This is a genomic window from Bradyrhizobium sp. P5_C12 (assembly GCF_054049735.1).
Genome location: NZ_JBFULU010000026.1, coordinates 1 through 106,095, shown reverse-complemented (window position 1 = coordinate 106,095; position 106,095 = coordinate 1). Strand labels below are relative to the sequence as shown.

Annotated in this window: 92 protein-coding genes, 1 tRNA gene and 1 pseudogene; 42 read left to right on the top strand and 52 right to left on the bottom strand. The window is 63.7% G+C overall.

Annotated elements, in window-relative coordinates:
• From ACXJMY_RS22970 to ACXJMY_RS22960, 3 genes are all read left to right on the top strand, one after another.
• Positions 1–482: glycosyltransferase (locus ACXJMY_RS22970; RefSeq protein WP_456621622.1), on the top strand; the 482-nt coding region annotated here is incomplete at its 5' end.
• Between the two features lie 348 nt (positions 483–830).
• Complete coding sequence (locus tag ACXJMY_RS22965; RefSeq protein ID WP_456621621.1) at positions 831–5,186, top strand: RHS repeat protein; 4,356 nt, start codon at positions 831–833, stop codon at positions 5,184–5,186.
• A 91-nt stretch (positions 5,187–5,277) separates the two neighbouring features.
• Positions 5,278–6,789 (top strand): hypothetical protein, encoded by a 1,512-nt coding sequence (locus ACXJMY_RS22960; RefSeq protein WP_456621620.1) that lies wholly within the window; start codon positions 5,278–5,280, stop codon positions 6,787–6,789.
• Positions 6,790–6,897: 108 nt separating this feature from the next.
• Here ACXJMY_RS22960 and ACXJMY_RS22955 read toward each other — a convergent pair whose 3' ends face one another.
• The 8 genes from ACXJMY_RS22955 to ACXJMY_RS22920 form a co-directional block, all read right to left on the bottom strand.
• Positions 6,898–8,346, bottom strand: a complete 1,449-nt coding sequence (locus ACXJMY_RS22955) for a lipopolysaccharide biosynthesis protein (RefSeq protein ID WP_456621619.1) — start codon at positions 8,344–8,346, stop codon at positions 6,898–6,900.
• Positions 8,347–8,366: 20 nt separating this feature from the next.
• Positions 8,367–9,383, bottom strand: coding sequence for a glycosyltransferase family 2 protein (locus ACXJMY_RS22950; protein ID WP_456621618.1), 1,017 nt, complete (start codon positions 9,381–9,383; stop codon positions 8,367–8,369).
• On the bottom strand, positions 9,380–10,567 hold the full coding sequence (locus ACXJMY_RS22945) for a glycosyltransferase family 4 protein (protein WP_456621617.1): 1,188 nt from the start codon (positions 10,565–10,567) through the stop codon (positions 9,380–9,382). Before ACXJMY_RS22945 ends, ACXJMY_RS22950 begins: the two co-directional genes overlap by 4 nt.
• 63 nt (positions 10,568–10,630) lie before the next feature.
• Positions 10,631–11,707, bottom strand: coding sequence for an acyltransferase family protein (locus ACXJMY_RS22940; protein WP_456621616.1), 1,077 nt, complete (start codon positions 11,705–11,707; stop codon positions 10,631–10,633).
• Positions 11,704–12,804: an acyltransferase family protein gene (locus tag ACXJMY_RS22935; RefSeq protein WP_456621615.1), complete on the bottom strand. Its 1,101-nt coding sequence runs from the start codon at positions 12,802–12,804 to the stop codon at positions 11,704–11,706. Before ACXJMY_RS22935 ends, ACXJMY_RS22940 begins: the two co-directional genes overlap by 4 nt.
• Before the next feature lie 94 nt (positions 12,805–12,898).
• Positions 12,899–14,098: a hypothetical protein gene (locus ACXJMY_RS22930; protein WP_456621614.1), complete on the bottom strand. Its 1,200-nt coding sequence runs from the start codon at positions 14,096–14,098 to the stop codon at positions 12,899–12,901.
• Between the two features lie 300 nt (positions 14,099–14,398).
• Positions 14,399–15,514 carry an acyltransferase family protein gene (locus ACXJMY_RS22925; protein WP_456621626.1) on the bottom strand — a complete coding sequence of 372 codons (1,116 nt, stop codon included), beginning with the start codon at positions 15,512–15,514 and terminating at the stop codon, positions 14,399–14,401.
• Between the two features lie 88 nt (positions 15,515–15,602).
• On the bottom strand, positions 15,603–16,805 hold the full coding sequence (locus tag ACXJMY_RS22920) for an acyltransferase family protein (protein WP_456621613.1): 1,203 nt from the start codon (positions 16,803–16,805) through the stop codon (positions 15,603–15,605).
• Between the two features lie 396 nt (positions 16,806–17,201).
• On the opposite strand from ACXJMY_RS22920, the gene ACXJMY_RS22915 reads away from it, so the two are divergent.
• The 6 genes from ACXJMY_RS22915 (at position 17,202) to ACXJMY_RS22890 (ending at position 24,002) form a co-directional block, all read left to right on the top strand.
• The gene (locus tag ACXJMY_RS22915; RefSeq protein WP_456621612.1) at positions 17,202–18,566 is read left to right on the top strand and encodes an O-antigen ligase family protein; all 1,365 of its coding nucleotides are present in this window, start codon (positions 17,202–17,204) and stop codon (positions 18,564–18,566) included.
• A complete protein-coding gene (locus tag ACXJMY_RS22910; RefSeq protein WP_456621611.1) occupies positions 18,538–19,248 on the top strand; it encodes a hypothetical protein in 711 nt (236 codons plus the stop codon). Before ACXJMY_RS22915 ends, ACXJMY_RS22910 begins: the two co-directional genes overlap by 29 nt.
• A gap of 159 nt (positions 19,249–19,407) precedes the next feature.
• A complete protein-coding gene (locus ACXJMY_RS22905) occupies positions 19,408–20,049 on the top strand; it encodes a transglutaminase-like cysteine peptidase (RefSeq protein ID WP_456621610.1) in 642 nt (213 codons plus the stop codon).
• A 347-nt stretch (positions 20,050–20,396) separates the two neighbouring features.
• On the top strand, positions 20,397–20,975 hold the full coding sequence (locus tag ACXJMY_RS22900; protein WP_456621609.1) for a hypothetical protein: 579 nt from the start codon (positions 20,397–20,399) through the stop codon (positions 20,973–20,975).
• A 20-nt stretch (positions 20,976–20,995) separates the two neighbouring features.
• Positions 20,996–23,221, top strand: a complete 2,226-nt coding sequence (locus ACXJMY_RS22895) for a Wzz/FepE/Etk N-terminal domain-containing protein (protein WP_456621608.1) — start codon at positions 20,996–20,998, stop codon at positions 23,219–23,221.
• Positions 23,222–23,474: 253 nt separating this feature from the next.
• Positions 23,475–24,002: a hypothetical protein gene (locus ACXJMY_RS22890; protein ID WP_456621607.1), complete on the top strand. Its 528-nt coding sequence runs from the start codon at positions 23,475–23,477 to the stop codon at positions 24,000–24,002.
• Positions 24,003–24,083: 81 nt separating this feature from the next.
• Here ACXJMY_RS22890 and ACXJMY_RS22885 read toward each other — a convergent pair whose 3' ends face one another.
• Positions 24,084–25,508, bottom strand: a complete 1,425-nt coding sequence (locus ACXJMY_RS22885; protein WP_456621606.1) for an undecaprenyl-phosphate glucose phosphotransferase — start codon at positions 25,506–25,508, stop codon at positions 24,084–24,086.
• Positions 25,509–25,851: 343 nt separating this feature from the next.
• On the opposite strand from ACXJMY_RS22885, the gene ACXJMY_RS22880 reads away from it, so the two are divergent.
• Positions 25,852–26,133, top strand: a complete 282-nt coding sequence (locus ACXJMY_RS22880; RefSeq protein WP_456621605.1) for a hypothetical protein — start codon at positions 25,852–25,854, stop codon at positions 26,131–26,133.
• Positions 26,134–26,283: 150 nt separating this feature from the next.
• Positions 26,284–27,018 carry a metallophosphoesterase family protein gene (locus ACXJMY_RS22875; RefSeq protein ID WP_456621604.1) on the top strand — a complete coding sequence of 245 codons (735 nt, stop codon included), beginning with the start codon at positions 26,284–26,286 and terminating at the stop codon, positions 27,016–27,018.
• 38 nt (positions 27,019–27,056) lie between these two features.
• Here the strand turns inward: ACXJMY_RS22875 and ACXJMY_RS22870 are convergent, their stop codons facing one another.
• The 3 genes from ACXJMY_RS22870 to ACXJMY_RS22860 all read right to left on the bottom strand — a co-directional run bounded on the left by ACXJMY_RS22870 (position 27,057) and on the right by ACXJMY_RS22860 (position 28,258).
• Positions 27,057–27,479, bottom strand: coding sequence for a hypothetical protein (locus ACXJMY_RS22870; RefSeq protein ID WP_456621603.1), 423 nt, complete (start codon positions 27,477–27,479; stop codon positions 27,057–27,059).
• A 49-nt stretch (positions 27,480–27,528) separates the two neighbouring features.
• A complete protein-coding gene (locus ACXJMY_RS22865; protein ID WP_456621602.1) occupies positions 27,529–27,813 on the bottom strand; it encodes a hypothetical protein in 285 nt (94 codons plus the stop codon).
• 289 nt (positions 27,814–28,102) lie between these two features.
• Positions 28,103–28,258: a hypothetical protein gene (locus ACXJMY_RS22860; RefSeq protein WP_167533024.1), complete on the bottom strand. Its 156-nt coding sequence runs from the start codon at positions 28,256–28,258 to the stop codon at positions 28,103–28,105.
• A gap of 609 nt (positions 28,259–28,867) precedes the next feature.
• Here ACXJMY_RS22860 and ACXJMY_RS22855 point away from each other — a divergent pair.
• The 3 genes from ACXJMY_RS22855 (at position 28,868) to ACXJMY_RS22845 (ending at position 31,861) form a co-directional block, all read left to right on the top strand.
• The gene (locus ACXJMY_RS22855) at positions 28,868–29,041 is read left to right on the top strand and encodes a hypothetical protein (protein ID WP_456621601.1); all 174 of its coding nucleotides are present in this window, start codon (positions 28,868–28,870) and stop codon (positions 29,039–29,041) included.
• A gap of 700 nt (positions 29,042–29,741) precedes the next feature.
• A complete protein-coding gene (locus ACXJMY_RS22850; protein ID WP_456621600.1) occupies positions 29,742–31,334 on the top strand; it encodes an EAL domain-containing protein in 1,593 nt (530 codons plus the stop codon).
• Between the two features lie 161 nt (positions 31,335–31,495).
• Positions 31,496–31,861 (top strand): VanZ family protein, encoded by a 366-nt coding sequence (locus ACXJMY_RS22845; RefSeq protein ID WP_456621599.1) that lies wholly within the window; start codon positions 31,496–31,498, stop codon positions 31,859–31,861.
• A 56-nt stretch (positions 31,862–31,917) separates the two neighbouring features.
• On the opposite strand, the gene ACXJMY_RS22840 is transcribed toward ACXJMY_RS22845, so the two are convergent.
• The 13 genes from ACXJMY_RS22840 to ACXJMY_RS22780 all read right to left on the bottom strand — a co-directional run bounded on the left by ACXJMY_RS22840 (position 31,918) and on the right by ACXJMY_RS22780 (position 44,704).
• Positions 31,918–32,346 carry a CHRD domain-containing protein gene (locus ACXJMY_RS22840; protein WP_456621598.1) on the bottom strand — a complete coding sequence of 143 codons (429 nt, stop codon included), beginning with the start codon at positions 32,344–32,346 and terminating at the stop codon, positions 31,918–31,920.
• Between the two features lie 128 nt (positions 32,347–32,474).
• Positions 32,475–32,759, bottom strand: a complete 285-nt coding sequence (locus ACXJMY_RS22835; protein ID WP_456621597.1) for a hypothetical protein — start codon at positions 32,757–32,759, stop codon at positions 32,475–32,477.
• 126 nt (positions 32,760–32,885) lie between these two features.
• On the bottom strand, positions 32,886–33,332 hold the full coding sequence (locus ACXJMY_RS22830) for a hypothetical protein (protein WP_456621596.1): 447 nt from the start codon (positions 33,330–33,332) through the stop codon (positions 32,886–32,888).
• A gap of 151 nt (positions 33,333–33,483) precedes the next feature.
• Positions 33,484–35,211: a chemotaxis protein gene (locus ACXJMY_RS22825; RefSeq protein WP_456621595.1), complete on the bottom strand. Its 1,728-nt coding sequence runs from the start codon at positions 35,209–35,211 to the stop codon at positions 33,484–33,486.
• A gap of 5 nt (positions 35,212–35,216) precedes the next feature.
• On the bottom strand, positions 35,217–36,308 hold the full coding sequence (locus tag ACXJMY_RS22820; RefSeq protein ID WP_456621594.1) for a protein-glutamate methylesterase/protein-glutamine glutaminase: 1,092 nt from the start codon (positions 36,306–36,308) through the stop codon (positions 35,217–35,219).
• Between the two features lie 17 nt (positions 36,309–36,325).
• On the bottom strand, positions 36,326–37,183 hold the full coding sequence (locus ACXJMY_RS22815; protein ID WP_456621593.1) for a CheR family methyltransferase: 858 nt from the start codon (positions 37,181–37,183) through the stop codon (positions 36,326–36,328).
• 140 nt (positions 37,184–37,323) lie between these two features.
• Entirely contained in the window at positions 37,324–39,129 is a 1,806-nt protein-coding gene (locus ACXJMY_RS22810) for a methyl-accepting chemotaxis protein (RefSeq protein WP_456621592.1), read from the bottom strand.
• A 59-nt stretch (positions 39,130–39,188) separates the two neighbouring features.
• Positions 39,189–39,677, bottom strand: coding sequence for a chemotaxis protein CheW (locus tag ACXJMY_RS22805; protein WP_456621591.1), 489 nt, complete (start codon positions 39,675–39,677; stop codon positions 39,189–39,191).
• Between the two features lie 65 nt (positions 39,678–39,742).
• Positions 39,743–41,440, bottom strand: a complete 1,698-nt coding sequence (locus tag ACXJMY_RS22800; protein WP_456621590.1) for a methyl-accepting chemotaxis protein — start codon at positions 41,438–41,440, stop codon at positions 39,743–39,745.
• 45 nt (positions 41,441–41,485) lie between these two features.
• Positions 41,486–41,947 (bottom strand): chemotaxis protein CheW, encoded by a 462-nt coding sequence (locus ACXJMY_RS22795; protein ID WP_456621589.1) that lies wholly within the window; start codon positions 41,945–41,947, stop codon positions 41,486–41,488.
• Positions 41,947–44,019: a chemotaxis protein CheA gene (locus ACXJMY_RS22790; RefSeq protein ID WP_456621588.1), complete on the bottom strand. Its 2,073-nt coding sequence runs from the start codon at positions 44,017–44,019 to the stop codon at positions 41,947–41,949. The genes ACXJMY_RS22795 and ACXJMY_RS22790 overlap by 1 nt, the downstream gene beginning before the upstream one ends.
• Complete coding sequence (locus tag ACXJMY_RS22785) at positions 44,016–44,381, bottom strand: response regulator (RefSeq protein WP_456621587.1); 366 nt, start codon at positions 44,379–44,381, stop codon at positions 44,016–44,018. The genes ACXJMY_RS22790 and ACXJMY_RS22785 overlap by 4 nt, the downstream gene beginning before the upstream one ends.
• The gene (locus ACXJMY_RS22780) at positions 44,381–44,704 is read right to left on the bottom strand and encodes an STAS domain-containing protein (protein WP_456621586.1); all 324 of its coding nucleotides are present in this window, start codon (positions 44,702–44,704) and stop codon (positions 44,381–44,383) included. The genes ACXJMY_RS22785 and ACXJMY_RS22780 overlap by 1 nt, the downstream gene beginning before the upstream one ends.
• 263 nt (positions 44,705–44,967) lie before the next feature.
• On the opposite strand from ACXJMY_RS22780, the pseudogene ACXJMY_RS22775 reads away from it, so the two are divergent.
• The 3 genes and pseudogenes from ACXJMY_RS22775 (at position 44,968) to ACXJMY_RS22765 (ending at position 49,126) form a co-directional block, all read left to right on the top strand.
• Positions 44,968–46,106: pseudogene (locus ACXJMY_RS22775) on the top strand (response regulator).
• 179 nt (positions 46,107–46,285) lie between these two features.
• Entirely contained in the window at positions 46,286–46,957 is a 672-nt protein-coding gene (locus tag ACXJMY_RS22770; RefSeq protein ID WP_456621585.1) for a hypothetical protein, read from the top strand.
• Positions 46,958–46,975: 18 nt separating this feature from the next.
• Positions 46,976–49,126, top strand: a complete 2,151-nt coding sequence (locus ACXJMY_RS22765; RefSeq protein ID WP_456621584.1) for a CHASE2 domain-containing protein — start codon at positions 46,976–46,978, stop codon at positions 49,124–49,126.
• Positions 49,127–49,161: 35 nt separating this feature from the next.
• Here ACXJMY_RS22765 and pobA read toward each other — a convergent pair whose 3' ends face one another.
• The gene (gene pobA / locus ACXJMY_RS22760) at positions 49,162–50,334 is read right to left on the bottom strand and encodes a 4-hydroxybenzoate 3-monooxygenase (RefSeq protein ID WP_456621583.1); all 1,173 of its coding nucleotides are present in this window, start codon (positions 50,332–50,334) and stop codon (positions 49,162–49,164) included.
• Positions 50,335–50,385: 51 nt separating this feature from the next.
• Between pobA and ACXJMY_RS22755 the strand changes: the two genes are divergently transcribed.
• Together ACXJMY_RS22755 and tuf are read left to right on the top strand one after the other, a co-directional pair.
• Complete coding sequence (locus tag ACXJMY_RS22755; protein WP_456621582.1) at positions 50,386–51,288, top strand: helix-turn-helix domain-containing protein; 903 nt, start codon at positions 50,386–50,388, stop codon at positions 51,286–51,288.
• A 291-nt stretch (positions 51,289–51,579) separates the two neighbouring features.
• Positions 51,580–52,785 carry an elongation factor Tu gene (tuf, locus tag ACXJMY_RS22750; RefSeq protein WP_456621581.1) on the top strand — a complete coding sequence of 402 codons (1,206 nt, stop codon included), beginning with the start codon at positions 51,580–51,582 and terminating at the stop codon, positions 52,783–52,785.
• 64 nt (positions 52,786–52,849) lie between these two features.
• Here the strand turns inward: tuf and ACXJMY_RS22745 are convergent, their stop codons facing one another.
• Entirely contained in the window at positions 52,850–53,797 is a 948-nt protein-coding gene (locus ACXJMY_RS22745) for a GlxA family transcriptional regulator (protein ID WP_456621625.1), read from the bottom strand.
• A gap of 167 nt (positions 53,798–53,964) precedes the next feature.
• Between ACXJMY_RS22745 and ACXJMY_RS22740 the strand changes: the two genes are divergently transcribed.
• The 3 genes from ACXJMY_RS22740 (at position 53,965) to ACXJMY_RS22730 (ending at position 56,223) form a co-directional block, all read left to right on the top strand.
• Positions 53,965–54,678: a DJ-1/PfpI family protein gene (locus tag ACXJMY_RS22740; protein WP_456621580.1), complete on the top strand. Its 714-nt coding sequence runs from the start codon at positions 53,965–53,967 to the stop codon at positions 54,676–54,678.
• Between the two features lie 39 nt (positions 54,679–54,717).
• On the top strand, positions 54,718–55,107 hold the full coding sequence (locus ACXJMY_RS22735; protein ID WP_456621579.1) for a nuclear transport factor 2 family protein: 390 nt from the start codon (positions 54,718–54,720) through the stop codon (positions 55,105–55,107).
• A 498-nt stretch (positions 55,108–55,605) separates the two neighbouring features.
• The gene (locus ACXJMY_RS22730) at positions 55,606–56,223 is read left to right on the top strand and encodes a LabA-like NYN domain-containing protein (RefSeq protein WP_456621578.1); all 618 of its coding nucleotides are present in this window, start codon (positions 55,606–55,608) and stop codon (positions 56,221–56,223) included.
• A gap of 15 nt (positions 56,224–56,238) precedes the next feature.
• On the opposite strand, the gene pcaG is transcribed toward ACXJMY_RS22730, so the two are convergent.
• Positions 56,239–56,865 carry a protocatechuate 3,4-dioxygenase subunit alpha gene (gene pcaG / locus ACXJMY_RS22725; RefSeq protein WP_456621577.1) on the bottom strand — a complete coding sequence of 209 codons (627 nt, stop codon included), beginning with the start codon at positions 56,863–56,865 and terminating at the stop codon, positions 56,239–56,241.
• Between the two features lie 4 nt (positions 56,866–56,869).
• Entirely contained in the window at positions 56,870–57,658 is a 789-nt protein-coding gene (pcaH, locus tag ACXJMY_RS22720) for a protocatechuate 3,4-dioxygenase subunit beta (RefSeq protein WP_456621576.1), read from the bottom strand.
• Between the two features lie 95 nt (positions 57,659–57,753).
• Between pcaH and ACXJMY_RS22715 the strand changes: the two genes are divergently transcribed.
• The 3 genes from ACXJMY_RS22715 (at position 57,754) to ACXJMY_RS22705 (ending at position 61,718) form a co-directional block, all read left to right on the top strand.
• Positions 57,754–58,680, top strand: coding sequence for a LysR family transcriptional regulator (locus ACXJMY_RS22715; RefSeq protein ID WP_456621575.1), 927 nt, complete (start codon positions 57,754–57,756; stop codon positions 58,678–58,680).
• A gap of 81 nt (positions 58,681–58,761) precedes the next feature.
• Entirely contained in the window at positions 58,762–60,066 is a 1,305-nt protein-coding gene (gene pncB / locus ACXJMY_RS22710; RefSeq protein ID WP_456621574.1) for a nicotinate phosphoribosyltransferase, read from the top strand.
• A gap of 338 nt (positions 60,067–60,404) precedes the next feature.
• Positions 60,405–61,718, top strand: a complete 1,314-nt coding sequence (locus tag ACXJMY_RS22705; RefSeq protein WP_456621573.1) for a GGDEF domain-containing protein — start codon at positions 60,405–60,407, stop codon at positions 61,716–61,718.
• Between the two features lie 31 nt (positions 61,719–61,749).
• On the opposite strand, the gene tcuB is transcribed toward ACXJMY_RS22705, so the two are convergent.
• The 3 genes from tcuB to tcuA are packed head-to-tail and all read right to left on the bottom strand — an operon-like array spanning position 61,750 to position 65,331.
• Positions 61,750–62,853 carry a tricarballylate utilization 4Fe-4S protein TcuB gene (gene tcuB, locus ACXJMY_RS22700; RefSeq protein ID WP_456621572.1) on the bottom strand — a complete coding sequence of 368 codons (1,104 nt, stop codon included), beginning with the start codon at positions 62,851–62,853 and terminating at the stop codon, positions 61,750–61,752.
• 30 nt (positions 62,854–62,883) lie between these two features.
• On the bottom strand, positions 62,884–63,912 hold the full coding sequence (locus ACXJMY_RS22695) for an esterase (RefSeq protein WP_456621571.1): 1,029 nt from the start codon (positions 63,910–63,912) through the stop codon (positions 62,884–62,886).
• Between the two features lie 27 nt (positions 63,913–63,939).
• Entirely contained in the window at positions 63,940–65,331 is a 1,392-nt protein-coding gene (gene tcuA, locus ACXJMY_RS22690; RefSeq protein ID WP_456621570.1) for an FAD-dependent tricarballylate dehydrogenase TcuA, read from the bottom strand.
• A 156-nt stretch (positions 65,332–65,487) separates the two neighbouring features.
• Here tcuA and ACXJMY_RS22685 point away from each other — a divergent pair, with 156 nt between their 5' ends.
• Positions 65,488–66,171, top strand: coding sequence for a GntR family transcriptional regulator (locus tag ACXJMY_RS22685; RefSeq protein WP_456621569.1), 684 nt, complete (start codon positions 65,488–65,490; stop codon positions 66,169–66,171).
• 17 nt (positions 66,172–66,188) lie between these two features.
• Here the strand turns inward: ACXJMY_RS22685 and ACXJMY_RS22680 are convergent, their stop codons facing one another.
• The 9 genes from ACXJMY_RS22680 to mobB all read right to left on the bottom strand — a co-directional run bounded on the left by ACXJMY_RS22680 (position 66,189) and on the right by mobB (position 77,075).
• Positions 66,189–67,268, bottom strand: a complete 1,080-nt coding sequence (locus tag ACXJMY_RS22680; RefSeq protein WP_456621568.1) for a HupE/UreJ family protein — start codon at positions 67,266–67,268, stop codon at positions 66,189–66,191.
• An 18-nt stretch (positions 67,269–67,286) separates the two neighbouring features.
• The gene (gene ybaK / locus ACXJMY_RS22675) at positions 67,287–67,760 is read right to left on the bottom strand and encodes a Cys-tRNA(Pro) deacylase (protein ID WP_456621567.1); all 474 of its coding nucleotides are present in this window, start codon (positions 67,758–67,760) and stop codon (positions 67,287–67,289) included.
• Positions 67,761–68,018: 258 nt separating this feature from the next.
• Entirely contained in the window at positions 68,019–70,784 is a 2,766-nt protein-coding gene (gene fdhF, locus ACXJMY_RS22670; RefSeq protein ID WP_456621566.1) for a formate dehydrogenase subunit alpha, read from the bottom strand.
• Positions 70,781–72,484, bottom strand: coding sequence for an NADH-ubiquinone oxidoreductase-F iron-sulfur binding region domain-containing protein (locus ACXJMY_RS22665; protein ID WP_456621565.1), 1,704 nt, complete (start codon positions 72,482–72,484; stop codon positions 70,781–70,783). Before ACXJMY_RS22665 ends, fdhF begins: the two co-directional genes overlap by 4 nt.
• A gap of 152 nt (positions 72,485–72,636) precedes the next feature.
• Complete coding sequence (locus ACXJMY_RS22660) at positions 72,637–72,912, bottom strand: hypothetical protein (protein ID WP_456621564.1); 276 nt, start codon at positions 72,910–72,912, stop codon at positions 72,637–72,639.
• Between the two features lie 91 nt (positions 72,913–73,003).
• Positions 73,004–74,659 carry an L-lactate MFS transporter gene (locus ACXJMY_RS22655; RefSeq protein WP_456621563.1) on the bottom strand — a complete coding sequence of 552 codons (1,656 nt, stop codon included), beginning with the start codon at positions 74,657–74,659 and terminating at the stop codon, positions 73,004–73,006.
• 314 nt (positions 74,660–74,973) lie between these two features.
• Entirely contained in the window at positions 74,974–75,237 is a 264-nt protein-coding gene (locus ACXJMY_RS22650) for a sulfurtransferase TusA family protein (RefSeq protein WP_456621562.1), read from the bottom strand.
• Between the two features lie 44 nt (positions 75,238–75,281).
• Positions 75,282–76,538: a molybdopterin molybdotransferase MoeA gene (locus ACXJMY_RS22645; protein WP_456621561.1), complete on the bottom strand. Its 1,257-nt coding sequence runs from the start codon at positions 76,536–76,538 to the stop codon at positions 75,282–75,284.
• Positions 76,539–76,547: 9 nt separating this feature from the next.
• Positions 76,548–77,075 (bottom strand): molybdopterin-guanine dinucleotide biosynthesis protein B, encoded by a 528-nt coding sequence (gene mobB / locus ACXJMY_RS22640; RefSeq protein WP_456621560.1) that lies wholly within the window; start codon positions 77,073–77,075, stop codon positions 76,548–76,550.
• A gap of 107 nt (positions 77,076–77,182) precedes the next feature.
• On the opposite strand from mobB, the gene fdhD reads away from it, so the two are divergent.
• A complete protein-coding gene (fdhD, locus tag ACXJMY_RS22635; protein WP_456621559.1) occupies positions 77,183–78,073 on the top strand; it encodes a formate dehydrogenase accessory sulfurtransferase FdhD in 891 nt (296 codons plus the stop codon).
• Positions 78,060–78,710, top strand: coding sequence for a molybdenum cofactor guanylyltransferase MobA (gene mobA / locus ACXJMY_RS22630; protein ID WP_456621624.1), 651 nt, complete (start codon positions 78,060–78,062; stop codon positions 78,708–78,710). The genes fdhD and mobA overlap by 14 nt, the downstream gene beginning before the upstream one ends.
• A gap of 33 nt (positions 78,711–78,743) precedes the next feature.
• Here mobA and ACXJMY_RS22625 read toward each other — a convergent pair whose 3' ends face one another.
• The 4 genes from ACXJMY_RS22625 to ACXJMY_RS22610 all read right to left on the bottom strand — a co-directional run bounded on the left by ACXJMY_RS22625 (position 78,744) and on the right by ACXJMY_RS22610 (position 83,946).
• A complete protein-coding gene (locus tag ACXJMY_RS22625; RefSeq protein WP_456621558.1) occupies positions 78,744–79,874 on the bottom strand; it encodes an FAD-dependent monooxygenase in 1,131 nt (376 codons plus the stop codon).
• Positions 79,875–80,001: 127 nt separating this feature from the next.
• Positions 80,002–81,939, bottom strand: a complete 1,938-nt coding sequence (locus tag ACXJMY_RS22620) for a molybdopterin biosynthesis protein (protein WP_456621557.1) — start codon at positions 81,937–81,939, stop codon at positions 80,002–80,004.
• A 12-nt stretch (positions 81,940–81,951) separates the two neighbouring features.
• A complete protein-coding gene (locus ACXJMY_RS22615) occupies positions 81,952–83,058 on the bottom strand; it encodes a molybdopterin-binding protein (protein ID WP_456621556.1) in 1,107 nt (368 codons plus the stop codon).
• A 54-nt stretch (positions 83,059–83,112) separates the two neighbouring features.
• Positions 83,113–83,946, bottom strand: a complete 834-nt coding sequence (locus ACXJMY_RS22610; RefSeq protein ID WP_456621555.1) for a substrate-binding domain-containing protein — start codon at positions 83,944–83,946, stop codon at positions 83,113–83,115.
• 33 nt (positions 83,947–83,979) lie between these two features.
• On the opposite strand from ACXJMY_RS22610, the gene ACXJMY_RS22605 reads away from it, so the two are divergent.
• The 3 genes from ACXJMY_RS22605 (at position 83,980) to ACXJMY_RS22595 (ending at position 86,569) form a co-directional block, all read left to right on the top strand.
• Positions 83,980–84,282 carry a hypothetical protein gene (locus tag ACXJMY_RS22605; RefSeq protein WP_456621554.1) on the top strand — a complete coding sequence of 101 codons (303 nt, stop codon included), beginning with the start codon at positions 83,980–83,982 and terminating at the stop codon, positions 84,280–84,282.
• A gap of 63 nt (positions 84,283–84,345) precedes the next feature.
• On the top strand, positions 84,346–85,239 hold the full coding sequence (locus tag ACXJMY_RS22600) for a substrate-binding domain-containing protein (protein WP_456621553.1): 894 nt from the start codon (positions 84,346–84,348) through the stop codon (positions 85,237–85,239).
• Between the two features lie 100 nt (positions 85,240–85,339).
• Positions 85,340–86,569 (top strand): ABC transporter substrate-binding protein, encoded by a 1,230-nt coding sequence (locus ACXJMY_RS22595; RefSeq protein WP_456621552.1) that lies wholly within the window; start codon positions 85,340–85,342, stop codon positions 86,567–86,569.
• A 116-nt stretch (positions 86,570–86,685) separates the two neighbouring features.
• On the opposite strand, the gene ACXJMY_RS22590 is transcribed toward ACXJMY_RS22595, so the two are convergent.
• Positions 86,686–87,651 (bottom strand): TAXI family TRAP transporter solute-binding subunit, encoded by a 966-nt coding sequence (locus ACXJMY_RS22590; RefSeq protein WP_456621551.1) that lies wholly within the window; start codon positions 87,649–87,651, stop codon positions 86,686–86,688.
• Positions 87,652–87,758: 107 nt separating this feature from the next.
• Here ACXJMY_RS22590 and ACXJMY_RS22585 point away from each other — a divergent pair, with 107 nt between their 5' ends.
• Complete coding sequence (locus ACXJMY_RS22585; protein WP_456621550.1) at positions 87,759–88,736, top strand: Bug family tripartite tricarboxylate transporter substrate binding protein; 978 nt, start codon at positions 87,759–87,761, stop codon at positions 88,734–88,736.
• 345 nt (positions 88,737–89,081) lie between these two features.
• Positions 89,082–89,157, top strand: a tRNA-Ile gene (locus ACXJMY_RS22580).
• 417 nt (positions 89,158–89,574) lie between these two features.
• Here the strand turns inward: ACXJMY_RS22580 and ACXJMY_RS22575 are convergent.
• On the bottom strand, positions 89,575–90,258 hold the full coding sequence (locus tag ACXJMY_RS22575; protein ID WP_456621549.1) for a TetR/AcrR family transcriptional regulator: 684 nt from the start codon (positions 90,256–90,258) through the stop codon (positions 89,575–89,577).
• Positions 90,259–90,372: 114 nt separating this feature from the next.
• Between ACXJMY_RS22575 and ACXJMY_RS22570 the strand changes: the two genes are divergently transcribed.
• The 8 genes from ACXJMY_RS22570 to ACXJMY_RS22535 all read left to right on the top strand — a co-directional run bounded on the left by ACXJMY_RS22570 (position 90,373) and on the right by ACXJMY_RS22535 (position 99,326).
• The gene (locus tag ACXJMY_RS22570) at positions 90,373–91,269 is read left to right on the top strand and encodes an NAD(P)/FAD-dependent oxidoreductase (RefSeq protein ID WP_456621548.1); all 897 of its coding nucleotides are present in this window, start codon (positions 90,373–90,375) and stop codon (positions 91,267–91,269) included.
• A gap of 21 nt (positions 91,270–91,290) precedes the next feature.
• Positions 91,291–91,764: a methyltransferase family protein gene (locus ACXJMY_RS22565; RefSeq protein ID WP_456621623.1), complete on the top strand. Its 474-nt coding sequence runs from the start codon at positions 91,291–91,293 to the stop codon at positions 91,762–91,764.
• Between the two features lie 144 nt (positions 91,765–91,908).
• A complete protein-coding gene (locus tag ACXJMY_RS22560; protein WP_135170401.1) occupies positions 91,909–92,367 on the top strand; it encodes a nuclear transport factor 2 family protein in 459 nt (152 codons plus the stop codon).
• Positions 92,368–92,384: 17 nt separating this feature from the next.
• Complete coding sequence (locus ACXJMY_RS22555) at positions 92,385–93,245, top strand: class I SAM-dependent methyltransferase (RefSeq protein ID WP_456621547.1); 861 nt, start codon at positions 92,385–92,387, stop codon at positions 93,243–93,245.
• A gap of 557 nt (positions 93,246–93,802) precedes the next feature.
• Positions 93,803–95,254 carry a hypothetical protein gene (locus ACXJMY_RS22550; protein WP_456621546.1) on the top strand — a complete coding sequence of 484 codons (1,452 nt, stop codon included), beginning with the start codon at positions 93,803–93,805 and terminating at the stop codon, positions 95,252–95,254.
• A 266-nt stretch (positions 95,255–95,520) separates the two neighbouring features.
• Entirely contained in the window at positions 95,521–95,979 is a 459-nt protein-coding gene (locus ACXJMY_RS22545; RefSeq protein WP_456621545.1) for a hypothetical protein, read from the top strand.
• 141 nt (positions 95,980–96,120) lie between these two features.
• Positions 96,121–97,857, top strand: coding sequence for a type I secretion system permease/ATPase (locus tag ACXJMY_RS22540; protein ID WP_456621544.1), 1,737 nt, complete (start codon positions 96,121–96,123; stop codon positions 97,855–97,857).
• Complete coding sequence (locus ACXJMY_RS22535) at positions 97,854–99,326, top strand: HlyD family type I secretion periplasmic adaptor subunit (RefSeq protein WP_456621543.1); 1,473 nt, start codon at positions 97,854–97,856, stop codon at positions 99,324–99,326. The genes ACXJMY_RS22540 and ACXJMY_RS22535 overlap by 4 nt, the downstream gene beginning before the upstream one ends.
• A gap of 35 nt (positions 99,327–99,361) precedes the next feature.
• On the opposite strand, the gene ACXJMY_RS22530 is transcribed toward ACXJMY_RS22535, so the two are convergent.
• Entirely contained in the window at positions 99,362–100,144 is a 783-nt protein-coding gene (locus ACXJMY_RS22530; RefSeq protein WP_456621542.1) for a LuxR C-terminal-related transcriptional regulator, read from the bottom strand.
• A 215-nt stretch (positions 100,145–100,359) separates the two neighbouring features.
• Complete coding sequence (locus tag ACXJMY_RS22525) at positions 100,360–100,944, bottom strand: hypothetical protein (RefSeq protein WP_456621541.1); 585 nt, start codon at positions 100,942–100,944, stop codon at positions 100,360–100,362.
• Between the two features lie 768 nt (positions 100,945–101,712).
• On the opposite strand from ACXJMY_RS22525, the gene ACXJMY_RS22520 reads away from it, so the two are divergent.
• Positions 101,713–103,362: an amidohydrolase gene (locus ACXJMY_RS22520; protein WP_456621540.1), complete on the top strand. Its 1,650-nt coding sequence runs from the start codon at positions 101,713–101,715 to the stop codon at positions 103,360–103,362.
• Positions 103,363–104,180: 818 nt separating this feature from the next.
• On the opposite strand, the gene ACXJMY_RS22515 is transcribed toward ACXJMY_RS22520, so the two are convergent.
• The 3 genes from ACXJMY_RS22515 to ACXJMY_RS22505 form a co-directional block, all read right to left on the bottom strand.
• On the bottom strand, positions 104,181–105,023 hold the full coding sequence (locus ACXJMY_RS22515; protein WP_456621539.1) for an enoyl-CoA hydratase-related protein: 843 nt from the start codon (positions 105,021–105,023) through the stop codon (positions 104,181–104,183).
• A gap of 78 nt (positions 105,024–105,101) precedes the next feature.
• Positions 105,102–105,227, bottom strand: a complete 126-nt coding sequence (locus ACXJMY_RS22510; RefSeq protein ID WP_456621538.1) for a hypothetical protein — start codon at positions 105,225–105,227, stop codon at positions 105,102–105,104.
• 628 nt (positions 105,228–105,855) lie between these two features.
• A partial coding sequence (locus ACXJMY_RS22505) for a glycosyltransferase (RefSeq protein WP_456621537.1) occupies positions 105,856–106,095 on the bottom strand: 240 nt, incomplete at its 5' end.

Below are 106,095 nucleotides of genomic sequence, written 5' to 3'. Positions count from 1 at the left end.
ATCTCGCAAAGGCCGTGGGACTATTGCCGCCCGGCGCGGTGCGACTAATCATCGCCGGCTATGCGAGCGACGAGATGAGGCGCGAACTTCAGGAACTGGCGCCGCGTGCGATGATCGAGTTCCTCGGCTTCGTCGCCCCTGAGACATTCTACGAGCAGATCGACGTCGTCGTCATTCCACCAATCTGGGAGGAGCCGGGCCCCATCGTGGTTGCCGACGCGCGGGCCGCCGGCAAGCCGTTCCTCGGAACGAGATTCGGCGGCATCCCCGAGGCCGTCACACACGGCGCGATGGGATGGCTCACGGAACCGGATCCGCAGTCCCTTGCGGACAGCATCCGTCAACTTCTCTCAAAGCCCGACGAGATCGCGGCGATGGTTAAGCAACTGTCACTGCAAACGAACCCTTATACCTTTGCGAGCGTCGTCGACGAATATCGCGACCTGTTCGAAAGCGTCGTCGAGAGCCGACAATCGGCATGACGGGAGATTGACGGTCGTATGTCGACCGCCAATTTCGTCCGCGATGGACGCGACTCCGGTTTGCAACCTGCTAACAATTTCGCGCAATCTCCGTGGAACTGCGGGGACTGCCTATGCTGCGTGCAGACTGCACAACAAACGTTGCAGGAAATTGYATCGCGCCGCGATGGTGACATCGTTCACGCACACGGCTGACATTGATAGCGGTTAATCACTCATTCAAACGAATCGATACAATGCGTTGCGAAGTACGCGCGCGATGTTTCGATTTTTACCTGAATAAAAAACCTGAAACACAAACGTCGAGGGTACTGCTCGACGCAATTGAACTCTTATGCAGAGTAGCAGATGACAGCGTCTTCCATTGATCAGACCCTCCTGTCGGCGAGTTCCTTCACTGGATCCATCGGCGTCAACACACATGTGGCGTACTCCTGGGGAGGTTACAACAACCTCGCGCTTGTCGAGGACGACCTCAAATATCTCGGCGTCACCAAGCTGCGCGACGGGCTCGCGACATCGCCCGGAAGCCAGCCCGTCATGGCGGGACTCGCCGAAGACGGTTACAAGTTCGACCTGATCGTATCCTCGAACTTGCCGGCGACCGGTTCCACAGGCCTCGCGCAGTATCTCGAGCAGCTCGACAGCTTCGTGAAGGCTAATCCCGGAAGCCTGATCGCGATTGAGGGCCTCAACGAAGCCAACACGCAGCCGTTCTCGTACAACGGAAGCACCGACGTCTCGGCGGCCGCGCAGTTCCAGATGGCGCTCTACACGGCGATCAAGGGCGACGCGACGCTGTCGGGCGTGTCCGTGTACAACCTCTCGCTCGGCTATACCGACACCAACGACTACGCCAAGCTTGGCAACCTGTACTCCTACACCGACTACGCGAACTCTCACGCCTATGCCGGCACGTACACCACTGCGGCCGCCGCCCTGGCGACCTATATCAGCGAGGCCGGCTCGGTCGCCTCGGGAAAGCCGATCGTCATCACGGAGACCGGCTACAGCACGATAAAGAGCGCTCCCTACCTCGGCGTCGACCAGACGGTTCAGGCCAAGTCGATCCTCAACACCCTGGTCGATGCCTTCAAGGACGGCGTCAGCACCACCTATATCTACGAGCTGCTCGATCACGACACGAGCGCCGCCAAGAACGATCCCGGCCAGAACATGGGGCTGTTCAATGCCGACGGCACGCCAAAACTGGCTGCAACCGCGATCCACAACCTGACCTCCATCCTCGCCGACGACGGCACCGGCGGTCATACGCCGACCGCGCAGCTCGGCTACTCGCTGTCGGGACTGCCTGCCTCCGGCAACAGCATGGTGCTGACCAAGAGCAATGGCGCCTATGACCTCGTGGTCTGGGCCGAGCCGAAGATCTGGGACGATGCGACCGACAGCGAAATTTCGGTCGCCACCCAGCCGGTTACCGTAAACCTCGGCGGCATCCATCATTCCGTGATCGTCTATGATCCGATGAGCGGCACCTCGCCGATCGCCACCTATACCGACGTCAGCCAGATCGTGCTCCCGCTCAGCGATCATCCTCTGATCATCGAGATCGACGCGCCGGCAAAGGCCGCAACTCCTCCCGACAGCCTGGTGAACGTCAGCGACACGGCAGCCGACATCGTCGACCAATTGTCGGACCTGAATGCGTCGACCACGCTGCAGACCATCACCTTGACGGACACGCATGTCCTCCCCGTCGCGTCCGAAGCGACGATGAGCTACATCATCTCGCACTACGGAAAGGCGCTGGCGGCGATCCAGGGCGGTTATTCGTTCTCCGTCACGACGTCGAGCAGCACCTGGAGCGTCACCAAGGTCTTCGATTCCTCCGGCACCCTGGCCTCGACCACAACGACCAATTTCAGCGACGGGGTCGCCACCAGCAAGGTCACCGTCAATGCGGACGGGTCGACCGACAGCGTCAGCTACCAGGCGGGCGTCGCTGTTCAGGAAGTCATCGTCAAGGCTGACGGCTCCAAGGAGACGAAGACCTTCGGGACCGGCGGTCTCACCAACGACACGATCCAGAACAAGGATGGATCTTCGTCGACCACGCTCTATACCGCCGGGGTCAAGACCGCCTCCTACGTCAACAACGCCGACGGGAGCCACGACAACACCTTCTACAACATCACCGGAAAGACCTACGTCACGGAAACGCTGCATGTCGACGCAACCGGCAAGGTGACGTCCGACATCCGCAAGCATGCCGACGGCACGCTCGACTACAGCCAGGTGATCAACAGCGACGGCAGCAAGGTGACCACGCTGTATGATTCGGCGGGTCGCAAAACCACCATGACCACGTCGACCTCGACGACCACGACGACCGACAGCTTCAACACATCGGGCACGCTCGTGAAGGAGGTCGTACAAAAAACCGATGGCTCGGTGACGACCACCAACTACAGCGGAACCTTGCCGACGTCGGTCTACATCGTCAATGCCGACGGCTCGAAGGAGACCAAGCTCTACGATTCAAGCGGCCGACTGAGCAACGATACCGTGTTCCTGACGAACGGATCGACCTCGGCCACGACCTACGTCGCCGGCGTCAAGACGGCGCTCTATGTCACCAACAGCGACGGAAGCCACGACAACACGTTCTACAACATCAGCGGAAAGACCTACGTCACCGAGTCGCTTCACATCGACGCATCCGGCAAGGTGACCTCGGATACCCGCAAGCACGCCGACGGCTCCCTGGACTACACTCAGGTGATCAACAGCGACGGCAGCAAAGTCACGACCTTGTATGATTCCGTCGGACGCAAGACCACCTCGATCGCCGTCACCTCGGCGGCGACGACGACCGACAGCTTCAACACGTCGGGCACGCTCGTGAAGGAAGTCGTTCAGACGTCCGACGGCTCCGTGACGACCACGAACTACAATGGCGCACTCCTGACGTCGGCGTACATTGTCAATGCCAACGGATCGAAGGAAACCAAGCTGTACGACTCTGCCGGGAAGCTTGCCAACGACACCGTCTACAACACCGACGGCTCGACCTCGACCACCGTGTATTCGGCCGGCGTCAAGACCGTCCTCTACGTCAACAACGCCGACGGCACCCACGACAACACCTACTACAACATCACCGGCAAGACCTACGTCACCGAGACGTTCCACGTCGACGCCTCCGGCAAGGTGACGTCCGATACCCGCAAGCACGCCGACGGCACGCTCGACTACACCCAGGTGATCAACAGCGACGGCAGCAAGGTGACTTCGCTGTACGACTCGGCGGGCCGGAAGACCACAGTCACCACGTCGACTTCGACGACCACCACGACCGACAGCTTCAACACGTCGGGCACGCTCGTGAAGGAGGTCGTTCAGAAGACCGACGGCTCGATCACGACCACCAACTACAACGGATCGCTGCTGGCATCGGTGTACATCGTCAATGCCAACGGCTCCAAGGAGAGCAAGCTCTACGACAGCAGCGGCAAGCTCGCGACCGACGCCCTGGTCAACACGGACGGCTCCTTGTCGACCACGACCTACACGGCCGGCGTCAAGACAGCCCTCTATGTCACCAATACCGACGGCAGTCACGACAGCACCTTCTACAACATCACCGGAAAATCCTACGTCACGGAATCGCAGCACAGCGACGCTTCCGGGAAAGTGACGGAGATCGACCGCATGCATGCCGACGGCTCGCTCGACTACAAGCAGGTCATCAACAGCGACGGAAGCAAGATCACCGACGTGTACGACAGCACCGGCCACAAGCTGAACGAGGTGCAGTCGCACGCCGACGGATCGAGCGTGACCGACATCTACAACACGTCCGGTGCCCTCACCCAGGAGATCGCCAAAGCGGCAAACGGCGACACGACGACGACGAACTATTCCGGCGGAAACCCGTCGTCGATCTATGTCGTTCACACCGACGGCTGGAAGGAAAGCAAGCTGTTCGACTCCAGCGGCAATCTCACCAACGACAGCGTCTACAACACCGACGGCTCGACCTCGACCACCGTGTATTCGGCCGGCGTCAAGACCGCCAGCTACGTCACCAACGCCGACGGCACCCACGACAACTCGTTCTTCAACATCACCGGCAAGACCTACGTCACCGAATACCAACACGCCGACGCGTCCGGGACGGTGCTCACGGATACCAGGCTGCATGCCGACGGCACCTTCGACTATACGCAGGTGATCAGCAGCGACGGCACCAAGACCACCGACGTCTACGACAGCACCGGCGTGAAGACGTCGGAGGTCATCAAGCATGCGGACGGCAGCGCCGACCTGTTCAACTTTGCCGTCGCCGGCAAGCCGGGCGCGATCGAGCACGACAGCCGCGATGCCAGCGGCGCACTGCTCAAGATCGACATGCAGAACGCCGACGGAACACACAGCGTGACGGCCGTTGCTGCCGGCCAGACCGTTCAGGGTTCGGCCAACAACGACCTGTTCATGATCTCTCCGGGATCGACCAGCATCGTCTATGATCACGGCAACGACACGGTGGCTGGCTTCCACGCCGGCACGGCGTCCAACCATGACGTCATCGAGATCTCGAAAGCGCTGGTCGCGGACTACGACCATCTGCAGATGACGCAGAGCGGCTCCAGTACCGTGATCCAGATCTCGGCGACCGATACGATCGTCCTACAGAGCGTCAACGTGACGAATCTCGACCACGGCAACTTCCTGTTCGTCTGACGCGCGGGTCTCCCGCACGTAAGAGGTCAGAGCCAGGGCGGCAGTTTTGCCGCCCTGGTCCTTATGCGCGCCGGCCTGGATCGCGCCGCGATTGATTGCTGCGGCGCCTCATGTTCTAAGGGAGTGGAACTGCCCGTACGGGCGACAACCGTGCGCCGAGCGCGCCGCTGGCGGACCGGTGGCCGGGCCGTCTGGAGAAAGGCCGGAAGCCGTCAGATTCATGGTTCGACTTCTCGCCCTCTCCAGCTATTTCTATCAAAGCTTCGCTGCGATTCTGCTGATCTTCGCGCTCGGCTATCTGCTCGATCCGGCGCAATACACGACATACTCCCTGATGATTGCCGTCAGCCAATTTGCGGCGGTGGTCGCGTTCGAATGGATTCAGCTTGCCGGCCAGCGCTTCCTGTCCTCGAGCAATGGCGACGAGACGATCCGGCTGCGGTCGTCCATGTTCAGCGCGCTTGCGCTGAGCGCCCTCGCGCTGGCCGTCGTCGCCGGCGGTGGCGCGATAGCCCGGGCGGAATCGGCGAGCTTGATCGGGCTCGGCGTTGCCATCACCGTCGTCCAGGGGACAACGGACCTCCACTACATGACGATCCGTGTCTCCGGCCGGCTGGGGCCTGCTTCGGTCCTGATGATCTGCCGGGCCACATTTCTGGTGCTGGGCGCGGTCGTCGGCGCGAAGTTGCACGGGACCGCGGAATCGGCACTGCTCGGCCTCCTCGCAGGCCACGTCTTCGGACTGGCCGCGGGTTCGATTGTCGACCGCAAGCTGCTGAATTGGTCTCCCCGGCGGACCCGGCGTTCGGACCTGTCGGGATTCGCCCGTTACGGAATGCTCGCCTCGGGTGCGTCCGTAGTCCATCTCTCGGCCCCGATTCTGATCCGCTTCCTGATCATCGGCCGTTTCGGCGTCGCCTCCAGCTCCAGCGCCGGATTCTCGATGGCACTCGATCTCCTGCAGCGGCCGTTCTCGGTGCTGCTTTCCGCCATCCACACCATCAGCTATCCCGATGTCGTCGCGCGGTTCGACAACGATACAAGAGCGGTCGCACAGGAGGCGGCGACGGACCTGTTCGACCTCGCGATCTGTACGACGGCACTCATGCTCGGCGGGTTGATCGCGTTCATACCTGACGCTGCCAGGCTCTTCGTTCCAGCCGCGCTGGCGCCGAGCTTTATCGCGGTGACGCCGAGTGTCGCGATTTTCTATTTCCTGCATACGCATTTGCAGTCGACACTGGCGCTTATCCCTCACCTGGAAAAGGCGGCAATGCGGCTCATTGTCGTTGCGGCCTGCCAGCTCGCGCTCATCGCGACGTTCATCCTCATCGGCGCAGCGGCCGGCCTCGGCACGACGACGACCCTTTTGAGCGCAGGACTTGCCACAGGGCTGGTGATTGGCTTCGCCAGCGGCCCCACCGTCCGTTTCGGCGCCTATCCAAGTCCCGGACTCGCGCTGTCGGCAATCGTCGGCGCGGCATTCATCGCGGCCCTCGTCCTATTGCCGTCGGAGCCGCTACCGTGGTTGCTGGCAAAGGCGGCAGCAGCCGCGTTCATCACGGCCGTGATTGCATGGGCCGGCAATCTGCTGAAACTCTAGAGTCCCGTTCCGATAGAATCGGAACGGGACTCTAGATTCTTGTTTTGACGCGTTTTCTTTACGCGAACCGGTCTCCACCTCGCTGGAAAACGCTCTCAGCCGGCCCGGTCAGGAGGCCGGCTCAGGCCGACGCGTGCGCGTCGACACGGCGGCCCGCACGGTGCGCCACAAGGTCTGATCCAGCGCAAGAATGGCCGGCGCGTAGATCGCGAATCCGACCACACTCATGATCGCCAGGATCGCGATCGGATGCAGCGACACCAGATGGGGCCGCAGCAGCGCGAGCGCTCCCGCCATGATGATCGTTGCGGCCGCCGGATACATCACCGCGGTCAGCGTTCGCCCGAATGGAACCCCCACCCACGCCTTGACCGCGAACAGGATCACCGGCGTAGCAAGCAGCATCCTGACAACGTTGCCGATTGCGGCTCCTTCGACGCCGTATTGCGCGGCGATCACGCCCACGAGCACGCTGGCCGCGAATTCAAACAGATTGATGAGCAGGACTTCCCACATCCGGCCAATGGCCATCAGGATGTTCGTCTTGTACCAGATCAGCGGGACGAACAGCGCAATCTGCGTCAGGATCTGCATGGGCAGGATGCTGGCCTGCCACTTTGCACCGAACATCAGGGTCAGCAGTTCCGGCGCCACCAGCGCGGCACCGACAAACAGCGGATAGAGGAAAGCGGCCGTCATGTGAACGAGCTGGAGATAGGCGTCGATCAGGGCCGGGCGATCATTCTGCAGGCGTGCGAGCGATGTCAGCGTGACGGTGGTCACGGGCCGGATCGAGAGCTCGAGCAGAAGATCGATGCCGCGCCACGCAATCCGCAAATAGCCGAGGCCCTCGGGGCCGACGAAATAGCCGACGATCAGATCCAGAACCCGCTGGTTTCCCGACCCAAGCAGCGAGGACAACGCAACTGCGATCCCCCCCTTCAGTTGAGCAATGGCAATCCGGGGACGGAACCTCAGCGACGGCCACCAGCGCGTTGCCACGATCATCGCCGCGGTGAACCAGACGTAGTAGATGAGGCGCTGTGCCACGAGGCTGAACACGCCGAAGCCCGTGAATGCCATCACCATCGCAACGACGCCGCTGACGATGGTGGCCGACACGTTGCGTGCCGCCAGCGCGCGGAAACCGAATTCGCGGCGAAGTTTCGCCTCATAGACCGTGCCGGCGGCGAACAGGAGCGACATCGGAGCCAGCCACTGCATCACCGGCTTCAGCTCGGCCACGCCAAAGAGATCGGCGAGATTTTGCGCCGTCAGGAACATGACCACCGTCAGCAGCAGACCGAACCCGAAGCTGCTCCAGAATGCCGTGTCGAGTTCTTCCTCAGACGTCTCCGCGCGCTGGACCAGGACCTCGGTCAGACCGGCCCGGCCAATCAGGTTCGAAATGTCGATGAAGGCCGTGGCGATGCCGACGACACCGAACGCTTCCGGTCCCAGCAAGCGCGCCAGGATCATGAACAGGACGAACTGGAATAGCGTCTGCCCTCCGGATCCGATGACCATCCAGAGCACGCCGACGCCGGTTCGTTTCATCAGACCGGATTTTTCCGTCATCAGGCCTTGCCGCCGAGCTTTGCAAACCAGTCTTTTCGTCGCCGCAGCAGCATGTGCACGGAAAACGCCCAGGCCGGCCGCGTCTTCGCCAGCTCCAGCAGCGCAATCACGACCTGCTTCTGACGGACCAGGTCTCGCGCGCGCTCATGCGCGTTCAGTCCGATCGCCTGGGCGCGCCGCTCGCGCAACAACCGCCTGTGGACAGGCGACAGGCGCTGCGCGTGTCGCGAGAGCAGCAGATCGACCCCGGTCACGACTTGCATGCGGTCGACCCTGGTCCGCGTCAGCGCCGATTGCCGCTTCGAAATCTTGCCCATGCGCTGCGTATACACATAGCCAGGCTCGGACGAGAGCCCCGCCCGGCCGCCCGCGAGCAGACACTCCGAATAGAAGAAGAAATCCTCGCTGTCGCGAAGGGTTTCCGGATAGGCGAGATTGTGCTCGGCGATGAACAATCGTCTGAACACGAATTTGAGCAGCGCATACTGGAACACGTCCCGCCCGCTGAAATCATGCAGGGGCGGGCGGAACATCGATGCGCGAAGAAAGCCGGCGAGGTCGATGCGGTTGAACCCGGGACTGAGCCGCTGATCGCCGAATTCGACATCGGCCTCGCTATCGTAATACGTGATGTCGTCAGCGATCATGTCGAGAGATTCGCTCTCGGCCAGCTTGGTCAACCTCTCGAGGCGATCCGGCTTGTAGGCATCGTCCGCGTCCAGGATCGCCAGCCAGGTTCCTCGCGCCTCGGTGAATCCCCGGTTGCGGGCTCTTGATGGCCCACCGTTTTTCTCCTGGCTGACCAGCCGGATGCGACCATCCTTCGCGGCAAGACCGGAGACAACGGCAACCGTGTCGTCCGTCGAGCAATCGTTGACGACGATGATCTCGAAATCCTGTTCGGTCTGCGCCTGAACCGAGGCGATCGCACGCCCGATGCAGCCGGAGGCGTTGTAGGCCGGAATGACGACCGATACGCGGGGGCCTTGCGGGGCCGGTGTGGATGGCGACGTCATGATTCTCCTGCAACGATCTCGGCGCGCGAAGGGGCGCGATGCGCGGCCTGTTCGGGCTGATATGTCAGTTCAGCGCAGCGCTGCCAGGAGAACGTCTGCGCCCAGGTCCTGGCGGCCGAACCGAATCTCGTCACATCGTCCTGCCGGCTCAGAAGGTCCACGATCAAATTGGCCAGCTTCTCTGGCGAGCGGTCCGTCAAGAGAACGCCCGTCTCTCCATCGAGCACCACCTCGGGCACGCCGCCATTCGGCGCGGCGACACTCGGAAGCGACTGCGCCGCCGCTTCAAGGTAGGCCAGCCCAAAACCTTCCACCTTCTCCGGATTTGGTTCGGCGAGCATGCAGAACAGCCAGGCCGAGGCATAGAAGTTTCGAACGTCGTCATTCGAGACCGCGCCCGCGAACACGACGGGCACGCCGCTTGCTTCCGCGAGCCGCTTCAATTCGTCCTGATAGGCCAGATCCAGCGCCTTGCCGACGATGACGTAACCGAGTTGATCCTTGGCATGCTGAGGCAACAGGGCGAGTGCCTCGAGCAAATAACGGTGGCCCTTGCGGATATCGAGCCGCGCCACGGTCAGCAGCAATTTCCGGCCCTTCGGCACGCCATGCCGTTCCAGCGTTTCAGACGCGCCGACAGGCGGGTTGAACCAGAACGGATCGACGCCGAGCAGCGTGACAGCCGTCCGGCGCGGCGACGCCAGATAGGGGTGATATTTCAGAACGAGGTCTTCGGTGAACCGGCTGTTGGCCACGACATAGTCGGCTCCTCGCAAATAGGACCGGCCGAACAGCAATCCGGCGGCGCGCGACTTCGCCAGAAGGAAGACGTCGGTGCCGTGCATCATGGCGACGATGCGCCGGCGTATGAACGGCCGCATCCAGGGGATCAGCATCACGAACGGCCAGTCCGCGGCATGGATGATATCGAACGTCCATGGCTTGGCACGGAGCAGAGCGAGCAGCAGGCGAGGCAAGGCCCGGGTCGCGTAGACGCCGCCGGCGAAGCGACGCACGGTGAAGGGATAGAGCCGGTCCTCCTCCGCATTGTCCTTGCCGAAGTCCGGCGCGAGGATCTCCACGGTGTGTCCCTGTGCGACGGCAGCCTTTGCCGTCTCCACACAATACGTACCGACACCGCCTCGGAACGGCGGAAATTCGTGGGTCAGGACAAGAATACGCAAATCATGCATCCTTCGACCGGATACCAAACCACTGTTGCAGGCATCTGACTGGCGTGGTTTCGATCAGGCACGCTGTTGAACTTTCGTCTGCTCGACGTCCCATCGCTTGCTCAGGAACCGGTCGAGGGCACCGCGAAGGCGGACCTCGATGATCTCGTAACTCAGCGTGGACGCGATCACGGTCAGGGTGAGACCCAAGACAACGAACCCGCCCCACAACAGCCAGAAATTCACGCCGCTTTCGGCGAGCTTTCGGCCGACGATCTGCAAGGGGAAGAGCACGAAGGGATGCACGAGATACATGCTGTAGCTGATCTTGCCAATGAACTGCAGGACATGTGCGCTCAGCAAATGCGCAAATCCCGACTCCGGCGTCAGGACCACCGCGAACAGCAGAAATCCCGGGATGAGCGCGACCCACACGCTGACATATTCCATCAGCCCGAACATGAGCGCAAAGCAGGAAATCGCCACGATCAATCCCAGCCAGCCCTTTACCGGCAGGCGGAACGACATCAGACCGAACAAGATGCCGATGCCGAAGAAGGCGGTGTTCGGGCGGTAAGCCACGGCAACCAGCGCGACCAGGCCGAGCACGACGGCCACCCAACGGTTCTCCGCGCGGTAGGCGACAAAGATCGCGGCAAACCAGATGTAGAAGGCCCATTCGTAGGACAGCGTCCAGGCATTCTGCTGGGCAATCGGAAGGCCCAGCGCATCGGGAAGGAAGAACAGATTGACAAGGAACAGCTCGACATAGGTTCCGAGGTCGATTCCCTTGAAGAACTTGTAACCGGCGATCGGACCGAGCGTGAACACGACCATGTGGAGCACGACAAAGACTGGAACGATGCGGAGGCAGCGGTCGTACATGAAAGTCGAGACCCTGCCGTGTCGAACCAGGCTCGCCGGAATCAGAAAGCCGCTGATCATGAAGAACAGTTCGACGCCGTGACCGCCGGTGTCGAACACCTTGTAAAGCCAGCCCGGCAGCGTCGGCAGAAATCCGGCAAGCATCGGCATCGCATAGAGATGCGCGACGACCACCGTCAGCGCCGCCAGACCGCGCAGACCCTGAATCGACGGAAAAAAGCTCGCCCGCGGCGCGCCTGAAGCATTGGACCTCGCCGCCTCGGTCATGCCACGCCCCGCTCCGGCACCGGCATGGCCTCAGCACCTGCGCTCCGTCGCGAGCGATACGTTCGACCAAAAGCCACGGCGGGTTTCTCGACGGCGTAATAGCTGGCCCAGGACATCAAAACCGTCACCGAAAACACGCCGGCCGCGAAGAGCATCCATTGCGGCAGATTGCTGCCAGCACCGAAGTAGTGCACCGCCACCGCCAGCACGTAAACCTGCATCAGGTACACCGAGTAGCTGATCGTGCCGATGAAGGTCAGACCACGCCACGCAAGCCTGTCGCCATAGCGGGCGAAGGTGACGAACGTGACTCCGGCCGCGATATAGGCCGATGCGATCGAATAGCTGTAGAAAAAATTTCCCTGATAGTCGGCGCCATACAGGCGCTTGAAAATCACCATGGCGAACGCGCTGTAGAGGCCAAGACACATCGCCACGTGCCACCATCGCAGCTTGCGCCCCATGACCGTGTCGCGGGTGATTTTCCCGATCAACATCGCATCGAGATTGAGCACGACCTCCAGCAGACGCGAGACGACCCGCTGCTCGAACAGCATCGGCAGAATGATGCCGGCACACGAAATCGCGATGACGATCGCGAACACGGCCGTGCTGCGGCGGAGCAGACCCGTGACGAACAGGACGACGCAACCGATGTAGAAGATCAATTCGATCGCAAGCGTCCAATGCGCGACCACCATATTGGGCAGCCCGACCACGTTCTGGAACATCGTCAGATTGACCAGCACCTGCCAGATCGGGAAGACCTTGGCCTCCGCGGTCGGCAGGATCGCGAGCGCCAGAATGATGGACAGCCAGTACATGGGATAGAGCCGAAAGAAGCGGCTCACGGCGAAGTCGCGGGCCGGCGCTGCACTTTCGGGAAAGCTGTAAGGAACCACAAAGCCGCTGACGAAGAAGAACAACACGACGCCAAACCGGCCGAAATTGAAGTAGTACCCGATCAAGCCATGCAGCACACCCTCGGCTGCGCCGGTCTGGCCCGTGAGCACGATCTGCTCCAGCACGTGCTGAAGCAGCACGCAGAGAACGGCAATGCCACGCAACGTGTCTATGAACGCAAGGCGCTTGTGCATGCTTTGTCACTCTCGTCGCCATCGAGCCACCGCCCGACCCGCTCGAATCCTCGCGCCATTGCCGCGCGTCGCGGCGCGCCCCTGCTTCTTCCACTCACCCGGTCGACAAGCGCGGTTCGGGTGGAAGCACGACTTCGCGCTTGCCGCCGCCCTGGAACACCCTGGTCGCGGTTTTCGAGAAGACCTCGCTGAAGCCCAACGCAATCACCAGCAAGCCGGTCGCCGGGCCGTAGCTGAGCACGGTGATCGTGAAGATGTTCGTCACGAACACCAGGGACAATTTGTAGACATCCGTGACGACAAGGGTCGACCTGAACACCATCCACATGAAGATGACGAAGGGGAAACCGAACATCACGTAGGTGCCGATGTAGAAATTGTCGACCGGGACCCAATAGTCAGTCAGATTCGAAAACAGCTGCTGAGGATAGTTGAAGCAACCGACCCCGCATCCCGTGACGATTCCGATCGGCATCAGCTGGCTGAGATAGACGAACGGCAATTGCCAGCTGTTGTTGATGCGGTCCTGGAGGCTGAAGAAGAAGCCCTTCGTTCCCGGCGAAAGATCGACGCCGGTGAACAGGATAATGAGCACGATCGGAACCAGGATCGCCCCATAGGACCACAGGGTGAACGAACGCAGCGTATTCAGCCTCTTCTCGTACGGAAGAGACCGGACGAAGAGCATCGCGACCAGATAGACGAACAGAACTCCCATCGCCGTCTTACTGGTGGTCAGCCGGATCGCATAGATCGAAATTCCCCCCATGACGATGCACCACGGGATGCTCCTGCGGATCGACGTCATAACATAGGCGACCAGAATGAAATAGGCGGCCATCGTGCTGTCGGCGGCGAAGCCTGCCAGTCGCTGTTCCTGGAACGACCACCACAACCGTCCTGCTTCGCGCGTCGCTCCGAAGGACTCGTATTTGAAGCCGACCCACGGCATCGACCAGTATTTCGAAAGGAAGATGCCAAACAGGCTCAGATAGAGCGTGGCCGTGACGATCTTGAGTGAATTACGATACTCGCCCAAATTCCGGTCGGCGAAACAAAAGCCCACGAACAGAGGAAAGATCATCTTGATCGAAGACAACAGCGCCGTCGCGCTGCCGAGAAACCAAAAGCCGATGAAGAGCGAGACGCAGATCTGCCCGAACACGAGGAACGCCATCATGCTCCCGTTGTCGATGATGCATCGCTTGATGAACAGCGCAATGCAGACAATCGCGACGAAGTCGGGCGAGAACCAYAGAATCTCGAGGTGAAGCTTCGCAAAGTAGAATTTCATCGCGCCGGCAAACGCGTCCCGCACGACGTACAGGCAAAACGCGACCGCCTCGAGTGAGAACCCGATCGATATAGGAGTATCTCGTTCGCTCGATGCCACGCTGCCTGCCATTCATCCAGAAATCTGCGAAGAAACGGCCGCCCTTGAAAGCGGCCAATCTTGAACGGGACGCCTCGGCGTCCAATACGCGGTCGATGCTCTAGCGCCTCGTCTATTGCAACGCAACATACCCGTAAAACTCAGCAATTTCAACGTTAAAGGCTCGCGGAAGCTCCTGGACGGCATGAGCAAAAATCCCGTTCATCGATCCGTGGAATAGGCCTCGCGAGCCAGATCCTGCGGGCTGGGGTCCCTCCCCCGGATCTCGTCCGCGAACGGCCCGGCAGATTGGTGCAGGGGCGCACGACGGCGTCCGAGGAGCTTCAGCAGCGGCTTCTCGACAGCGAGATGAACGGCCATCCCGACGGCGACGGTTACCACCGCCATCCCAACAAAGAGCACCTGCAGCGGCACCGCCTTGGACACGCTGGTCGCAACAATGAGTTTGGCCAGCACCGAGAGCACGGTGAAATGGACGAGATAGAGGCTGTACGACGCGTCTCCAATTCTCGTCAGCCATTGCGGAAATTCGAGCGACCCACGGCGCTCGGCCTCAACCGCAGCCAGTATGATCAAACCCGCACCCACGCCGTACGACCACTGCACGAGCCCGGCCGGAATTCCGAGCGCATTGACCCGCGTGATGGCCGCCGCCGCGAAGATGACAATACCGAGCCCAAACGTCGGAGCCAGCGGCACGTTGAACTTCCCGGAACTCCACACTTGTCGGACGATCATCCCGGTCAGGAACAGAACCGGATATGGAGAACAAAGAATGGTCCACTTCGCGGGAACAGTCTCGCCGACGGAGTAGACCGCAGCCAGCAGCCAGAGCGTGCCGAGCAGGATGCCCAAGGCCCTGTTGAAGATCGCGGCCGCGAATATCGCGTAGAACGCGACCTCAAAACAAAGCGTCCACGACACGACGACGATCTTCTGATCTGGAACCAAGCCCGATGCCGGCAGCAGGAAGAACTCGAGCGCAATGCGGCGCAGATCAACATCCGCCTTCGTCAGCAACAGCGGAACCAGAACGGCGCAGAAGACCACCCAATAGAGCGGATAGATGCGGACCGCTCGCCGCCAGACGTAGTTCGCAACGCGCGCGGGCGAACCGATGTCGCGCAAATGCGCGTCCAGAATGATGAAGCCACTCAGGACAAAGAAAAAATCGACGCCCGAATCCAGAAACTTCGGCACGTCCCCAAAGGGCGTGGCCCCCCAATAGGTCGGCACGCGAAAGATCACCGACGTGTGATAGATGACGACCATGAGGGCAGCCAGGCCGCGTCCGCACTGGAGCGAGCGCAATGTCACCCGAGATTGAGACAATTTTCTTTCCCTCTTCGAGTCCAGGTTCGCCGGCACCAGCTATGATCTGCCCGAGGTCGCCCCGACTTCGGCCTCACGTGGAACGCGTCGCGGGCGCGGCGGCAAAGAACCGGTTGCCCTCGAACCAGCGCCGGACGAGCTTGCCGCCCGAAAGTTCGACCCGACGATAGGTGAAGTCCGACGCCACCAGCACCACCGCGATCAAAACGAACAGGTTCAGCGTCGCCGGCAGACCGGGATAAATCGATTCGAGCCAGGCGATCGGCCGATGTCCAAATGCCCTGAGGCCGTACTCGGCGAGCAGGATGACGAACGCATGCACCATGTAGATCGAATAGGAGCGCTTGCCGACCCAGACCAGGGGCTTCATCACCAGCACGCGAGGCACGACTGCCGCATCCGGAAACGCGAGCAAGGATCCCAGGAAGACCGCAAATGTCAGGGGCGTGAGGTAGCTGATCCAGGGCCAGGCCTCGATGAAGCAGACGTTCACCAGGGCAACGAGCAACGCGGCGAACTGGATAGCGCCTTTGACCGCCGGGCTGATCGTGCGCGGCACGTAGGATACCGCCTTCACCGTGAGCACGCCGAGAAAGAAGCTCGTGAAGCAGCGCAGAATGCCGAAATCGTACTGCGCGCCGATTTCCTCCCTGCCGATCCACACCGCGAGCGCCAGCCAGCTCGCAACGGAAARCACAGCCGCCGAAACATAGAGCCATCGAAGCGAGCCAAGCCGTTGCGCGCCGAGTACGACCAATCCGAACACCAGGTAGGTATAGAACTCGACGCTGATGCTCCAGCTCGGCGCATTCCAGTTCAAATAGTCGAGGAATCCGAGCGAATGCAGCAGGAACACGTTCAGAACGAACGAATACGCGTTGTTGACCTCGAACGCGGCCGGCACGGCAACGATGACGCCGAGAGTCACGAGACCGATCCGTATCAGGCGGAAGAGAAGCAGGGCGATCAGCATGACAAAGTGAAGCGGATAGATGCGGGCAAAGCGGCGCACCATGAAGTCGCGCAAAGAGAACCGCCCGAAATCCGATTGCACGTAGCTCATCGACATGACCATGCCGCTGAGAACGAAGAAGAGATCGACGAGAAAACCACCGGCACGAAAATACGAGCACTCGATCCACGGCGGCGTGCTGAAAGCTGCGAGAAAGGTCGGCATCCGGATCACGTGATGCACGACCACGGTGACCGCGGCTATTCCGCGAATGCTATCCAGCGACAGGACGTGTTCTTTTTCTTGGTGAACTTGCGTCGCCACGTCGACTCCGAGAATTTCTTGCGCTGCAGCATCGGTTTCTAAAGGTCATTGCGCGCGTTGACAACGCCGAAAAACGGGCGCGCCTGCGCGGATTTCGCGCACCTGCCCATCGTGTCGCAGCTGTCGGATTAACCTTGGCGCGACGCCGATATTTGGACCGACAATCGCTTGTGTCCCGGCGCGTCGACGGCGCATTTTCGACGCATTCGCGCCGAACACGTGATGCAATCGACACACGGCGTCATTTTTTTCTTGTGAAGATTGCAGCAGACGAATGATCACTTCCGAAAGGGCCGGATTGATGCTTTATCGGCGCTGTCGCGGAGCTCGTCTCCCGTTTCGGTGCGAACAGCCAGTCATACTCGTGGGGAGCGCCAGCTGAACATCGTGTCCAGGATGGTGGCGCTTGCGGTTTTCGTTCTGGCGCCGCTGCCGCTCGGATCCACCGACCAGATTTGGATCTGCATCTGGTGCGCGTTGATGGCGGCGAGCCTCGTGACGGCCGATCTCGACGGCATCGGCCGCGAGGATGTGCGGCTCCTGACGCCGCTGCTCGTCACGCTCGCCATGGTTGCAGCGATCGCGATCGTCCAGGAATGGCGCGAGCCGCCATTTGCGCCTGGCAATCCGGTCTGGCAGCTTCCCTCGACGGGGCTTGGCATCCCGGCTCCCAGCCGCATGTCGACAACGGTCAGCGGTCCGTGGCTCGCGCTCGGCTATCCACTGCTGCTTGCGATGGTGTTCATTCGCGCTTTCGCAATCTCGACCGATGCGAGCAGCGCACGCCGGCTCCTGCTGATTCTCGCCTGGGCCGGATGTGCCTACGCAGTGTACGGCATTCTTGCCGAAGTCAGCGACCCCAACGGCCTGTTGTCGAGACGCAAGGAAGCCTATCTCGGCTACGCCACCGGCACTTTCGTCAATCGAAACACCGCCGCGGTCTTTTGGGGCAGCAGCGCGATATTGTTTCTGGTCCCGCTACTTCGCTTCGCGCATCGCCGCGACCATCCTGATGCGCCGGCATCTCCCCGGCTCTCGGACCGTGTCACGTTCTATTCATCTTCACCGGTCGCGCTCGGCATCGGTTTTGCGATCTGCGTGACGGCGACTGCGATGACGGGCTCTCGCGCGGGACTACTGCTGTCAATTTGTGCACTTCTGCTCGCCTGCGGGCTTTATCTCGCGCCGTTGCCGATCGGCAAGCTGCGGAGATGGGGATTCGCTGCGGGAATCCCCGTGGTGGCGCTGCTGCTCCTCCAGCTCGTTGGCGGCGCCGTCGCCGGGCGAATCGGCACTTAYGGCCTCATTGATGAGCAGCGGTCCAATGCCTATCAGCGCGCCATTGCCATCATCCACGACTATCCGATGTTTGGCATCGGCTGGGGCAATTTCGAGGCAACTTTCCCGGCATACCGGACCGCGGAGCTCGGAAGTCTCGGAATATGGGACCGCGCCCATTCGACACCGCTGGAGCTTGCGGCGGAGCTCGGCCTGCCCGCCGCCGCCTTCATCGTGGTGTGTTGCCTCTGGTATGTTTACCTTTTGTTAAGAAGCAGCTTGCGGCGAAAGCGTGACCGCTACATACCAATCGTCGGCGCCAGCGTCGCGGTGCTCGGACTGGTTCATAGTTGCATCGACTTTTCGGTGCAAATACCCGGTTTCGGGGTCTTTTTCGCTGCCATCGTCGGTTGCGGGCTGGCCCAAACACTCCCGTCCGAATTACGGAAAGAACGTGGCAAGTTTGGACAAAATGAATTATAAAAACAAAAAGAGTTGGGCGATCATCATGAAGTCTGGAAAAGTTTTCTCGGTTCTCCTCGGCGTTGCCGCATTATACGGCACAATCACCCCGTCGTTCGCGGCGACCGGCAACAGCGCGCCGTGCGGAGCCAACGCCAATTTGGTCTCGGCGGAGCGCGCGAACACGTTTCTTTCAAATCCGGCAGCATTGCTCGACCAGTTCAAGGACGGTCAGGGCGGCCTGGCCTCGGAAATTCGTGACCTTTTGACCTCGCGTCCCGAGACCGTCGAAGGCATCGTTTCGCTCGCAAGAGCCAGCAACGAGGAACAGAGCCGGGCCATCGGCGCTGGTCTCGGAACTGCGGCTTCCGTTTGTGTTCTGTCGCAACAGGGCGTGGCGCAACTCATTCAGGAAGCGGTCTTGAAGACCGATAACGCGGCCCTGATCGCGTCTTTCACCAGCATTACCGGCGACATCCAGACAGACGTGACCAGCGGCGCCGACCCCACCGGCGAGACGACCGCCGGCGGCGGAAGCAACGCGGGAGGCGGGCAGGATCGCGGCGGTGCCGCGACATCGACCGACCCGGTTGCGCTCAATACGAGCGGTGGCAGCGCAAGCGCTCAAGCACAAACGCAGACGTTGTTCACGGCCGCGGCCACGACGACCACGTCGCTGACCTCCGTCAGCCCGTCCCGCTGACAACGCCGCCTGCAACCCGGCAGGAAAATTTAACCAAACGACGGTTCAAGGAACCAGCCTCGCGGAGCCGATAAAATTGTAATTGACTGCAAAACCCGAACCTAATGGGTTCGTTGTATCCCCTAGCGTCAAGAACAATGGCGAATAACGGGGATGACTATGAGCTGGATTTTCAGATCTTTCCTGGCGGCCGGGCTCGCTTGTGCGGGCGCCGCTGCCAAGGCCGACACGATCATCGACAACCCGCGCGCTGCGGGCTCCTTCATCAGCGAATATGACAACGCGCTTGCACCGCTCCAGTTCGTGAAGTTTTGCATGAATTATGGCACGGAGTGCGAACCGGATACGGTTGCGGACCAGCAGGCGCCGCCTTCCGGCGAGCGGGCGTCGGCGATGCTGCGCGAGGTCAATCGCTCGGTGAACGATGCCATCACGCCGATGCAAAAACCGACCAACCCGCTGCTCAGGCATTGGACGCTGTCTCCTGCCGCCGGCGATTGCAACGATTACGCCGTGACCAAGCGGCACCGCCTCATCGAGATGGGCTGGCCGAAATCGGCGCTGCGACTTGCAGTTGTCCTCACCCCTGGCGGGCAAGGGCACCTTGTGCTGGTCGCCCGGATGAGCGACGGCGACGTCGTGCTCGACAATCTCTCCTCATCCGTCCGCCCCTGGAATGCGGCCGGCTATCAGTGGATTTCCATGCAATCCGGCAGCAACCCGCGCTTCTGGGTGGCTGTCAGCGAGCACGGCGAGCATTTGCGCGCCAGCCGCCTCGCTTCACTGCGGACCCCGTCCTGAGACTCAAAATCCTAGGAAGAACTGATGATGGGTCCCGATCCTGATCGGGACCCATCAACGTTTTGGACCTCTGGTCATGACCTGAGCAATATCTAGGCAAGGTATCAGGCGCATCCGAGGGCGATATGCGACCGGAAACCTGTCATCTCCGTGCGCTGCGAGATGGCGCAGATTTGGACGCTCTGCTAAGAGGGTGCCGCCGTATAGGCTCCCGCCCTAAGGCCTTGCAGCGAAGCGAAAAATGACTTGGCAGGCCCCACTGTTTCCAGCTATTTTTGCACCGCACAAAAATTTGACATACTTTATCTACATCAAGCGGTTCTTATAAGTCCGTCCAGCGTTAGTCGGTGAACGTAAGCGAGATGGAAGATAACTTGCCTCAGTCGAAGCTGATTGACGCCGGCCGCAGATGGATCATCGGGATCGTCGCGTCGGTCACGATGCTTTGCGGACCTGCCGGCGCCGCACACGCGCAATGCGTCGACCGCTCGGAGCGAGTGCCGCAAATCGCGCTCGATGCCTTCGTGTCTGAGCCGAGCTCTCTCCTGATCCAATTGCGCAACGAGAAGGAAAAGCTATCGGGGCGCCTTCAGGGCTACCTTGTCACCGACATATCGGTCCTCAAGTCGGTGCAGGGCCTTACGCAAGCTGCAACCCAGGCCGACCGCGCGTCTATCGGGACGGCGCTCCACCGCGCCGAAATCCGCTGCCGCGCGAGCAAGCCTGAGGCCGCACGGAAGATCAGCGATTTCGTCGCCAAGATGCACGACAGCGCCGTGCTCGCCGGATACTCGTCCGAGCCCGACGACGTACCGCTTCCGCCGCCAACGGCAGCCAACTTGCCCAAGCCCGGGGCAAGCATGATGTCGGGCGAATACAAGACCGAACTTGCCGACCCCTTCGCAAGCATGCCGCTTCCCGAATAGCCATTCGAGCGTTCCAACAGATGTTTCAACCTCGCGATCAATTCCAGCCCCGCGCCAAATACGCAATCGAGCTCGGCGGCACGACTCTCAGCGTCGACCGCGTCATCGACATCCTGCGCCGCCAATGGCCGTTGATCGCCTCGATCGTCGGAGCCGCGCTGGCACTCGTCATCATCTACCTGCTGGTGGCGACGCCGATGTTCACGGCTAACGCTCGCATCCTCATGGACACCCGCCAGACTCAGGTGCTGGACAAGGACAGCGGCATGTCGAATGCCCTGATCGACACCGGGTTTGTCGATAGCCAGGTCGAGATCCTCCAATCCGACGATCTGCTCCTGTCGATCGTTCGCCGCCTGAAGCTCATCGAGGACCCCGAGTACAACGGCTCCAATCCGGGACTGCTCGCACTGGCCATCGGGAAGACCATGTCGCTGTTCGGATCCGACGGCCCTCCGTCGAAGGAGCGAATCGAGCGCGCTGCGGTCGAGACCATTCAGAAGAACCTCAAGGTGGAACGGGTTCTGACCACCTACGTGCTCTCGGTGTCGTTCCGCTCCGCCAATCCCGACAAGGCCGCTCTCGTCGCCAATGCGGTCGCGGACGCCTATATCGTTGGGGCGCTCGAGGCAAAGTACCAGTCGACCAAGCGCGCCGGCGAATGGCTCCAGCAGCGCAGCGCTGAGCTGCGCGAGCAGGCGACCGCAAGCGACCGGGCCGTGCAGACCTTCAAGGCCCAGAACAACATCGTCGGCACCAGCCGCGGCTTGATGAGCGAGCAGCAGTTGACCGACGTCAACACGCAGCTCATCCAGGCCCGCGCAGCGACCGCTGAAGCCAAGGCTCGCCTGGACCGCATCGAAGGAGTGCTCGACAAGGATCTGGTCCAGCCGACCGTGACCGACGCTCTCAACAACACCGTGATCACCCGTCTGCGGGCGCAATACCTCGACCTGGCGGCACAGTATGCGGATTGGTCGACCCGCTACGGCAAGACTCACCAGGCGGCGATCAATCTGGCGAATCGCATGGAGGAGTTGCGCAAGGCGATGGCGGACGAGGTGCGGCGCATCGCTGACGCGTATCGCAGCGAATACGAGATCGCCAAGAGCCGCGAAACGTCGCTGGACGACAATCTCAAGACCCTCGTATCCCAGGCTGGCAGCACGAGCCAGGCGCAGGTGAAGCTGCGCGACCTCGAGAGCGCGGCCGATACCTACCGCAATCTCTACAACAACTTCCTCGAGAAGCTGCAGAACGCCACGCAGAACCAGAGCTTCCCGATCAGCGAAGCGCGCATCATCGGCACGGCGGTCAAACCCGACAAGAAGAGCTCGCCCAAGACCGTGCTGGCATTGATCGGCGGACTGTTCGGCGGACTGTGCTTCGGATTCGGTGCCGCCTTCGGCAGAGAGCTGCTGAGCGATGTGCTGAGGTCTCCGAGCGACGTCGAAGACCAGCTTGGCGTCAAGTGCCTCGGCGTTCTTCCCGACATTCGCGCCACCGGTCAGTTGCTGAAGACGGCAGACGGCTTGGCCGCGGACACCGCAATCTCCAGCTACGTCGTCGACCATCCCTTCTCGCGATTTGCCGAGACGCTGCGGAATATCAAGGTCTCGATCGACGTGGCCCGGCTGTCGCGCGAGGTCAAGGTGATCGGGATTCTGTCGTCCTTGCCGAAGGAAGGGAAAACGACGGTCGCCGCCAATTTCGGGCACCTGACCGCGCTGACCGGGCACCGCACGCTGCTCATCGATGGCGACCTCCACACCCGGTCGCTGACACGAGAACTCGCCCCTCACGCCAAGACCGGCCTGGTCGAGGCCCTGAAGGATCCGCGCTCGTTCGGATATCATATCCAGCGCAGCAAGGAGAGCGGGCTCGATTTCATGCCGTCCTTCCTCGCATCGCGGATGGTGAACTCGGCGGACGTCATCGCATCCAAGTCGATGGCGGACCTGCTCGCGGTGGTGCGCGAGGAATACGAATACATCATCATCGATCTGGCGCCGGTGATGCCGGTGACGGACGCCAAGGCCGTCAGCCACCTCGTCGACGCCATGGTCTATGTGATCGAGTGGGGCCGCACCAGCCGCAACGCGCTGCAGGAGTCGATGGCAAGCTCGGAAGGCATCCAGAAGAAGGTGCTGGGTGCCGTGCTCAACCGCGCCAATCCGAAGATGCTGAAGCGGATCGAGGCGTATAAGGGCTCGCACTACGGCAGCTATTATGTCGAGGGAGCCTAGCGCGCGACCTGCGCAGCCGCCGTCGCCGCGAGGATATCGTCAGGTTCTGCTCGGCGTAAACATCGCTCTTGCGGCCGGCGCAATGGCGTGGGTCGTATACGCGGCCCCCAATCTGACGTCTGCGGCGATCCCGCAGGTCGCCAGTCGGGTTTCACGCGGAGAGAGATACGATACGGATCAGCTCAGGCAGCTGGTCGCGGAGAATCTGGCAGCGGCCCAGCGGCAATGCAGCACCAAGACGATGCGAGAGCTCTTGCTGCTGCAGCTGGCAGTCGCCGACGAGTCGACACGCAGCGGCGACCTGAAGCAGGCTGACGTCGACACCGAGGCGGTTACGTCCTCGAGCCGGGCGCTGCTGCTCTGCGCGCCTTCCGAAGGACTGGGGTGGCTCGGTGCCTACTGGTCGGCAATACGTCAGGAAGGCTTTGGACCGCACGCGGCGACGCTGCTCGGCCTTTCCTACAGGTTCGCGCCACACGAAGCCTGGCTGCAGCTCATTCGCGCGCCGCTGGCACTTCGCGTCTATGGCGCGCTGTCGCCCGAGCTGAAAGCGAGTGCGGCTCAGGATTTCACCGACGTCTTCAGCGCGCGTCTGTTTCCGAGCGCGGCCGCGCTTTATCAGACAGCCGCCGCGGGCGCGCGTGCCGAACTTCTCAACCGGACATGCGGAGCGCCGGAAATCGACCGGGAACTATTTCGGCGCTACGTCACGGAAAAGGGACTGCAACTGCGCCATCCCTGCTACCCGTCGGATGACAGGCCTGCCCATATGAGGGACTAGCCCATTCCTGCCCTTTACGGGCATCGTTGGCGACGCTGGGCCTATGGACGTGCGCGGGACCAGACCCCAGCCGTCAAGGGCTCAATAGGCTTCCTGATGAATCAGCGCCAGCGCGGTCTTCAGGATGATCCTGATGTCGAGCCAGATGCTCCAGTTGCTGACGTACCAGACATCGTACTCGACCCGCTTTTCCATCAGATCGATCGTCGGGGTTTCGCCGCGGAAGCCGTTGACCTGGGCCCATCCGGTCAGGCCGGGCTTCATGTGATGGCGATAGACGTAGTTGCTGATGAGCTGGTCGTAATAATTATCGTGCGCCAGCGCGTGCGGGCGCGGCCCGACCAGCGACATCTCGCCGCGCAGGACGTTCCAGAGCTGCGGCAGTTCGTCGATGCTGGTCCGCCGCAGCACGCGACCGACGCGCGTCACCCGCACGTCGCTCTTCGTCGCCTGCGTGACGACATGTCCGTTCTCCGCCACCGTCATGGAGCGGAACTTCCAGATCTCGAACTGCTTGCCGTTGAACCCGCGCCGGGACTGCTTGAAGATCACGTTGCCCTTCGAATCGAGCTTGATCATGATCGCGGCGGTCACCAGCAGCGGCGCCAGCAGAAGAAGCGCGAACGAGGCAAGGCCGATGTCGAGGCAGCGCTTCTGCGCCTGCTCGAACACGCTGAGCGGCGCACGCTGGATTTCGATCGCGACCGTGCCGCTGACGGGCTGGAACGGGCGCGAGACCAGATCGGCGATGGGGAAATCCGGCAGAAGGCGGATCGGCTGCGGAACCACGCGCAGGTGCTGGCTCAGCTTCTGGAGCAGAGGCATTTCGTCCCAGTCGATGACCAGGAGATATTCTTCCACATCCGCCGTCCGCGCCTGACGGGTGATGTCGCGGATCTCGCGATCCCAGCCCGCGCCCTCTTCGGACGGCTCGAGCACGAAATGCCGCACGACATTGAAGCCGTGCTTGCGCAGATCCTTGAAGCGGCTCGAGGTGAAATCGAGAGGCTTGAGGCTGAGCAGCACCACCTTCCGGTCGACCAGGCGCCCTTTGGCGTAGCTCGACGTCAGCGCCAGGCGCCACAGCACGCGGAGCCCGCCCAAGGCAACGCCGCCCGTCGCGGCAAACAACAGCGTGGTCCCGCGCGACAGATCCGCGGACGATTTGAGCAGGAAGGCCTCGACCGCGAGAATGGTCAGCGAGATGAACCAGACCGCCAGAGCCTTGCGGAGCTGCCAGATCGTATTCAAGAGGCGATGATGATCATAGACGCCCTGGAAGTAAGCGATCGTCACGAACACCGCGCCGACGACGAGACCCGCTCCAACGGATGAATCCTGCTCGGCCACGAGCGTGCGATAAAGACCGTTCGCCGCGAAATAGCTGAGAAGCACGGCGACGAAGTCACCGGCGATCAATGCCACCTGGAGGGGTCTTTGGAGAGCACCGCGCCGGTTCGATATAGCCGAATAATAGTTTTCCGAACCGTAAGTTGCTACAGCCATCCGAACCTCGCTGCCTCGTCGCTCATCGCAATTGAGAATTGCGAGCCAATACATCGAAATCGTCGACGTGGGACAAAGTATATCTTAACTAAACAAAGCGACATTGCGGCAGTGCACCGAAAAAATCAAATCGATTTTCTGCAACGCAGCGCCGCAACAAGAGAATGCACAAAGTCCTGTCACACACGTGACAATAATGCGGGCACCACGCCGCGATTCCCGGCAAATCGCGGCATTTGCGCACAGCATTGCGCGCGCATTTGAACGGCTGTTCAACCATGCCGCTTAAGCCGTTATTAGGTCGCCGCCGTTAACACTCGTGACCAATTCAGGGAGTTGTGTCGTGAGTACCGTAGCCATTTTCAGCCTGTTGATCGGATCGTTGCTGGGAGGACGATTCCGGGTCTTCATCCTGCCGCCCGTCATCGTTCTCGGTGGGGCGATTCTTGGTGCGGGCTCTGCCTGGCAGGGACACGATTCGGCTCACACGGTTGTTACGATTCTTGTCTTCGCGGCGGTGCTCCAGCTTGGCTATATCGGCGGCGCGCTTCTGATCCGCCCGCGAACATCGGCCTATCGCACCAAGGCTGCTGCGCCGTCATTCGACAGCCAGAGCTTCGGCTGATCGGGCGGGATCGGCGATTCGTCGAATCGCGCAGGTGATCGATATGGGCAATCATTCGCACGCGCTGGGAAAAAAGTGGCTCGTGCCGCCCCGATTTCGTCGATAGCATATTGACATCACGGGCGAAGCTCTCTGAAAGAGTTGGACCCCATGCCCACGCCTGCGCCCCAAATTTCGCCTCGGCCGAAACTACCGAACGGCGTGCGCATCTATGCGATGAGCGACATCCACGGCTGCGCGCACCTGCTCGAGCAGATGTTCGCCGTCATCGATGCGGACATGGCGAACAGCCGTCCATATCGCGCGATCGAGGTCTTCCTCGGCGACTACATCGACCGCGGACCGGACTCGCGCCACACCCTCGATCTCCTGATCAGGCGCAGCCGCCGTCGCAACACGGTCTTTCTCAAGGGCAATCACGAGGCCTATTTCACCTCGGTGCTGGACGATCCCTCGCGCGTCACCGAATGGTTTCAATTCGGCGGCCTCCAGACCCTGATGTCGTACGGCGTGTCGGCCGCGCCGGGGATCGGCAAGGACGAGCAGTCCGATCTCGTGCGTGAGCTCGCATCCGCGATGCCGCCACAGCATATCGAATTCCTGCGTCAGTTGCGGCCAACCTTCACATGCGGCGACTTCTTCTTCGTCCATGCCGGGGTCCGTCCGGGGATTCCCCTGTCCGAACAGCGCGAGTCCGACCTGTTGTGGATCAGGGACGAATTTCTCCAGAGCAAGAGACGCTTCGGCAAATACGTCGTGCACGGCCATACGCCGGTGCGGCAGGCCGAACTGCTCGAAAACCGGGCCAACATCGACACCGGGGCATATGCCACCGGCAACCTGACGCTGCTGTCCATCCAGGGCAACAGCATGCTTGCGATCTAGCCACTGCACGCCGTTGGCGGTGGCGCCTGCCGCAACCGTCAGTTGGTGCTGCTTGTCGATGGCCGGTATTCTGGAAAGCGGCTGAGCATCGCGGCCTTCAGAAATTTGAAATGGGCGATCGAGGCGCTCAGCTCCTTGAGCCGGCGCTGGCCGTTCAAGATCTCCTTGTCGAAGAGATCCTGGTGATGGCTGTCGAGCGGTTCCCGCTCGAGATATTCGTCATCGCCATTGCCGAAGGTCACCGCTGCCCGCGCCAGCACATCTTCGACCCGCCGATTGAGGCCCGTCTGCTCCAGCTCGGCCGCATGGAGCGCATCCTCGATCGCGACCATGATGGCATCGATGCGCGCCTGATCGGTTTCAGCGTCGCGCTGGGGCGAGCGCGCCCGAAAGATTTGCTCGCCTCCAAAACGATCTCTGAGAAAATTCTGGGTGCGAGCCCGCAGGAACAGTTGGAACATGCGCGCATTTCCGGTTCGAAGGACAGACCAGAAAATGGATCCTGGATAGTTAATAAAGGCTGAATCCTCCGGACCGCTCCGCCCGGCTTTGCGCCATCCAGGCCTTCCAGGCGCCCTCGTGCTTCTCATAGAGCTCCAGCCAGCGCTGCCCACCGGCATCCAGCCACACTTCGCGGCCCTCAGGCGCGGCCCGCCTGGCTGCCGGATCTGGCGTCTGCGCGCTGTCGAGTCGCTCGAATTCGAACGTCTCCTCGAGTGTCAGACCGATCAGGACGCGCCGGCCGCCAGCATCGACGAAATATCGCCGCGGCGCATTGTTGGTCGGGCTAGTCATGGCGCCCCCTTCTTTCGCGATCCGCGCGCCGGTCAGCGTCGGAAGCAGGCCGATTGCAGACCCGTATGCGTCCTGCAAGATTCATGCGTCTCCTGATCGCCATGTGCCCCAGAGGTGTCCGTGCGAAAGTTGTAAATCCTCGAAATACCCGCCGCGCCGGACGCCCGTGYTCGCGACGCAGCATTCTCATCTTCGAGTTGTGTCGAGATCATGATGAGCGCCGCTGATTTTCTTGTCACGCGCGAGATTTTTTGGGCAGCACCGTGCATGCGAAATGTTCGCGAGTGCTTCAGCTGAAGAACCACAGGAACAATCTCACCAGCAACAGCGTGATGAAATAAACCCAGCCCGCCATCGCGATCAGCGCAACGCTGAAAAATGCGCCTTCAAACGCCCGCTCTCTGATCTTCGTGAGGGGAAGTGCCGCTCGCGCTTTCTGAAGCATCTCGGTCTTCTGATTTGTTTGATTTGTTCGTGCTCGTTGTCCTGAATCATAGCCGAACGAATTCGACGATCTCGTGACGACTCCCTCAGAGCAGCGCAAAGCTGTTCTTCGAGATCTCCGTCTCGCGCATGAGTCGCGATGGATCGATTCGCGTTCGGAGTCGTTGCGATCATCCTCGTGCGAAAATTCAATCTGCATTGACTGTTGTGAATTTGCCGCGCGCCGTCGCAACGGCGATGTCGACCTCGCGCAACGAGGCATACCGGCCCGTCGGCTCGAGGCGGGAACGGGCTTGCGAGGATCGTCCATCGGTTCTGCGACAAGCGGACATGGTGGCAGAACATGCTCGAGCGCGGCTATCGGCGCGCACGGATCGCGACTTGGTTAGCGAAAACTCCGTGGTTATACGGAGCGTTTTGCACCAGATTTATCCCGGTAAGGTTGAGCAGTTAGCTTAATCCGCGTTGTTTGTTGCGAACTCCGACGGATCGCTTATCCATCTTGGCACCGGGCTCCCCCAAGCCCGGCCCCACCCAAGCAAAGCCGTCGAGCGAACGTGGGTCCGCTTGGCGGCTTTGTCGTTGTGTCGACGAGAGGATGAGTTCGGTTATGGCGCGTAGGCCCTGGTCGTTCAAGGAAGACCGCCGGCTGATGGAGCTGGCCAAGTCTTCGACTTCGCTGGAAGAGGCGGCGAAACAGCTCGGGCGCTCGCCCGATGCGGTCAAGCGCATGGCCCTGCGCCTCGGCCTGTCGCTCAAATCCAAGGGCACCAAGAAGAATTAGCGGCCCTTGCGCCGGCCGTGCGCGCCAATTCACGGACATGCGCGTCTCCCGTGATCGAGCCGTGAATGGAAGCCGGCCAATCGACGCAGCCCGACCGCTTTCGGCGCTCTCGATCTCCCCGCGTATGGATGGTAGACTATCCAGCAACGAGATTAAGGTTGTCCCTTTCCGGCGGAGAACGATCGCTCGATTGGCTTCCGTATCCGCTCGACGGTTTGTTGGAGGAATACAGTCATGTTGTCCCGCGCACTCGCCGTAGCTTTGCTCCTGGCTCTGCCTTCGCTGGCGTCGGCGCAAGTTCCCGTGCGATTCGGATTTCCGAACGGTGCGCCATGGTGCGCCTTCGGTTTCGATTGCAGATTCCTGAATTTCCGCGAGTGCGCGGACCGGATTTTTGATCCCTCGCGAAACTGCGTCAAGAATCCGTACTTCGCGGCCCACTATCCCACCAATGTCGACAAGGGCTGGTCCTACAATCGGCGTTGAACGGAACGTCGTTCCCGTGAACGGCTTCGTCATGCCGTCAGGCGTGCGGCTTCGCGCCTGACGCGGCCGGCGAAGTCCCGTCGATGACAAGAATTTGGGCAACGGTCAGCGCCGGCTCACGCTCCGCATACCACCGCCGGCATTGGCTCTAAACCTTATCTTAGCCCCTCCCCGGTTAGGGTTCGCGTAATCTTTCTTAACCCCCTCGGGCGGGATGACGTCGGCACGGCCGAAATTCAGACTGGCGGCGCTCGTACTTGTGGGCACGGCGGCGTTCGGGCTCGCCGGTCACTTTGCCGCGATGCGGTTCATCCACGACCAGCAGGCACGCCGGCTCGACGAGCTGACCGAGGTGGTGCTGCGCCGGTCCGAGTTCGCCGTCGACTTCGCTGCCGCAAGCCTCGACGAGCTGGCCGGCCGCGGGCTCGCCACATGCGACCCCGCCTCGCTCCAGGCGATCCGTCTGCACGTCTATCAGCGCTCCGCGGTGAAGGACGTGCGGCTCGTCAATTCGGACGGCTCGGTGATCTGCTCGGCCTATTCGGAGACGCTCGAGTTCGACAAGGGCTGGGTCGACCGCGCCGACATGCTCGCCTCGCGCGATTCCAGATTGATGCTGTTCCGCGTCGAACAGTTCGGCGGCGACGCACTCGGCGTGCTCAGGGACATCGGCGGCAAGAAGGCGCTGGTTGCCATCCTCGGGGTCAATGCCAGCCTGTTCGACATCATGCCGGCCGAGCTGCGCGCGCATGGCGAGGTGCTGCTGGCCCTCAACAACGGCGCACAGCTCGGCGAGTTCACGCCCGACGCCGACAAGGCGCTGCCGCATCCGGTCGAGTTCGCGAAGAGCTCGGCGCGCTACCCGCTGCGCACGGTCATCCGTATCGACAAGACCGTGCTGTCGACATGGAACAGCGAGGCCTACTGGCCGGCCATGGCGGTCGCGCTGGCGCTGGGCGTATTGTTCGGCATCCTCTTGTCGCGCACCCGGCGCATGGAGGGTCCCGTCGCCGATCTCGATCGCGCGCTGGCGCGCGGAGAATTCAGGCCGTATTACCAGCCGATCTTCGACTTGAGGACCGGCCGGATCAGGGGCTGCGAGATCCTGGCGCGCTGGCTGCGCGAGGACGGCTCGGTGGTCCCGCCGATGAATTTCATCCCGCTGGCGGAATCCAGCGGCCGGATCGAAGCCATGACCTGGCAGATTCTCGGCCGCGCGCTGGCCGATCTCCAGTCGCATCTCAAGGCCGATAAGGAGTTCAAGCTCTCGCTCAACGTCGTGCCGAAGCACCTGTTGAGCGCCGGCTTCGTCGAAACGCTCCGCACCACCGTCGCCGCGGCAAAAGTCTCGGCGCGGCAGATCGTGGTCGAGGTGACCGAGCGCGACGAACTCGACGATCTCAAGCGTGCCGCAGCCGTCGTGAGCGAGCTGCGCGATTTCGGCTTCCGTGTCGCGATCGACGACGTGGGCGTCGGACACAGCGGGTTGTCGCGGCTGAAGGGGCTGGGTGCCAACACCATCAAGATCGACAAGTTCTTCGTCGACACCATCACGGTGGACGCCTCGACCACGACGATCGTGGAGATGCTGGTGGCGCTCGCCCGGGACTTCCATATGACGGTGGTGGCCGAAGGCGTCGAAACCGAGGAGCAGGCCCACGCGCTGATCTCGTGCGGCGTCGAAGAGGGCCAGGGCTATCTCGTCGCCGCGCCCCTGCCCTTCGCCAAGTTCAGCGAGCTGATGGCCTCGCGATCCGCCGCAATTGCGGCCGCAGTCCCGATCGACGACACGGCGCTGGTGGCCTGACCGCGCCGGCTGGCCCGAATTCGGACAGGCTGCCGAGCTGTACCGTCACGACATGTCCCAACGCGAGCCGCCGGATGAAGCGGCCCTCGGAAGTGTGGGGACCTTAACGATGTTCTTCGCTTTCAAAAGCGGCCGGCCGATCGACCCGCTATGCTGGTGCCATGCGCCGCAACCACATCATCGCAGCCGCGGGAATCTGCTTCGCGCTGATCATCTATGCCACGCTTGCCAAGCTCGCGGGCAGGCCCGCGCTCATGGGCCATGCGGAGGCCTACTGGGTCGTCGTCATCGAGCGCTTCAGCGCCTACGGCCTGCTGGGCTTCCTGCTGTCCTTCCTGCTGCCGGGGCGGGTCAAGCTGGCTTGCGTCTTCGTGGTCGCCGTCGCAGTCGGCCTCGAAGTCTTGCAGGCGGTGACGCCGGATCGCGATCCCCGGTTCATAGACGTGCTGCAAAAGGCGGCCGGCGGCACGGTCGGCGTTCTCCTCGCCCAGACGATTTTGGCTTTCCTGCCCAGGCCGCCGTCTTAGCGCAGCCAATACCGGTTGCGCCAACCGACACCGCACGGCGTGGAGAAGCGAAATCCCTACTTCGCCATCTGCCCGCGCAGCTCGCCGCCGGGATTGGCTGCCGTGTGGATGTTCGCGTACCACTTTCCGGCCAACAGATCCGCAGCCTGCGCCTCGGTGAGGGTCGCCGTGCCCTGGATCGGGCTTTGCGCCGACTTGAACGGAAGCGCGATGCCGGCATTCTTGCCGGGGTCGCTGGGCCCGTGGAAATGTGCGCCCAGCGCGGGTCCGCTGAGATCGGCATAAGTGACCGTATAGGTCAGAATCTTCGTGCCCGTGTCGAAGGCCGCCTCCGCCTTGCCGGAACCGGAACTCGTGTTGGGCGGCACTTCATTGCTGCCCTTGAGTTCTGCCTGCAATTTGATCACTTCGGCGGTGGCCGCCGTCATGAGGCCGAGCGGGATCGCAACAACCAACGCACCCGCCAGGTACACGGCTTTGTTCATCGCATCCTCCCAGCCGGGATCGCTTTGGGCCACGATCCGTTCCAGTGTGAACACCGGCGGTCGCGCCGAATTCCGGCTGGACGATTATGCCTGATTCGAAGAGAGCCGACTGCCGCCGGAGCGGCGAACTAGGCCACCCCGCGGGTCGAGCCCGCCTGCCCGGTCGTGAGAACCCCGGCCATCTGCCGATGGGTCTGGCGCAACGCCGCGATCGCTTCATCGAGGTCGACTTCGGCTTCGCGAATGGTTTCGAAGAACCGGGCCATCAATGCGAGGTTCAGCTTGACGCGGGTGTTTCCATCGCGGCTTTTGCGGCGATCCAGCGACAAATGCAGCGCCTGAAGCCGGGCTTCGGCAGCACTGCAGCCGCTGAGTGTCGCGAGTTCGTCATATGTCATCCAGATCTGAGGCATGTCCCTGTCCGCCCTTTTGTTATGAGCGCCAACCTAGATTTCACCTCTAAAGGCACTCTTGCCGTGGTGCGGTCGCGGGGTGTTTTCGCGACAACAGCGTCAATGCAAAGCTAAAGCGCGGGAGCCTCAGGAAACGGGCGTCTTGGGAGGCGTGAACGGATGGCGCGACCGTGAACGGCCGTCGAGGCCCTTGGGCAGCTTGTCGGCCTTGAGCTTCACGACGGCGCCTCTGTCGTCGGCGGCCGGCACATCCTCCTGGCTGTAGATCAGCGTCGCCTCGAACATCACTTCGGGCGCCTGCCTGGCCGTTCCCGAGCAGGTCGCCATCTTGCCGTTGAATACGCCCGAGAGGTTGACCTCGACCTCATCGGGACCAAACACCGTCGGCGGGCCCTCGGCATGCCGTCGCGTGGTCAGGACGGCCGTGAAGCGCTGGTCATCGACCTGGTAGGAGCCGCCATAGGTGAAGAAGCTGTCGCTGCCAAAGATCCGCCCCTGGGCCAGATGCACGACGCCGGTGCCCTGGCCACGCGGGGTCCTGAACCAGGCAGCGTATTTGCCGTCTCTCAGCATGAAAAACTTCCGTCGTAAAATTCATCCGTATTTGCAACCAACTCTGGGGCGCGACAATGACCGATGCAGTGAGCATTCCGCTACGGTTAACGCCCTGCAAAGCCGACCCGTCAAATTGCGGCCGACGCGCGAGGCGACGCCGGAGGAGACGTCAAAACAATTCTATGCCGTCATCCGCGGTCTCGACCGCCTCGACCCGGCGCGTGGCGGCGATCGAGGCCAGCCCGAGCGTTCGCAAGAATTCCCGATGGACGTCGCGCTCGCGCTCCATCGTGTAGCGCGCGAAGAGAGCGTCGAGCATCGCCTCGTCCTGCGCCTGCGGCTGCGGCCGCTGCCGAGCCGCGCTTGCGGTCTCGATACGCGCGGCGACCGCAGGCAATGCCGCAGAGCCCTCGCCCAGCGTGGTCATCAGGCCTTGCGCCGAATTCATCAAACCCTCGAATTCCGCACCTTCGTCGACGAGCCGGCTCATCAGCTTGCCGAGCCGTTCGTTGCCGGCCTCGATCTCGCGCAGCGCCTGGAGAATCTGCGGCTCGAGCTTGGCGAGCTGCGTGGGGTCGCCCTGCACGCGCAGCTCCTTCAGCTCATTGGCCGACCGTTCGATGCCGTCGAGCACGGGCCTCAAGCGCCCTGCGCCCGCCGAGACCTGGTCGGCGGTCGCCTTGAGCTCGTTGGCGATGACCACGAAGGCGCTGCCGCGGCTGCCGAGATGGCTGGCCTTGAGACCCGCATTCATTCCGATCAGGGTGATGTCGACCGTGGCCTCGGCGAGCCCGGCGATCGCCTCCCGGAACTTCGCCAGCGTCTCCTCGACGATCGCCAGCGCGTCGTCGACCGCACGGCCGGCGCCCTCGCAGGTGGCGATCAGGGTCGAGGCCTGCGCCAGCGTATGCTTGATACGCGCCAGAAACGACGACGACCCGTCATCCTCGCCGCCGAACAGCGCACGGCCATGTCCAACGACGCCGCCCGCATCATTCAGGATGGCCGTCAGCGCGCGAACGATCTGGCCGATATCGCCGCCGAACTCGCGCTGAGCGTCCCTGAGCAGGGCCGCCTGCAACTGGCCGATCGCGCGCGCGCCGTCGTCGCTCGCGACCGGTTCCGGAACGAGGCTGGGGCCGGATCCGGACGCAAGGCCAAGGCCGTGACAGACGTGCTCGAGGCGTTGGCGCGTGCTGTCGCCGGCCTGCAACGAAATGATCGCGCCGCCCACCGCCTCGGCGATCTTCCTGGTGCTGCCGCTCGCGAGGTCGGCGAGATGGCTGCTCTTGCTGCGCTGGTCACGCAATCCCGAATACGCCGCGCCGAGTTCGGCGCTCTCCGAGACCAGTTGATCGCGATAACGGCCCTCGAATTCCTTCTGCCGGCCGGACGCGGTGGCCACCGCCTCCGACAGGCGTTGCTGATCCCGCGCGCAGCCCTCGATCGACCCCTGCACGGCCTTGCCGAGATCGTAGGCCTCCTGCGTGAAGGCGAGAAAGCCCTCGCGATCGCCGTCGAGCGAAGCCGCCTCGATCCGCGCGCTGCGCGCGATGATGGTGATCATCTGGATGTGCTTGAACAGCGGCTTGAGCAGCGAGGACGCCTCCGCGGTGCTCTTGCCGATCGTCGCGAGCAGAGCGCTCTCGGCCGGTAGCGCCTGTGCCAGTTCGCTCAGTCGCGCGGCGATCTCCTGCAACGCGGTCGCCGCCCCCTCGATCTCGGCGCCGGACAGCTCGCCGGAGAGCGTCGCAAGACCCTGGTTCAGCTCCTTGAAGATGATGTGGCCACGACCGAGCTCGTGACCGACGCGCGCGAACACGGCCTCGATGCGCGACGAGACATCCTCGATCGCGGCGATCGCCTCAGTGAGCGTGCTGGCCGGAATGGCGGACATTGCGATCAACCCGCCACCGCAGCGTGCCCGGCCTGATACCAGTGCATGATCTCGCGCGGGATGTGGTGCAGCGAGACCACCTTCTCGACACCGCCATGGGCGATGGCTTCCTTGGGCATGCCGAACACCACGCAACTTTCTTCGTCCTGCGCGCGCGTCGAGGCGCCGAGCTTGCGCATCTCCAGCATCCCGCGCGCGCCGTCGTCGCCCATCCCGGTCATGATGACGCCGAGCGCGTTGGCGCCGGCATGCTGGGCCGCCGAGCGGAACAGCACGTCGACCGAGGGACGATGCCGCGACACCGGCGGACCGTCCTTGATCGCGATCTGGTAGCGCAGGCCGATGCGCTGAAGCAGCATGTGACGGGCACCCGGCGCGATATAGGCGCAGCCCGGCAGCACCGGCTCGCCGTCCTCGGCTTCCTTGACCCGGATCTGGCAGACACCGTCGAGACGCCTGGCAAACGCGGCGGTGAAACCTGCCGGCATGTGCTGCACGATGAGGATGCCCGGGCAATTTGGCGGCAGCATCTCCAGCACGTCGTTCAGCGCCTCCGTTCCCCCGGTCGAGGCGCCGATGCAGACGATGCCTTCCGTCGCCGGCCGCGTCCGGCCCTGCACCGGCGGCGGGATGATCGCGTCGGCCGTCAGCTTCCTCTCGATCGCCCGCCGCTCCGTGCGCGGGCGCACGCGTGCGCGCGCCGCCGACTTGACGGCTTCGCGCAGCCGCGTCGAGCACTCCAGCAGCGCCTGCCTTGTGTCGATCTTCGGCTTCGGCACGATGTCGACGGCGCCGGCCTCGAACGCCTCGAACATCACGTTCGAGCCCTCCTCGGTGAGCGAGGAGCAGATGATCACGGGAATCGGACGCTGCGCCATGATCTTGCGCAGGAAGGTCATGCCGTCCATGCGCGGCATCTCGATGTCGAGAATCATGACGTCGGGGATCTCGTTCTGGAGGCGACGCGCCGCGGCGAACGGATCCGAGGCCGTTCCCATCACCTCGATGTCGGAATCGTCGTTGAGGATGGATTGGAGGATTTGGCGCACCGACGCCGAATCGTCCACGATCAGGACGCGAACCTTTCCCTGCGGCATTTTGGGCGGCGCTCCAATCAGACCTGGAAAATGGTGGGCTGAACTTGCTTCAATCCCGGCACGGCACTGTGAATCATCGATTCCGAATGTCCGACCAGCAGATAGCCGCCGGGCCGCAAATGGTTGCACAATTGCTCGATCACCTTGCGCTGGGTCTCGCGCTCGAAATAGATCAGGACGTTGCGGCAGAAGATGATGTCGACGTCCCGGTCGACCGGGTAGGACGTATCCATGAGGTTCATCCGCATGAAATGCGTCATGCGCCGCAATTCCGGAACCACCCGCACCTCGCCGCGCGACCTGTCACGTGACGACAGGAAATATCGCTTCAGGAACTGCTCGGGCACCGGCGCCAGCACATCGCGGGTGTAGATCGCAGTCCTGGCAAGACGCAGCACCGCGGTCGAGATGTCGGTACCGAGGATGCGGAACTGAAACCGCGATCCGGTCCGCGTCATGTCGTCGAGCACCATGGCCGCCGTGTAGGCCTCCATGCCGGTGGAGCTCGCCGAGCTCCAGATCTTCAGGTTCGCGTTCCTGCGTCCGTGCAGCTTGAGCAGAGCCGGGACGGCGGCGTCCCTCATGAAGGTGAAATGCTGCGGCTCGCGGAAGAAGTCGGTCTTGTTGGTCGTCACCACATCGATGAGATGGGTCAGCTCGGTGTCGAAATGGTTCGCCTCGAACAGGTTGTCGACATACTCGTTGAGATCGGAAAAGTTCAGCGCCCGCACGCGCTTGTGCAACCGTCCTTCCAGCATCAGCCGCTTGCCCTGCGGCAGCTTGATGCCGACCTGGCCTTCGATCAGCTCGGCAATGGTCCGGAAGTGACGGTCCGACAGATGGACGGCCGTATCCTGCACAGCGGGCATGGACATCATGAGCGCCTGCCCGGGCCCGGGGTCACCGCCTGCACTGAACCTGGGGCCGTATGGGCCATCTTGTATCCTGCTATCTCACGCAACCGTTGCAGACGGATCGGCCCGTCCGGGAAGGACGGGTCGATCCCTCAGACCTCCTAACGCTGGAAATCGGCGTCCCGATCGTCTTCGCCGTCGGCCATGTCGAAAGCGAATCCCCCGCCGCCCGCAACCTTCACGGCACGCGCCGTCTTGGCCTGAGGCTTCCTGGCCGGGCGATCGGCAGCCGCCATGTGCGCGGCCTTGGTGCGCAGCTGGCTCACGGCACGGTCGATCGGCGCAGCCGCATGGCCCTTCGCGCCCTGCTCGATGCGGAAATAGGCGATCGTCGACTGGAGCTGCTCGGCCTGAGAGGCGAGCTCTTCCGAGGTCGAGGACACCTGCTCGGAGGCGCTGGCGTTTTGCTGGCCGACCTTGTCGAGCTGCTGGATGGCCTGGTTGATCTGGGCCGAGCCGACGTCCTGCTCGCGGCAGGCCGCGGTGATCTCCTCGACCAGCTCGGCGGTCTTCTTGATATCAGGCACAAGCTTGGCAAGCATGTTGCCGGCTTCCTGCGCGACCTTGACGGTTTCGGTCGACAGCGTGCCGATCTCGGCCGCCGCGGCCTGGCTACGCTCGGCGAGCTTGCGCACTTCGGAGGCGACCACCGCAAAGCCCTTGCCGTGCTCGCCGGCGCGCGCGGCCTCGACCGCCGCGTTAAGCGCGAGCAGGTCGGTCTGCCGCGCGATCTCCTGCACGATCGTGATCTTCTCGGCGATGGTCTGCATCGCATTGACGGCGCGTCCCACGGCAGCGCCGCTGGCCTCGGCATCCTTGGCGGACTGCGCCGCGATCTTCTCGGTCTGGTTGGCGTTGTCGGCGTTCTGCTTCACGTTCGAGGCCATCTCCTCCATCGAGGAGGAGGCCTCTTCCGCGGACGAGGCCTGCTCGGTCGCGCCCTGCGACAGCTGCTCGGCGCTGGCGGAGAGCTCCTGGCTGCCGGCCGAGACGTTCTGTGCCGCGGTCAGGGCTTCCGACACGATCTGGCGGAGCTTTTCCACCATGCGCTCGAGGGCAAGGCCCAGCGTGTCCTTGTCCGACTGCGGCTTGGCCTCAACCATGAGATTGCCCTGCGCGATCGCGTTGGCAAGGGCCGCAGTCGCATTCAGGTTCACCGTCATCGCGTTCAGCGACTTGATGAGATCACCGATTTCGTCATTGCTGGAAGACTCGATCTTGTGGCTGAGATCGCCGATCGCCACAGCGTCGGCGAGGCCGACGGCCTGCGCCAGCGCCCGGCTGATGTTGACAGCGATCCAGGTCGCTGCGACTGCGGCGATCAATAGCGAGGCAATCACCAGGCTTATCAGCAGCATTTCGGCGCGGGCGCCGTCCTGCTTCGCCTGTTCGGCCTGCTCGGCCATGTTCTTCTTGACGTTCTTGATATAGCCGTCAGCCGCCTCGATCGCGTCTGCCACGACCTTGCGGCCGTCATGCATGGAGCGATCCAGAGCCTTCGGCTTATCGGTCTTCGCGAGCCTGACAGTCTCCTCCTGATAGGCGTTCAGCTTGGCGAAGGCGGCCGAGAACGCATCCATCAGCTTCTTGCCGCCCTCGCTGGCGGCAGCGTGAATCTCGTCCTTGGACCTGGTGAGCTGTTCACGGTTCTTGGCAAGGTCGGTGACGAACTGGTCATAGTCCGCGTCAGACGTCGCGAGGATGGAGTTCTTCTCCGCGCGCACCATCAGCAGGATGCCTTCCTTGAGCTCGGCGGCCTTCTCCATGCGGCCCGCACGGCTGACCAGAAGCTCGGTGGTGCCGACCATGTCCGACAGCTTCATGTAGCCGACCGCACCGGCAATCATGGAAAGCAGGATGACGACGCCGAAGGCACTGGCAAGCTTGGCTTTGACGGTGAATCTCATTTTGGTCTCGTTGGTTCGAATTGAGGTGCTACGCTTGACCACGCTTCACTCTTGCAAACTCAGGCGGCGCGGGGAGCATCCGCAGCCGCATCACGCCCGTCCGGGATCTCGTCATTCGCCATCAGCTTGGCGAGATCGAAAATGACGACGAACTTCTCGCCCTTGCGTCCGATGCCGGCGGCATAGTCGGACTGCCACTTGCCGCCCACCTCGGGCACGGGCTCGATCGCCTGCTCGTCGATGTCGGTGACCTCGAACACGCAATCGGCGACGAAGCCGACGCCGACCAGGCGGCCTTTCATCGGCACGTCGAGAATGATGATGCGGGTGGCTTCGGTGGCCGGCACGTTCGGCAGGCCGAGCTTGGTCCGGAGGTCGACGATCGGATAGCCGCTGCCGCGCACGTCGATCATGCCGAGCAGGAAGTTCGGCGCGTGCGGCAGGCGCGAGATCGGCCGCATGTCGAGGATTTCGCGGACGTTGCGGATGCTGATGCCGAACGTCTCGCCGGCGAGCCCGAGCGTCAGATATTGCGAGGTTGCGGCCATGATGCGATCCAGGGATCCGAAGGTTTGCGAATGAGCGCGGTCCGGCGCAAGGCCGGACCGATTGATCAGCGTTGGAATTCGGCGTCGCGGTCGTCTTCGCCGTCATGCATGTCGAAGGCGAAGCCGCCGCCGCCCGCGACCTTCAATGCGCGCGCCGGCTGGCGGGCGGCCACGGGCTTCTTCTTGCCACGATCGACGGTTGCCATGTGCGCCGCCTTGGCACGGAGCTGGGTGACGGCACGATCGATCGGCGCAGGCGCGGCGCCCTCGCCGCGTCCGGCGTGCTCGATCCGGAAGAACGAGATGGTCGACTGGAGCTGCTCGGCCTGCGAGGCGAGCTCTTCCGAGGTCGAGGACACCTGTTCGGAGGCGCTGGCGTTCTGCTGGCCGACCTTGTCGAGCTGCTGAATGGCCTGGTTGATCTGGGCCGAGCCGACGTCCTGCTCGCGGCAGGCCGCGGTGATCTCCTGGACGAGCTCGGCGGTCTTCTTGATGTCCGGCACGAGCCTGGACAGCATGCCGCCCGCTTCCTGGGCAACCTTCACGCTCTCCGTCGACAAGGTGCCGATCTCGGCGGCCGCGGCCTGGCTGCGCTCGGCGAGCTTGCGCACTTCGGAGGCGACCACCGCAAAGCCCTTGCCGTGTTCGCCGGCGCGCGCGGCTTCGACCGCGGCATTGAGCGCGAGCAGGTCGGTCTGGCGCGCGATCTCCTGCACGATGGTGATCTTCGCGGCGATGGTCTGCATCGCCTCGACGGCGCGGCCCACGGCGACACCGCTGGCTTCGGCGTCCTTGGCCGACTGCGCAGCGATCTTCTCGGTCTGGTTGGCGTTGTCGGCGTTCTGCTTCACGTTCGAGGCCATCTCCTCCATCGAGGAGGAGGCTTCCTCCGCGGACGACGCCTGCTCGGTCGCACCCTGCGACAGCTGCTCGGCGCTGGCGGAGAGCTCCTGGCTGCCGGCCGAGACGTTCTGCGCGGCGGTCAGGGCTTCCTCGACGATCTGCCGAAGCTTCTCGACCATGACGTTCAGCGACTTGGTGAGGTCACCGATCTCGTCATTGCTGGAAACCTTGATCATCTCGCTGAGGTCGCCATTGGCAACCGCGCCGGCGAGCCCGACCGCGCGGCCGAGGCCGCGGGCGATGCTGATGGAAATCCAGATCGCGGCGATCAGGCCGACCGCAAGCGATACAAGCACGGCCGAGATCAGCAGGAACTGAGCCCGATTACCGTCCTCGTGAGCCTGGGCCGCCTGAGCGGCCATGTTCTTCTTGACGTTGGTGACGTAGACGTTGGCGGCTTCCATCGCCTCGCCGACGGCCTTGCGGACATCGGTCATGGAGCGCTCGGCGCCCTTTGCCTTGTCGGTCCGCGCGGCCTTGAGGGCTTCATCCTGAACTGCATTCATCCGCGCATAGGCGGCGCCGAAATTGTCGAGGAGCTTCTTGCCTTCGGGGGAAGCCGCCGCGTGAATCTCTTCCTTGAGCCTCAGGAGTGTCTCGCGCTGCTTGGCGATCTCAGCGAGGAAGCGATCCCCTTCGCTGTCAGGGGCGAGAAGGAGGTTCTTCTCGGCGCGAACCTGGAGCAGGATTCCCTTCTCGATTTCCGCTGCACGGTCCATCCGGTTGGCGCGCGACACCAGGCTATCGGCGGTGTCGATCATTTCGCTCAGCTTCACATAAGCGAGGCCGCCCGCCGCCATCGAGAGCAACAGGACCACGCCGAACGCGCTGGCAAGCTTTGCCTTGACCGTAAATCTCATTTCCAGCCCCTACCCCAGTCCAAGTCCCGCCCGTGGGACCTCATTTCAATTCAGAATGCGTTCCATGTTGGGAACGATGACGAACTCTTCACGCCATTTGGCGATGAAGCGAATGAACTCCGGCTTCCAGTGCATGCCGACGCGCGGCGTCTGCTGCACGTCGGTCTGCGAGATCTCCGTGACCTCGTAGACCTTGTCGGCGGTCACGCCGACCATCACCGGCTCGCCGTCGAGCTCGATCTCGATGACGACGATGCGCGTGTCGGCCGAGTCCTCGAGTTGCGGCATGCCGAAACGGATGCGCAGGTCCGCGAGCGGAATCACATTGCCRCGCACGTTGATCACGCTCGGAACGAAGGATCGGGCGCCGGCGACCCTGGTCACCGGCACGGGATCGATGATCTCGCGCACCAGGCCCGCGTCGAGCGCGAACTTCTCCTCGCCGAGACCGATCATCACGACCTGCATCGCGTCCGCCTGATGCTCGCCGGTCCGCGTCTCGTTCATCACGCCGCCTCGCTGATGTGTTTTTCGACCCTGGACTGCGCCAGCGCGACCAGCTGTGCGACGTCGAGGATCAGCGCCGCCGTGCCGTCACCCAGGATGGTCGCGCCGGAGAAGATCGTGACGTCCGAGTGCAGCTTGGAGAGCGACTTGATCACGGTCTGGTGGTTGCCGATGATCTGGTCGGCGACGAGCCCGACGCGGCTCTCGCCGGTCGAGATGATGATGGTCTTCTGGTGCCGGTCCGGGGCGCCCGACGCAGTCATGATCTCGCGCAGGCGCAGGAACGGCACGAGATTGCCGCGCACATTGAGGAAGTTGCGGCCGCGCGAGCGCTCGTCCTCGGCGGTCAGCTCGACGCATTCCTCCACCGCCGACAGCGGGATGATGTAGCGGCCCTCGCCGACACGGATCAGGAGACCTTCGATGATCGCGAGCGTCAGCGGCAGGCGCAGCGTCACGGTGGTGCCCTGGCCCGGCCTGGTCGACAGATCGATCGAGCCGCGCATGTTCTCGATGGTGCGCTTGACCACGTCCATGCCGACGCCGCGGCCCGACAGCGCCGAGATGGTCTGCGCCGTGGAGAAGCCCGGATGGAACAGGAACTGGTGGATCTCGTGATCCGAGAGCACGGCGCCGACCGCGATCAGCCCCTGCTCTTCCGCCTTGGCGCGAATGCGCGCGGTGTTGAGGCCGCCGCCATTGTCCTTCACGGTGACCAGCACCTGGGCGCCGGAATGAACGGCGGCGAGCTCGATCCGGCCCTGCTCGGTCTTGCCGGCGGCGCTGCGGGTCGCGGTATCCTCGATGCCGTGGTCGATGGCGTTGCGGATCAGATGCACAAGCGGATCGGCCAGGCATTCGATCATGGTCTTGTCGAGTTCGGTGTCCTCGCCCGTGGTGACGAATTCGACCGGCTTCGACAGATCGCGCGACAGATCGTGAATCAGGCGGCGGAAGCGGCCGAACAGCGAGCCGATCGGCACCATGCGCGCGCCCATCGTGGTGTCGCGCAAGGACGAGGCGAGGCGCTCGATTTCCTCGGCGATCATCTTGATCGAGAGGTCGGAGCCGGAGGCGGCGAGCTGGGTCAGCCGCGCCTGAGCGATCACAAGTTCGCCGACCCGGTCCATCAACTCGTCGAGGCGCTCGGCCTGGACGCGAACGGTGGCGATGCCGCGCTCGTCGCGCTTGCCCTCGGCCTTCGGTTCAGATTTGGGTTCCGGCTTCGGCTCGGCCTTGACGACGGGCGGCGTAGCGACCGGCGCGGCAGCAACCTCGACCACCGGCGCGGCCAACTCGGCCGCAGGAGCCGGCTCCTCGTCGAGGAGCTGAAACAGCGGCATCGGCGCGGGCGCTTCGACATGCTCCAGCGGCGACAGCGTCAATTTCATCTCGTCCGAGACGAACATGAAGACGTCGTCGATCGCGTCCTTGTCGCAGGCCGCGTGCAGCTTGACGTCCCACTTCAGATAGCAGTCGGCCGGCTCCAGTTCGTCGAGGAACGGGATTCCATCGGTGATCGGCACGACGAAGCAGGGGCCGAGCTTGCAGAGATCTTCCAGGAGATCGAGCGGGTTCGAGCCGTTGCGCAGGATGTGGGATTCGAATTCAAGATGGAGATGCCAGCCGGCCTGCTTGCTCTCGCCAGGGGCCAGTGGCGGCGCTTCCGCGATCTCGGCGACCGGAGCATCAGGCTGGTCAAATGACACGAAGCGCCTGAGGTCGTCGAGAATCCCTTCACCGATGACGTCGTCGGTCGACTGGGGGTCCTCGATCAGCGCGCGGATATAGTCCTTGGCGGCGAGCGCGACCGAGATCAGCTCCTGGGTCGGCTTGATCTCGCCCTTGCGGACACGGTCGAACGCGGTCTCGAATTCGTGGGTGAAGGAGGCGACCTTGTCGAAGCCGAACATGGCGCCCGAGCCCTTGATGGTGTGCAGGGCGCGGAAGGCGGAATCGACCAGCTCGCGGTCGTCGGGACGCAGGCCGAGGTCGAGCAGGGCCCCTTCCAGGACCTCGAACAGCTCGCTGGCTTCCTGGCGAAAGACCTCGGTCGGGTCCATCGCGCTCATGCACGCACCAGCTTGGCGACGACGGCGAGCAACTGCTCCGGCTTGAACGGCTTGGTGATCCAGCCGGTGGCGCCGGCGCTCTTGGCCTCCTGCTTCACCGTATCGTTGGATTCGGTGGTCAGGAACACGATGGGCATGCCGACCGCGCTCGGCAGCTTGCGCAGCGCCCGGATCAGCTCCAGCCCGTTCATGACGGGCATATTAAGGTCGGTGATGACGAGGTCGAGCTTGCTGGCCTGCGCCTTGGCGAGGCCTTGCGCGCCGTCGCCGGCCTCGATCACGCTGTGACCGGCCGGCTCGAGCACGACCTTGATCATCTGCCGAATGCTGGGGGAATCGTCGACGGTCAGAATCGTGGCCATTAGGCGCCATCTTTCTTTTGCGGGAAATGCTGATCGATCATCGCCTCGCTGGCGAAGCCGGCACGGTGAAGGGTGTTGCGCAGCGACTGGGAGAAGGAGGTCAGCACCACCGGGCGGCCCTGGGCCTCGCCGGTTCTGGCGGTCGACAGCAGGAGCTGGATCGAGGTCACGTCGGCCTTGTCGACGCTGGAGCAATCGATCTCGAGCCGTTCCTGGCGGCCGAACGCCTCGCGAATGAGGTCATAGACGCTACGAATGGCCGCGATGCTGCAATCGGCGGGCAACCGCAACGACCACTTTGGCTCCGTCGGATTGAGCGCCATCGCTGCCCGCCTTTGCTGAATTCCGATACACGTTTGACGCGAATCGAATGAGCAAACCCCTAACGCAACGCTCCGTACAACTACGGGTCACATTCCCCGGGAGTTCGCGCAACCGCATCCAAACGTGCATAGCCGGTTGAAATCTCATGCGATGCGCGCATACCCGCAGCGTCACCCCCGGCGCGCGCATTTGCTCCGCGTTAAATTTCATCGGGTTATGGCTTGGGTTCGTGCCTTTGCCAGCGAAGAGAGCCGCGGCCCCGATGCTGACCCAAGCGCTCCTGGTTGACGACAGCCGCTCCGTCCTCAACTTCCTGAAACGTCATATCGAGGCCGACGGTCGGGTCGAGGCCACCACCTTCCTCGATCCCGTGGAAGCGCTGGCCTGCGCGCGGGAGCGCGTCTTCGATCTCGTGCTGGTCGACTACGAGATGCCGCATATGGACGGCATCAGCTTCATTCGCGCCTTCCGCACCCTGCCCGGCTGTGCCGACATCCCGATCGCGATGATCACCTCGCGACAGACCGACGACGTCAAGATGGAAGCGCTGCAGGCTGGTGCAACCGATTTCTTACCGAAACAGCCACAGAGCGTCGAGATGACGGTGCGCCTGCGCAATTTGGTGCGCCTTGGTGCAGCCGTGCGCAAGCAGAACGACCGTGCCGCCGATCTGGCGAGCGCAGTCGCGGCCGCGACCCAGAAGCTCGGCGAGCGCGAGGAGGAGATCATCCTACGGCTCGCGCTCGCGGTCGAATACCGCGACAACGACACCGGCGAGCATACGCTGCGGGTCGCCCGCTACAGCCGCATCATCGCCGAGCAGCTCGGCCTCCCGGCCCGGCTCTGCCGGGACATCTATCTCGCCGCGCCGCTGCACGACGTCGGCAAGGTCGCCATTCCCGACAATATCCTGCTCAAGCCCGGCAGGCTGACCGACGAGGAGATGGCGGTGATCCGGACCCACGCCACGATCGGCGAGCGGATTTTGGCGGACTCCGGTTGCGAGCTGATCCAGCTCGGCGCGCAAATTGCCGCAGGCCATCACGAGCGCTGGGACGGCACGGGCTATCCGCACGGCCTCAAGGCGGACGCGATCCCGGTCGCCGCGCGCGTGGTCGCGGTCGCCGACGTCTTCGACGCCCTGACGACGCGGCGGCCATATAAGGAGCCGATGCCGCTCGAGGCCGCACGCGACTATTTGGTCGAAAACCAGGGACGGCAGTTCGATCCCGAATGCGTCGAGGCTTTCCTGTCGCGTTGGAGCGAGGTCGTGGAGATCGCGGCCGGGCAGCGGCAACGCCGTTTCAGAAGGCCGAGGCCGTGCTCTCACCCTTTATAATGACAACGGCCGAGAGCCGCCCGGTCGAGGACCGCACGCCCGAGGCGATTCCGGCGGCCTGACGCCGGTCCGGGCAAGAGCTTGCCACGGCTCCACTTTCTCCGTTCGCCGGTTTGAACCAGTTCCTGATAGAGTGCACCAATATCAAAGAGTGATTCCGGTCACACTTGTCTGGGCGCGGCGCTGCTAAGCATCAGGACGGGGACCGGTCGTGGATCGGTCGAATTGGATGAGAATTCCCATGAAAAGCCTGGTCGGCGCCGTTGTCGGCGCGTTCTGTCTCGCCGCCCCCGCCTTGGCGGAAACCCCGACCGCGATCGTCGAGGATGTACAGGGCAAGGTCGACGGCATCCAATTCATGGACTATGTGGCGCCGGGCAAGATCATCAAGCTCGGCCCGAAGGCGAGCATCACGCTCGGCTATCTGAAATCCTGCCTGCGTGAGACGATCAGCGAAGGCGTCGTCCTGGTCGGCGCCGAGCAGAGCACCGTACAGCTCGGCAACGTGCAGCGCGTCAAGGTGCCCTGCGACACCAACGCGGCGCAGCTCTCCGAGCGCGAGGCGAACCAGAGTGCCGCGACCACGTTCCGGACCATGCGATCCGACACCAAGGGCGGCGCTCCGGCAAAGCTGCCCACGATCTACGGCGTCGCGCCGCTGGTCCAGGCCAAGAGCGGCAGCACGCTGGTCATCGAGCGCACCGACGGCAAGGAGCCCAGCATCAGCGTGCCGCTCAAGAACGACATCATGATCGGCGGCAAGTTCTACGACCTCGCCAAAGCCGGAAAGTCGCTGACCCCGGGCGGCACCTATCTCGCGATCCTCGGCACCAAGCGCTACGCCTTCCAGGTCGACGCCAGTGCCACCTCGTCGCCGACGCCGATCGTCGGCCGCCTGCTGCGGCTCGAATAGGCGGCCCGCGTCGACGCGATGCGGCGGATTGGCAGGGGGGACATCGTTGCGGCGATCCTGATTGCGCTCCTTGCGGGCGCGGCCTTCACGTCCCCGCCGCTTCAGACGCTGCAAGGCCTCTCGCTCGACATCCTCACGGCCATGCGCGGCAAGCTCGTCGGCGACCGCCGCGATCCCGCCACGTCACCTGTCGTCGTCGTGGCGATCGACGGCGAGACCTACGACACGCCGCCCTTCAAGGGATCGCCGACGCTGACCTGGACGCGCGAGATCGGCCGCGTGCTCGGAAGCATCACTGAGGGCGGCGCCAGGGTGACCGGCTTCGACGTCATCTTTCCCAGCTCGATCGAGCAGTCGGAGATTCCCTTCGGCGACGCGCCGCTCGGCGACCGCATGAAGGGATTCGACCGCGACTTTCTGATCGCCCTGCGACAAATATCGGACACCGGCAAACTGGTGCTCGGCGATATCCTGAGCAACGACCATCCGGACGTGCCCTATCGCGCACAGCAAGTGGCGGTGCGCAACAACATCCGCGCGCTCAACGTCCATACCGACACCGACCACGTGATCCGGCGGATGCCGCTGAGCTTTTCGATAAACGGCAGGCCGGTCCCCGCAATGGCCGTCGAGCTGGCCGCGCGCGCGCTCGGCGCGAAGCCGGAGACTGCGCCGTCCGGCGCGACGGTGTTGTCGGGCTATGCGGTCCCAAGCCCGGTGCCGAACACGCTGACGCTGAACTTCCGCGGCATGGGCCGCGACGTGCCGACCTATTCCTTCGCCGACCTGCGCGCCTGCGTCGAGAAAGGCGACCGCGATTTCTTCCGCCGCGCCTTCGACGGCAAGGTCGTGCTGCTCGGCACCGTCCTCAATTTCGACGACCGCAAGATCACCTCGATGCGTCTGCTCGGCGGATATGACGGAACGCCGGCGCCGCGATGCGCCCTGCCTGCCCCGGCGGGCTTCGCGCAGAAGGCCCGCAGCGACGTTGCCGGTGTCTTCGTGCATGCCACCGCGGTTCGAAATCTGATGGAGCGCGATGCCGTGACGGAACTCGGCTTTCCGCTGCGGACCATTCTAACGATCATGTTCGCGGCCATCGTTGCCTGCGCGGCCTGCATGCTTGCACCGGGCGGCGCGCTGGTCGCGTGGTTCGCCCTCACCGCCGTATACGCCGCGGTCGCCGTCGGGGCGTTCGTTCATGCCTTGGCGCTGCCGCTGGCGGAGCCTGCGCTCGCAAGCCTTGCCGCGCTCGCAATGATGATCGGCTACCGCTTCGTCGTAGCCGACCGCGAGGAGCGTTTTCTGCGCAAGAGCTTCGCGTTCTACCTCGCGCCCGAGGTCATCGACACCATGGTTGCCTCCGGCAAGATGCCGGCGCTCGGCGGCGAGATGCGCAACGTCACCATGTTCTTCTCCGACCTCAGCGGCTTCTCCTCCATCGCCGAGGCGATGACGCCGGGCGAGCTGGTGACCTTGATGAACGAATATTTGTCGGCGATGACCGACATCATCGAAGGCCATGGCGGCTATGTCGACAAATATATCGGCGATTCCATCGTCGCCATGTTCGGCGCCCCCGCCGACGATCCCGCGCACGCGCGCAACGCGGTGCGCGCGGCGCTGAAGTGCCACGACAAGCTGGCCGAACTCAACGCGAGCAACGCCGCCTTCGCCGGCCGCGGCCTGTCGCATCGCATCGGGCTCAACAGCGGCGAGGCCGTGGTCGGCAATATCGGCTCGCGCCGCCGCTTCAACTACACCGTGATGAGCGACACCGTAAACGTCGCCTCGCGGCTCGAGGGCGCCAACAAATATTACGGCACCGCGATCATGGCGTCGGAGGCCACTGTCGCCCAGACCGGCGACACCTTCGCCTGGCGCGAGCTCGACGCGATCAGGGTGCTTGGACGTGGCGAAGCGATCAAGGTGTTCGAGCCGCTGGCGGAGAAGGGTTCAGAGAGCGGCGAGCAGACGAAGATTGCCGCAGCGTATGCGCAGGGGCTGGCGTGCTGGCGGGGGCATGAGTTTGCCAAGGCGGTCGATGCGTTCGAGAGCGTGGCAGCGACCGATCCGGCATCAGCTTTGTTTGCGAAGCGCGCGAGAGCGTATGCCATAAATCCACCGTCACCGGACTGGACACCGGTCAACGCGCTCGAAGGGAAGTAGCGGCGCTCGCCCTCTCCCAAATCATCTCGCGCTAGCTAGAACGGCAGCCCCACATAATTCTCCGCCAGCAGCCGCTGTGCCGTCTCCGACGAGAACAGATATTCCAGCTCCGTCTGCTGAAGCCGATCCTCGTATTCGAGCCGATCGGGGAAGCGATGCAGCAGCATCGTCATCCACCACGAGAAGCGCTGCGCTTTCCAGATCCGGGCGAGCGCCTTGGCCGAATAGCCTTTGAGCCCTGAATCGTCGCCATTCTGATAATGCGCGAGCATGGCGTGATAGAGATAATAGATGTCGGAGGCGGCGCTGTTCAGTCCGCGCGCGCCGGTCGGCGGCACGATGTGGGCGGCATCGCCCGCGAGGAACAGCCCGCCATAGCTCATCGGCTCGGCGACGAAGCTGCGCAGCGGCGCGATGCTCTTCTCGATCGAGGGCCCCGTGACCAGGCGCGCGGCGACCTCGTCCGGCAACCGGCGCTTCAGCTCGGCCCAGAACGCATCGTCGCTCCAGTCCTCAACCTTGTCGGTCAGCGGCACCTGGACGTAGTAGCGGCTGAGCACCTGGGAACGCAGGGAACAAAGCGCAAAGCCGCGCTCGTGCTTCGCATAGATCAGCTCCGGCGACACGGGTTTGGTACGCGACAGCACCCCAAGCCAGCCGAACGGGTAGACCTTTTCGTATTCACGCAGCACGTCCTTCGGAATCGATCTGCGGCTGACGCCGTGAAAGCCGTCGGCGCCGACGATGTAGTCGCAATCGACGCGGACGGTCTCGCCGTTCGAGCGGTAGGTCACGTAGGGCCGGTCCGATGCCAGGTCGTGCGGCGTGACGTCCTCGGCGTTGTGCACGACCTTGCCGCCGAGCCGGTCGCGCGCGTCGTAGAGGTCGCGCGTCAGCTCGGTCTGGCCGTAGACCAGCACCGAATTGCCGCCGGAATGCTTGTAGAGATCGATCTGGGAGAGCACCCCGTCATGGGCGATCTCGAATCCCCTGTGGATCTCGCCTTCGCGGTCCATCCGCTCGCCGCATTGCGCCTCGCGCATCAGCTTGGCAAAGCCATGCTCGAGCACGCCGGCGCGGATGCGGGCCAGCACGTGGTCGCGGCTGTATTTTTCCAGCACGACCGTGTCGATGCCCTTCAGATGCAGCAACTGGGACAACAGCAGCCCGGACGGCCCACCGCCGATGATGCAGACCTGAACTTTCATTTTCGCGTCCTCCCGTTCGGGCTTTTTTTGCAGGTTTTTCGCTGCTTACCGATGGAGGGATCGGCCTTTGTCTTGTACAATTCGAACATGAGAACCGCAGTCCCAGCCCCGGCGATCCGGGTCTACAACCTGTTCGGCGAGTCCGGCGACCTGCCGGATGTCGTGCATTGCGAGACGATCGCGTCCCGTTCGGTGCTGCACGACTGGACGCTGGCCGTGCACCGCCACGCCCGGCTGCACCAGGTGCTGTTGATCGAGCGCGGCGGCGGCGAGGCGACACTCGACGGGCGCGTGGTGCCGCTCCGGCCGATGCAGATCGTCAACGTGCCGGTCGGCCACGTCCACGGCTTCCACTTCGTACCGGGAACGCAAGGCTGGGTGCTGACCATCGCCGCGGAGATCCTGGACGAGGCGCTGCTCGCTTCGGAGGGCCTGCGCGGAGCCTTGTCACGATCGGCCGTGCTGCGCGGCACGCCGCAGATCCGTGCCACCATGAAGCAGATCTTCGCCGAGCACGCCGCGCGCGATTTCGGCCGGGCGCATGTGCTGCGCGCGCTGTCGGCGGCCATGATCGGCCTCGTCGCGCGCGCGCTCGTGGGCGAGAATGGCGGCAATGGAACGACCGAGACCGGCCTGTTCCGCCGCTTCGAGGCGCTGCTGGAGCAGCACCATCTGGAGCGCTGGAGCGTTGCGGACTACGCGAAGGCGCTGTCGATCACGCCGACCCACCTCAACCGGGTGACCCGCGCGGCGACCGGCGACACCGCCTCGCATCTCATTCTCAACCGGCTGATCCGCGAGGCGCGGCGCAACCTCGTCTACACCAACCTGCCGGTCTCGACGATTGCCTACGCGCTCGGTTTCGAGGACCCCGCCTATTTCAGCCGGGTCTATACGGCAACGACCGGGTTATCGCCGCGCGCGTTCCGCGCGCAGCTCCTTGGCGGGGAATAGCGGCGCGGGCGTGCCCTCTTGCAAACGGCACTGCCATGCCTTATGTACGCGCCTCTTCGCAATCAGCGACCCAGGCAACCGACAATGCGGCAGTCACAGCAAGCATCAGTGCTGATGATGACGGGAGGGCTAATGCCCTCGTCCGCCGTGGATCTGCTTTGCGCCTGAACGAACGTCACACCTGACAATCGAAGCGGCCCGGAGCGGAAACGGCTCCGGATGCCGATCGAGCTCTCGCGGTGTCCCGAGTTGTGCAAACCAGCACGGGAGCTCGAGCACCACAGGTGTCCTATGTCCAAAGAGAAGTTCACGCGCCTCAAGCCCAACTGCAACGTTGGCACGATCGGCCACGTGGACCATGGCAAGACGACGCTAACGGCGGCGCTGACGAAGGTCTCGGCCGATCACGGCTGGGGCGCGTTCGTCTCCTATCAGGACGTCGCCAAGGCGTCGGCTGCGCAGGGTACGCGCGACGACTCGAAGATCCTGACGATCGCGACGAGCCACGTCGAGTTTTCGACGGCGGCGCGGCATTACTCGCATGTCGATTGTCCGGGCCACGCCGATTATGTGAAGAACATGATTACCGGCGCGGCCCAGATGGACGGCGCGATCCTGGTCGTCTCCGCTGCCGACGGGCCGATGCCGCAAACGCGCGAGCATATTCTGCTGGCGCGCCAGGTGGGCGTACCGCGCCTCGTGGTGTTCCTGAACAAGTGCGATGTCGCCGATGATCCCGAGCTCATCGATCTCGTCGAGATCGAGCTGCGTGATCTCCTGTCGAAGTACGGCTACGACGGGGACAACGCGCCGGTCATTCGCGGCTCGGCCATCCAGGCGCTGCGCGGCGAAACCGGTCCGCTGGCGGACCAGGCCATCCTGAAACTGTTCGACGCACTCGATAGCTTTATCGAGGTGCCCGAGCGGCCGAAGGATCGTCCGTTCCTGATGCCGATCGAGGGCGTCCAGTCGATCTCCGGCCGCGGCACGGTCGTGACCGGGCTGATCGAGCGCGGCACCGTCAAGCTCGGCGACGAGGTCGAGATCGTCGGCCTCGGCGAGACGCGCAAGTCGGTTGTGACGGGCATTGAGACCTACCGGAAGATCCTGGAGCAGGGGCAGGCCGGCGACAATGTCGGTTGCCTGCTGCGCGGGATCGACAGGGAGGCGGTGCAGCGGGGCCAGGTGCTGTCGCGGCCGGGCGCCGCGAAGCCGCACAAGGCGTTCCGGGCGGAGGTGTACGTGCTGACGAAGGACGAGGGTGGGCGGCATACGCCATTCTTCAGGAACTATCGTCCGCAGTTCTACTTCCGCACGGCCGACGTCACCGGCACCGTCCAGTTCGGCGACGGCGTCGAGATGGTGATGCCGGGCGACAGCGCCGAGCTCACAATCGAGCTCAACAAGGCGATCGCTCTGGAAGAGCGGTCGCGCTTCGCGATCCGTGAAGGCAACCGCACCGTTGGTGCCGGTATCGTCACGGAGATCGTGGAGTAGCGGATGGGGGCCGGATCAACCGGCCCCCATTCAGCATTATCTCGGCAACCTCAGATCAATCTGTCTAAGAGCCGAACCGGCTGCGATAGTCCTGTGGCGTCGCAGCCAGGAGGCGCAGAAAACTGCGACGCATGGTCTCTTCCGACCCGAAGCCGCAGCGTCGCGATATGCTCTTCACAGGCAGGCGCGTCTCCGACAGCATGCGCCGGGCGGCCTCCACCCTCAATCGCTCGATGGCGCGCGCCGGCGTCTGTCCGGTTGCTCTGGTATAATGCCGGCTGAAACTGCGTTCGCTCATCCCGGCCTGACTGGCAAGCCTGGGCAGCGAAAGATCGCCGGTGAGATGCCTGTCGATCCATCCGTGCAGCGCACCGAATTCGTCTTCGGCCGATTGCAGCGACAGCGCCTCGCTGAACTGCGCCTGCCCACCCGGTCGTTTGAGGAAGACGACCAGATAGCGCGCCACCGCGAGCGCCGTGGCGCGGCCCAGGTCCTCCTCCACCAGGGCCAGCGCCAGGTCGATTCCGGCTGTCACGCCCGCCGAGGTCCAGATCGTGCCATCGCGCACGAAGATCGGATCGGACTCGACACGCACGGCGGGGAAGCGACGCGCGAGCTCGGCACAGTATGACCAATGGGTCACCGCGCGCCGTCCGTCGAGCGCGCCCGACGCACCGAGCAGGAATGCGCCTGTGCAGACCGAAGCCACACGCCGCGCCTTCTTCACGCGCTGCCGCAGCCACTCCAGCAGCGCCGGATCGGCGGCGGCCAGGTCGACGCCCGGACCACCGGCGACCAGCAGCGTATCGAGCGCGCCCCTGCGCGAAAGGCGCTCTGTCGCGATCTCCAGCCCGGACGATGCGGTCACGCGCGAGCGATCCTTCGCCACCACGCGAAGGGCGTAGGGCGGCGTCCCGCCGGCTTGTGCGACGTGCTCGTTGGCGGACGCGAACACCTGGAGCGGCCCCGTCACGTCGAGCAATTGGACCGACGGGAACGCCAGCACTTCGATGACGCGAGCGACGCCGCCGCGAGCGAACGGGCGGGCATCGCGCGAAAGCGGCCTTGAACGAGCGGGACTTGGCCGAGAACCTGGCTGAAAACGAGGGGACTTTGGCATTTTGGCCATAGCGTGCCCCGTTAGGCTGGCGCTGTCCACTTCGAATTCAGAGCAAACCCATGATCCCACATGAGACGCACCTGCAAATCGGATCCCTGCTGTTCGACGACCTCGATCAGATCGACCTGACGGGACCGTTCGAGGTGCTGTCGCGCATTCCGAACGCGACCTATCGCACCTACGGCAGGACGGCCGAGCCGGTGCGCGACGTCAAGGGCTTGCGGCTGACGCCGGATGCGACGCTTGCGGACGCTCCCCAGCTCGACGTGCTCCATGTGCCCGGCGGCTTTGGCCAGGAAGCCCTGATGGAGGACGCGGAGGTCCTGGCCTGGATCCAGCGGCAGGCTGCCGGAGCGCGCAGCATATTCTCCGTTTGCACCGGCGCCCTGCTGTTTGGCGCGGCGGGACTTCTCAGGGAACGACGGGCGACCACCCATTGGGCCTCCTTTCACCTGCTGCCGCTCTTCGGCGCCATCGCCGTCAACGAGCGGGTTGTGATTGACGGGAACTGGATCTTTGCCGCCGGCGTCACCGCCGGAATTGACGGCGCGCTGCGGCTCGCGGCGGAGCTACGCGGCGATGACGTGGCGCGGGCGATCCAGCTCTACATGCAATATGCACCGGAACCGCCGTTCGACAGCGGCACGCCGGAGCGGGCACCCGGCGCCATCCTCGACCAGGCCAAGCGAGCGGTCGCCGACATCACCGCGCACCGGGAGGCCACTGCCCGGCGCGTGGCCGCGAGGCTCGGGATCGCCACGCCCATTGGCTGACGCGCAATGCCCCACCATCGACCAGCCCCAGGAGACACCATGAGTGCAAAGACCTTCACGAAAACCCCGCCGCCGGACTGGCTCCTCGCGATGTGGCGGGAGATCGACGACAAGACCTTCGGCAGCGGCTTTGACTGCTTCGCCGAGGACGCGATCTGCAATCTCGGCGTCGCCGATTGGCACGGGCGCGAGACGATCCGCAACAATCTGCGGCAGTTCATCGACCGCGGCTTCACCGCGCTCCACGACGTCATCGAGTACTGGGATAGCCCCCTGCTCAAGATATTTCGCGGCGAGGTGGCGATGCGTTTCGACGACCCCAACACCGCGCCCGTGCGACCGACGATGGTCCATTTCTTCTATATGGACGAAAAGGACCCCACCAAGGTCAAGCACTGGATCGGCGCGGTGGGCCCGACGGGATTCTAGCCGGCGCGCCGCCGAGATCCGCGCGGCGACGCAAGCTCCATCGCGACAACAGGGATCGGCCTCGTCATCGGACGAGGCCGATCCATTTTCCGACCGAATGAACCAGACCTGCCCGGACGACGGCGCGTTCACCGCGCCGGGCGATGCGCCCCGAGCGCAGCAGCGCGATCATGGCAACGGCCGCTGTTGCCGCCGCGTCTATCTACCTTGGTATAGAGCGCCGAACCCTTGGGATACGCGCTGTTTACTTCCGTACAATTGAGCATGGAATGCTGACGGCCTAACGTGGCTTGCATTGGGCGCCCTGGCGCCGGTGGCACCAACCCTCCTTGGTGGCACCAACTCCCTGACCTTGGCGCATGACGGCCACACCCCTGTCCGGTCGTCTGCGCCGTTTTTTCAGCAAAGCATGGGCGACTTCAGGGTTTTCCGGCCGGCCCACAGAGCCTCAGGGGCCGAACCTGCTGGCTCACATGCGAAACGGGAGATTTGTGCATAATGTCTTCGCTTGAGAAGATCGCACTCTTCATCGATGGCTCCAATCTCTATGCCACCTCCAAGGCGCTCGGTTTCGATATCGATTACAGGCGTCTGCTCGCCGAATTTCACGGCCGAGGTGTGGTGCTGCGAGCCTTCTACTACACGACGGTCATCGAGGATCAGGAATACTCGTCAATCCGGCCGTTGATCGATTGGCTCGACTATAACGGTTACACCGTCGTCACCAAGCCCACCAAGGAGTTCGTGGACTCCATCACCGGCCGCCGCAAGGTGAAGGGCAGGATGGATATTGAACTCGCCGTCAATGCGATGGAACTCGCCGAGCATGTGGATCAGATCGTGCTGTTCTCGGGCGACGGGGATTTCCGCCCGCTGGTGCAAGCCGTGCAGCGTCGCGGCGTCCGCGTGACGGTTGTCTCCACGCTGGTCAGCCAGCCGCCGATGGTCGCCGACGACCTGCGCCGGCAAGCGGACATCTTCATTGACCTGGCGGAACTGAAGCCAAGAGTGGGGCGCGATCCGGCGGAACGGCCGGGATCGCGAGAGATCCGTCAACAACCACCGCAATTCACCGCGCGCGCAGATCCGAGGCGACCGAGTGGATTGATCCCATAGGACGACGTCGGATCGTCAGACGTCGAAGAAAACCGTCTCCTCCGGCCCCTGCAGATTGATCGTGAAGGAATACACGACCTTGCCGGCGCGCTCGCTGCGGGTGGCGATCAGCGTCTTGCGCCGCAGCGCCGGCTCGACCAGGTTGAGTACGGGATCGGCGGCGTTCGCAGCCTCCTCATCCGAGAAATAGAGCCGCGTATTGAGGCTGATATTGATGCCGCGCGCGACGATCCAGACGTTGACATGCGGCGCGCATTTGCGGCCTGCCTTGTCGGTGATCGCACCCGGCTTGACGGTCTCGAACGTGACGAGACCGCTGTCGAAATCCGAGCCGGCGCGGCCCCAGCCGCGAAAATCCTGCTCCAGCGCACCGGCCGAACGGTCGGCCGGATGGTTGTAGCGGCCGGCGGCGTTGGCCTGCCAGATTTCCAGCAGCACGTCGCGCAGCGGCGTGCCGCTGCCGTCGAGCACGCGCCCCTCCAGCGTGATGCGCTCGCCTTGGGTCCTCGGCGTCACCAGCACGTTGGAAAAGTTCTTCTCGAAGATGTCGAAGCCGGCCATGGCCGGGATCAGTCCGATGTGGACGTACGGGCCGGCGGTCTGCGAGGCGGTTTCCTTGAGGTAGTTGAGCGGCTGCGGCATGGACTCAGTTCCCCTCGGTGCGATTTTCGAAATAGGTGGAGCGGGCCCCGCGCAGCACGATGTCGAAGCGGTAGGCGAGCGAGTCGAACGGCGTCGAGGCGTTGAGGTCGAGCGGCGCCACGAGGCGATCGAGCGCATCCTTATCCGGGATCGTCGTCAGGATCGGGCAGACCGGGATCAGGGGATCGCCCTCAAAATACATCTGGGTGATCAGCCGCTGCGCGAAGCCCGAGCCGAATACCGAGAAGTGAATGTGGGCGGGACGCCAGCTGTTGACGTAGTTGCGCCAGGGATAGGGCCCGGGCTTCACCGTGCGGAAATAGTAGTAGCCGGTGTCGTCGCTCAGCGCGCGGCCGCAGCCGCCGAAATTCGGATCGATCGGCGCCAGATAAGTGTCCTTCTTGTGCCGGTAGCGGCCGCCGGCATTGGCTTGCCAGAACTCGACCAGCGTGTTCGGCACGCCGCGCCCGGTCTCGTCGAGCACGCGGCCGTGGACGATGATGCGCTCGCCGACCGGATCGCCGTCCTTGGCGTAGTTGCGGATCAAATCGTTGTCGAGCGGTCCGAGATCGTTGTGGCCGAACACCGGTCCGGTGATCTCCGAGACCGAATTCTCCAGCGACAGCAGCGCCTGACGCGGTGAGCGCAGCACCGAGGATTTGTAGCCGGGCGCGTGCGCCGGCGGATGGATGGTGCGGTCGCGCTGGAAGAAGCCGCCGTCACGGAGCGGAGGCGTGAACGGCTCGGGACCGTTGAGGCGGGGATCCTGCAAGGCTGGCGCCTGGGCATTCATCGGCGTTGTCTCTCCCTCTGGCGCCCCGTTTGGGCGCACGGCTTTGTCGGGAGATGATGCGGCGGACTATTCTCAAGATAAATAGATCGATTATAATGAATTCCATGAAAAAAATCGATCATTTGGCGCTCGACGGCCACGCCCTCGAACTGTTCCTCGCCGTGCTGGAGGAAGGCTCGGTGACGGCGGCGGCAACGCGGCTCGGCCTGACGCAGTCCGCGGTCAGCCACGCCCTGAACAAGCTGCGGCGGATCGCCGGCGATCCGCTGTTCGCCAAATCCGGCCGCGGCATCGTCGCCACCGCGCACGCCCAGGCGTTGGCCGCGAAAGCGCGGGCGCTGATCGACGAGATGCGAAGCTTTGCCGGCGGCGTCACGTTCGAGCCGGCGAGCGCGCAGCTTGCGCTGACGATCGCCGCCAATGACTTCCAGCGCGATCTGCTGCTGCCGCGATTCTTCGGCCATGTCGCGGCGCAGGTGCAGAGCCTGAACCTGCGCGTGATCCCCTCGCAGTCCCCCTCGCCTGCGATGCTGCGCGAAAACCGCTGCGACCTCCTGATCACGCCGCTGCCGCCGTCCGGCATCGACATCGTGCAGAAGCGCCTGCTGCGAGACCATTACGTCTGCTACTACGATCCCGGGGCCCGCACCGCGCCGGGCAGCCGCGGCGCCTATCTCGCGGCACGCCACATCACCGTGGTCTATACCGACAATGAGCGGCTCGACTTCGATCGCCGGCTCGCGGCCAACGGCTTCCACCGCGACATCGCCATCTCCGTGCCGAGCTTTTCCGGCGCGCCGTCCTTCCTGCGCGGCTCGCAGATGCTGGCGAGCATGCCGAGCCTGCTGGCGTCCGGCGTGATGGGTGGCTTCGCGCATGTGCGGATTCCGCTGGCCTCGCGCACGCGAACGCTGGCCGAGCTGCCGATGTTCATGGTCTGGCACCAGCGCTATCAGAAGGACCCGGCCCACCGCTGGATCAGGAGCCAGCTCGAAACCGTGGCGGCGACGGCCGCGGCCTGAGCAACGGGCCCCTGCCCGGCGACAAGCTGATCCCCGCCAAACCCACTGGTTGCGCCCGGGCAGCCACGCTAGAATTCCCCCATGACAGTGACCGACATTGCAAGCCGGACCTACAATCACAGCTGGCGGCTGGATCCCATCATCCGCAGCCTGCTCGACACCGATTTCTACAAGCTATTGATGTTGCAGATGATTCGGGAAGCCTACCCGAGTCAGCAGGTGACATTTTCGGTGATCAACCGCTCGCGCCATGTGCGCCTTGCCGAGATCATCGACGAGGGCGAGCTGCGCGCCCAGCTCGACCATGCCCGCACCATCCGCTTCACCAAGAAGGAGCTGATCTGGCTTGCCGGTAACACCTTCTACGGCAAGACCCACATGTTCTCGGCCGACTTCATCCGCTGGCTGGCCGAATTCCGCCTGCCCGAATACGAGCTGCGCAAGGTCGAGGGGCAGTACGAACTGCATTTCCACGGGCCGTGGACCCACACCACGATGTGGGAGATCCCGGCGCTGGCGATCCTCAACGAGCTGCGCTCCCGCGCGGCGATCAAAGGCCGCGGCCGTTTCGAGCTCGACGTGCTCTATGCCCGCGCGAAGGCAAAACTCTGGACCAAGGTCGAGCACCTGCGCAAGCTCGACGGCCTGCGGCTGTCCGACTTCGGCACGCGCCGCCGTCACGGCTTCCTCTGGCAGCGCTGGTGCGTGGAAGCGGTGAAGGAGGGGTTGGGCCCGTCCTTCATAGGCACCTCCAACGTGCTGCTGGCGATGGACAACGATCTCGAAGCGATCGGCACCAATGCGCATGAGCTGCCGATGGTCGCCGCAGCCCTCGCCAGCGACGACGAGGAGTTGCGCTGGGCGCCCTATCGCATTCTCGACCAGTGGCGCCAGACCTATGGCGGCAATCTCCTGATTGCGCTCCCCGACGCCTTCGGCACCAAGGCCTTCCTGCGCGATGCCCCGGAATGGGTCGCCGACTGGACCGGCTTCCGGCCCGACAGCGCGCCGCCGATCCAGGCCGGCGAGGAGATCATCAAATGGTGGGAGAAGAAGGGCCGCAATCCCAAGGACAAGCTGCTGGTGTTCTCCGACGCGATGGATGTCGGCTCGATCGAGGAGACCTATCACCACTTCGCCGGCCGCGTGCGGCTCTCGTTCGGCTGGGGCACCAATCTCACCAACGATTTCGTCGGCTGCCCGCCGGACGGTTCGGTCAATCTCGATCCGATCTCGATCGTCTGCAAGGTCACGTCGGTCGACGGCCACCCGGCCGTCAAGCTCTCCGACAATCCGGAGAAAGCAACCGGCATGCCCTCGGAGATCGAGCGTTACCTGCGCGTATTCGGCGACGCCGGCCGCGTGCGCAAGCCGGTCCTGGTCTAGAGCCATTTCCGTTCCGACGGAATCGGAACGGGACTCTGGATTCCTGTTTTGACGCGTTTCCTTCACCGCGAACCGGTATCCACTTCGCTCGAAAACGCTCCAGCGCCAAGCCGGTTTCTCTCGATCGAGTAAACGACGCAGCACGAATGCGAGGCATCGCCGCGCCAGTTCCGGTTCGGCGGCATTTGCAGCGATCTGCGAGCATCCGTTTCACAGCGCTTTCACCCTGCGACGCAGTCTTCCGGCTCTTTCAGGTCGAGTTAAGCAGCCTTCTCGCGTAATCCGCGTTATGAGCGGATCGCTCCGCTGGGGTCGTTGAGCGACTTGGGGAACGCAAAGTGTTTCGCAGAACAGCGACGTCGTCGAAGGGACGCAGCTTCCTTCATGTCATCAAGCTCGTCTCGCCCTTTGTCATGGTCGTCGTGCTCCAGGCGGCGATCGCCGGATTCAGCCTGGAGGTGATGTCCTCGGTCCGCGCCTATGTCGCGGGCGAGGCGATGTGGTCGCGCTCGCAGAAGAACGCCGTCTATTTCCTCAATCTCTATCTGCATTCGGGCGAGCCCAGCCAATTCGCGCAATATCAGGCCTCGCTTGCCGTTCCCATCGGCGACGAATTCGCGCGGTGGGCGCTCGAGCGCGATCCGGTCGACGTCGAGGCCGCCCGGATCGGCTTCCTGCAAGGCGGCAACCATCCCGACGACGTCCCCGGCTTGATCTGGCTGTTCCGCCATTTCAACCAGGTGAGCTTCCTCCGGGACGCAATCCGGGAATGGGCTGCCACCGATCCGATGCTGCTGGAGCTGAGCGTCTTCGGCGAGGTCATCCGGTCCGAGTGGACGAACGGACCCGTTCGCGACAGCGACCGCCTGCAATATCTGTCGTCGCGGCTCTCGGAGCTGAACAGCCAGTTCACGGGGCATGCCAGGCGGTTCTCCACTGTCCTCGGCGAGGGTTCCCGCGCCATCAAGGTGACGTTGACCTGCGTCAACGTCGTCACTGCCGCGACGCTGATCCTGCTCCTGCTCTGGCACACCCGACGATTGGTGCTGCAACGGCAGGCGTTCGAGGATGCATTGCACGCCGAGAAGGATCGGCTCGCCTGGCAGGCCTCGCATGACTGGTTGACCGGCCTCGCCAACCGCCGCGCCTTCGAGTCGCGCCTGCAAAGCGCGCTCGACAATGCCCGAGACGGCTCGCTGGGCCTGATCCTGCTCGACCTCGACCAGTTCAAGAGCGTCAACGACAGCTGCGGCCATCTCGCCGGCGACCGGCTGCTGTGCCAGGTCTCGCGCCTCCTGCAACAGGACCGGCGTCCGCACGATTTGGTGGCCCGGCTCGGCGGCGACGAATTCGGCCTGATCCTGCCGCAGTGCTCGGCCTTCGACGCCGTCGATATCGCCGAACGGCTGCGCAAGTCGCTCGAGCTGTTCAGCTTCGCCTGGGACGATCGCTGCTTTGCCGTCACCGCCAGCATCGGTGTTGCCTGCATCCCCGACGGCAACACCACACTCGAGCAGGCGATGCGTACTGCGGATGCCGCCTGCTATCGTGCCAAGGAAAAGGGACGCAACCGGGTCCAGGTCGACACTGCCAGACCGGACGTCGTGCTGGTCGCGCCGCGGCCGCGCGAAGTTGCCGCGGCACGAAGCTGACAGCAGATCCCGCCGGCTTGCCGCCGCCCGATCAGGAGACCTCTGCCCGCCGCTCCTGCGCGTAGCGCACCAGTGCGGCGAAGCGGTAGATGCCGTGCACGAACTTGCCGTAGGGCATGGTGATGAACAGCGCGAATACCGCACCGAGATGCAGCGCCAGCAGCGGCCCCATGGCGGCGGTCTCGCGCARGATCAGCAGCGCCATGCCGGTGAGACCGGTCAGGAACAGCATGGCGATGAAGCCGACATCCATGCCGAAACCTTTTTCGTCGAGCAGCTCCGGATCACGGCGCGATTTCGCGACGAACAGGCCGATTGGCCCGGCGATGAGACCAATGCCGCCAAGCGTGCCCAGCACGACCGGCAGATCCCACCAGGGGTACGGCGCCTCACGTCCCCACACATAGTGGTAGAGCGTGGCCACCGACGTTGCGGCAAAGCACAGCAGGAAGCCGTAGAAGGTGAGGTGATGATACAGCTTGCGCCGGTCGGTCGGCTTGTCGTCCTCGTTGTAGCAGCCGACCCCGCCGCCATCGAGATAGCGCAGCTCCCCGGCATCGCGAATGGCCTGGAAGATCGAGCCGCCATCGGCACGGCCGCCGATCGGTGAGCCGATGTCGCGCCAGAACGCGCGCACGCTCATGACGAGCGCGAGAATGGCATAGAGCAGCGCGGCGCTGAACAGCGCGGCCATCGCGTTATGCGGCATCAGTCTGTAGAACGCGCCCGGCCCGGTATGCACGCCGAACAGCACGCTGCGGTCGTTCAGGGCGGCGAAGCCGAGAATGAAGGTCGCCATGCTCAGCGCCGCGACGATGCTGATGACGAGACCGTTGCGCGCAAAGGCGCCGGACAGTGCCCGCGGCCAGGCATAGGCCGCATAGGATTCCGCGCGCGCGACCGCGAGCGTCTGCGGAACATTGACGTTGAATTCGTGCGGCGGCGAGAACTGGCAGTCGACATAGCAGGCGCCGCAGGAATGGCAGAGATTGGCGAGATAGTTGAGGTCGCCGTCGGAGAAGGCGCGGCGCATCTCCATGGCTGGAAACACCGCGCACAGCCCTTCGCAATAGCGGCAGGAATTGCAGACCGTCATGAGACGGTCGGCTTCGTCCAGGATTGGCGTTCCGTGCATTCGTTGCTTCCTGCCCTCGCGCCGAGCCGCTTACTTCGTCAGCCCCTTGCCCACGAGCCATTTCTGGATCAGGGCGGCGACCTCGGCATTGTTCTTGTCCATCATGATCATGTGCGAATTGCCCTTGATGCCGGCTTGCGGCAAGTCAACGACATCGACGCTGCCGCCGGCGGCCTTGATCGCGTCCGCAAAGGCAATGCCCCTGGCGCGGATTGTCGGCCAGCGCGAATCCCTGTCGATATAGTCGCCATAGACGATCAGCGTCGGAATGTTCTTCAAGGCATCGGCCCTGGCGGGATCGCCGAGTCCGGCCGGCTCGATCGCAATCAGCGCCTTGACCTTGTCGGGCCGCGCTTGCGCCACCTTGAAACCGAAGCTGCCGGCCTGGCTGTGGAACAGGATGACGGAGGGGCCGACGCGGTCGATCTCGGCGATATAGGCGGCGATGATGGCATCGTCGGTCGTGGTCCAGCGCGGTACGTTCTGCTTGACGAAGTTCTTGTAACCCTCATTCGGAAACTGGCTGCCCGGCATCAGCTTGCGCTTGGCCGGATCGGGATCGTAGGAGCCCGCGCCGTCGCCGATGCGAAAGCGCTCGAATGGGTTGGCCGTGGTGAGGAAGACCGGTTCGCCCTTGAAGACATCGGGGTACTGCGCCCAGCCGGCGCGGCCGCGCTCGACCGCATCCGAATTGTAAACGGCCCAGCCCTGGCGCAGGAAATAGTTCAGCCAGCCCTCGCGTCCGTCCGGTGTTGTCTCGTAGGTGACGCCGGTCAGCCCGCCGCCGTGCCACATCAGAAGCGGATAGGCGCCTTTCTCGCTGGCGGGCAGAAAATACTGCACATACATCTGCTCGACCTGATAGGTGCCGTTGGGATCAACCTTCACGGGCACGCCGCCGGGCGTTAAGACGACCTCCTTCACCGGCTTGCCGGAAATCTCCACCAGCCGTCCGCCGACATGGAACGAACCCATATCGCGCAAGGCGATTGGCTCGGCGGCGTTGGCGTGGCCGACGATCAGCAGCGCCGTGATCGAAGCAATGGCAATGCGTAACATGGTTCTTCCTTAAGTCTTTTCTTCATCCTAGTTCTTCGCGTGGCGTGCCGCTTCCCGCCCTGCGATCCGCCCGAACACGCTGCCGATGGTCATGCCCATGCCGGCGGCATAGCCCTTGCCGAGCACGTTGCCGGCCATGATCTCGCCGGCCGCGAACATGTTGGCCGACGGCTTGCCGTCAGCCATCAGCATGCGCGCCTCCTTGGTCACGCGCGTGCCGAGATAGGTGAAGGTGATGCCGGGCCGCACCGGATAGGCGAGATAGGGCGGCGTCTCGATCCGCCGCGCCCAATGCGTCTTCGGCGGCGTGATGCCCTCGGTGCGGCAGTCGTCCAGGATGGTGTGGTCGAAGGTGCCGGGCCGCACCGCGGCGTTGAACTCGGTGATGGTCTTGTCCAGCGCGACCGGATCGAGCTCGAGCTTGCCGGCGAGCTCGGCAATCGTTTGTCCGGCGATCGGCGGAAACAGCGTGGGCATGAAGCTCGTGACGACGGTCGAATCGAAGATGATATAGGCGATCTGGTCGGGCTGCGCCGCGACCAGCCGGCCCCAGATCGCGTAGCGCTTCGGCCAGATATCCTCGCCCTCGTCGTAGAAGCGCTGGGCGTGCTTGTTGACGACGATACCGAACACGACGGAATCGTGGCGCGTGATGATGCCGCCGTCGAATTTCGGCGCGCGGGCGTCGATCGCGACCGCATGGCACTGGGTGGGATCGCCGACCTCCTGCACGCCCTTGTCGAGCAGCATCTTCAGGATCGTGCCGCGATTATAGGGCGTGCCGCGGATCAGGAAATTGTCGGCGGCCTCGCCCCAATATTGCTTCAGCCATTCGATGTTGGCCTCGAAGCCGCCGGCGGCGGCGACCAGCGACGTCGCGCGGATCTCGGTCTCACCCTTGATCGGCCGCTTGAGCCGCGCGGCAAGGAACATGCCGTCCTCGATCACGAGGTCGGTCACCTCGGCGTCGTACTCAACCTCGACGCCGAGCCGTTCGGCGGTCAGATAGAGCGCGTTCAACATCGCCCGGCCGCCGCCGAGGAAGAAGGAGTTGGTGCGGCCGAGGCTCAGCGTGCCGCCGAGCGAGGGCTGCCAGCGCACGCCCTGCTCCACGATCCAGTTCAGGATGTCCTTGGATTCGCGGATCATATGACGGGCGAGGACCTCGTCGGTCTGCCCGCCGGTCACGCGCAGCAGATCCTCCCAGAACTCGTCCTCGGTGTAAGGTCCGGTCAGGATCTCGGTCGCGGCGTCATGGGCGCAGCGCATGTTGCGGGTGTGGCGCGTGTTGCCGCCGCGATAGAATTTTGGCGCGCCCTCGAGCACGAGGACGGATGCGCCGCCGCGCCGGGCGCTGATCGCCGCGCACAGCGCCGCATTGCCGCCGCCGATCACCAGCACGTCGTATTTGCTGCTCATGCCGTCTGCCCGATGCGACGAAGTTGGAGACATTCTGCCCGCCGGCGGCCCCGGTCAATCAGTCTGTCATTGCGTACCTTTGTATACAAAGATATACAGAAGCTGTGCAAGCGGCATCTCTGCATGGGCGGGATGCGCTTCGCGTTTCGAGGGAACATGGCCAGACGCCCGGCAAAGGCAGGCGGATCGATCGCGCGCGGCGGCGGTGTCGCACTGGGCGAAGCCGTGTTCCGCTCGCTCTGCGAAGCCCTCCAGGCCGGCAGCTACCGCGCCGGCGACCGCCTGCGCGAGGAGGAGGTCGCGCAGCGGCTGAAGGTCAGCCGCACGCCGGTCCGCGAAGCTCTGGGCCGGCTCGCGGCACGCGGTTTTGTCGAGCCATCCGGCGGACGCGGCCTGATCGTGCGCAACCTCGATATTTCCGAGGTGCTCGAACTCTATGCGATGCGCGAGATCATGGAAGGCGCGTCCGCCCGCCTTGCCGCCGAGCATGCCTCCGCGCCCGAGATCGACGCGCTCAGGGACATCGAGCAGGGCTTTACCGAGGCGGCCGAGAACGACGCCGCCGAAATGGCCAGGCTCAACCGCGCCTTCCACGAAGCCGTCTGCCGGGCCGCGCGCAACCGCTATCTCGACAATGCGTCTCGCGAGTTGCAGGACTGGATCGCCCTGCTCGGTCCTACCACTTTCACGGTGTCGGGCCGCCCCTCGACCAGCCACGGGGAGCACCAGGCGATCATCGATGCCATCGCCGCACGCGACGGTGACAGAGCCGAGCAGCTCGCACGGGCGCATATCCGCGAGGCGCTGCGCTGCCGGTTGAAACTGTTGCAGAAGCAGTAACCGGATCGTCCGTTCGATCACGCCTCGAAGATGCGCGTGAGCAGCCAATAGCCGCCGAGCAGGCTGATCAGCGCGGACACCGCATAGACCAGCCTTGCCGCCCTCACCGGCTCGGTCCAGTCAGTTGCAAACAGCCGGTCGACCAGGCCGAGCGCCGGCAGCACGATCGCGACAATCGCAACCTGCCCGATCTCGACGCCGATATTGAAGGAAGCGAGCGCCGGCACCACCGCGTTCGGCGGCAGGCCAATCTCCCTGAGCGCGCCGGCGAATCCGAACCCGTGGATGAGGCCGAACAGAAAGGCCACGCGCCAGCGCCCGTCGATGTCACGCGAGACAAAGTTCTCGACGGCGACGAACACGATCGACGCCGCGATCGCGGGCTCGACGATGCGGCCCGGTATGACCACGATGTCGAGCGCGGCCAGCGACAACGTCATCGAATGGGCGACCGTGAACGCGGTGACGATCTTGATGACGGGCACGAGCCGTCGTGCCCACAGCACGACGGCGACCAGAAACGCGATGTGATCATAGCCAAGGAAGATGTGCGCGATGCCGGTGACGAGATAGCGCTGCATCGTCGACCACAGCGGCGGCGCATGCGCCGACAGCGTGACGGTCGTGTTGCCGGCGTCGAGCAGGGCCTGCGCCTCGGACCCGCCCTGCGCGACCAGCACCACCTGACGCGCGGCGGGGTCTTTCTCGGTCAGCACGGTGGAGCGATAGACGATGTCGCCGGCGAAATTGGCGCAGGCGAAACTGTTGCGATAGATCACGCCGTCGCCGTCGGCCAGGATCGCAGCATGACCCACCGGGCAGGACATGCCGCCGGCCGTGACCGCCAGGTGCGTGCTCATATAGGCAAGGATTGCGACCGTGGCCGCATCAACCGCGGAAGGATCGACCGCGTCTCCCCTCGCATCATAAATCCTGGTGCCGACCAGACGATCGACGTCGCGGCCCTTCAGTTCGACGGTCACGGTGCGATCGCCGGTCAGGGCCACGCGCGCCGTCACGAGGTTGACCTGATGTGCCTCAACGGAGAGGCAGAGGCCGAGCAGGATCGCGAGCCACAACGGGCGTGGCCATCTCATGATCCCGCTCCATCGCGCCTACGCGACCACATCCGTCACGACCGCCTTCAAGACATCCCGCACGTCGTTCGGCCTGAGCCGCACCTGCAGGCCGCGCTGACCGCCGTTCACATAGACCTGATCGTGCGCCATCGCGCTCTGCTCGATCACGGTGCGCACGGGTTTGCGCTGCCCGAACGGGCTGATGCCACCGACCTTGAAGCCGGTGACGCGCTCGGCCTCGGGCGGCTTCATCATCTGGGCCGACTTGCCGTTGGCAGCCGCGGCGAGCTTCTTCATCGAGACTTCCTGATCGGACGGGACGATCACGCAGACCGGCTTGCCGTCGACCAGCGCCATCAGCGTCTTCAATACGCGCGCGGGGTCTTCGCCGAGCGCGGATGCGGCCTGAAGGCCGATGCTCTCGGCGTCGGGATCATACTCGTAGGCGTGCACGGTGAACGCAACACCGGCGGCCGCAAGCGCGCGCGTGGCTGGGGTGACTTTGGACATGGGCGATGTTTACCACCGCCGCTGCGAACGGCGAAGGGACGACGAGGTGCCCGCCACACACTCAGCCGTCGTCCCGGCGCAGGCCGGGACCCATAACCACAGGGAGTGGTTTGGCGAAGGCTCGTCGTTCGAGGACTGGCACCATCCGCCATCGAGAGATCACGCGGTATGGGTCCCGGCCCCCGTGCGCAATTGCGCACTAGGCCGGGACGACACCGGGGGGATTGGCTAGCGCCATCGCGTCAAAGCGACAGAAAGCTACTCCGCCGCGTCGCGCATCTCGGCGCGCTCGGCCCTTGCTGCGCAGAACTTGAACTCCGGGATCTTGCCGAACGGGTCGAGCGCCGGATTGGTCAGGAGATTCGCCGCTGCCTCCGCGTAGCAGAACGGCATGAACACCATGTTCTCCGGCACGTCGCGGTCGGAGCGGACCTTGACCTCGACGGCACCGCGGCGGGTCTCGAGCCGGATGAAGTCACCGGGCGCGAGCTTCTTCTTGCGCATGTCCTTCGGCGACATGAACGCGACCGCCTCCGGCTCGATCTGGTCGAGCACCTGCGCGCGGCGCGTCATCGAGCCGGTGTGCCAGTGCTCGAGCACGCGTCCGGTCGAGAGCACCATCGGATATTCGGCGTCGGGCAATTCATCCGGCGGAATGACCTTTGCCGGCACGATCTTGCCGCGGCCGCTCGCAGTCGGGAAGCCCGTGGTGAAGATGATCTCGTTGCCGGGCTTGTTCGGATCATCGGCCGGATAGGTCACGGCGCCTTCGCGCACCAGTCGCTCCCAGCTGATGTTCTTGAGCGAAGGCATCAACTCCGCCATCTCGGTGTAGACGTCGCCGGGGCCGGAATAATTCCACGGCAGGCCCATGCGCTTGCCGATCTCCTGGATGATCCAGAGATCCTGCCGCGCATCGCCCGGCGGCTTGATCACCTGGCGCGCGAGCTGAACGCGGCGATCGGTGTTGGTGAAGGAGCCGTCCTTCTCGGCAAAGGCCGAGGCCGGCAGGATGACGTCGGCGTGGAACGCGGTCTCGGTGACGAAGAGATCCTGCACCACGAGATGGTCGAGCATCGCGAGCGCCTGGCGCGCATGCTGGAGATCGGGGTCGGACATCGCGGGATTCTCACCCTCGATATACATGCCCTTGATCTCGCCGGCGTGGATCGCGTTCATGATCTCGACCACGGTCAGGCCGCGCACGGGATCAAGGTCCTGTCCCCACAGCTTCTCGAAATTGCCGCGCAAGTCGTCGCGGCCGACCGGCTGGTAGTCGGGCAGGAACATCGGGATCAGGCCGGCATCGGAGGCGCCCTGCACGTTGTTCTGGCCGCGCAGTGGATGCAGCCCGGTGCCGGGCCGGCCGACCTGGCCGGTGATCAGCGCGAGCGCAATCAGGCAGCGCGCATTGTCGGTGCCGTGGACATGCTGGCTGATGCCCATGCCCCAGAAGATGATCGAGGATTTCGCGCGTGCATAGGTTCGGGCGACCTCGCGCAGCGTCTGCGCCGGGATGCCGCAGATCGGCTCCATCTTCTCCGGCGTGAACTCCTTGATCTTCTCCTTGAGGTCCTCGAAACCCTCGGTGTAGCCGGCGATATACTGGTCGTCGGTCAGGCCCTCGGTGATGATCGTGTTGATCATCGCGTTCAGCATGGCGACGTCGGAGCCCGGCTTGAACTGCAAATGCTTGGTCGCATGGCGTGACAGCGTCTGCCGGCGCGGATCCATGACGAAGAGGTTGGCGCCATTCTTCGCCGCGTTCTTGATGTAGGTCGCCGCGACCGGGTGGTTCACCGTCGGGTTGGCGCCGATCACCCAGATGACTTCGGCATCCATCGCAGCCGCAAACGGCGCCGACACCGCGCCCGAGCTCAAGCCTTCGAACAGCGCCGCCACCGACGAGGCGTGGCACAGCCGCGTGCAGTGATCGACATTGTTGGAGCCGAAGCCGGTGCGCACCAGCTTCTGGAACAGATAGGCCTCTTCGTTCGAGCCCTTGGCCGAGCCGAAGCCGGCGAGCGCCTTCACACCGTTGGTGTCGCGTATCTTGACGAGACCCTTGGCCGCGATGTCGAGGGCTTCCTCCCACGACGCTTCGCGGAAATGGGTGAAGGGATTGGCCGGATCGACCTGGTCGTTGGCATCCTTCTTCGCATTCGGCAGCCGCACCAGCGGCTTGGTCAGCCGATGCGGATGGTGGATGTAGTCGAAGCCGAAGCGGCCCTTCACGCAGAGACGGTTGTGATTGGCGGGGCCGTCGCGGCCCTCCGCATAGATCACCTTCTCGTCCTTGACCTGATACGTGACCTGGCAGCCGACGCCGCAGAACGGGCAGAGCGAATCGACCTTCCTGTCCGCGTAGGTGACGCGGGTCTGCTTGTCGTCGAGCATCACGGCCGGCATCAACGCGCCGGTCGGGCAGGCCTGCACGCATTCGCCGCAGGCCACACATGTCGACTCGCCCATGGGATCGTCGAAGTCGAACACGATTTTCGAACCGTGATTACGATACGCCATGCCGATGACGTCGTTGACCTGGACCTCGCGGCAGGCGCGCACGCAAAGCCCGCACTGGATGCAGGCATCGAGATTGACGCGCATCGCCGGATGGCTCGCATCGGTCTCCCAGCGCTCGGCGGCGGGGAAACGGCTCTCGGTGACGCCGGTGGTCTCGGCCCAGTGCCAGAATTTGGACTCCGGATCGTGGGAGGTCGCGCGCGCCGGCTGATCGGCGACCAGCAGCTCCATCACCATTTTTTGCGCGGCGACAGCGCGGTGGCTCTCGGTCTTCACCTTCATGCCGACCGCGGGCGTGCGCTTGCAGGAGGCGGCGAGCACGCGCTCGCCGTCGATCTCGACCATGCAGGCGCGGCAATTGCCGTCCGGGCGGTAATCCGGTTCCGGTGAATAGCAGAGGTGCGGGATCTCGCGCCCCTGGCGCTTGGCGACCTGCCAGATGGTCTCGCCGGGATTGGCCTCGACCTGCTTGCCGTCAAGCTCGAACGTAATCCTGGTCATTCGGCCGCTTCCTTGAACTCGTCAGGGAAATATTTGATCACGGTTGAGAGCGGGTTCGACGCCGCCTGTCCGAGCCCGCAGATCGAGGCATCGCGCATCGCCTGGCTCAATTCTTCCAGCAATGCCCGGTTCCAGACCGGCTGCTGCATCAAGAGCGCCGCCTTCTCGGTTCCGACGCGGCACGGCGTGCACTGGCCGCAGCTCTCGTCCTCGAAGAACTTCATCAGGTTCAAGGCCGCTGCCTTCACGCTGTCCTTTTGCGACAGGATCACGATCGCGGCGGAGCCGATGAAGCAGCCGTATTTCTCCAGCGTGCCGAAATCGAGCGGGATGTCGTCCATCGCCGCCGGCAGGATGCCGCCGGACGCGCCGCCCGGCAGATAGGCGTAGAACTGATGGCCATCGGCCATGCCGCCGCAATATTCGTCGATCAGTTCGCGCACGGTGATCCCGGCGGGCGCGAGCTTCATGCCGGGATTCGTGACGCGACCCGACACCGAGAAGCTGCGCAGGCCGTGACGTTCGTGGCGGCCGTGGCCCTTCCACCAGTCGGCGCCCTTCTCGACGATGTCGCGCACCCACCACAGGGTCTCGATGTTGTTGATCAGCGTCGGCAGGCCGAACAGGCCGACCTGGAACGGGTAAGGCGGCTTGTGCCGCGGCAGGCCGCGCTTGCCCTCGATGCTCTCGAGCAGCGAGGATTCCTCGCCGCAGATATAGGCGCCGGCGCCGCGGCGCATATGCAGCGTCGGGCCGCCCGCCGGCAGCTTTGCGATCTCGCGCTCGAGGATGGCGCGCGCCGCCGGATACTCGTCGCGGATGTAGATGTAGACCTCCGAGGCCTGCACGACATGCGCCCCGATCAGCATGCCCTCAATGAAGCGATGCGGGTCGGTTTCGAGATAGACGCGATCCTTGAACGTGCCGGGCTCGCCCTCGTCGCCGTTGATCGCCATCAGCCGCGGACCGGGCTCCCCCAACACCGCGCGCCATTTGCGCCCGGTCGGGAAACCGGCACCGCCGAGGCCGCGCAGCGAGGCATCGTCGAGCGCCTTCAGGAGATCGTCGGTCGACAGTTCGCCGGAGCGCAGCCGGTTGAGCAGCTTGTAGCCGCCGCCCGCCACGTAAGCATCGTAGTCGATATATTTCGGCGGATGCGCATGGGTGTCGCCGGCCTTCGCCGCTGCCAGCACGTTGCCGACGGTGGCATGATCGACGAAATTGTGTCCCACTTCCGCCGCAGGCGCCGTATCGCAGCGGCCGACACAGGGCGCGCGCACCACGCGAATGCCGGGACCGGCCGAGCTCTGAAGATCCTCGAGCAGCTTCTCAGCCCCGAGCATCGCGCAGGTCAGTGAATCGCAAACGCGGATCGTCAGCGGCGCGATCTCCGGCTCGCCTTCCTTCACGACGTCGAAATGCGCATAGAAGGTCGCGGTCTCGAACACTTCGGCGAAGGCAAGCTTCATCTCGTCAGCGAGCGCGGCGAGATGCGCGGCCGAGATCTGGTGATACTTGTCCTGGATCAGGTGCAGATATTCGATCAGCAGATCGCGCCGCCGAGGCTTGTCGGCGAGCAGCTGCTCGATCTCGTGCGCGGCGGTAGGGTCGACCTGCCGCCCCTTGGGCGTGGCCTTGGCTCGCTTCCGTCCCTCGCCCGGATGTTCGAACGAACGGACCTCGTGCACGTCGTGGCTCATCAATGCGTCTCGTAACTCTTCTTTAGAACAGGTCCAAGTCTACCCTCTGGCATACCAGATGCCAAGACAATTCATACGGTCCAATAAGCATTTAAGGGACATCTGGCCCTCAAACCCGTGCCCTTACGCAAACGCCATTGCGGAACCTGGCCCTAGGTCTTGCTCATGCACTCCTCGATGTAGAACCAGCGATCGTCGCCCGTGAGGCCCTTGGACTTCACGTCAGCGCGACAGGCCTTGAGCTTCGGCTTGTTGGCCGACCACTTCGCCTTCATGTCCTTCAGCTTCTGCATCGTGAGCTTGATCTTGCCCGGCTTGGCTTCCGTGGTCGTAGCCGGCGTCGCGGGCGCAGTCGTGGTCTGCGCGGAGGCGGCATGAAGGCCGGCAGCGAGCAGCACGGCTGCAAGGCAAATTCGGGTGCGAAGCATTTAAATCCCCTAAGTCCCATTCTTGATGATGTTTGAAAGGCGAACGCCGCGGGACGCGCTGATGAACATCCCGCGGCGGTCTCGATGGCGATCAGAATATCTTGACCGCGCTCTCCAGCGTCTTCCAGACACCCCAGAGCAGGGGAACGCCGACGAAGGCCCAGAACATCGCCGCCTTGGCGTCAAGCCCGCCAAATCCGATGCCGTAGGAGCCGTGCGGCCCCGCGGCGGCGGCGCTGGCGCTCGCTGCCTGCAACTTGGCGACATCGGCCTCCTTCATGTGCCACTTCGAATCGACCGGCTTGATCAGGTAGTTGCAGATCAGGCCCGCGATCAGCATCGCACAGAGAATGTACATGGTGGTGTTGTAGAGCTGGTCGCGCGGCACGCCGGCCGCGAGCTGGAACTCGCGGATGTAGTTGACCACGACGGGGCCGATGATGCCCGCGGTGGACCACGCCGTCAGCAGCCGGCCATGGATGGCGCCGACGAACTGGGTCCCGAACATGTCGGCAAGATAGGCCGGCACCGTGGCGAAGCCGCCGCCATACATCGACAGGATGATGCCGAAGCCGAGCACGAACAGCAGCTTCGAGCCCATCGCGGCAAAGGTCGGCGCCAGTGCATAGAGCACGATGCCGAGGATGAAGAAGGTGTAGTAGGTGTTCTTGCGCCCGATCTTGTCCGACAGCGACGCCCAGAAGAAGCGGCCGCCGATGTTGAACAGCGACAGCAATCCGGCGAAGCCCGCGGCGATCGCCGCGATCTGCGCCTTCTGCCCGGCATCGAGCGCATTGAAGCCGACGTCCGGCAGGCCAATCAGCTTGCCGGCGAAGATCTCCTGGAGCATGGGCGAAGCCATCCCGATCACGCCGATACCCGCCGACACGTTCAGGCAGAGCACCCACCAGATCAGCCAGAACTGCGGCGTCTTGTGCGCGTCGTTGAGATGGACGTTGTTCTTCGAGATCATCGCGTTGGCCTTGGACGGCGGAGTCCAGCCCTCGGGCTGCCAGCCGGGCGGCGGCAGGCGATAGCGGAACGCGCCGATCATCATGAACACGAAGTAGATGACGCCCATCGCGACGAAGGTCTCCCAGACGCCGACCGAGGTCGGGGTCTTGAAGTAGTTCATCAGCAGGTTCGCCAGCGGCGCGCCGATCATGGCGCCGCCGCCGAAGCCCATGATGGCCATGCCGGTCGCCATGCCGCGGCGGTCCGGGAACCACTTCACCAGCGTCGACACCGGCGAAATGTAGCCAAGGCCAAGACCGATGCCGCCGATCACGCCCGATCCCAGCCACAACAGCCAGAGCTGATGGGTGTAGACCCCGAGCGCACCGAGGAAGAGGCCACCGCACCAACATAGCGCCGAGACGAAGCCGGCCTTGCGCGGTCCCACGCGCTCCAGCCAGCCGCCCCAGACCGCAGCCGCGATGCCGAGCAGCACGAAGAACAGCGTGTACATCCACCCCATGCTGGCGACCTTCCAGTCGCAACTGGTCGTGAACAGCTCCTGAAGCAGCGAAATATCTCCGCAGGCCTTTGGCGCGCTCAGTCCGATCGCGCGCGACAGCGGCAGCCAGAACACCGAGAAGCCGTAGGCCATGCCGATGCAGAGATGGATGCAGAGCGCAGCCGGCGGCACCAGCCAGCGATTGAAGCCGGCGGTCGCGATGGTCCGCTCGCGATCAAGAAAACCTGCGCCGGCGCCCGAAAGTGTCCCAGCGCTCTCAATTGAAGCCATGCATTCCTCCCCTAAGCCACCCTTCTGAGCGGCCTGCCACTACGATCCTGCTCTCAGCTCGGTGCGGTGCAGCCAACTGTCCCTGCTGCTCCACACGATCATCCAACGCGCGCCAGGATCGTCACGCGCGTCTGAAAAATTAACCCCTTGAGCGGGGCTCTATGCCCGATACCACGTGCAAGCTTCGTCTTCGGCCCGTTGATCCGCGTATCGCAGACAAGACTCAACCTCCGCGCCTGCACGGAGAAAGTCAGTTTGGGCAGAAGCCATGATCGATGTCGATAGACAAATGGTCGGTATCAGCGCGGTAACGCTCAGGACGGCGGCGCACCATTGGCAATCTCTATCGAGCCATTTGCTTTTTCTATCAAGAACACGATGCGCACGTCGTTGCGCTCGGTGATCTCCACCTTGTCGCCGGTCTCGCGGATCAGGTTTGGAATGTCAATGACCGACAGCGGGTCGGTGCAGTGTACTTCGAGCTGATCGCCCGGCTGCAAGGGTTTCAGCGCCTTGCGCGTCTTCAAGGCAGGCAACGGGCATTTCAGCCCCGTGAGATCGAGCGTCGTTCTGGTCATGAGCGCAACATGGCGAGACAGGTCGGCAGCGTCAACGCAGGCCTCTAGGTCAGATCGGCATAAGACAGGAAACCGACACTCTGCCCCAGCTCGACACGCGCGATGTCCTCGCCGAGCTCAACGAGCCCGTCGGTCTCGACCAGGGAGGACAGCAGCCCGGCCCCCTCGCGCGGGAACTTGACCGCCTCCAACGTACCGTCCCCGCCGCGCCGCAGGGAGGCGCGAACATATTCGCGCCGGCCTACCTTCTTCTTGTAGGTGAAGGCCGCGCGCAGCGGGATCGGCGTGAGCCGCTCCGGCAGGCTGCCGGCCAGCGCCAGCACGGTCGGCCGTACCACATGGACGAACGTGACGAAGCTCGCGACGGGGTTGCCGGGCAGCCCGATCAGCGGCGTGCCATCGATGATGCCCATCGCCACGGGCCGGCCAGGCTTGATCGCCATCCGCCACAGCACCAGCGAGCCGACGCTCTCCACCGCCGCCTTGACGTGATCCTCCTCGCCGGTCGAGACGCCACCGGTGGTGAGGATCAGATCGTGTGTGCCCGCGACCTGCTTCAGGCCATGGGCAAGCGAGGTCCGCTCGTCGCGCAAGATGCCGAGATCGGAGACCTCGCAGCCGAGCCGGCGCAGCATCGCCATCAGCATGAAGCGATTGGAGTCGAACAGCTGCGAGGCGGCGCGCGGCTCGCCGGGCGAAGCCAGCTCGTCGCCGGTCGAGAACACCGCGACGCGGATGCGCCTGACGACATCGAGCCGGGTCAGGCCGAACGCGGCGACGAGGGCGACATGCTGCGGACGCAGCCGCTGGCCGGCACGCAACGCAACGTGACCCTCGGCGATATCCTCGCCGGCAGGGCGGACGTTGGCGCCGGGCTTCAGCCCGGCCGGCAGCACCACATTGCCCGCGTCATCAATCCGCACGTCTTCCTGCATGAAGACGGTCTCGGCATCCAGCGGCATCGGCGCGCCGGTGAAAATCCGTGCGGTGTGGCCGGGCTTGATCGCGACGCTTGCGAGACCGCCGGCCTGAATACGGCCGTCGAGCGGCAACGCCCGTTCCTCCGCTTGCGGCAGGTCCGCATTGCGCACGGCATAGCCGTCGACGGCGGAATTGGTGAAGGGCGGCAGCGGCAGCGGCGCTGCGATATCGCGCGCCAGCACGCGCCCGTCGGCGTCGACGAGCGTCACCGTCTCGAGGTCGGCAATCGCGTTGACGCGGGTCGTGATCAGGCGAACGGCCTCGTCGACCGACATCATCGGTCCACCAAAGGCGAAGCAATCGTCGGACAGTTGCGCCATGGTGCCTCGTCAGCGCATCGCAGCGCTTCTAGCGACCGCTTCCTCGACCGGCATCGCCGCGCGCAGCAGCAACGCCGCCACAGCCGGGATATCATCGAGATGGACGGTCGGCAGCCGGGTTTCAACCACCGTGTCGGCCGCGATCCCGACAATTCCGGGATCGTCGGGGAACAGCAGCGGCTTGGCGTTGGCGGCGCGATGCACCTCGATCTTGCGATGCGGTTCGCGCTTGAAGCCTTCGACCACGACGAGATCGACCGCGGACAGCTTGCTCAAGAGTTCCGGCAGCCGCGGCTCCGCCGCACCGCGCAATTCATGCATCAAGGCCCAGCGGTTCGCCGAGGAAACCAGCACCTCGGCCGCGCCCGCCTCGCGATGCCGCCAGGAATCCTTGCCGGGCACGTCGACGTCGAACTGGTGATGGGCATGCTTGATGACGGAGACGCGCAGGCCTTGCGCGTTGAAATGCGGGATCAGCCGCGTCAACAGCGTGGTCTTGCCTGCACCGCTCCAGCCCGCAAGGCCGATGACTTTCATCGCAACTCGATCTCCGCCAGCCGTGTCATGCGGCCGGAACCGCCTTCTCCTTCGTCGTATGCATGCTTATATCGGCTTGACCCGAATGTCATGCTAACCTCGCGGCCATGATGAAGATCGACAAAGCCCCCGTCCCCCTGATCGTCCCTGACACGGCCGACCCGCGCCTGACCGAGCGCGTGACCGGGACCGACCAGAGCGGCGCAAAAGTCGAGATCAAGGTACCGGTGGAGCGGCCGCTGACGCTCTACCTGAATTCCCAGGAGATCGTCACCATGATGACGATCGGCGACTACCCGGAATATCTGGCGCTGGGCTATCTGCTCAACCAGAACATGCTGAAATATGATGACGCGGTCATCGAGGTCGAATACGACGACGATCTCGAGGTCGTGGTGGTGCGGACCGAGCACCACACCAATTTCGAAGCCAAGCTGAAGAAGCGCACGCAAACCTCGGGCTGCGCGCAGGGCACTGCGTTCGGCGATCTGCTAGAGGCGGTCGAGAGCGTCGCGCTGCCGAAGGCCGAGCTGCGCACCTCCTGGCTCTACCAGATGACGCAGACCATCAACACCATGCCCTCGCTCTATCTCGAGGCCGGCGCGATCCACGGCTGCGTGCTGTGCAAGGAAGGCACGCCGCTGTGCTACACCGAGGACGTCGGCCGTCACAACGCCGTCGACAAGATCGCGGGCTGGATGTACCGCCACGGCGTCGACGCGTCCGACAAGATCCTCTACACCACCGGCCGCCTTACCTCGGAAATGGTGATCAAGACGGTGCGGATGGGGATTCCGATCCTGGTGTCGCGCTCGGGCTTCACCGCCTGGGGCGTCGATCTGGCCCGGCAAGTCGGGCTGACGCTGGTCGGCCGCGCGCGCGGAAAGCGGTTCATCGCGTTGTCGGGAGAAGAACGCATCGTCTACGACCAGAACCTCGCTTACGTCGAGGAAGAATCGGCGAAGCACAAGCGCAAGGGTGAGGCTGGTGACGACTAGTATTCCGGCGACGCGCATTCCGCCGACTGTTGGCGTGCTGCTCGCCGGCGGCCTGGCGCGGCGCATGGGCGGCGGTGACAAGCCGATGCGCACCATCGGCGGCCGCACCATCCTGGAGCGCGTGATCGCGCGCCTGACGCCGCAATGCGCCGGGTTGATCCTCAACGCCAACGGCGATCCGGCCCGCTTCGCCGCGTTCGGCTTGCAGGTCATCGCCGACGACGTGCCCGGCTTTCCCGGCCCGCTCGCCGGCATCCTCGCCGCGCTCGACTGGACCGCGGCGAACCGGCCGGAGATCGAATGGGTGCTCAGCGCCGCAGGCGATTGCCCGTTCCTGCCGCGCGATCTCGTCGCGCGCCTGCATGAAGCGCGAGAGCGGGAGAGCGCGCAGCTTGCAGTCGCCGCATCAGGCGACCAGTCGCATCCGGTGATCGGATTGTGGTGCGTTGCCTTGCGCGACGAATTGCGCCACGCGCTGGTGGTCGAGGACCTGCGCAAGATCGACCGCTGGACCGCGCGCTATCCGCTCGCGACGGTGACGTGGCCGGCCGAGCCGCTCGATCCGTTCTTCAATGCCAACACAGTCGAGGACATCGCCGAGGCCGAGCGGCTGGCAGCGCTCGATGCGGCGCTCTGACAAGAAGCGTCGGCGCAAGCGCGAGCGGGCCGCTCAAGCCGCCAGCGGCACGGTCCAGGCGTCGTAGCCATAGACCCAGCTCGTATCGGTTCTTTCCCTTAGCCAGATGTTGGCGCGCGAGGTCTCCTGCACCCGCGTGGTCCGTTCCTTGCGCGTTGCCTCAAAACGGCGGAATGCGGCGGCGACGCCGTCACGGTCGATGCCGTCGAGGCAACGCGACAGCACGGCGGCGTCTTCGATCGCCATGGCTGCGCCTTGCGCCATGTAGGGCGTCATCGGATGGCAGGCATCGCCGAGCAGCGTCACCTTGCCGTCGGCCCAGCGATCCAGCGCGTCGCGATCCATGATCGCCCATTTATGCACGTCGGGACATGCGGCAAGCACCCGAGCGACCTGCGGATGAAAGCCTTCGAACGATGCGCGCAGATCGCGCACGTCGCCCTTGGCCGACCAGGACTCGATGCGAAAATCCGGCTCGGGCTGGCTGGTGACGAGGTAGACCTCGCTGCGGTCGGGCTTGACGTAGTAGATGACGATGTGGCGATCCTCGCCCCACCATTTGGTGCAGTCGTCGATTCCAGCGCCGCCGAGCAGCGCCGCGGGATAGGTGGTGCGATAGGCGATGCGGCCGGTGAACTTGACCGGCGCGGTGTCGAACAGGATGTCGCGCACGACCGAATGGACGCCGTCCGCGCCGACCACCGCATCGGCGACAGCACTCGTGCCATCGGCAAAAGTCAGCCGGACACCGTTGCCGGTCTCGTCGAGACCAATCAGCTTGTGGCCGAGCCTGACACATTGGTCCGGCACCACGCTCGCCAGCGCCGCATGCAGATCGCCGCGATGGGCGAGCAGATAGGGCGCGCCGAATTTCTGCTCCGCGCTCTCGCCGAAGATCATGTCGAACTTGATGTCGCCGCTCTTCCAGTCGCGATTGTTCCAGGAGCGGGGATAGAACGCGTGCTCGCGCATCCGCCCCTCCAGCCCCAGCGCGCGCAAGACTTTCATCGCGTTGCAGCCGATCTGGATGCCGGCGCCGATGCGGGCGAACCGGGTCGCCTGCTCGTAGACCGTCACGTCGATGCCGACACGCCGAAGTGCGGCAGCGGTCGCAAGCCCGCCCATCCCGGCACCGACGATCGCAACCGAAAGCGGCCTTGCCATCGCGTCCCCCACCCTGTCGCGCGGCTTGAACGCCGCATCGTCGTCTAGAGCATGATCCGGAAAAGTGTGTAGCGGTTTTCCGAGAAGATCATGCTCAAATAAAAGACCTAAAGCGCGACCACGCGCTTTAGGCGGGCCGGAAGCCCGCTTGCTCCAGTGCCGCACGCGCCTCGTCCGAGCCGAGTGCGTCGAGAAAGGCCTGCACCGCCGGACGCTGCTTGCACGCCGTCACCAGCGCAAAGTCATAATGCTCTTCCGCGAGCGGAATGAAACCGAGGCCGACCGCATGGGCGACCGGCGCAATGGTCATGCCCCAGTCGGCGCGGTGCTGCGCGACGGCTGCGGCCACGGCGTTGTGCGAGCGCGGCTGGTTCCAGTAGCCCTCCGGGCGGGCGCCACCGAGCAGCCGGTCGATCAGGATGCGCGTGCCGGCGCCCTGGTTGCGATTGACCATGATGCAGGCGGGGTCCGTGAGCGCGGCGGCAACGGCGTCCTTTGCGCTGAGGCCCTCGAAGCGCTTGTCGCCCTTCCGGAACACGATGCCCTGCATCCGCCGCCAGCCCGGCACGAGCTCGAGGCCCTCGACGAGATAGGGCGTGTTGTAGGTCTCGCTCTTGTCGTCGAACAGATGGATCGGCGCCAGATCGCATTCGCCCCGCTTCGCCGCCGCAAGTCCGCCGAGACTGCCGACCGCGATCGACCGCACGGCCAAGCCCGCGCGCGCGAGCGGCGCGGTGACGAGATCGAGGCCGGTGCAATGGCTGCCGACGATGACGAGATCGGGCACGCGCACATGCGGCGTGAACAGCGTCACCTCGGCCTCGGTGCCGGCCGGCATCTGATCGGCCAGCGCATCGATGCGCAAGAAGCCGTCGGCCTGCGCGAAGGAGGTGATGGCACCGGACCCCTTGCCGGAGGGGTAGGCGATCAAGCCGTCCTTGCCGTCGACCAGCGAGACCATGACGAACTCGGTACGGCCGAGCTCGGAAGCGATACGCACCGGCACGGTCGCGTTCACCTTGGCGTCGGAGCGCGGCGGCAGGCCGGCCATGCGCCGCAGCACAGGCACGATCATGTCGTGGAAGGTGAACATCGCCGAGGTCGGAAAGCCCGGCAGGATCACCACCGGCTTGCCGTCGCATACCGCGAGGCACAGCGGCTTGCCGGGCTTCAGCGCAACGCCATGCGCGATGATGCCGGGCGTGCCGAGCCGGCCGATGATGCGGTGGGACAGATCGCCCGCGCCCTTCGACGTGCCGCCGGAGAGCACCAGCATGTCGGCGTCCGTCAGCGCGCGGCGCATGGCGGATTYGAGTTTCGCTTCGTCGTCGGGAATGGCGCCGAGGAAGATTGCCTCACCGCCGTTCTCGTCGATCGCCGCTGCGACGATCGCGCCATTGGTGTCGTAGATCGCGGCGGGCGGAAGCACCTGGCCGGGCTGAACCAGTTCGTCGCCGGTGGAGATCACGGCGACCCGCGGCTTGTGCGCGACAGTCACCTCGGCAATGCCGCAGGCCGCCAGCATGCCGATCTCGCGCGAGCCGATGATCGTACCGGCGCGCAGCAGCGCCTCGCCGCGCGCGATGTCGGACCCGGCGTACGACACGAATTGCCCCGGTGAGGCGGCGCGACGGACGTCGATCGCATCCGATCCGACCGGCTGGGTGTGCTCGACCATGACGACGGCGTCGGCGCCGCGCGGCACCGGACCGCCGGTGGCGATCGGCGTCGCGGTTCCCGCCGCCACTGGCAGCGTCGGCGCAGTGCCGCAGTGGATGGTCTCCCCGTTCAGCGCAAGGCGAACGGGCACACCTTCGCCGGCCCTTGCGAGGTCGGCCGAGCGGACGGCAAAGCCATCGACATTGGAACGATCGAAGGGCGGAACGTCGATCGGCGCAGTGACGTCCTCGGCAAGCGCCGCGCCAAGCACATCGGCAAGCGGGCGCGTTTCGCTCGGCAGCGCGCGCGGAAACAGCGCGGCCTCGAAGCGCGCCAGCGCTTCCTCGCGCGACAGGATCTTGAGGAACTGTTCCTGTTCGAGTTGCGGCAGCGGATTCATGGTCATGTCCGAACCATATCACTCCTGTATCAGATAGGCATCGACCGGCGCGCCCGCACCAAATCCCTCGTGGCTAGCGGAAATGAGCAGCCATGCATCCGCGCCGGCGATTGCCTGCAACGGCCATTCACCCACCGCGAGCGGCAGCCACGCGCGCTGCTCGTCCGCCAACAACACGACTTCGGCGATGCCGACACCCGATGCAATCTTGCGCGCAAGCGGCAAGGTCACCGGACGCCGCGGCCGCCGCGCCGACAATCGGTCGATGACCGGAAGCACGAGCGCGAACCAGGCGGCCAGCGCATGATCCGGCGAGCCGGGCAAGACGACAACGGGAACTTTTCCGAGCCGCCCGACCGCGGCGGTGCGTCCGGGCTGGAGCGCAAGGCCATGGGCGATCACCTCACCGCGCCGCGCCAGCGCCGTGACAGCGGCATCGCGGCGACCGACGCCGCTGCCGCCGATCGTGACCACGAGATCGCAGGAGGACGCATCGAGCGCATCGGCGATCGATGACGCGTCGCGCGTGCCGGCTTCGTGCGTCGTTACATCCAGTCCCGCTGCACGTGCGATGTCGGCAATCATATGCGTCGTCGCCGTCGCATCGGGCACATTGACGATGCGCAGAAGCGGCCGGCGAACGCTCAACCTGTCCACCCCCGCCACGCGCGCGAGCAGCAGAGCGGCCGCACCGACGGGATGTCCCTCCGCGCCGGCGGGCGTCCGTTCTGCGACGTCGCTTCCGGCGCGCCTGACGCCCTGTCCGGGCAGCCCTTCGGCCAGCACCTGAGCGAGCGCACCCGACACGTCCACCGCATCGGCGTCGAGCACACAATCGCATCCGTCGGGCATGGCTTCACCGGCCTCGACCCATGCCGGGGCTTCTGTCAGCGGCAGCGGCGAATAGGAGGAGGCACCGACGAGATCATTGGCGCGCAACGCCCAGCCATCGGCAGCCGCGATATCACGAGGCGGATGGGCTGCGAGCAACGGCGCCCCCGCCGCGATGCAGCCGGTCGCCTCGGTCAGCGGCAATTCGATCGGCGCGATCGGATCAACGCCTCGCAGCAACGCGGCGAGCGCGGTGTCGAGCGGCGTGAGCGATGGCGGCAGGCGCTGGGTCATGCGCCATGATGGACCATGCATCGCCCGGTTTGGCAACCGCTCACGGCACGCACATCAGCCGGCCGACTTGTCCGCATTGGGGAAGAACAGCTGCTGCCCGTCGACCTTGTAGCCGGCGATCGCGGCCTGGCCATCCGGCGAGATCAGCCAGTCGATGAAGGTCTGCCCCAGTTCCTTCTTCACGTTCGGAAATTTTTCCGGATTGACCAGCATCACGCCGTATTGGTTGAGCAGCCGCTTGTCGCCTTCGACGAGGACGTCGAGGTCGCCGCGATCCTTGAAAGCGATCCAGGCCCCACGGTCGGACAGCAGATAGGCGTTCGCCGCGCGCGCGGCATCGAGGGCCGCGGCCATGCCCCGTCCGGCCTCGCGATACCATGCGCCCTTGGCGCTGGCGATGTCGATGCCGGCGACGATCCAGAGCGCGAGCTCCGCGGCATGGGTGCCGGAGCGATCGCCGCGCGTCACGAACGGCGCGCCCTTGGCCTCGATCGCCTTCAACGCGGCCGCGATGTCCTTGCCCTTCACCCCGGCGGGATCGCTCTTCGGCCCGATCAGCAGATAGTCGTTGTACATCACGTCGAAGCGCTTTGCGCCAAAACCGTCGGCGACGAATTTCTCCTCCTGCGGCCGCGCATGCATCAGCACGACATCGACCTCACCCCGTCGCGGTCCGTCGAGCACCTCATCGGCACGCCGTGCGATCACCGTCACGTCGATGCCGGTCTTGTCGTGGAAGATCGGCAGCAGGTAGTCGAGCAGGCCTGACTCCTGCGTCGCTGTCGTCGTGGCCAGGACGATCGCGCGATCCTCCGCGGATGACGCCGCAATGCCCGCGGCAAGGCCGCAGAGAAGCGCAAATGCAGCGGAGAGGCGGCGAAAGGCCATGACCGGGTTCCCGTTCGATACGATGCGGTCATCATGATGATCGATTGCGCCGCACTCGTGACGCGTTTGCCCATTCACCACGCGCAGCGACAACAAGAGATAGAGCGCGAGCTGGACCACTACCGACGCCGCGCGTCCGGCGATCGCGCCGAGACGGGTCGCCCGGGAAAGATCGGCAACGCACCGACCGGCATGTCGACTGCGACGGCGAAAGCAACGATCGCAAGGCCCGCACCACGCGAGCGACTGAGGATCGTGATCAAAGTGAAATCGCTTGTCAGCATGTGTTGCAAAGCAGCGAGATCATCAGGCATGGTTCGCGCGGACCGAAATTGAACTGCAGAATTCCACCTGCGTCGAACCTCAAAAAAGAAGCAAGAATTTGCATAGGAATGCAGGATGGAATTCCTGACGACCAGTGAAGCCGCCGACTATCTCAGGCTCGGCGAGCGCAAACTGTACGAACTTGTCACCAACGGCGCGATCCCCTGCACCAAGGTGACCGGAAAGTGGCTGTTTCCCCGGCACGAGCTCGACCTCTGGGTGTTGTCGGGACTGGCGCGTCCGGCCGGCATGCTGACGGCGGAGCCGCCGCCGGTCGTGGGCGGCAGTCATGACGAGCTGTTGGATTGGAGCCTGCGCGAGTCGGGCTCCGGCCTCGGATCGATGAGCGAGGGCAGCGCGCGCGGGCTCGAGCGCTTGCAGCGCGACGAGGTGATGGCCGTGGCGGTGCACTTCCACAGCCTGGATGCGGCCGACAATCCCGCCAGCGACGCCAGTGTCGAGGCGCTGCGGGCCGCTCCGGACCTGCACGATGCGGTGCTGGTCGCATTCGTGCGCCGCGAGCAGGGTCTGATGCTGCCGCCGGGCAATCCCAAGCGGCTGCGCGGCCTGTCCGACGTGCTCGCGCTCGGCGCCAGGATGGCGATGCGACAACAAGGCACAGGTGCGCAGATGTTGCTTGACGTGCTGCTGAAGCGCGCAAGCGCCACGATGCGGGATTTGCGCCGGGTGGAGACGCCGGGCCTGACCGGTCCGGATCTCGCCGAGGTGATCCGCGCGGGACAAGCCGATTGCGGGGTGGCGACGCGCGCAGCGGCGCGCTCGGCCGGCCTCGATTTCGTGCCGCTGGCCTGGGAAAACTTCGACCTTGCGATGCGGCAGCGCAGCTATTTCCGCCCCGCCATGCAGGCCCTGATCCGATTCCTCAGCGAAAGACGGCTGCGGCAGCGTGCCGAGGAGCTCACCGGCTACGATCCCTCGCCGGCGGGGCAGATCCGCTTCGCGGCCTGACATTGACGCCCGCCCCCAAATAGTTGCAAAAGAAACCAATTCAGCCGGGCATACCCGGACGGCAACACCGGCCAACGAGCCGGATCAGGGGAGGACAAGCGTGAATCCAACGAGATTTGGACTGCCGGTCGCTGCCGGCTTTGCAGCCACGTTCTTGGCGGCGACGCTGATGTCGGGCGCCGCAATGGCGCAGGTTTCCGACGACGTCGTCAAGATCGGCGTGCTCACCGACATGAACGGCCCGGCCTCCGCGCCGACCGGCCAGGGCTCGGTGACGGCGGCGCAGATGGCGATCGACGATTTCGGCGGCACCGTGCTCGGCAAGCCGATCAGCATCGTCATTGGCGACCACCAGCTCAAGGCCGACATCGGCGGCGGCATCGCGCGGCGCTGGTATGACGTCGATCAGGTCGATCTGATCGTCGACGTGCCGGTCTCGGCGGTCGGGCTCGCGGTGCAGAACGTCGCCAACGAGAAGAAGCGGCTGTTCATCACCCACTCCACCGGCACCGCGGATTTCCACGGCAAGTTCTGCTCGCCCTATGCGATCCAGTGGGTGTTCGACACCCGCGCGCTCGCGGTCGGCACCGCTGACGCCGTGGTCAAGCGCGGCGGCGACAGCTGGTTCTTCATCACCGACGACTACGCCTTCGGCCATTCGCTGGAGCGCGACGCCTCCAGCGTGGTCACCGCCAACGGCGGCAAGGTGCTGGGCTCGGTGCGGCCGCCGCTGGCAACGCCCGACCTCTCGTCGTTCGTGCTCCAGGCGCAGGCCTCCAAGGCCAAGATCATCGGCATTGCCGCAGGTCCCCCCAACAACATGAACGAGATCAAGACCGGCTCGGAATTCGGCGTGTTCAAGGGCGGCCAGCAGATGGCGGCACTGCTGGCGCTGATCACCGACATCCACGGCCTTGGCCTGCAGGCGGCGCAGGGCCTGTTGCTGACGACCTCGTTCTATTGGGACATGGACGACAAGACCCGCGAATGGTCGAAGCGCTATTTCGCCAAGATGAACAAGATGCCGTCGATGTGGCAGGCCGGCGTCTATTCGAGCGTGATGCACTATCTCAACGCCATCAAGGAAACCGGCACCGACGATCCGCTCAAGGTCGCCGCGAAGATGCGCGAGAAGCCGATCGAGGATTTTTTTGCCCGCAACGGCAAACTGCGCGAGGACAATCTGATGGTGCACGATCTCTGGCTGGTGCAGGTGAAGACACCGGAGGAGAGCAAATATCCGTGGGACTATTACAAGATCCTCACGACCATCTCGGGCGACAAGGCGTTCGGGCCGCCGGACCCGGCCTGTGCGATGGTGAAGAAGTGACGATCGCTTAAAGCGATCGTCATTCCGGGGCGGTGCAAAGCACCGAACCCGGAATCTCGAGATTCCGGGTTCGCGCTTTGCGCGCCCCGGAATGACGGCCGCTTAGGGAGCGACCGTCACTTCATCACCCCGATCTCGCGAAAGTACTTCACCACGCCCGGATGAATCAGCTCCGGCCTCGGCGCGGCGGCGACCGTGTTCGCCGCGGTCGTCTCGCAGGCCTGCGCGAGCTGCTTGCAGAACGTCGCCTCGACGCCGTGCAGCGTCTTGGCGAGGCGATAGGCGACATCGTCGGGCAAATCCTCGCGCGTGAGGACAAAGCTCCAGGAGCCGAGCGAGGCGATCGGCTCGGACTGTTTTGGATAGCTGCCGGCCGGCACGGTCAGCGGCTTCAGGAACGCATGCTTTGCGCGGATGCGCGCGATCTCTTCAGTGCTCGGGGCGATGAAGCGTGCGCCGGAGGCGCTCGACGCCACCGCAGCAAAACCGGGCCAACCGATGCCGGCGCCCCAAAGTGCTGCGACACGTCCGTCCTCGACCATCGCAGGGCCATCGCCGGCGCGGTCGAGATAGACAGCCTTGAAGTCCTCGTCCTGCTTCAGGCCGAGGCCATCCAGCACATAGCGCGCCAGGATCGGCAGGCCGGAGCCCTTGGCGCCGAACGCGACGGGCTGGCCGACGAGATCGCGAATGGTCCTGTAGGGACTGTCCGCCCGCACCACGAACATGCCGGGATTGGAATAGATCGCGGTGAGAATCTTCAGCGCCACCTTCGCGCGGCCGATGCCTGCAAAAGCCTCGTAGGCCGGTTCGCCCGCGACCAAAGCGAGATCGAGCTCGCCTTTCTCCAGCAGCGGAATGTTCTCGTTGCTGCCCTTGGTGTTGCGCGGGGCGATGGCGAGCGACGGGTCCGCCGCGTTCATCGCTTGCGCAAAGGCATTGCCATAGAGCGGAAAGCCGCCGCCGGGCGTCGCGGTGCCCAAGCTGAGTGTCGTGGTCGGAATGGCATTGCCTCCGGTTTGAGCGGCGGCGGGGCTTGCGAGCAGCGCCGCGCCGAGAAGGATGGTGATTGCGAATTTCATGGTCGTTCCCGGCCGCCCCGCGTCAACATCGACTTCAGGCGATGTAGGCAGCGGGCGGTTTTTGTGAAAGCATGCAGTCCAACGACAATAATGCAATGGGAGACGTCATGTTGCGAATTTTGCGGTGCGCTGTTTTCGGGCTCACGTTGATATCAGGCCTGTTCAGCGCCGCACCTCCCGCCTCCGCCGCCGACTATCCCAACCGCCCCGTGCACTGGATCATCGGCTTCTCCGCCGGTGGTCCGGTCGACATCGTGGCGCGGATCATGGCGCAGTGGCTGTCGGAGCGTCTCGGCCAGCAATTCATCGTCGAGAACCGTGCCGGCTCCGGCGGCAACATCGCGGCCGGCGCCGCGATCAACGCGCCGGCGGACGGCTACACCCTGCTGTTCGTCGCGCCCAACAATGCGATCTCGACCTCGCTCTACAAGAAGCTGCCGTTCGACTTCCTGCGCGACACCGTGCCGGTCGCGAGCATCATGCAGCTCACCAACATGCTGGTGGTCTCCAACGCGATGCCGGTGAAGACGGTTCAGGAGTTCATCGACTATTGCAAGGCCAACCCCGGCAAGATCTCCTTTGCCTCCTCCGGTAACGGCACCTCGGTGCACATGTCGGCGGAGCTGTTCAAGGTGATGACCAAGTGCGACATGGTGCACGTGCCCTATCGCGGCTCTGCGATCGCCTTCCCCGACATCATCTCCAACAAGGTGCAGCTGATCTTCGACAACCTTCCCTCCGCACTCGAGCAGGCCAAGGGCGGCAATGTCCGTGCGCTCGGCGTCACCTCGCCGCAGCGCTGGCCGATCGTGCCCGACGTGCCCACGATCGCGGAGACCGTGCCGGGATTCGAATCGGTCGGCTTCTACGGTATCTCCGCGCCGAAGGGCACGCCGCCCGAGATCGTCGAGATCCTCAACAAGGCGGTCGGCGAGGCGCTGAAGGACCCCAAGCTGGTGGCACGTCTCGCCGAGACCGGCGGCATCCCCAAGCCGATGACGCCGGCGGAGTTCGGCAAGCTGGTCACCGACGAGACCGAGAAGTGGCGCAAGGTGGTGGAGTTCGCCGGGGTGTCGGTCGACTAGGGCCGGCCCGCCGCGGGGTCTGTCGCTCGCCGGCAAGGGATTTGGGGGGACCGGCAGGTCCCCTCCAATCAAAAATGGCGAAAACAACCCCATGCACAGTAGAAAAGTCTTGCAGTTACAGGGGGTTACGGAAGTGAAAAAACGAGCCCTCGCGCGGCGATTTGACTTGTCGGGCAAAACAGGAGCATAAGTGCATCATCCGCCAATTTCGGTAATTCGAAAATTACCGGCGTGCTGCGCTAGGGGTTTCCATTCGCCAGAGCCAGCATTGCACCCCCGCCTCCGTCCCTGTAAACGAACCGCGCACCGTTGCCGGCCGCGCCTCCCGCGGACCGTCTCGCGGCGGGGCCTGTAGCTCAATGGTTAGAGCCGGCCGCTCATAACGGTCTGGTTGCAGGTTCGAGTCCTGCCGGGCCCACCAAGGACATCAGGGTATGCGGACACTTTGAAAACGACTCGATTTCCGCTTTAAGAACGACTCGATTTCGTTTTGAAAAACGACTCGATCTCAGATCTCCCTGAAACGCCTGTCAAATTTTTCCTCGATTTTTTTCGCAGAATTTTGCGCCCCGAAAAAAGTGAGGGGGGTCTTTTCTCRTCGAGGGCTGTCCGCTGCATCTCCAAGGAAGATGGGTGCCCCGCCGATTGACCGGACGCCCCTTTTCTTCCCAACTGACAAGAGCGGGTGGGCGCGCAGGAATCATCGTGCGGACTGGTATCGCAACCGATAGTTCAACAAGCGTATTTTTCCGCGATCTTGTCGCCAATCGAAAGCTCTTCAGCCTCCATGATTTTCAAACCGGTCTCGGTTATTTTGACAACATCGGTCACGCACGATTCAAATTTTGTTTTTTGACCTTGGGGCAGGCAAATATCCGCCCGCGTGGTCGTTGCCGCCGTGCGCGGCGATGAACATGGCGACGGCCGACCGGCAATAGGATTCGATTTCGTTGTCGTCCTCTGCTCTCGCCTCATCGAAGCGTGCGATAATCAGGAGATCAGATCCTTTGAAAAGCGCGGCAAACAAGCGGGCGGACCGGAGAGGATCGGGCACGTTCAGAACCGCCTTCGCGTGCAACTGACGCAAGAGGGCCTCGATTTGGGCGATGACATAGGCGGGGCCGGCTTCGAAATGGAGCTTGCTTAACGAGTTTTGACTCGTCTTGTCGGCCATGACCATGGCTTCGACACTGCGGACGTCTGATCTCAACAGCGTGCGAAGCAGTAATGATCCCACCGCCATGAGCTGATCTTCGACCGAACCGTCGACGCCTTCAAGAAGGGCCTGTGGTGCAAACAACTGATGGCAGCCGGCCGCCATGGCCGCGCTGAACAGCGCCTCCTTGTTCTCGAAGTGCCGATAGATGCTGAGCTTGGATATCTTCGCCCGCTGGGCGACCTTGTCCAATGTCGTCGCTTGAAAACCCAACTCCACAAAGAGCTCGCGCGCGGCGTCGACGATCGTTTGGCCAAGCGCCTCGTTGACGGGCCGGCCGCGCCGGCCCTGGTTGTTTTCGCTCACGACAATTCCAGTACTTGACAGTATTCTAATTCTTGCATTACGATACCATAAAGTATCTGAAATGTGCAAGCCAATGGGTAGGTTCAACCTGTCCTCCAAACGGAGCCCATCACCATGGATGACGTCATCATCATCGGCGGCAGCTTTGCCGGTCTCGCCGGCGCCCTGCAGCTCGGCCGTGCCCGTCGCAAGGTCACCGTTCTCGATACCGGCCTGCCGCGCAACCGCTTCGCCGGCCACTCGCATGGTCTGCTCGGCCATGATCACAAGCCACCGCTGGACATCCTGGCCGAGGCGCGGCAGCAGCTGGCGCGTTATCCCACGATCAAGCTGGTCAGTGCCCGGGCCGACAGCGTCTCCGGCACCGTCGACGATTTCACCGTCCTCACTTCCGATGGCGAAAGCTTTGGGGCGCGTCGTCTGATCCTGAGCTATGGCATCACCGACCAGATGCCTGATGTTCCGGGCTTTACCGAAGGCTGGGGCACGTCCATCGTGCCCTGCCCCTATTGCGACGGCTTTGAAGTCGCCGGCCAGCATTGGGGCCTCGTCTGGTCCGGCCCGCAGTCGCACAATCAGGTCAGGCTGTTCCGCGATTGGACCGATAAGTTGACACTCTTCGCCGATGGTCACGACATTCCGCCCGATATCCGGGCCGATCTGGCGCGACGCAACATACCCGTCGTCGATGGCCGGATCACTGGGATCGCCCAACGCGGGGCCCATAACGCCACCGTCAAGCTCGATACCGGCCCCGATGTCGCGGTCGACATCCTGTTCGTGCATCCGCGCAACAAGCCGTCCGCAAGCCTGCATGAATCACTGGGCCTCGCCACGGTCAAAACACCCCTCGGCATCATCCTCAAGGTCGACGAGCGCCGCGAAACCAGCATGCCCGGCATCTACGCCGCCGGCGACCTCGCCAACCCCATCACGCCGCCATCGGTCACCCTGGCATCATCGCACGGCGCGATGGCGGGTATCTTCGCCCAGCAGTCGATGGTGGTTTGAGAGCACAGATGCAGGATGAGCATGGGCGTCGAACCGGACAGCGCGGGTGTGCGCTTCCCTCCGCCCTTCGTCTATCTGGGAGCGCTGCTGTTGGGGCTGGCGGCGGAGCGGTTCGTCATTCTGCGCTCGTTCGGCATCCACTGGTGGTTGCTGGTTGCGACGGGCGCGCTGCTCTTCGTTGCCGGCGCGGCGATGATGCTTGCGGCGGCGTGGCTGTTCCAGCGGCTGGGCACCAACGTTCCGCCGTCGCAGCCAACGACCCTCATCGCAACGACCGGCCCTTATCGGTGGACCCGCAATCCCATGTATCTTGGCATGGCGCTTATCTATGCCGGCCTTGCGATCGGCTTCGACGGGCCGATCGCCTTCGCCTTGCTCCCGTTGGTGCTGATCGCGATCCAGACGCAGGTGATCGCCCGCGAGGAGCGCTATCTCGAAGCGAAGTTCGGCGACGACTACCGCCGCTACAAGGCCGAGGTTCGCCGCTGGCTCTGACTATTGCGCCGCTGCCGTCTGCGTGGCCGCCCGTCAGCCAGCTTTCCCAACGGATCGCCGTCGTTACCCGGAGCAGCTTTCAGTATCTGGAAAGTATCCATCCGTCTTGCAGAGCCGTCGGCCATCCAACAACAGGGTGCATCAATGGTCTACAGTCTAATTGTCAAAAAAGAGATCCGCAGGAGCTTCGATCATGTCAACAACCAGCGTTGGGATGATGCTGCAAAGGGCCTAACACCAAACGCGTATCACTGGGTTGCCGGAGATCATGCGTTGGGGGGTGAGCGACATGGAAAGCAATCGGTGAAGCAGTGGTTCGAGCGCATGGGCCGTGTTTTCCCGAAGCTTCACATAGATATTGAGCAGGTCGAGGTGACGGGTTGGCCATGGAATACCACAGTGTTCGTCAAGTGGCGGGCCAACGCGAGGCTACTTGACGGCCAAAGCTCGTATGTGAACAGGGGCGTCCACGTCTTCAAGTTGCGATGGGGCAAGGTTTATTCGATTGAGGAATACTTCGACTCGCAGGCTGCAGAACGAAGCCTCGCTATCCAAGCTCGTGCCGGTTTGGATGAAGCTGCGGCTGGACCAATCGTGAGCTAACGCGGATCATTCGTGTGATGCCGCCATCAGCTTATCAGGTCGCCGACTGGAATGGCCAAAGCGGGGAGCGCTGGGTCGCTAACCAGGCCCGGCTCGATGCCATGGCGGCGGTGTTCGGCCAGGCCGCGATCGAAGCCGCCGCACCCGCCACGGGCGAACGCGTGCTGGACATCGGCTGCGGCGCGGGCGCGTCGAGTCTGGCTCTGGCGGCCCGCGTCGGCGCGGGGGGCCAAGTGCTGGGCGTGGACATATCCGAAGCGCTGATCGGCCGAGCGCGCGCGCTTGCGCCGCAGGATACGCCGGTCCAGTTCCGGGTGGCCGACGCTGGCAGCGCCGAGCTGCCCGAGGCCGCGTTCGACATCCTGTTCTCGCGTTTCGGGGTGATGTTCTTCGACGATCCTACGGCGGCGTTCGCTCATATGCGCCGTGCGCTCAAGCCGGGCGGGCGGGTCGCTTTCGTCTGCTGGCGCGGCATGGCCGAGAACGATTGGGTGCGCCTGCCGATGGACGCGATCAAAGGCATCGTCCCGCCGACGGCGCCGCCCGATCCCGAAGCGCCCGGCCCATTCTCGTTCGGCGACCGGGGGCGGGTGGCTCGTATCCTGACGGCGGCCGGCTTCACCGATATCGCTCTCGCGCCCTTCGATGCTTCCATCCCGTTTGGCGAGGGCGCGACGCGGGACGCGGCGATCGACGACGCGGTGAAGATGACGTTCGAGGTCGGCCCGCTGTCGCGCGTGCTCGCTGATCAGCCCGACGACATCCGGGCCCGCGCATCGGCCGCGGTTCGTGCCGCCTTCGCGGGCCGCCCCGGCGAGCGGTCGGTGATGATCGACAGAGCGACGTGGATCGTCACGGCGCGCAATCCGGCAAGCTGACAGGGATTAGCAGGGGAGACGCCCCCTCGATGGAGGGGGCCGTCTTTGGCCGGTCAGCGGGGCCAGATGAGTAGCCCTGACGCGCCTTCGGTTGACCCTGGCGAGCCGGAGTGAATTCGATCGAGCGATCGCCGGCAACATCGTGCGAATACGGCTTTCAACTTCGTCCTGAACCAGGACTATCGCGACTAAGCCGAAGCTGCCGGACCGAGCGCCCGCCGACACAAAAAACGGGGCGAATTCCGCAGCGTCTCGAACGACTTGCAGGATCGAGTCGTTTTCAAAACGAAAGCACCGCTGATCGAATCGTTCTTAAGGTCAAGATCGAGTCGTTTTCAAAATGCAGGAATCAGCAAACTCAAGCACTTAGCCGAGTCGTTTTCAAAGTGTCCCCACACAGGGGCTGTACCCGAACGGATGTAGCCGATGTTACGGCTGCCAGACGAAGCGCTATATCCGAACTGACGACTGGGCTTTCGACCTTCCCGGGATGACATTCTGTCTGGAGTGCAGAACCCGTCCGATTGCGTGGAGCGATTGCGATGAGGGAGGCTACGATGGATTTTTCGCGGATGTCGGATGGGATCCGGCTGCATCACGCCTCTCATCGGCACGATGGGTACGATGGTGACGACGAAGCGGGTCCGACACCGGGCGCCCCGTTCCTGACCGAGGCGGTCGGCGGTGGCGCCCAGGTCCATGGTCCCGGCCCGTTTGCAGGTCAATTGGTAGGTCAATCTGCAGGAACTGAAGCGCACTCCGCGAGCGCGAATACCCAGCATCATGACTCCGACCCGATTCAATCCAAACATCCCATATCGGGGGTCGACACGGGCGGCCACGTCGGCAACCACGCTGCGGCGAGCCTGGATGTTTCGTCCACCACGCCCGCTTCCGGCGCATCACATCCCGGGATGGGCATTGCTAAGGTCGAGAGCGGAGCGAACACGGCCGGGAACGGCGGAGACGGCTACTTTTACGGAAGTATCATTCACGCGTCCCTGTTGATCTATGAACCGATCAACATCTCGGTGAGCCTGGGATACGGCTCGGTCGCCCTGGCCAACCAGTCCAACAATTTGAATGTCGATCAATCCGCCTTTCAGATGGCCGGCGTCGGCGGCCATGGCGGCAATGACAACATTGCATCGGGAGGCAGCATCAGTACTTCCTTGACCGCCGGCGTGATCGCGAGCGGCGACAACGGCGCCGGAAACGGCGGCAGCGGCTATTTCTCGGGTGCGATCGTGGACGCTCCCGTGGTGATCTATCATCCGATCAATATAGCGGTGGCGGCCTCGGGCGGCTCTGCGCATGCAAGTCAATCGAACACGGTGGACATCGATCAGTCGGCCACTCAGATCGCGGGCGTCGGCGGAAGTGGCGGAAATGGCAACGTGGCCGCCGGCGGCAGCGTCATGACGCTCGACCCCAGCTGGGGATCAAGCAACGGAGGGGGCGTCCCGGACGTTCAAACCGGCGGAAGCCAGGCTGGCAATGGCGGCGACGGCGCGTTCTACGGCGGGCTCGTCCATTCCTCCGTCGTGGTGTACGACCCGATCAACATCGCAGTCGCGGGCTATGGCTCCAACGTTCATTCGGTCCAGACCAATGACGCCTACGTGGATCAATCCATCATTCAGATCGCCGGCATTGGCGGGCACGGCGGCAACGCCAACGCCGCGGCGGGCGGCCATGCAAGCCTTCTTTCCCATGGCCTGTGGGGCGGCTCCGATGCGATCGCGACCGGTTCGAACGGCGCAGGCAATGGCGGCAACGGATATTTTGCCGGCAGCCTGATCGATGTCAGCGTCGCGATCTATGCACCCATCAATATCGCAATTGCAGGTCCCCATTCGACGGCCGTAGCCGACCAGGTCAACAACGTGCACATCGACCAGAGCGCGATCCAGATCGCCGGTGTTGGCGGGGACGGCGGCAACGGCAATCTCGCGCTGGGTGGCGATCTTTCGGCCCATCTTCTGTCGGATCTTCACCTGTTGGGATAGCGGAACATCGCGCCGCTCGCACAAGCCCGATTACGAGCTGCGTCGACACTCCGCGCATGCAAGCTCGCCCTGCGGGCCCTCCCGGATGTTTCGAGCTCCGGTGTTGCGCGACGAATGTCGTACTTTCGTACGTAGGCCCGCCAAACCGGATGGTGTCCGATTTGACATCTATCGCCATCGCGCGTGGGCGGATCAGACTTGCCGCGCGCGTCCGCCTGATCGGGATGGATGATGCACGAAAGCCAACAGAAACAGGGAGGCCCCAAATGTTGCCCAAAGCGATCCACATCTCGGACTCGATCGAATTCAAATCGATCAACACCGGTGGTCAAAGCGTCGGAAATGGCGGCGACGGCACCTTCAAGGGAGCCATCATCAGCAAGCCGACGCTCAACTTCGATCCAACCAACAAGGCGGAAGGTGCCGACGTGCACGTGAGCACCGGCGATCACGTCAAGCAGACGGCAGATTGGGATGCCGGCGGCGCCAACGCGAAGGCCTCGGTGTTCTCGAAGGCCCATGGCGGAGACGCCGAGTCGAACGGAAGCCAGAAATCCTACAGCGGTTACGATACCTCCAAGGTCTACGCCAATACGGATGCGACCCAGATCAACAAGGTCTCGGTCGACCAGCACCAGGAGGTCGTTGCCGGCATCGGCGGCAATGGCGGAGACGGCAACGCCGCGCTGGGCGGAGAGGTGAGCTTCCATCTCGATGCGTTCTGACCACCGGCTCGTCCGGCTGGCAGGACCGGTGGCCGCCGCCACCGGTCCTGACGTTCGAACCGATACCCCGCCGATACCGCTGGCAGATGATTTTGGCCATCGGTCATGTGCGCCGGACCTCGATTTCAGGCGGTGACGATCATGCTGATGCCGCCCATTCGGCTCCCCATCCTGCCGCAGATCGGGACGCCACTGCACGCGGCCCTCCGGTCCTGCGCGGGACCGCTCGGTCTCGTATTCGCGTATAGCTGCAGCTACAACCTGCTTCTGTTTGCGCCCTCCATCTATCTTCTTCAGATCTACGACCGGGTGTTGTCGAGCCGGAGCGGCGACACTTTGCTCCTGCTCACGCTCATTGTCGCGATCACGGTGGTCGTCGGCGGCGTGTTCGATGCATTGCGGCGCGCTGTCCTTGGACGCCTTGGCGCCTGGCTCGACGATCGACTTCGTCCTTGCGTGCTCTCGGCCGGCCTCGAATCGGCGCTTCGCAGCGATTGGACGCAGGCGTCGGGCGCATATCGGGATCTCACCGTGCTGCGCCAGTTCGTCGAGTCCGGCGCATGTACGATGCTGTTCGACGCGCTCTGGGCGCCCTTGTTCCTCCTTGTCCTGTTTCTGATCCATCCCCTGCTTGGCGTGGTGGGCGCCTGCTGCGTCGCCTTCCTGTTCGCGCTCACGGTTGCCGGAGAGCTGGTCACGGAAGACGTTCTGCTCAGATCCGGCGCCGCGCTGTCCAGAAGCTGCGGCCGCCTCCAGACTGCAGCGAGCAACATCCACATGATCCGCGCCATGGGAATGCTCGACAACGCTGCGCGCATGATCCACCGTGACGCGCAGCACGCGCGCAGAGAGCACGATGTGGCACTTCGGCGAGGCGAGATCGTCTCACTGGCCGCCAAGCCGGTTCGCGCGCTGTCGCAGGTCCTGATCATGGGGGCCGCCGCGTGGCTCGTCCTCGATCACGGGAAGAGTCCGGCAATCATCTTTGCTGCCACGCTTATGTTCAGCCGGGCGCTGGCGCCGGTCGAAAGTGCGGTCGCAGGCTGGAAATCACTCGTGACGGCCGTGAGCGCCTGTCAACGGCTCGGCGCACTTCTCGCCGCATTCCCCGTCGCCCGGCAGCAGAGCGCGGAGGTTTCTCCGCTGCAGGCGCAAAGCGGCCTCGTCGTCGACAATGTTGGCGTGAGGCTTGCGGGGACCAACCATCTTCTCCTGAACGGCGTCTCGTTCAGCCTCATGCCCGGAGAATGCCTTGGCATCATCGGTCCGTCCGGGTCGGGCAAGTCCTTGCTCGGCCAGGTGATCGCCGGGCTGTCGATGCCAACGCATGGCCGTGTCGTCCTCGACAATACCGACGTCTCGCTGCTTCGCGAGGGCCGAAACGGCGACCGCCTCGGATATCTCCCCCAGGACATCAACCTGCTCGGCGACACCATCAACGACATCATCGCACGCCTTGAAGATGCCGACCGGCGGAAGGTCATCGAAGCGGCCAAGCTCGCCGGTATCCATGGGGCGATCATGCGCCTGCCGCTGGGTTACGACACGGTGGTTCAGAGCGAAGCGACCTTCTCGCGCGGGTATCGGCAGCGCCTCGGTCTTGCCCGCGCCTTTTTCGGCAGTCCACGTCTCATCGTTCTCGACGAGCCCAACGCCAGCCTCGACTACGGGGGCGAGCGAATGCTCCTGGATGCCATCGCGCGCATGAAGCTCGCAGGCGTCATCCTTGTCGTCGTCACTCACCGGATGGGTCTTCTCGCCGCCACGGACAAGATTGCCATCATGGAGGACGGTGCGGTCGCCGCGTTCGGCGACAGCGAGGACATCTTTGAACGGCACCTGAGCCGACCCCAGGTTACTTCGCAGATTGCGCCATGATCTGGAACTCTCTCACCATCTGGAAGATTCCCGCCGTCTCGAGGCTTCCCATGATCTGGGACCAGCTCATGCGAGCGCCGGCAAGCCCCCCGCCCGCCCGGCGATTTGGCGTCGTGGTGACCGCAATCGACGATTTCGAACCTCTAGAGTTTCCATGGTGTTCGACGCCCACGCCGACCTCTCCGCGCGGAAGGCTTCGCGGCATCACCGTCGCGGGCAATCTGCTGGTGCTCTGCTTCATGCTGGGGCTCGGTACATGGGCGAGCCTCGCGCCGCTCGAGAGCGCCGCGATCGCGTCTGGCGTCGTGGAATCGGAATCGAGCCGCAAGACGATCCAGCATCTGGAAGGCGGTATCGTCAGGAAGATCCTGGTTTCGGATGGCGATATCGTGCGAAGCGGCCAAACGCTGATCGTGCTGGACGACACCCGGGCCGGCTCGGAGATGCAAAGCCTCCAAGGCCAATTTTGGGACGCAGCTGCTCGTGCCGCACGGCTTCAAGCCGAGCAGCAGAGATTCGAGAAGATCGCAATTCCGGACGCGCTGGAACAGGACAGCAGGCAGAACGGAGTGGCCGCCGCTGCAGTGTCGGCGCAGCAGTTCATTTTTCGGGCACGCCTGCAGGTTCACGAGTCGCAGCTTGCGGTCATTCGCGAACGAAGGCGTCAGGTCGAGAAGGAGATCGAAGGCCTCAAGGCTCAGGAAACCGCCACCGGGCAGCGGGTCGACATCGTTCGGGAGGAACTGGATATGGTCGCGACCCTCGTCAACAAGGGACTCGAACGGCGGCCGCGGCTTCTGAACCTGCAGCGGGAGCTGGCCGACGTTGAAGGCCGCCGCGGCGAGATCGCCGCGCAGATTTCCCGCGCCGGGCAGGTCATCAGCGAACAGCAGGCCACATTGTTCAAGCTCGAGAGCGAGAGGCAGAACGAGATCGCACAGTCGCTTCGTGAAGCACAGAGCCAGATATTCCAGCTCCGCGAGCGGTTGCTTGCGGCCAGGGATCAGCTATCGCGAACGGAGGTCAAGGCGCCCGAGGACGGTGTGATAACCGATTTGCGGATTCATACAGCCGGCGGCGTCATCGGAGCGGGTGCTCCGCTCATGGACATGGTGCCCCGGCAGGACCGTCTCATCGTGACCGCGCGCCTGAGGCCCGAGGACATCGATGTGGTTCATCCCGGCCTCAGTGCCGAGGTTCACCTCATACCGTACAATCAGCGTCGCGTGCCTCGCCTGAAGGGAACCGTCGTGCACGTATCCGCAGACCGGCTCCTCGACAAGCGTACCGACCAGCCATACTACGCGACCAGGATCCGGATCGACGACGGGCAGATCGCGGCAAACGACATCCAGATCGTCCCCGGCATGCCGGTTCAAGTGTTCATCACGACGGGGCGCGGCACCGTGGCTCTCTACGCGCTCAGGCCGCTGCTCGACAGCTTCCGTGGTGCATTCAGAGAGGACTAAAGCGCGATGAGATCGGGATGAATCGTCATCACGCTTCAGGTCTCCGGCATTAGAGCCGCGCCGGGGTCGTGATCGCGACTCTGCGCGGGCAACCGGCCGCGCCAGCGGAGGACGGCTTCCGTGCGATTGTGCGCAGCACACTTCCTCATGATATGCTGAATGTGCATTTTGACAGTGCTTTCCGAGAGGCCCAATTTGGCGGCGATCAGCTTGTTGGGTAAGCCGAGCTCCAGTTCCGCCAGAACCTGTTGCTCACGAGGCGTGAGATCGGTCACGCTCCTGTCGATAGCCAATCTGGCTCCCTCGTTCATCAGATATGCGGGCGCTAGCCCACGCGCATCCGGCGGCTCGAAATCCGGTATCCTGTTCATCCCGGCCACGGGCAACGGCCTGTAGGCGCCGCCGACAAGAACAAGGCGCAGGCCAGCTATGGCGATCTCGATCGGTAGCGAGGTGGAAAGAAAGCCGCGCACGCCCCGCTGCATCGCGGCCTGCACGGTCGGCTCGTCGTCATGGTTTGACAGGACCACAGTGGCCGCGTTGGGACAACACACCGCAACGAAGGCGAGATCGTCCTCAACCGAGGGATCGCCGATGGGCTTGTCCGCGATACTCAGCATCACCAGACGAACATCGCGGGCTGACGTGCAGTCCAGGCCTTGGACCGTTGCCATGTCGAGGATCTCAAGTTGGTCCAACTCCCTCCTGAGGACGTGCAGAATGCATGTACGAGGCAACAGGAGCGGCTCGATGATCACCAGAACCGGCAAATGAAGCGATTCATTGAGCCGTTTTGAAGTGTTGGTTATGTCGTGCATGATGTCCTCGAGATGAAAAGAACTTCCGCGATATTCCCATTCCGTATTGCGTCTCCCGTGCTGCTGCATTCATCCCGAATGCATCATCACGAGAGCGGCGCAGTGCCGCCGTTAGTGCCGCATCCACTGCGGGATCACTTGACACCTGGGTGGAAATTCTTTCCGCTCAAATCATTTGGGGCGTGTACCGCGCGGTGGCGCAGTCGACGCATCCCCTAATTGCAGATATTTCGATACGCCGTTGAGGCCGCCGACCCTGACTTGCCGTCGACGACATATGCTTCATCCTCCTTCACGAGATACAGAAACGGCCTCTCTCCAGCCTCGCCGCCTGACGCGCTTCTTCCTTTCACGCGCCCGCAAATCGTATCCACGCGGCGTCCAAGTATGTTCTTTCGCATTGCGCGCTTCACGTCGCTGAATTCGACCGTTTCCGGATCCCCCATCTGCGTCGCGATCGCAACCTTCGCCTTGTCCAGAGCAGGATCCGACATTTCCGCGGTCCGTTCGGGTGCCGGGACGCTGATCGTCGTCCGCGGGGACGCCGCTTTGGCAAGATCGGTCGATCCCCGTTTCTTCGGAGTTGATGTCTTGCCGGACCTTGCCGACGTTGCGGAATTCGATCTGACAACCGCAGGCTCTTGCGCCAACGCCGTCGGCATTGGCTGCGCGGGTTGGGCGACAGCGACCCTTTCGAAACAGGGGCGTGACGCGCACCCGAGGAAATACCCCCGGGAAGGCGCGAACCAGCCAAAGCCGACCAGGATTCCTGCCAGCACTCCGACAAAAAGCAGTCCCATCCGATTCCCCTCCTCGGGAGCTCGGCTCGCACTTCGTAACTAGGACTAATTCCGCGCTGGTGATCTATCTGTTGCGCAAAAGCATTAAGCGCCCATTAAGCGCGCGCCGTTGTCCGGCCCATGCCTGGATGGGCGGATGAGATCGGGCTTCAGAGCCGTGCCGAGATGACCGCAAAAGGCCAATCGTGAAAGCAATCATGGCCGATTTGGTCCGCTCTTGGACCGTTCTGCAACCTGCGAGTTCGTCCGAAGGTTTGCGCCACCCAACGCTGCCGATCGCCGATTGCCGACTTAGGGCCTTCAGGCAAGTTTCGGAGCACCGCACCAGTTTCGCACCAGAAACGGCGTGAACGAAGCGGAACGAGAGCACTTGGACTCGAACAAAGACGCAGGAAGATCGACGAAGCTGACCAATATTCCACCGCTCATAACGGTCTGGTTGCAGGTTCGAGTCCTGCCGGGCCCACCAGCCTTCGCTCGCTTCGCGAGCTTCGGCTAGGCAAGCCAGAGCCACAAATGGCAAGCGAAGCGGGCGAAGGCTGCCGCGCCGAAGCCCAACGGGCGAAGGCGGGCTGCAAAATCGATTACTTGAGCCGGTACCGAATTTTCCGGTGGACCAGCTGATTTTGTTGGAGCCAGACTTGCTCAAGATCGCGACACTACCGTTGCGCCACCCGCGGGCGCATCCAGCGGCGGATGTGTGGCACCGCTCCTGCCTCTCTCACTCCTGCCTTTCTAGCTCCTGCCTCTCTCATTTCAGGACTGAACATGCGCAAGCTTCTGGCGATTTTGGTGATCTCGTGCTGGGCCACTTTGGCTTGCGCACAAAAGGCCGACCTCATTGTCAYGAACGCAAAGATCGTGACGCTGGACCCCGCATCGACGATCGCGCAGGCGCTCGCGGTCCGCGACGGCAAGATCGTTGCAGTTGGCGGCAACGATGCCATGGACGGCCTGATCGGGTCCGCGACGCGCCGCGTCGACGCCGGCGGACGCACCATCATTCCGGGATTGATCGATTCCCACATTCACGCCGTGCGCGCCGGCCTCACCTACGCAACCGAGGTCAACTGGATCGGCGCAAAGACGATTCCCGAGGCCATGGAACGCTTGCGCCAGGCGGCCAAAGCACGCCCGGCGTCGTGGATCATCGTGGCCGGTGGTTGGAGCGAATTGCAGTTTGCGGAGAAGCGGCGGCCGACGCTGGCCGAGGTGATGTCGGCCGTTCCCGACAATCCGGCTTACATCCAGCTGTTCTATTCGGCGGTGCTGATGACGCCGAAAGCGCAGCAAGCCCTCGGGATATCCGCGGATCAGTTGCCGGCCGGTATCACGTCCGAGCGCGCCGCACCGGGCGACGTCACGGGCTGGTTCAACGGCTCCATCGTCAGCATCTCCGCGCTGTTCGATCGCCTGCCGAGGCCGAATTTCGAAGAGAATGTCGCCGGAACCCGGCAGTTCTTCACGGAGCTCAATCGTCTTGGAATTACCGGGATCGTGGATCCCGGCGGCTTCAGCATCTATCCCAGCCACTACGCCGCCCTGCAAAAGCTCTGGCGTGAGAAATCACTTTCGGTGCGGGTCGCCTTCAGCCTGTTCGCCCAGAACGTCGGCGCGGAATTCGAGGAGTACAAGGCTCTCACGCCGTTCCTGCCGATGGGATTCGGCGACGACATGCTGCGGTTCAACGGTTTAGGCGAGCGGATCACCGGCGCCATGTACAACAACAACGCGCCCGACGCGGCCGCCAAGGACAAGTTCCGCGAGATCATTCGCTGGGCGGCCAAACAAGGGCTGACGGTCACCATCCACTGGCAGGAAGACAAATCCGTCCATCACCTCCTCGACCTCTATGACGAGGTCAACAAGGAGACGCCGCTCGCGCCGCTGCGCTGGTCCATCGCCCATCTCGACAACACCTCGCCCGAAACTCTGGCGCGGATGAAGGCGCTTGGTATCGGCTGGACCATGCAGGATGCGATGTACCTCGGAGGCGACCGTATGGTGGCGCAGGCCGGAGAAGCCGCGCGCAGCATGCCGCCCATCGTCACGGCGTTGCGCATCGGCGTCCATGTCGGAGCCGGCACGGATGCGCATCGGGTCGCATCGTACAATCCGTTCGTTGCGCTGCAATGGATGCTCGACGGCAAGACCGTCGGCGGACTGTCGACGCGCCGGGCGGACGAAACACCCAGCCGCGAAGATGCCTTGCGCCTCTACACCGTGGGAAGCGCGTGGTTCAGCTTCGACGAGACGCGGCGCGGCACGCTCGAAACCGGCAAGCTCGCCGACTTCGCCATTCTCGACCGTGATTTCATGTCCGTCCCCGTCGACCAAATTGGCGCCACGGCGTCTCTGCTGACGGTCGTGGGCGGCAAGGCCGTCTACGCCGCGGATGTTTTCGCAAACGCAAAATAGGAGCTGGAGGCCCGCGCGGAGAACGAGGGGCGAAGCGTGATGTCCGGCGCAGCCTGAACGAGGTGAGAGCGGGGACGGACGAACCGCTGCGCGCGAGCGAACCCGACCCATCGCCGGCCACCGCAAGAACCAAATCGCCGATCCGGCGTTATCCCCGCGCTATGGAGCCGTTTCGCGGAGGTCTAACGATGGAAGACCAGAATCGGACAACCTTAGTCTTGAGTGCTATCGCCCTCGCCGTCGCCATTGTGGTTGCATCTACGATCACGATGGAGCGCGTCAACATGCCTGCGGTCAGCAACGACGCAGCTCCCGGAACAATCGGACTCGCCAGGCCGCACCCGCCGCTGGACCGTGCGGCCGGTGAACCGCTACAGACGGCAGGCACGCCGTCTAACGCGAGAAATCGCGGGCGTCCCTGACCGAACGCCGGGATTACCGTGACATTGCACTCAATGATTCCAGCCGCTTCCGACAGGACTTAAGTGCACTGTCACCGGACTGCCTGTCCGTAGACCGAGCGAATGTCGAAGCCGGGATCGCCACGCCTGCAGAACTCCGGCGGCCTCGAACATCTCGATACTGCGATCGACGGGCCGGACTCCGACCAATCGGGTTTATCTTCAGATACTCACCGCGATCGGTGCTGAAAGCTGTGGTGTTGAGCAACGCCAGGCATTGCCCCATAAGCCCTGTTGGGCCCAAGCCAGGGAGCCGCGCCGCCAGGGGATTACGGTGACAGTGCACTCAATGACTCCGGCCGCTTCGCGGGTTCGAAGGCTCATGAATTAAATGCACTGTCACCGAAACCCTTGTTGTCACCGTCCCTCGTAAACGGGTGGACGCTTTTGTGCCTCGGCATCACGGCCTTCCTGGAAATCCCTGGTCGTGAGCAGCGCACGATATTGGTCGCCGAGCTTAGCGAGCGCCGTCTGAGAGTCTTCGAGCGCCATATGGGAGGAGGCCAGGGACGTCTTAATGCCGAGAGGGCCGCATGCGGCGATCTTGTTGGCGATCTCGACAGCCTTCGCGAGAGCCGCATCTCGGTTTGGGGCCACTTCCTGAACCGTTCCCATCCGGAGGGCTTCCTTCGCACCCCAATGATCGCCTGTTAGAATGAACCGCATGGCATTTCCCCATCCGGCTTCTCTGGGGAAACGAACCGTTGCGCCGCCTCCGGGAAAACGGCCGTGCGTGTTCTCATCCTGACCGAACTCCGTGTCTTCCGACGCTACGCGTATGTCCGCTACAAGGAAGAGCTCGTGCGCCATATTCCAGGTGTCGCCATGCACCGCGACAACCAGAGGCTTCGTGAGCGCTGGCTTGGTCCGCCCTAGAGGGTCGATGAAGCCGGGCCCATCCATCATCTTTTTTCCAGACTGAGCGAATGCCTTGTAGGCGTCGACATCGACACCTCTGGAGAAGCGGTCGCCATAGCCGAACAGAACCGCCGCACGGAGCGAGGGATCCCGATCGTACTCGTAGTATGCTCTCGCCAAGCTTTCTGTCGCATCCGGATCCAGCCGGTTGCCGATGTAGGGCCGATTGATGCCAATCAGTACAATTTGGCCTTTGCGCTCGATGGTGATCTTCGTCTGCTGATCGTACGGAATGTCCGCCATAAGCCTGGACTGCGCGGCTTCGTCGGTTTGTGATGTCATCGACTTGTCTCCCGATTTTTGGGCCTGCAACGCGACCGTCCCAAAAAGAACGGCCACTGCTGATGCGGATGATTTTTCTTAAGCGAGCATCTTGAATACCTCTCCGGAGATCGACCCCGACGAACCGAGAACCACAATGGCCGCCTTGATCGCGGCGGCCTCGAACATCTCGATATCGCGATCGACGGGCCGGAATCCGACCATTCGGGTTTATCTTCAGATACTCACCGCGATCGATGCTGAAAGCTGTGGTGTTGAGCAACGCCAGGCATTGCCCCATAAGCCCTGTTGGGCCCAAACCAGGGAGCCGCGCCGCCAGGGAGTTCGAGGCCCATTCTGCCTGCTGGCGTTAACTCGCAGTCGTTCAACACATCCCTGTCGGGATATTGCGCCTGAAACGAAGCGGGATTTTGAGTCGCCCACGTCGGGCACTGGGCACTTGCAGAGCTTATCGCGCCAATCGACATAATCGCTGCAATAATGGCAGTCCTGAATCCAATCATAGTCGTACTCCGAACGATTGTTGCTTTCGTGCGGAGCGTTCGCGCTGGCTAGAATCGGCTGCTCTGTTGAAAGCGTTTCCTTCGAACTTTTTGGACAAGGATTAGGTAGGTATGCGCTTGAGAAAAGACACGCAGTGGAAAATCACAGCTGCGCGAACGGCAAATCGGCACGCTCACCGWTGCGTGACCCGCACCCGCATCCACGCATGTCTGAAGTCGGGATTGCGGTGACGGTGCACTCAATGAACTCCGGCTTTCGCGGGTTCGAAGGCTCATGAATTAAATGCACTGTCACCGTAATAACCGTAATACTATCGCACCCCCGGCTCTCAACCCAGGATCGATCGGTACAAGTCCAAATATCGATCCGCCATGAGGTCTACCGTGAAGCGCGCGGATACTGCGGCGCGGCAAGCCGCGCGATCGATTTGGTCGATGCGAGCTATCGCATCGACCGCTGCGTCGAGACTGTCGACCAGAAACCCGGTCACGCCATCCTCGATCAGTTCGGGCATCGATCCCCGGTTGCAGGCAATGACCGGCGTTCCGCAAGCCAGCGCTTCCACCAC

Excerpts from the sequence above, each read along its gene's own strand:
- ACXJMY_RS22540 (WP_456621544.1), top strand. The coding sequence starts at position 96,121 with ATGCTGATGCCGCCCATTCGGCTCCCCATCCTGCCGCAGATCGGGACG.
- ACXJMY_RS22660 (WP_456621564.1), bottom strand. The coding sequence starts at position 72,912 with ATGCTTCGCACCCGAATTTGCCTTGCAGCCGTGCTGCTCGCTGCCGGC.
- ACXJMY_RS22655 (WP_456621563.1), bottom strand. The coding sequence starts at position 74,659 with ATGGCTTCAATTGAGAGCGCTGGGACACTTTCGGGCGCCGGCGCAGGT.
- ACXJMY_RS22950 (WP_456621618.1), bottom strand. The coding sequence starts at position 9,383 with ATGACGTCGCCATCCACACCGGCCCCGCAAGGCCCCCGCGTATCGGTC.
- ACXJMY_RS22780 (WP_456621586.1), bottom strand. The coding sequence starts at position 44,704 with ATGGCGCTCAATCCGACGGAGCCAAAGTGGTCGTTGCGGTTGCCCGCC.
- ACXJMY_RS22865 (WP_456621602.1), bottom strand. The coding sequence starts at position 27,813 with ATGACTAGCCCGACCAACAATGCGCCGCGGCGATATTTCGTCGATGCT.
- ACXJMY_RS22525 (WP_456621541.1), bottom strand. The coding sequence starts at position 100,944 with ATGGGACTGCTTTTTGTCGGAGTGCTGGCAGGAATCCTGGTCGGCTTT.
- ACXJMY_RS22570 (WP_456621548.1), top strand. The coding sequence starts at position 90,373 with ATGGATGACGTCATCATCATCGGCGGCAGCTTTGCCGGTCTCGCCGGC.
- ACXJMY_RS22730 (WP_456621578.1), top strand. The coding sequence starts at position 55,606 with ATGTCTTCGCTTGAGAAGATCGCACTCTTCATCGATGGCTCCAATCTC.
- ACXJMY_RS22740 (WP_456621580.1), top strand. The coding sequence starts at position 53,965 with ATGATCCCACATGAGACGCACCTGCAAATCGGATCCCTGCTGTTCGAC.
- ACXJMY_RS22885 (WP_456621606.1), bottom strand. The coding sequence starts at position 25,508 with ATGGCTGTAGCAACTTACGGTTCGGAAAACTATTATTCGGCTATATCG.
- ACXJMY_RS22895 (WP_456621608.1), top strand. The coding sequence starts at position 20,996 with ATGTTTCAACCTCGCGATCAATTCCAGCCCCGCGCCAAATACGCAATC.
- ACXJMY_RS22850 (WP_456621600.1), top strand. The coding sequence starts at position 29,742 with ATGACGTCGGCACGGCCGAAATTCAGACTGGCGGCGCTCGTACTTGTG.
- ACXJMY_RS22560 (WP_135170401.1), top strand. The coding sequence starts at position 91,909 with ATGGTCTACAGTCTAATTGTCAAAAAAGAGATCCGCAGGAGCTTCGAT.
- pncB (WP_456621574.1), top strand. The coding sequence starts at position 58,762 with ATGACAGTGACCGACATTGCAAGCCGGACCTACAATCACAGCTGGCGG.
- ACXJMY_RS22940 (WP_456621616.1), bottom strand. The coding sequence starts at position 11,707 with ATGACCGAGGCGGCGAGGTCCAATGCTTCAGGCGCGCCGCGGGCGAGC.
- ACXJMY_RS22955 (WP_456621619.1), bottom strand. The coding sequence starts at position 8,346 with ATGAAACGAACCGGCGTCGGCGTGCTCTGGATGGTCATCGGATCCGGA.
- ACXJMY_RS22645 (WP_456621561.1), bottom strand. The coding sequence starts at position 76,538 with ATGGCGCAACTGTCCGACGATTGCTTCGCCTTTGGTGGACCGATGATG.
- ACXJMY_RS22625 (WP_456621558.1), bottom strand. The coding sequence starts at position 79,874 with ATGGCAAGGCCGCTTTCGGTTGCGATCGTCGGTGCCGGGATGGGCGGG.
- ACXJMY_RS22735 (WP_456621579.1), top strand. The coding sequence starts at position 54,718 with ATGAGTGCAAAGACCTTCACGAAAACCCCGCCGCCGGACTGGCTCCTC.
- pcaH (WP_456621576.1), bottom strand. The coding sequence starts at position 57,658 with ATGAATGCCCAGGCGCCAGCCTTGCAGGATCCCCGCCTCAACGGTCCC.
- ACXJMY_RS22545 (WP_456621545.1), top strand. The coding sequence starts at position 95,521 with ATGTTGCCCAAAGCGATCCACATCTCGGACTCGATCGAATTCAAATCG.
- ACXJMY_RS22685 (WP_456621569.1), top strand. The coding sequence starts at position 65,488 with ATGGCCAGACGCCCGGCAAAGGCAGGCGGATCGATCGCGCGCGGCGGC.
- ACXJMY_RS22695 (WP_456621571.1), bottom strand. The coding sequence starts at position 63,912 with ATGTTACGCATTGCCATTGCTTCGATCACGGCGCTGCTGATCGTCGGC.
- tuf (WP_456621581.1), top strand. The coding sequence starts at position 51,580 with ATGTCCAAAGAGAAGTTCACGCGCCTCAAGCCCAACTGCAACGTTGGC.
- pobA (WP_456621583.1), bottom strand. The coding sequence starts at position 50,334 with ATGAAAGTTCAGGTCTGCATCATCGGCGGTGGGCCGTCCGGGCTGCTG.
- ACXJMY_RS22870 (WP_456621603.1), bottom strand. The coding sequence starts at position 27,479 with ATGTTCCAACTGTTCCTGCGGGCTCGCACCCAGAATTTTCTCAGAGAT.
- ACXJMY_RS22585 (WP_456621550.1), top strand. The coding sequence starts at position 87,759 with ATGTTGCGAATTTTGCGGTGCGCTGTTTTCGGGCTCACGTTGATATCA.
- ACXJMY_RS22615 (WP_456621556.1), bottom strand. The coding sequence starts at position 83,058 with ATGACCCAGCGCCTGCCGCCATCGCTCACGCCGCTCGACACCGCGCTC.
- ACXJMY_RS22825 (WP_456621595.1), bottom strand. The coding sequence starts at position 35,211 with ATGTCCGCCATTCCGGCCAGCACGCTCACTGAGGCGATCGCCGCGATC.
- ACXJMY_RS22600 (WP_456621553.1), top strand. The coding sequence starts at position 84,346 with ATGGAATTCCTGACGACCAGTGAAGCCGCCGACTATCTCAGGCTCGGC.
- ACXJMY_RS22785 (WP_456621587.1), bottom strand. The coding sequence starts at position 44,381 with ATGGCCACGATTCTGACCGTCGACGATTCCCCCAGCATTCGGCAGATG.
- ACXJMY_RS22840 (WP_456621598.1), bottom strand. The coding sequence starts at position 32,346 with ATGAACAAAGCCGTGTACCTGGCGGGTGCGTTGGTTGTTGCGATCCCG.
- ACXJMY_RS22550 (WP_456621546.1), top strand. The coding sequence starts at position 93,803 with ATGGATTTTTCGCGGATGTCGGATGGGATCCGGCTGCATCACGCCTCT.
- ACXJMY_RS22845 (WP_456621599.1), top strand. The coding sequence starts at position 31,496 with ATGCGCCGCAACCACATCATCGCAGCCGCGGGAATCTGCTTCGCGCTG.
- pcaG (WP_456621577.1), bottom strand. The coding sequence starts at position 56,865 with ATGCCGCAGCCGCTCAACTACCTCAAGGAAACCGCCTCGCAGACCGCC.
- ACXJMY_RS22590 (WP_456621551.1), bottom strand. The coding sequence starts at position 87,651 with ATGAAATTCGCAATCACCATCCTTCTCGGCGCGGCGCTGCTCGCAAGC.
- ACXJMY_RS22610 (WP_456621555.1), bottom strand. The coding sequence starts at position 83,946 with ATGGCCTTTCGCCGCCTCTCCGCTGCATTTGCGCTTCTCTGCGGCCTT.
- ACXJMY_RS22810 (WP_456621592.1), bottom strand. The coding sequence starts at position 39,129 with ATGAGATTCACCGTCAAAGCCAAGCTTGCCAGTGCCTTCGGCGTCGTC.
- ACXJMY_RS22605 (WP_456621554.1), top strand. The coding sequence starts at position 83,980 with ATGATGATCGATTGCGCCGCACTCGTGACGCGTTTGCCCATTCACCAC.
- ACXJMY_RS22935 (WP_456621615.1), bottom strand. The coding sequence starts at position 12,804 with ATGCACAAGCGCCTTGCGTTCATAGACACGTTGCGTGGCATTGCCGTT.
- ACXJMY_RS22835 (WP_456621597.1), bottom strand. The coding sequence starts at position 32,759 with ATGCCTCAGATCTGGATGACATATGACGAACTCGCGACACTCAGCGGC.
- fdhD (WP_456621559.1), top strand. The coding sequence starts at position 77,183 with ATGATGAAGATCGACAAAGCCCCCGTCCCCCTGATCGTCCCTGACACG.
- ACXJMY_RS22800 (WP_456621590.1), bottom strand. The coding sequence starts at position 41,440 with ATGAGATTTACGGTCAAGGCAAAGCTTGCCAGCGCGTTCGGCGTGGTC.
- ACXJMY_RS22965 (WP_456621621.1), top strand. The coding sequence starts at position 831 with ATGACAGCGTCTTCCATTGATCAGACCCTCCTGTCGGCGAGTTCCTTC.
- ACXJMY_RS22650 (WP_456621562.1), bottom strand. The coding sequence starts at position 75,237 with ATGACCAGAACGACGCTCGATCTCACGGGGCTGAAATGCCCGTTGCCT.
- ybaK (WP_456621567.1), bottom strand. The coding sequence starts at position 67,760 with ATGTCCAAAGTCACCCCAGCCACGCGCGCGCTTGCGGCCGCCGGTGTT.
- ACXJMY_RS22905 (WP_456621610.1), top strand. The coding sequence starts at position 19,408 with ATGAGCTGGATTTTCAGATCTTTCCTGGCGGCCGGGCTCGCTTGTGCG.
- ACXJMY_RS22555 (WP_456621547.1), top strand. The coding sequence starts at position 92,385 with ATGCCGCCATCAGCTTATCAGGTCGCCGACTGGAATGGCCAAAGCGGG.
- ACXJMY_RS22665 (WP_456621565.1), bottom strand. The coding sequence starts at position 72,484 with ATGAGCCACGACGTGCACGAGGTCCGTTCGTTCGAACATCCGGGCGAG.
- ACXJMY_RS22830 (WP_456621596.1), bottom strand. The coding sequence starts at position 33,332 with ATGCTGAGAGACGGCAAATACGCTGCCTGGTTCAGGACCCCGCGTGGC.
- ACXJMY_RS22815 (WP_456621593.1), bottom strand. The coding sequence starts at position 37,183 with ATGTCCATGCCCGCTGTGCAGGATACGGCCGTCCATCTGTCGGACCGT.
- ACXJMY_RS22535 (WP_456621543.1), top strand. The coding sequence starts at position 97,854 with ATGATCTGGAACTCTCTCACCATCTGGAAGATTCCCGCCGTCTCGAGG.
- ACXJMY_RS22790 (WP_456621588.1), bottom strand. The coding sequence starts at position 44,019 with ATGAGCGCGATGGACCCGACCGAGGTCTTTCGCCAGGAAGCCAGCGAG.
- ACXJMY_RS22860 (WP_167533024.1), bottom strand. The coding sequence starts at position 28,258 with ATGCTTCAGAAAGCGCGAGCGGCACTTCCCCTCACGAAGATCAGAGAG.
- ACXJMY_RS22770 (WP_456621585.1), top strand. The coding sequence starts at position 46,286 with ATGAAAAGCCTGGTCGGCGCCGTTGTCGGCGCGTTCTGTCTCGCCGCC.
- ACXJMY_RS22510 (WP_456621538.1), bottom strand. The coding sequence starts at position 105,227 with ATGGTCGGATTCCGGCCCGTCGATCGCGATATCGAGATGTTCGAGGCC.
- ACXJMY_RS22565 (WP_456621623.1), top strand. The coding sequence starts at position 91,291 with ATGGGCGTCGAACCGGACAGCGCGGGTGTGCGCTTCCCTCCGCCCTTC.
- ACXJMY_RS22875 (WP_456621604.1), top strand. The coding sequence starts at position 26,284 with ATGCCCACGCCTGCGCCCCAAATTTCGCCTCGGCCGAAACTACCGAAC.
- ACXJMY_RS22680 (WP_456621568.1), bottom strand. The coding sequence starts at position 67,268 with ATGAGATGGCCACGCCCGTTGTGGCTCGCGATCCTGCTCGGCCTCTGC.
- ACXJMY_RS22715 (WP_456621575.1), top strand. The coding sequence starts at position 57,754 with ATGAATTCCATGAAAAAAATCGATCATTTGGCGCTCGACGGCCACGCC.
- fdhF (WP_456621566.1), bottom strand. The coding sequence starts at position 70,784 with ATGACCAGGATTACGTTCGAGCTTGACGGCAAGCAGGTCGAGGCCAAT.
- mobB (WP_456621560.1), bottom strand. The coding sequence starts at position 77,075 with ATGAAAGTCATCGGCCTTGCGGGCTGGAGCGGTGCAGGCAAGACCACG.
- ACXJMY_RS22855 (WP_456621601.1), top strand. The coding sequence starts at position 28,868 with ATGGCGCGTAGGCCCTGGTCGTTCAAGGAAGACCGCCGGCTGATGGAG.
- ACXJMY_RS22755 (WP_456621582.1), top strand. The coding sequence starts at position 50,386 with ATGGAGGGATCGGCCTTTGTCTTGTACAATTCGAACATGAGAACCGCA.
- ACXJMY_RS22765 (WP_456621584.1), top strand. The coding sequence starts at position 46,976 with ATGCGGCGGATTGGCAGGGGGGACATCGTTGCGGCGATCCTGATTGCG.
- ACXJMY_RS22515 (WP_456621539.1), bottom strand. The coding sequence starts at position 105,023 with ATGACATCACAAACCGACGAAGCCGCGCAGTCCAGGCTTATGGCGGAC.
- ACXJMY_RS22805 (WP_456621591.1), bottom strand. The coding sequence starts at position 39,677 with ATGGCCGCAACCTCGCAATATCTGACGCTCGGGCTCGCCGGCGAGACG.
- tcuA (WP_456621570.1), bottom strand. The coding sequence starts at position 65,331 with ATGAGCAGCAAATACGACGTGCTGGTGATCGGCGGCGGCAATGCGGCG.
- ACXJMY_RS22530 (WP_456621542.1), bottom strand. The coding sequence starts at position 100,144 with ATGCACGACATAACCAACACTTCAAAACGGCTCAATGAATCGCTTCAT.
- ACXJMY_RS22820 (WP_456621594.1), bottom strand. The coding sequence starts at position 36,308 with ATGCCGCAGGGAAAGGTTCGCGTCCTGATCGTGGACGATTCGGCGTCG.